The organism is Ewingella sp. CoE-038-23, assembly GCF_040419245.1.
In the GTDB taxonomy this organism is placed as follows: Bacteria; Pseudomonadota; Gammaproteobacteria; order Enterobacterales; family Enterobacteriaceae; genus Ewingella; species Ewingella allii.
Genome location: NZ_JAZHOH010000001.1, coordinates 1 through 115,343 on the forward strand (window position 1 = coordinate 1; position 115,343 = coordinate 115,343).

The 115,343-nt window shown below is 52.8% G+C and carries 105 protein-coding genes, 9 tRNA genes, 3 rRNA genes, 1 pseudogene and 1 riboswitch (1 of these 119 running past the window's edge); of the genes and pseudogenes, 57 read left to right on the top strand and 61 right to left on the bottom strand.

From position 1 onward, the window contains the following. Positions 1–180 precede the first annotated feature (180 nt). A complete protein-coding gene (gene murB / locus V2154_RS00005; protein ID WP_353500568.1) occupies positions 181–1,218 on the top strand; it encodes a UDP-N-acetylmuramate dehydrogenase in 1,038 nt (345 codons plus the stop codon). Further along, positions 1,215–2,174, top strand: a complete 960-nt coding sequence (gene birA / locus V2154_RS00010) for a bifunctional biotin--[acetyl-CoA-carboxylase] ligase/biotin operon repressor BirA (RefSeq protein WP_353500569.1) — start codon at positions 1,215–1,217, stop codon at positions 2,172–2,174. Before murB ends, birA begins: the two co-directional genes overlap by 4 nt. A gap of 49 nt (positions 2,175–2,223) precedes the next feature. On the opposite strand, the gene coaA is transcribed toward birA, so the two are convergent. Further along, positions 2,224–3,174, bottom strand: a complete 951-nt coding sequence (gene coaA / locus V2154_RS00015; protein ID WP_353500570.1) for a type I pantothenate kinase — start codon at positions 3,172–3,174, stop codon at positions 2,224–2,226. A gap of 495 nt (positions 3,175–3,669) precedes the next feature. On the opposite strand from coaA, the gene V2154_RS00020 reads away from it, so the two are divergent. From V2154_RS00020 to rpoC, 13 genes are all read left to right on the top strand, one after another. After that, a tRNA-Thr gene (locus V2154_RS00020) sits at positions 3,670–3,745 on the top strand. An 18-nt stretch (positions 3,746–3,763) separates the two neighbouring features. After that, positions 3,764–3,848 (top strand) — tRNA-Tyr (locus V2154_RS00025). A 130-nt stretch (positions 3,849–3,978) separates the two neighbouring features. Beyond that, positions 3,979–4,053, top strand: a tRNA-Gly gene (locus V2154_RS00030). Positions 4,054–4,060: 7 nt separating this feature from the next. Continuing rightward, positions 4,061–4,136: transfer RNA gene (locus V2154_RS00035), tRNA-Thr, on the top strand. A gap of 110 nt (positions 4,137–4,246) precedes the next feature. Continuing rightward, the gene (tuf, locus tag V2154_RS00040) at positions 4,247–5,431 is read left to right on the top strand and encodes an elongation factor Tu (protein ID WP_353500571.1); all 1,185 of its coding nucleotides are present in this window, start codon (positions 4,247–4,249) and stop codon (positions 5,429–5,431) included. 252 nt (positions 5,432–5,683) lie between these two features. Then, the gene (secE, locus tag V2154_RS00045; RefSeq protein ID WP_034794996.1) at positions 5,684–6,067 is read left to right on the top strand and encodes a preprotein translocase subunit SecE; all 384 of its coding nucleotides are present in this window, start codon (positions 5,684–5,686) and stop codon (positions 6,065–6,067) included. Further along, on the top strand, positions 6,068–6,613 hold the full coding sequence (gene nusG / locus V2154_RS00050) for a transcription termination/antitermination protein NusG (RefSeq protein ID WP_009639145.1): 546 nt from the start codon (positions 6,068–6,070) through the stop codon (positions 6,611–6,613). Between the two features lie 161 nt (positions 6,614–6,774). Continuing rightward, on the top strand, positions 6,775–7,203 hold the full coding sequence (gene rplK / locus V2154_RS00055) for a 50S ribosomal protein L11 (RefSeq protein ID WP_034794998.1): 429 nt from the start codon (positions 6,775–6,777) through the stop codon (positions 7,201–7,203). A gap of 3 nt (positions 7,204–7,206) precedes the next feature. After that, a complete protein-coding gene (gene rplA, locus V2154_RS00060; protein WP_034795001.1) occupies positions 7,207–7,911 on the top strand; it encodes a 50S ribosomal protein L1 in 705 nt (234 codons plus the stop codon). A 350-nt stretch (positions 7,912–8,261) separates the two neighbouring features. Continuing rightward, positions 8,262–8,759: a 50S ribosomal protein L10 gene (gene rplJ / locus V2154_RS00065; protein ID WP_034795004.1), complete on the top strand. Its 498-nt coding sequence runs from the start codon at positions 8,262–8,264 to the stop codon at positions 8,757–8,759. A gap of 65 nt (positions 8,760–8,824) precedes the next feature. Beyond that, on the top strand, positions 8,825–9,190 hold the full coding sequence (gene rplL, locus V2154_RS00070) for a 50S ribosomal protein L7/L12 (protein WP_034795006.1): 366 nt from the start codon (positions 8,825–8,827) through the stop codon (positions 9,188–9,190). 331 nt (positions 9,191–9,521) lie between these two features. Beyond that, positions 9,522–13,550: a DNA-directed RNA polymerase subunit beta gene (gene rpoB / locus V2154_RS00075; protein ID WP_034795009.1), complete on the top strand. Its 4,029-nt coding sequence runs from the start codon at positions 9,522–9,524 to the stop codon at positions 13,548–13,550. A gap of 91 nt (positions 13,551–13,641) precedes the next feature. Next, positions 13,642–17,862: a DNA-directed RNA polymerase subunit beta' gene (gene rpoC / locus V2154_RS00080; protein ID WP_353500572.1), complete on the top strand. Its 4,221-nt coding sequence runs from the start codon at positions 13,642–13,644 to the stop codon at positions 17,860–17,862. 267 nt (positions 17,863–18,129) lie between these two features. Here the strand turns inward: rpoC and thiH are convergent, their stop codons facing one another. The 7 genes from thiH to rsd all read right to left on the bottom strand — a co-directional run bounded on the left by thiH (position 18,130) and on the right by rsd (position 24,491). Then, positions 18,130–19,296, bottom strand: a complete 1,167-nt coding sequence (gene thiH / locus V2154_RS00085) for a 2-iminoacetate synthase ThiH (protein WP_437341983.1) — start codon at positions 19,294–19,296, stop codon at positions 18,130–18,132. Then, a complete protein-coding gene (locus V2154_RS00090) occupies positions 19,293–20,078 on the bottom strand; it encodes a thiazole synthase (protein ID WP_353500573.1) in 786 nt (261 codons plus the stop codon). Before V2154_RS00090 ends, thiH begins: the two co-directional genes overlap by 4 nt. A 1-nt stretch (position 20,079) precedes the next feature. Continuing rightward, positions 20,080–20,280, bottom strand: a complete 201-nt coding sequence (thiS, locus tag V2154_RS00095) for a sulfur carrier protein ThiS (protein ID WP_353500574.1) — start codon at positions 20,278–20,280, stop codon at positions 20,080–20,082. Then, positions 20,277–21,026 (bottom strand): HesA/MoeB/ThiF family protein, encoded by a 750-nt coding sequence (locus V2154_RS00100; RefSeq protein ID WP_353503873.1) that lies wholly within the window; start codon positions 21,024–21,026, stop codon positions 20,277–20,279. Before V2154_RS00100 ends, thiS begins: the two co-directional genes overlap by 4 nt. Next, positions 21,016–21,672, bottom strand: a complete 657-nt coding sequence (gene thiE, locus V2154_RS00105; protein ID WP_353500575.1) for a thiamine phosphate synthase — start codon at positions 21,670–21,672, stop codon at positions 21,016–21,018. Before thiE ends, V2154_RS00100 begins: the two co-directional genes overlap by 11 nt. After that, positions 21,669–23,627 carry a phosphomethylpyrimidine synthase ThiC gene (thiC, locus tag V2154_RS00110; protein ID WP_353500576.1) on the bottom strand — a complete coding sequence of 653 codons (1,959 nt, stop codon included), beginning with the start codon at positions 23,625–23,627 and terminating at the stop codon, positions 21,669–21,671. The genes thiE and thiC overlap by 4 nt, the downstream gene beginning before the upstream one ends. A gap of 139 nt (positions 23,628–23,766) precedes the next feature. Further along, positions 23,767–23,894, bottom strand: a riboswitch (TPP riboswitch). A gap of 81 nt (positions 23,895–23,975) precedes the next feature. Then, on the bottom strand, positions 23,976–24,491 hold the full coding sequence (gene rsd, locus V2154_RS00115; RefSeq protein WP_185688791.1) for a sigma D regulator: 516 nt from the start codon (positions 24,489–24,491) through the stop codon (positions 23,976–23,978). Positions 24,492–24,820: 329 nt separating this feature from the next. Between rsd and V2154_RS00120 the strand changes: the two genes are divergently transcribed. Beyond that, a complete protein-coding gene (locus V2154_RS00120; RefSeq protein WP_353500577.1) occupies positions 24,821–25,690 on the top strand; it encodes a DNA-methyltransferase in 870 nt (289 codons plus the stop codon). A gap of 922 nt (positions 25,691–26,612) precedes the next feature. Here the strand turns inward: V2154_RS00120 and V2154_RS00125 are convergent. From V2154_RS00125 to V2154_RS00230, 22 genes are all read right to left on the bottom strand, one after another. Continuing rightward, positions 26,613–28,337, bottom strand: a complete 1,725-nt coding sequence (locus V2154_RS00125; protein WP_353500578.1) for a hypothetical protein — start codon at positions 28,335–28,337, stop codon at positions 26,613–26,615. A 7-nt stretch (positions 28,338–28,344) separates the two neighbouring features. Beyond that, entirely contained in the window at positions 28,345–28,878 is a 534-nt protein-coding gene (locus V2154_RS00130) for a baseplate complex protein (protein ID WP_353500579.1), read from the bottom strand. Then, entirely contained in the window at positions 28,850–29,575 is a 726-nt protein-coding gene (locus tag V2154_RS00135; protein WP_353500580.1) for a hypothetical protein, read from the bottom strand. Before V2154_RS00135 ends, V2154_RS00130 begins: the two co-directional genes overlap by 29 nt. Then, a complete protein-coding gene (locus tag V2154_RS00140) occupies positions 29,575–30,078 on the bottom strand; it encodes a tail fiber assembly protein (RefSeq protein ID WP_353500581.1) in 504 nt (167 codons plus the stop codon). Before V2154_RS00140 ends, V2154_RS00135 begins: the two co-directional genes overlap by 1 nt. A gap of 4 nt (positions 30,079–30,082) precedes the next feature. Beyond that, positions 30,083–32,512 carry a phage tail-collar fiber domain-containing protein gene (locus V2154_RS00145; RefSeq protein WP_353500582.1) on the bottom strand — a complete coding sequence of 810 codons (2,430 nt, stop codon included), beginning with the start codon at positions 32,510–32,512 and terminating at the stop codon, positions 30,083–30,085. Positions 32,513–32,521: 9 nt separating this feature from the next. After that, positions 32,522–33,112: a hypothetical protein gene (locus tag V2154_RS00150; protein ID WP_353500583.1), complete on the bottom strand. Its 591-nt coding sequence runs from the start codon at positions 33,110–33,112 to the stop codon at positions 32,522–32,524. After that, positions 33,105–34,289 (bottom strand): baseplate J/gp47 family protein, encoded by a 1,185-nt coding sequence (locus V2154_RS00155; RefSeq protein WP_353500584.1) that lies wholly within the window; start codon positions 34,287–34,289, stop codon positions 33,105–33,107. Before V2154_RS00155 ends, V2154_RS00150 begins: the two co-directional genes overlap by 8 nt. Further along, the gene (locus V2154_RS00160) at positions 34,282–34,617 is read right to left on the bottom strand and encodes a DUF2590 family protein (RefSeq protein ID WP_353500585.1); all 336 of its coding nucleotides are present in this window, start codon (positions 34,615–34,617) and stop codon (positions 34,282–34,284) included. The genes V2154_RS00155 and V2154_RS00160 overlap by 8 nt, the downstream gene beginning before the upstream one ends. After that, positions 34,614–36,905: a phage tail tape measure protein gene (locus tag V2154_RS00165; RefSeq protein WP_353500586.1), complete on the bottom strand. Its 2,292-nt coding sequence runs from the start codon at positions 36,903–36,905 to the stop codon at positions 34,614–34,616. The genes V2154_RS00160 and V2154_RS00165 overlap by 4 nt, the downstream gene beginning before the upstream one ends. Before the next feature lies 1 nt (position 36,906). Further along, the gene (locus V2154_RS00170) at positions 36,907–37,086 is read right to left on the bottom strand and encodes a DUF6890 family protein (RefSeq protein WP_353500587.1); all 180 of its coding nucleotides are present in this window, start codon (positions 37,084–37,086) and stop codon (positions 36,907–36,909) included. Positions 37,087–37,094: 8 nt separating this feature from the next. Then, complete coding sequence (locus tag V2154_RS00175) at positions 37,095–37,370, bottom strand: putative phage tail assembly chaperone (RefSeq protein ID WP_353500588.1); 276 nt, start codon at positions 37,368–37,370, stop codon at positions 37,095–37,097. 102 nt (positions 37,371–37,472) lie between these two features. Beyond that, positions 37,473–37,856 carry a hypothetical protein gene (locus V2154_RS00180; RefSeq protein WP_353500589.1) on the bottom strand — a complete coding sequence of 128 codons (384 nt, stop codon included), beginning with the start codon at positions 37,854–37,856 and terminating at the stop codon, positions 37,473–37,475. Next, entirely contained in the window at positions 37,856–38,194 is a 339-nt protein-coding gene (locus tag V2154_RS00185; protein ID WP_353500590.1) for a M15 family metallopeptidase, read from the bottom strand. The genes V2154_RS00180 and V2154_RS00185 overlap by 1 nt, the downstream gene beginning before the upstream one ends. Next, complete coding sequence (locus tag V2154_RS00190) at positions 38,191–38,493, bottom strand: phage holin family protein (protein ID WP_353500591.1); 303 nt, start codon at positions 38,491–38,493, stop codon at positions 38,191–38,193. Before V2154_RS00190 ends, V2154_RS00185 begins: the two co-directional genes overlap by 4 nt. 4 nt (positions 38,494–38,497) lie before the next feature. After that, positions 38,498–38,953, bottom strand: coding sequence for a phage protein (locus tag V2154_RS00195; RefSeq protein WP_353500592.1), 456 nt, complete (start codon positions 38,951–38,953; stop codon positions 38,498–38,500). 2 nt (positions 38,954–38,955) lie between these two features. Next, positions 38,956–40,086 carry a DUF2586 domain-containing protein gene (locus V2154_RS00200; RefSeq protein WP_353500593.1) on the bottom strand — a complete coding sequence of 377 codons (1,131 nt, stop codon included), beginning with the start codon at positions 40,084–40,086 and terminating at the stop codon, positions 38,956–38,958. Positions 40,087–40,090: 4 nt separating this feature from the next. Further along, positions 40,091–40,747, bottom strand: coding sequence for a hypothetical protein (locus V2154_RS00205; RefSeq protein ID WP_353503874.1), 657 nt, complete (start codon positions 40,745–40,747; stop codon positions 40,091–40,093). A gap of 35 nt (positions 40,748–40,782) precedes the next feature. Further along, positions 40,783–41,259: a phage tail protein gene (locus tag V2154_RS00210; RefSeq protein WP_353500594.1), complete on the bottom strand. Its 477-nt coding sequence runs from the start codon at positions 41,257–41,259 to the stop codon at positions 40,783–40,785. Then, positions 41,256–41,729: a head completion/stabilization protein gene (locus V2154_RS00215; RefSeq protein ID WP_353500595.1), complete on the bottom strand. Its 474-nt coding sequence runs from the start codon at positions 41,727–41,729 to the stop codon at positions 41,256–41,258. The genes V2154_RS00210 and V2154_RS00215 overlap by 4 nt, the downstream gene beginning before the upstream one ends. A 105-nt stretch (positions 41,730–41,834) precedes the next feature. Continuing rightward, positions 41,835–42,539 carry a phage terminase small subunit gene (gpM, locus tag V2154_RS00220; RefSeq protein ID WP_353500596.1) on the bottom strand — a complete coding sequence of 235 codons (705 nt, stop codon included), beginning with the start codon at positions 42,537–42,539 and terminating at the stop codon, positions 41,835–41,837. A gap of 2 nt (positions 42,540–42,541) precedes the next feature. After that, the gene (locus V2154_RS00225) at positions 42,542–43,561 is read right to left on the bottom strand and encodes a phage major capsid protein, P2 family (RefSeq protein ID WP_353500597.1); all 1,020 of its coding nucleotides are present in this window, start codon (positions 43,559–43,561) and stop codon (positions 42,542–42,544) included. 46 nt (positions 43,562–43,607) lie between these two features. After that, on the bottom strand, positions 43,608–44,681 hold the full coding sequence (locus tag V2154_RS00230; protein ID WP_353500598.1) for a GPO family capsid scaffolding protein: 1,074 nt from the start codon (positions 44,679–44,681) through the stop codon (positions 43,608–43,610). 177 nt (positions 44,682–44,858) lie between these two features. Here V2154_RS00230 and V2154_RS00235 point away from each other — a divergent pair, with 177 nt between their 5' ends. From V2154_RS00235 to V2154_RS00245, 3 genes are read left to right on the top strand one after another with little or no spacing between them, the layout of a single operon-like run. Beyond that, positions 44,859–46,667, top strand: coding sequence for a terminase large subunit domain-containing protein (locus V2154_RS00235; RefSeq protein ID WP_353500599.1), 1,809 nt, complete (start codon positions 44,859–44,861; stop codon positions 46,665–46,667). Then, positions 46,664–47,722, top strand: coding sequence for a phage portal protein (locus V2154_RS00240; RefSeq protein WP_353500600.1), 1,059 nt, complete (start codon positions 46,664–46,666; stop codon positions 47,720–47,722). The genes V2154_RS00235 and V2154_RS00240 overlap by 4 nt, the downstream gene beginning before the upstream one ends. 56 nt (positions 47,723–47,778) lie before the next feature. Then, positions 47,779–48,045, top strand: a complete 267-nt coding sequence (locus V2154_RS00245) for an Ogr/Delta-like zinc finger protein (RefSeq protein ID WP_208950143.1) — start codon at positions 47,779–47,781, stop codon at positions 48,043–48,045. Between the two features lie 14 nt (positions 48,046–48,059). On the opposite strand, the gene V2154_RS00250 is transcribed toward V2154_RS00245, so the two are convergent. From V2154_RS00250 to V2154_RS00280, 7 genes are all read right to left on the bottom strand, one after another. Continuing rightward, positions 48,060–50,627, bottom strand: a complete 2,568-nt coding sequence (locus tag V2154_RS00250; protein WP_353500601.1) for a replication endonuclease — start codon at positions 50,625–50,627, stop codon at positions 48,060–48,062. 20 nt (positions 50,628–50,647) lie between these two features. Further along, complete coding sequence (locus V2154_RS00255; protein ID WP_353500602.1) at positions 50,648–51,163, bottom strand: hypothetical protein; 516 nt, start codon at positions 51,161–51,163, stop codon at positions 50,648–50,650. Positions 51,164–51,239: 76 nt separating this feature from the next. Further along, the gene (locus V2154_RS00260) at positions 51,240–51,560 is read right to left on the bottom strand and encodes a hypothetical protein (protein WP_353500603.1); all 321 of its coding nucleotides are present in this window, start codon (positions 51,558–51,560) and stop codon (positions 51,240–51,242) included. 18 nt (positions 51,561–51,578) lie between these two features. Next, positions 51,579–51,800 carry a phage filamentation protein Fil family protein gene (locus V2154_RS00265; protein WP_353500604.1) on the bottom strand — a complete coding sequence of 74 codons (222 nt, stop codon included), beginning with the start codon at positions 51,798–51,800 and terminating at the stop codon, positions 51,579–51,581. Then, positions 51,797–52,057, bottom strand: a complete 261-nt coding sequence (locus V2154_RS00270; RefSeq protein WP_353500605.1) for a hypothetical protein — start codon at positions 52,055–52,057, stop codon at positions 51,797–51,799. Before V2154_RS00270 ends, V2154_RS00265 begins: the two co-directional genes overlap by 4 nt. Continuing rightward, positions 52,054–52,257: a hypothetical protein gene (locus V2154_RS00275; protein WP_353500606.1), complete on the bottom strand. Its 204-nt coding sequence runs from the start codon at positions 52,255–52,257 to the stop codon at positions 52,054–52,056. Before V2154_RS00275 ends, V2154_RS00270 begins: the two co-directional genes overlap by 4 nt. Before the next feature lie 9 nt (positions 52,258–52,266). Then, the gene (locus V2154_RS00280) at positions 52,267–52,527 is read right to left on the bottom strand and encodes a hypothetical protein (RefSeq protein ID WP_353500607.1); all 261 of its coding nucleotides are present in this window, start codon (positions 52,525–52,527) and stop codon (positions 52,267–52,269) included. A 100-nt stretch (positions 52,528–52,627) separates the two neighbouring features. On the opposite strand from V2154_RS00280, the gene V2154_RS00285 reads away from it, so the two are divergent. From V2154_RS00285 to V2154_RS00325, 9 genes are all read left to right on the top strand, one after another. Further along, positions 52,628–52,927, top strand: coding sequence for a helix-turn-helix domain-containing protein (locus tag V2154_RS00285; RefSeq protein WP_353500608.1), 300 nt, complete (start codon positions 52,628–52,630; stop codon positions 52,925–52,927). Between the two features lie 91 nt (positions 52,928–53,018). Beyond that, a complete protein-coding gene (locus tag V2154_RS00290) occupies positions 53,019–53,579 on the top strand; it encodes a BRCT domain-containing protein (RefSeq protein ID WP_353500609.1) in 561 nt (186 codons plus the stop codon). After that, entirely contained in the window at positions 53,566–54,543 is a 978-nt protein-coding gene (locus V2154_RS00295; RefSeq protein ID WP_353500610.1) for a phage integrase, read from the top strand. Before V2154_RS00290 ends, V2154_RS00295 begins: the two co-directional genes overlap by 14 nt. Positions 54,544–54,714: 171 nt before the next feature. After that, a complete protein-coding gene (gene nudC, locus V2154_RS00300; RefSeq protein WP_353500611.1) occupies positions 54,715–55,500 on the top strand; it encodes an NAD(+) diphosphatase in 786 nt (261 codons plus the stop codon). A gap of 66 nt (positions 55,501–55,566) precedes the next feature. Continuing rightward, positions 55,567–56,631 carry a uroporphyrinogen decarboxylase gene (hemE, locus tag V2154_RS00305; protein ID WP_353500612.1) on the top strand — a complete coding sequence of 355 codons (1,065 nt, stop codon included), beginning with the start codon at positions 55,567–55,569 and terminating at the stop codon, positions 56,629–56,631. Positions 56,632–56,650: 19 nt separating this feature from the next. Beyond that, positions 56,651–57,331: a deoxyribonuclease V gene (gene nfi, locus V2154_RS00310; RefSeq protein WP_353500613.1), complete on the top strand. Its 681-nt coding sequence runs from the start codon at positions 56,651–56,653 to the stop codon at positions 57,329–57,331. A gap of 71 nt (positions 57,332–57,402) precedes the next feature. After that, the gene (locus V2154_RS00315; RefSeq protein ID WP_034795037.1) at positions 57,403–57,993 is read left to right on the top strand and encodes a YjaG family protein; all 591 of its coding nucleotides are present in this window, start codon (positions 57,403–57,405) and stop codon (positions 57,991–57,993) included. Between the two features lie 190 nt (positions 57,994–58,183). Further along, complete coding sequence (gene hupA / locus V2154_RS00320) at positions 58,184–58,456, top strand: nucleoid-associated protein HU-alpha (RefSeq protein WP_013577396.1); 273 nt, start codon at positions 58,184–58,186, stop codon at positions 58,454–58,456. A gap of 48 nt (positions 58,457–58,504) precedes the next feature. Next, positions 58,505–59,164, top strand: a complete 660-nt coding sequence (locus tag V2154_RS00325; protein ID WP_437341984.1) for a DUF1481 domain-containing protein — start codon at positions 58,505–58,507, stop codon at positions 59,162–59,164. A 76-nt stretch (positions 59,165–59,240) separates the two neighbouring features. Here V2154_RS00325 and purD read toward each other — a convergent pair whose 3' ends face one another. Both purD and purH read right to left on the bottom strand, forming a co-directional pair. Next, positions 59,241–60,530: a phosphoribosylamine--glycine ligase gene (gene purD / locus V2154_RS00330; RefSeq protein WP_353500614.1), complete on the bottom strand. Its 1,290-nt coding sequence runs from the start codon at positions 60,528–60,530 to the stop codon at positions 59,241–59,243. 60 nt (positions 60,531–60,590) lie between these two features. Continuing rightward, the gene (purH, locus tag V2154_RS00335; RefSeq protein ID WP_353500615.1) at positions 60,591–62,180 is read right to left on the bottom strand and encodes a bifunctional phosphoribosylaminoimidazolecarboxamide formyltransferase/IMP cyclohydrolase; all 1,590 of its coding nucleotides are present in this window, start codon (positions 62,178–62,180) and stop codon (positions 60,591–60,593) included. A 683-nt stretch (positions 62,181–62,863) separates the two neighbouring features. On the opposite strand from purH, the gene V2154_RS00340 reads away from it, so the two are divergent. From V2154_RS00340 to rrf, 4 genes are all read left to right on the top strand, one after another. Further along, positions 62,864–64,406 (top strand): 16S ribosomal RNA (locus V2154_RS00340). A gap of 143 nt (positions 64,407–64,549) precedes the next feature. Further along, positions 64,550–64,625: transfer RNA gene (locus V2154_RS00345), tRNA-Glu, on the top strand. A 230-nt stretch (positions 64,626–64,855) separates the two neighbouring features. Beyond that, a 23S ribosomal RNA gene (locus V2154_RS00350) occupies positions 64,856–67,762 on the top strand. Positions 67,763–67,883: 121 nt separating this feature from the next. Continuing rightward, a 5S ribosomal RNA gene (rrf, locus tag V2154_RS00355) occupies positions 67,884–67,999 on the top strand. The 16S, 23S and 5S rRNA genes sit together here with 1 tRNA gene alongside, the layout of an rRNA operon. A 129-nt stretch (positions 68,000–68,128) precedes the next feature. On the opposite strand, the gene actP is transcribed toward rrf, so the two are convergent. From actP to acs, 3 genes are read right to left on the bottom strand one after another with little or no spacing between them, the layout of a single operon-like run. Further along, the gene (actP, locus tag V2154_RS00360; RefSeq protein ID WP_353500616.1) at positions 68,129–69,796 is read right to left on the bottom strand and encodes a cation/acetate symporter ActP; all 1,668 of its coding nucleotides are present in this window, start codon (positions 69,794–69,796) and stop codon (positions 68,129–68,131) included. Further along, a complete protein-coding gene (locus V2154_RS00365) occupies positions 69,793–70,104 on the bottom strand; it encodes a DUF485 domain-containing protein (protein ID WP_353500617.1) in 312 nt (103 codons plus the stop codon). Before V2154_RS00365 ends, actP begins: the two co-directional genes overlap by 4 nt. Before the next feature lie 54 nt (positions 70,105–70,158). After that, positions 70,159–72,120 (bottom strand): acetate--CoA ligase, encoded by a 1,962-nt coding sequence (gene acs, locus V2154_RS00370; RefSeq protein WP_353500618.1) that lies wholly within the window; start codon positions 72,118–72,120, stop codon positions 70,159–70,161. Positions 72,121–72,766: 646 nt separating this feature from the next. Between acs and V2154_RS00375 the strand changes: the two genes are divergently transcribed. Next, positions 72,767–73,348, top strand: a complete 582-nt coding sequence (locus V2154_RS00375) for a fimbrial protein (protein ID WP_353500619.1) — start codon at positions 72,767–72,769, stop codon at positions 73,346–73,348. Positions 73,349–73,665: 317 nt separating this feature from the next. On the opposite strand, the gene V2154_RS00380 is transcribed toward V2154_RS00375, so the two are convergent. The 9 genes and pseudogenes from V2154_RS00380 to aspA form a co-directional block, all read right to left on the bottom strand. After that, positions 73,666–74,363, bottom strand: a protein-coding gene (locus tag V2154_RS00380) for an IS1-like element IS1A family transposase (RefSeq protein ID WP_103215986.1) whose coding sequence is annotated in 2 segments (ribosomal slippage) — positions 73,666–74,114 and positions 74,114–74,363 — 699 coding nt in all. Because the reading frame shifts where the segments join, the coding sequence is not laid out codon by codon here. Positions 74,364–74,479: 116 nt separating this feature from the next. Further along, positions 74,480–75,037, bottom strand: a complete 558-nt coding sequence (locus V2154_RS00385) for a hypothetical protein (protein ID WP_353500620.1) — start codon at positions 75,035–75,037, stop codon at positions 74,480–74,482. Continuing rightward, positions 75,024–75,944, bottom strand: coding sequence for a winged helix-turn-helix domain-containing protein (locus tag V2154_RS00390; RefSeq protein ID WP_353500621.1), 921 nt, complete (start codon positions 75,942–75,944; stop codon positions 75,024–75,026). Before V2154_RS00390 ends, V2154_RS00385 begins: the two co-directional genes overlap by 14 nt. Positions 75,945–76,296: 352 nt before the next feature. Further along, a pseudogene (locus V2154_RS00395) lies at positions 76,297–76,602 on the bottom strand (LD-carboxypeptidase); the annotation flags it as partial. A 439-nt stretch (positions 76,603–77,041) separates the two neighbouring features. Beyond that, a tRNA-Phe gene (locus V2154_RS00400) sits at positions 77,042–77,117 on the bottom strand. 127 nt (positions 77,118–77,244) lie between these two features. Then, entirely contained in the window at positions 77,245–77,820 is a 576-nt protein-coding gene (gene dicD / locus V2154_RS00405; protein WP_353500622.1) for a division control transcriptional repressor DicD, read from the bottom strand. A 43-nt stretch (positions 77,821–77,863) separates the two neighbouring features. Next, positions 77,864–79,600, bottom strand: coding sequence for a protein-disulfide reductase DsbD (locus tag V2154_RS00410; protein WP_353500623.1), 1,737 nt, complete (start codon positions 79,598–79,600; stop codon positions 77,864–77,866). A 203-nt stretch (positions 79,601–79,803) separates the two neighbouring features. Further along, the gene (locus V2154_RS00415; RefSeq protein WP_353500624.1) at positions 79,804–81,105 is read right to left on the bottom strand and encodes an anaerobic C4-dicarboxylate transporter; all 1,302 of its coding nucleotides are present in this window, start codon (positions 81,103–81,105) and stop codon (positions 79,804–79,806) included. Positions 81,106–81,239: 134 nt separating this feature from the next. Further along, positions 81,240–82,676 carry an aspartate ammonia-lyase gene (gene aspA / locus V2154_RS00420; protein ID WP_034795090.1) on the bottom strand — a complete coding sequence of 479 codons (1,437 nt, stop codon included), beginning with the start codon at positions 82,674–82,676 and terminating at the stop codon, positions 81,240–81,242. A 375-nt stretch (positions 82,677–83,051) separates the two neighbouring features. Between aspA and V2154_RS00425 the strand changes: the two genes are divergently transcribed. The 4 genes from V2154_RS00425 (at position 83,052) to V2154_RS00440 (ending at position 86,384) form a co-directional block, all read left to right on the top strand. After that, on the top strand, positions 83,052–83,543 hold the full coding sequence (locus V2154_RS00425) for an FxsA family protein (protein WP_034795093.1): 492 nt from the start codon (positions 83,052–83,054) through the stop codon (positions 83,541–83,543). 228 nt (positions 83,544–83,771) lie between these two features. Next, complete coding sequence (locus V2154_RS00430) at positions 83,772–84,065, top strand: co-chaperone GroES (RefSeq protein WP_009636718.1); 294 nt, start codon at positions 83,772–83,774, stop codon at positions 84,063–84,065. Positions 84,066–84,114: 49 nt separating this feature from the next. Then, complete coding sequence (groL, locus tag V2154_RS00435; protein WP_353500625.1) at positions 84,115–85,761, top strand: chaperonin GroEL; 1,647 nt, start codon at positions 84,115–84,117, stop codon at positions 85,759–85,761. Between the two features lie 278 nt (positions 85,762–86,039). After that, entirely contained in the window at positions 86,040–86,384 is a 345-nt protein-coding gene (locus tag V2154_RS00440; RefSeq protein ID WP_353500626.1) for a DUF4156 domain-containing protein, read from the top strand. 102 nt (positions 86,385–86,486) lie between these two features. Here the strand turns inward: V2154_RS00440 and epmB are convergent, their stop codons facing one another. Then, positions 86,487–87,515 (bottom strand): EF-P beta-lysylation protein EpmB, encoded by a 1,029-nt coding sequence (gene epmB, locus V2154_RS00445; RefSeq protein ID WP_353500627.1) that lies wholly within the window; start codon positions 87,513–87,515, stop codon positions 86,487–86,489. A 38-nt stretch (positions 87,516–87,553) separates the two neighbouring features. Here epmB and efp point away from each other — a divergent pair, with 38 nt between their 5' ends. The 3 genes from efp to V2154_RS00460 all read left to right on the top strand — a co-directional run bounded on the left by efp (position 87,554) and on the right by V2154_RS00460 (position 88,615). Beyond that, positions 87,554–88,120 carry an elongation factor P gene (gene efp, locus V2154_RS00450; protein WP_034795106.1) on the top strand — a complete coding sequence of 189 codons (567 nt, stop codon included), beginning with the start codon at positions 87,554–87,556 and terminating at the stop codon, positions 88,118–88,120. Between the two features lie 93 nt (positions 88,121–88,213). Next, a complete protein-coding gene (locus V2154_RS00455) occupies positions 88,214–88,342 on the top strand; it encodes an entericidin A/B family lipoprotein (protein ID WP_034795109.1) in 129 nt (42 codons plus the stop codon). 138 nt (positions 88,343–88,480) lie between these two features. Beyond that, a complete protein-coding gene (locus tag V2154_RS00460) occupies positions 88,481–88,615 on the top strand; it encodes an entericidin A/B family lipoprotein (RefSeq protein ID WP_353500628.1) in 135 nt (44 codons plus the stop codon). A gap of 69 nt (positions 88,616–88,684) precedes the next feature. Here V2154_RS00460 and blc read toward each other — a convergent pair whose 3' ends face one another. From blc to frdA, 5 genes are all read right to left on the bottom strand, one after another. Further along, positions 88,685–89,209 carry an outer membrane lipoprotein Blc gene (gene blc / locus V2154_RS00465; RefSeq protein WP_353500629.1) on the bottom strand — a complete coding sequence of 175 codons (525 nt, stop codon included), beginning with the start codon at positions 89,207–89,209 and terminating at the stop codon, positions 88,685–88,687. A gap of 117 nt (positions 89,210–89,326) precedes the next feature. Next, positions 89,327–89,686, bottom strand: a complete 360-nt coding sequence (gene frdD / locus V2154_RS00470) for a fumarate reductase subunit FrdD (RefSeq protein ID WP_396132800.1) — start codon at positions 89,684–89,686, stop codon at positions 89,327–89,329. Positions 89,687–89,698: 12 nt separating this feature from the next. Further along, positions 89,699–90,103, bottom strand: a complete 405-nt coding sequence (gene frdC / locus V2154_RS00475; RefSeq protein ID WP_353500631.1) for a fumarate reductase subunit FrdC — start codon at positions 90,101–90,103, stop codon at positions 89,699–89,701. Between the two features lie 11 nt (positions 90,104–90,114). Beyond that, on the bottom strand, positions 90,115–90,849 hold the full coding sequence (locus V2154_RS00480) for a succinate dehydrogenase/fumarate reductase iron-sulfur subunit (protein WP_353500632.1): 735 nt from the start codon (positions 90,847–90,849) through the stop codon (positions 90,115–90,117). Then, complete coding sequence (frdA, locus tag V2154_RS00485) at positions 90,842–92,641, bottom strand: fumarate reductase (quinol) flavoprotein subunit (RefSeq protein WP_353500633.1); 1,800 nt, start codon at positions 92,639–92,641, stop codon at positions 90,842–90,844. The genes V2154_RS00480 and frdA overlap by 8 nt, the downstream gene beginning before the upstream one ends. 292 nt (positions 92,642–92,933) lie before the next feature. Between frdA and epmA the strand changes: the two genes are divergently transcribed. Further along, complete coding sequence (gene epmA, locus V2154_RS00490; protein ID WP_353500634.1) at positions 92,934–93,911, top strand: elongation factor P--(R)-beta-lysine ligase; 978 nt, start codon at positions 92,934–92,936, stop codon at positions 93,909–93,911. Between the two features lie 79 nt (positions 93,912–93,990). On the opposite strand, the gene mscM is transcribed toward epmA, so the two are convergent. The 3 genes from mscM to rsgA form a co-directional block, all read right to left on the bottom strand. Beyond that, complete coding sequence (mscM, locus tag V2154_RS00495; RefSeq protein ID WP_353500635.1) at positions 93,991–97,353, bottom strand: miniconductance mechanosensitive channel MscM; 3,363 nt, start codon at positions 97,351–97,353, stop codon at positions 93,991–93,993. Between the two features lie 36 nt (positions 97,354–97,389). Continuing rightward, the gene (gene asd, locus V2154_RS00500; protein ID WP_353503876.1) at positions 97,390–98,424 is read right to left on the bottom strand and encodes an archaetidylserine decarboxylase; all 1,035 of its coding nucleotides are present in this window, start codon (positions 98,422–98,424) and stop codon (positions 97,390–97,392) included. Positions 98,425–98,688: 264 nt separating this feature from the next. Further along, the gene (rsgA, locus tag V2154_RS00505; protein ID WP_353500636.1) at positions 98,689–99,726 is read right to left on the bottom strand and encodes a small ribosomal subunit biogenesis GTPase RsgA; all 1,038 of its coding nucleotides are present in this window, start codon (positions 99,724–99,726) and stop codon (positions 98,689–98,691) included. A 169-nt stretch (positions 99,727–99,895) separates the two neighbouring features. Between rsgA and orn the strand changes: the two genes are divergently transcribed. The 4 genes from orn (at position 99,896) to V2154_RS00525 (ending at position 101,019) form a co-directional block, all read left to right on the top strand. After that, complete coding sequence (gene orn, locus V2154_RS00510) at positions 99,896–100,441, top strand: oligoribonuclease (protein ID WP_034795138.1); 546 nt, start codon at positions 99,896–99,898, stop codon at positions 100,439–100,441. 227 nt (positions 100,442–100,668) lie between these two features. Continuing rightward, positions 100,669–100,744: transfer RNA gene (locus tag V2154_RS00515), tRNA-Gly, on the top strand. 45 nt (positions 100,745–100,789) lie between these two features. Then, positions 100,790–100,865: transfer RNA gene (locus V2154_RS00520), tRNA-Gly, on the top strand. 78 nt (positions 100,866–100,943) lie between these two features. Continuing rightward, a tRNA-Gly gene (locus V2154_RS00525) sits at positions 100,944–101,019 on the top strand. A gap of 301 nt (positions 101,020–101,320) precedes the next feature. On the opposite strand, the gene queG is transcribed toward V2154_RS00525, so the two are convergent. Continuing rightward, positions 101,321–102,508 carry a tRNA epoxyqueuosine(34) reductase QueG gene (gene queG, locus V2154_RS00530; protein WP_353500637.1) on the bottom strand — a complete coding sequence of 396 codons (1,188 nt, stop codon included), beginning with the start codon at positions 102,506–102,508 and terminating at the stop codon, positions 101,321–101,323. On the opposite strand from queG, the gene nnr reads away from it, so the two are divergent. The 12 genes from nnr to nsrR form a co-directional block, all read left to right on the top strand. Further along, a complete protein-coding gene (gene nnr, locus V2154_RS00535) occupies positions 102,507–104,021 on the top strand; it encodes a bifunctional ADP-dependent NAD(P)H-hydrate dehydratase/NAD(P)H-hydrate epimerase (protein WP_353500638.1) in 1,515 nt (504 codons plus the stop codon). The two genes, queG and nnr, sit on opposite strands and share 2 nt — an antisense overlap. Before the next feature lie 10 nt (positions 104,022–104,031). Then, complete coding sequence (gene tsaE / locus V2154_RS00540; RefSeq protein ID WP_353500639.1) at positions 104,032–104,499, top strand: tRNA (adenosine(37)-N6)-threonylcarbamoyltransferase complex ATPase subunit type 1 TsaE; 468 nt, start codon at positions 104,032–104,034, stop codon at positions 104,497–104,499. A gap of 7 nt (positions 104,500–104,506) precedes the next feature. Then, entirely contained in the window at positions 104,507–106,270 is a 1,764-nt protein-coding gene (amiB, locus tag V2154_RS00545) for an N-acetylmuramoyl-L-alanine amidase AmiB (protein ID WP_353500640.1), read from the top strand. Between the two features lie 45 nt (positions 106,271–106,315). Then, the gene (gene mutL, locus V2154_RS00550) at positions 106,316–108,229 is read left to right on the top strand and encodes a DNA mismatch repair endonuclease MutL (RefSeq protein ID WP_353500641.1); all 1,914 of its coding nucleotides are present in this window, start codon (positions 106,316–106,318) and stop codon (positions 108,227–108,229) included. Continuing rightward, entirely contained in the window at positions 108,222–109,163 is a 942-nt protein-coding gene (gene miaA / locus V2154_RS00555) for a tRNA (adenosine(37)-N6)-dimethylallyltransferase MiaA (protein ID WP_034795155.1), read from the top strand. The genes mutL and miaA overlap by 8 nt, the downstream gene beginning before the upstream one ends. 114 nt (positions 109,164–109,277) lie before the next feature. Then, a complete protein-coding gene (gene hfq / locus V2154_RS00560) occupies positions 109,278–109,589 on the top strand; it encodes an RNA chaperone Hfq (protein WP_034795158.1) in 312 nt (103 codons plus the stop codon). A gap of 98 nt (positions 109,590–109,687) precedes the next feature. Beyond that, positions 109,688–110,992, top strand: a complete 1,305-nt coding sequence (gene hflX / locus V2154_RS00565) for a ribosome rescue GTPase HflX (protein ID WP_034795161.1) — start codon at positions 109,688–109,690, stop codon at positions 110,990–110,992. Between the two features lie 33 nt (positions 110,993–111,025). Beyond that, positions 111,026–112,306, top strand: coding sequence for an FtsH protease activity modulator HflK (gene hflK, locus V2154_RS00570; RefSeq protein ID WP_353500642.1), 1,281 nt, complete (start codon positions 111,026–111,028; stop codon positions 112,304–112,306). A gap of 2 nt (positions 112,307–112,308) precedes the next feature. After that, entirely contained in the window at positions 112,309–113,304 is a 996-nt protein-coding gene (gene hflC, locus V2154_RS00575) for a protease modulator HflC (protein WP_353500643.1), read from the top strand. A gap of 84 nt (positions 113,305–113,388) precedes the next feature. Next, on the top strand, positions 113,389–113,589 hold the full coding sequence (locus V2154_RS00580) for a DUF2065 domain-containing protein (RefSeq protein ID WP_353500644.1): 201 nt from the start codon (positions 113,389–113,391) through the stop codon (positions 113,587–113,589). 143 nt (positions 113,590–113,732) lie between these two features. Then, the gene (locus V2154_RS00585) at positions 113,733–115,031 is read left to right on the top strand and encodes an adenylosuccinate synthase (RefSeq protein WP_353500645.1); all 1,299 of its coding nucleotides are present in this window, start codon (positions 113,733–113,735) and stop codon (positions 115,029–115,031) included. Between the two features lie 250 nt (positions 115,032–115,281). Beyond that, positions 115,282–115,343 carry the 5' end (the start) of a nitric oxide-sensing transcriptional repressor NsrR gene (gene nsrR / locus V2154_RS00590; RefSeq protein ID WP_034795174.1) on the top strand. 364 nt of this gene lie beyond the right edge of the window, so 62 of the gene's 426 nt are visible here — the first part of the coding sequence; the start codon lies at positions 115,282–115,284; its stop codon lies beyond the right edge, outside the window.

Sequence of the window (115,343 nt, forward strand, 5' to 3'; positions counted from 1 at the left end):
AAAGTAAGAAACCTCAGTCGAAAGACTGAGGTTTCTTGCTATGGGGAAACGGTAAATAAAACTTCCTTAATTCCCCCTACAGACCCTTCCTATCTAAAAAACACAGCCAAACTCTATACGCTGTAAACCACGGGATCAGTTAAACTGGGCTCAATTGAGTAACGAATGAGTAATTAGGTTATGCCGATCCAAGGTACATCTTTAAAGGCTTTCAATACCTTTGCTATCAACGCTAATGCTAACGCCGTAATAACGGCTTCGACGCCCGCGGAATTATCAGCAGCCTGGCTTGAGGCCAAAAAATCGAACAAGCCATTCTTATTATTGGGCGAAGGCAGTAACGTTCTGTTTTTAAATGATTTCTCTGGTGACATTGTTCTGAACCGCATTCTTGGAATTGATATTAAAGAGAATGATCATGAGTGGTTATTGCATGTAGGCGCAGGTGAGAATTGGCATCAGTTAGTCGTTTCAACGCTAGAGAAGAATATCCCCGGACTCGAAAACTTAGCCTTGATCCCTGGCTGTGTGGGATCTGCGCCTATTCAGAACATTGGCGCTTACGGCATTGAGCTGCAAAATGTCTGTGATTATGTCGACTTACTTAACTTAGCAACCGGCGAGATTAGCCGTATTGATGCCAGCGAATGCCAGTTCGGCTACCGTGAAAGCATCTTCAAACATGGGTATCGCGATGGTTTTGCTATCGTGGCGGTGGGGCTGCGGCTGAGTAAGGATTGGCATCCAAAGCTGACTTACGGTGATTTAACCCGTCTGGATGATGTCAGCGTAACCCCGCAACAAATATTCGATTCAGTGTGTCATATGCGTCGCAGCAAGCTTCCAGACCCTAAAGTGACAGGGAATGCAGGGAGCTTCTTTAAGAATCCGATTGTCGATGCCCTTATCGCTGATGCTCTGAAGAACCAGTATCCGGCCATGCCTTATTACCCACAGGCCGACGGCACGGTTAAGCTTGCCGCAGGTTGGTTAGTCGAAATGGCTGGTCTGAAGGGAACAAGCTTGGGTGGCGCGGGTGTTCATCAACAGCAGGCGCTGGTGCTGGTGAATAGAGACGGCGCAACCGGAGCGGACATTAAATCTTTGGCAAAACTGGTGCGAGAAACCGTCGCAGAGCGTTTTGGCGTGTATTTAGAGCCAGAGGTTCGCTTTATATCGTCAGTGGGTGAAGTCAACGCAGTTGAGGCGCTTTCATGAAAGATATCACCGTACCTCTCCACCTTATCTCCATCCTTTCCGACGGCGAGTTCCACTCTGGCGAGCAGTTAGGCACAGAGTTAGGCATGAGCCGTGCCGCCATCAACAAGCACATACAGACGGTCAGGGACTGGGGAGTTGATATCTTTACCGTTCCTGGTAAGGGCTACAGTCTGCCTGCACCCATTCAATTGCTCGACGAGCAGCAGATCCTCTCCTTCCTGCCGGAAGGACGAGTCAGCGTGCTGCCTGTTATCGACTCAACTAACCAGTATCTGTTAGATCGTATCACCACACTGGCGTCTGGTGATGCTTGCGTGGCGGAGTATCAGCAAGCAGGCCGTGGAAGAAGAGGGCGAAAATGGTTCTCTCCTTTCGGCTCCAATCTTTACCTCTCTATGTATTGGAAGCTGGAACAAGGCCCGGCTGCGGCAATGGGCCTGAGTTTGGTGATCGGCATCATTATGGCCGAAGTGCTGCAAAAGTTGGGGGCGGAGGACGTTCGCGTTAAATGGCCAAACGATCTGTACCTTAAAGATCGCAAACTTGCCGGTATTCTAGTGGAGTTAACAGGGAAAACCGGCGATGCGGCGCATCTGGTTATTGGCGCCGGCATCAACTTGAAAATGCGTGAACCCTCTGCCGATAGCATCGATCAAGGTTGGATAAATCTGCAAGAAGCTGGCGTGAATATCGATCGCAACCAGCTCACGGCGACATTACTCTCTGAGCTGCGTCTGGCACTGCGCCAGTTTGAGATTGATGGGTTAGCCCCGTTCATTAGCCGCTGGCGCAGCCTGGATAATTTTATCGATCGCCCAGTTAAGCTATTGATTGGCGAGCAGGAAATTCATGGCATTGAGCGAGGTATCGATCAGCAAGGTGCATTACTGCTCGAACAAGACGGGGTAATTAAGCCATACATTGGTGGCGAGATATCTCTGCGCGGTAGGTAACAAGTCGAAGTTAGATTGCATTAAAAAGGAGGGCTTTTGCCCTCCTTTGTCATTTCCTTAATCGAACACTCTCCACCGCGTGGTTTGCGCTCTTGGTCATTATCAGACTAGCACGCTCGCGAGTTGGGAGGATATTCTCTTTTAAATTCAACCCGTTGATCTCATTCCACAGTTGCGTAGCGATCTTCACTGCCTCTTCCTCTGGCAGCTTCGCATAGTGGTGGAAATAAGAATCTGGGTCGGCAAACGCGCCCTGACGGAATTTGAGGAAACGATTGATATACCAGCTTTGTAATAGGTCTGCAGGTGCATCGACGTAAATAGAGAAATCGACGAAGTCAGACACAAAGACATGGTGGGGATCGTGTGGGTAATCCATCCCGCTTTGTAAGACATTCAGACCTTCTAAAATAAGAATGTCTGGCTGCTCAATGACTTTGTTGCCATCTGGGATCACATCATAAATCAGGTGCGAATAGACCGGAGCGGTAACGCTCTTGGCGCCGGACTTAACCTCTGACACAAAGTTAACTAACTGATGCATATCATAAGATTGCGGGAAGCCTTTCTTCTTCATGATCCCACGTTCTTGCAGCGTCTTATTCGGGTACAGGAATCCGTCGGTGGTAATTAACTCGACCGTCCTATGCTCGGGCCAGCGGCTCAGAAGGGCTTGTAGAACGCGAGCCGTCGTACTCTTACCTACCGCGACACTGCCCGCAATCCCAATGACATAAGGGATTTTCTGACCATCCGTGCCTAAGAACTGCTCTAAGACTGCCTGGCGGCGAAGGTTCGAACTGATGTAAAAATTAAGAAGGCGTGAAAGCGGCAAATAGATTTGCGCAACCTCCTCCAAGGATAGATCCTCATTGATGCCTTTTAATTTCGCGATCTCAGTTTCCTTTAGTGTTAACGGAACCGAGTCACGTAAGGCTGCCCATTGAGCTCTGTCGAACTGTAGATAAGGGGTTGCCAAGGATAAGTCTCTTTTATTCATAAGTTAAAATCTGCCTGTTAGCGCAGGTCAGGAAAGGCGCCGCACGCCAAGTCCAGACAGTAAACCAGCTGCCCATTATAGACAGCTAAATTTTCGTCGTAGACATTTTTCTTATACCTTATCGAATTCTTTGATTGGGTTAAAAATTTTTAACTAAAGTCATAAATCCGCATTTTTATACCTTGGCATCCTGATTGGCAGGCTGCTTTGCGTTATCTCAAGGAAATATCTGTGTTGAATACAGATTAAAGAGAGATAACGGATAATTAGCGCCGCTCGGGTTTCCAGAGCCAAGCAGATTCGGGCCTGTGGATGGCAAGGGCCAGCAAGAGGCGGTAAAACTTAAAAAATTCATTTTGCATAATATTTGGGCGAGAAAGGGCCTGGATACGCTGTTTTCCTCACTTTTTGCATAAAACATGACCGATAGAGCAAAAGTCGCAATTTTTTTGTTGCATCCCCCGCCGAGTCTCCCTAGAATGCGCAGCACTTGATGCCGGCATAGCTCAGTTGGTAGAGCAACTGACTTGTAATCAGTAGGTCCCGAGTTCGACTCTTGGTGCCGGCACCAATCAAGTACTTAAAATCTGGTGGGGTTCCCGAGCGGCCAAAGGGAGCAGACTGTAAATCTGCCGTCATCGACTTCGAAGGTTCGAATCCTTCCCCCACCACCAAACAAGCCTTATCACTAAGGCAACTTATGAGGCCAAGCGCTTTGTAAGTGAAGATGAGGTGTTAAGTGTCTCATTTCCTTATCCCCGTCTTCTCGTTCTTCAGAACAATCAGGTAGCCGAGTTCCAGGATGCGGGCATCGTATAATGGCTATTACCTCAGCCTTCCAAGCTGATGATGTGGGTTCGATTCCCACTGCCCGCTCCAAGTATGTGCTGATATAGCTCAGTTGGTAGAGCGCACCCTTGGTAAGGGTGAGGTCGGCAGTTCGAATCTGCCTATCAGCACCACTTCCCAATTCTCTCCCTCCTGATTTTCTTTCTGTAAAATAATTCATCAAGCAAATGCTTGGTTGATGTGGTGATACCACCGATTTAACCGTGTCTTAGAGGGACAATCGATGTCTAAAGAAAAGTTTGAACGTACAAAACCGCACGTTAACGTTGGTACTATCGGCCACGTTGACCACGGTAAAACTACCCTGACTGCTGCAATCACTACCGTTCTGGCTAAAACCTACGGCGGTGCTGCTCGTGCCTTCGACCAGATCGATAACGCGCCAGAAGAAAAAGCTCGTGGTATCACCATCAACACTTCTCACGTTGAATATGACACCCCAAGCCGTCACTACGCGCACGTAGACTGCCCAGGACACGCCGACTATGTGAAAAACATGATCACCGGTGCTGCTCAGATGGACGGCGCGATCCTGGTTGTTGCTGCAACTGATGGCCCTATGCCACAGACTCGTGAGCACATCCTGCTGGGTCGCCAGGTTGGCGTTCCATTCATGATCGTATTCATGAACAAATGCGACATGGTTGATGACGAAGAGCTGCTGGAACTGGTAGAAATGGAAGTTCGTGAACTTCTGTCTGCTTACGATTTCCCAGGCGACGACATCCCAGTTGTTCGTGGTTCAGCGCTGAAAGCACTGGAAGGCGAAGCAGAGTGGGAAGCTAAGATCATCGAACTGGCTGGCTTCCTGGATAGCTACATCCCAGAACCAGAGCGTGCGATTGACAAGCCATTCCTGCTGCCAATCGAAGACGTATTCTCCATCTCTGGTCGTGGTACCGTTGTTACCGGTCGTGTAGAGCGCGGTATCATCAAAGTTGGCGAAGAAGTTGAAATCGTTGGTATCAAAGACACCGTTAAGTCTACCTGTACTGGCGTTGAAATGTTCCGCAAACTGCTGGACGAAGGCCGTGCTGGTGAGAACGTTGGTGTTCTGCTGCGTGGTATCAAGCGTGAAGATATCGAACGTGGTCAGGTTCTGGCTAAACCAGGTTCAATCAAACCACACACCAAATTTGACTCAGAAGTGTATATCCTGAGCAAAGATGAAGGCGGCCGTCATACTCCGTTCTTCAAAGGCTACCGTCCACAGTTCTACTTCCGTACAACTGACGTGACCGGTACCATCGAACTGCCAGAAGGCGTAGAGATGGTAATGCCAGGTGACAACATCAACATGGTAGTCACCCTGATCCACCCAATCGCGATGGATGACGGTCTGCGTTTCGCAATCCGTGAAGGTGGCCGTACTGTTGGTGCAGGTGTTGTTGCTAAAGTTATCGCTTAATCGCTGATACTTTTTTGTCACTTTACGTTGACGCAATGCACACTAAAAGGGCATCATTCGATGCCCTTTTCTACGCTGTGGCGCTAGAACCTATCTCATCAGCGATTTATACGTCATAATCATTGGTGAGATAGGCTCTGAGATATAGCGTAAAACACCGAGTTGCGCTCACTGTAGAGCATCGATCGGTTTGGTTTGCCTCGCAATGCGAGGCAAAGTTGTTTGTTCTGAATCATTGTGACGGGTTGGTTTATGAGTGCGAATACCGAGGCTCAAGGGAGCGGGCGCGGCCTGGAAGCGGTAAAATGGTTAGTTGTTGCCGTTTTGTTGGTCGTAGCTATTGTCGGTAACTATTATTACCGTGCATACAGCCTGCCGTTACGTGCGCTGGCAGTTGTTGTCATCATTGCTATCGCTGGTGCAGTGGCATTATTGACGACTAAAGGCAAAGCGACAGTTGCGTTTGCGCGCGAAGCGCGTACCGAAGTACGTAAAGTAATTTGGCCTACGCGCCAGGAAACATTGCATACCACACTGATCGTTGCTGCGGTAACTGCCGTTATGTCACTGATTCTGTGGGGACTAGATGGTATTCTGGTTCGCTTGGTATCTTTTATTACTGGCTTGAGGTTCTAAATGTCTGAAGCACCTAAAAAACGTTGGTACGTCGTTCAGGCGTTTTCCGGCTTTGAAGGCCGCGTAGCACAATCGCTGCGTGAGCACATCAAATTGCACGACATGGAAGAGCTGTTCGGCGAAGTCATGGTTCCTACGGAAGAAGTTGTTGAAATCCGTGGTGGTCAGCGTCGCAAGAGTGAACGCAAATTCTTCCCAGGTTATGTGCTTGTTCAAATGGTGATGAATGACGCCAGCTGGCACTTAGTGCGTAGCGTTCCTCGCGTAATGGGTTTCATTGGCGGTACTTCTGACCGTCCGGCGCCTATTAGCGATAAAGAAGTTGACGCTATTATGAATCGCCTGCAACAAGTCGGCGATAAGCCACGGCCGAAAACGCTGTTTGAACCAGGTGAGTTGGTCCGTGTTAACGACGGTCCGTTTGCTGACTTTAACGGTGTTGTGGAAGAAGTGGATTACGAAAAAAGCCGCCTGAAAGTGTCTGTTTCTATCTTTGGGCGTGCAACGCCTGTTGAGCTGGACTTCGGTCAGGTCGAAAAGGGTTAATAACTCTTTCAACATCGGTTCGAACAGATGTTGTGCAGGGCGCGAAATTAAACTATAATTTCGCGCCTTTTGTTTTTCTGTGCAGCCTCTGCACAGAAAAGTACTGCAAATAACGGGGAGCCTCTTCAAACAGGCGATATTACCCAACTGAGGAAATTTAAATGGCCAAGAAAGTACAAGCCTACGTCAAGCTGCAAGTTGCAGCTGGTATGGCTAACCCAAGTCCACCGGTAGGTCCGGCACTGGGTCAGCAAGGTGTTAACATCATGGAATTCTGTAAGGCATTCAACGCTAAGACTGAAAGCGTTGAGAAAGGCCTGCCGATCCCTGTTGTCATTACCGTTTACTCTGACCGTTCTTTCACCTTCGTTACCAAAACGCCTCCAGCAGCTGTGCTGTTGAAGAAAGCGGCTGGTATCAAGTCTGGTTCCGGCAAGCCGAACAAAGACAAAGTGGGTAAAGTAACGACTGCTCAGGTTCGTGAAATCGCAGAAACCAAAGCTGCGGACATGACTGGTTCTGACGTAGAGGCCATGGCGCGCTCTATCGAAGGTACTGCTCGTTCCATGGGCCTGGTAGTGGAGGATTAATAGATGGCTAAGCTGACCAAGCGCATGCGCGTGATCCGTGACAAAGTTGATGCTACTAAACAGTACGACATTAACGAAGCTGTTGCTCTGCTCAAAGAGCTGGCCACTGCTAAATTCGTTGAAAGTGTAGACGTTGCCGTTAACCTCGGTATCGATGCACGTAAATCTGACCAAAACGTTCGTGGTGCTACCGTTCTGCCTAACGGCACCGGTCGTTCTGTTCGCGTTGCTGTCTTCACCCAAGGTGCAAACGCTGAAGCTGCTAAAGCTGCAGGCGCTGAGCTGGTAGGTATGGAAGATCTGGCTGATCAGATTAAGAAAGGCGAAATGAACTTTGACGTTGTTATTGCTTCTCCAGATGCAATGCGCGTTGTAGGTCAATTAGGTCAGGTTCTGGGCCCACGTGGTCTGATGCCTAACCCGAAAGTTGGTACTGTAACTCCTAACGTTGCTGAAGCGGTTAAGAACGCTAAAGCAGGTCAGGTTCGTTACCGTAACGACAAAAACGGTATCATCCATACCACTATTGGTAAGGTTGATTTCGAATCCGACAAGCTGAAAGAAAACCTGGAAGCTCTGTTGGTTGCACTGAAAAAGGCGAAGCCTTCTCAGGCTAAAGGCGTTTTCATCAAGAAAGTAAGCCTGTCCACTACCATGGGCGCTGGTCTTGCAATTGATCAAAGCGGCCTGAGCGCAACAGTTAACTAATTAACTGCTGACGTTTATCGCTTTACGCGGGCGATGGATTTGTCTAGAATCTATGGCCCGTTGTTTCGTTAACGCGAAACCAAGAATTTTTCGGTTGGAGCCTGGCCTATCCAGGCCTCCGTCCAAGACCGCAGGTGTCCCGCAAGGGACTTAATCCTTCCTGCGTAGACGGTGACAGAGCCTGAAGAAAATTTTTCTTTGTCTTTCTTTGTTTAAAGAAAGTATGAAGAACTTGAATAGTCTTTGCTGGATTCTCTGCTCACCGTGTTTGTACGCCTATCTCCGATCTCGGTTATAGGTGATGTGAGTTCCGGGGATTTTCCCCGGCTAAATCCAGGAGCAAAAAGCTAATGGCATTAAATCTTCAAGACAAACAAGCGATTGTTGCTGAAGTCATGGAAGTAGCCAAAGGCGCGCTGTCTGCGGTTGTTGCGGATTCCCGTGGCGTAACTGTAGATAAAATGACTGAACTGCGTAAAGCAGGTCGTGAAGCTGGCGTTTACATGCGTGTTGTTCGTAACACCCTGATGCGCCGCGTCGTTGAAGGTACTCAGTTCGAGTGCCTGAAAGACACGTTTGTCGGTCCTACCTTGATTGCATTTTCTTCTGAACACCCGGGCGCTGCTGCTCGTTTGTTCAAAGATTTCGCTAAAGCGAATGCAAAATTCGAGGTTAAAGCTGCGGCCTTTGAAGGTGAGTTTATCTCTGCGGCTCAAATCGACCGCTTGGCAACTCTGCCTACTTACGATGAAGCAATCGCACGCCTGATGGCAACCATGAAAGAAGCCGCTGCTGGCAAATTGGTTCGCACTCTGGCTGCAGTACGCGATCAGAAAGAAGCTGCTTAATCAGCCTTTCTTTTCTCGTTCAAATGCTTACGTATAAACTATTTCTGAATTCTAGGAACAATTAAATGTCTATCACTAAAGAACAAATCATTGAAGGCGTTGCAGCTCTGTCTGTAATGGAAATCGTTGAACTGATCTCCGCTATGGAAGAGAAATTCGGCGTTTCTGCTGCTGCTGCCGTTGCTGGCCCAGCTGCTGCTGCTGAAGCTGTAGAAGAGAAAACTGAATTCGACGTTATCTTGACTGCTGCTGGCGCTAACAAAGTTGCTGTTATCAAAGCAGTACGTACCGCTACTGGCCTGGGTCTGAAAGAAGCTAAAGACCTGGTAGAGTCTGCTCCAGCAGCTCTGAAAGAAGGCATCAGCAAAGACGACGCTGAAGCACTGAAAAAATCTCTGGAAGAAGCTGGTGCTTCTGTTGAAGTTAAGTAAGTTTAACTTCCCGGAGTGCAGTCTGTCCTAACAGACTGATGGCTGGTGACTTTTTAGTCACCAGCCTTTTTGCGCTATAGAGTGTCAGTGGTGTTTCACACTGTTTGAACACTGAACTACTCTAATATCTCTTTCTATAGACGACTTAATATATTGATGCCCCTTGCTGTGGCTCATCCACAGATAATGCACAACGAAATGATTTAAGAGTGATAGAAACGGGTATTGCGGAAAGCGTCTCTGCTTTTCGGTCGACATAAACGGTGTTGCATGAACTGTCCTTCTCAGGGCAGACAAGATTGGGTCACTGATCAGCGAGCTGAGGAACCCTATGGTTTACTCCTATACCGAGAAAAAACGCATTCGTAAGGATTTTGGTAAACGTCCACAAGTTCTGGATATTCCATATCTCCTTTCTATCCAGCTTGACTCGTTCCAGAAGTTTATCGAGCAAGATCCGGAAGGCCAGTACGGTCTGGAAGCTGCATTCCGTTCTGTATTCCCTATCAAGAGCTACAGCGGTAACTCTGAGCTGCAATACGTTAGCTACCGTCTTGGTGAGCCTGTATTCGACGTTAAAGAATGCCAGATTCGTGGTGTGACGTTCTCCGCGCCACTGCGCGTGAAACTGCGTCTGGTGATCTATGAGCGTGAAGCACCAGAAGGTACGGTCAAAGACATCAAGGAACAAGAAGTCTATATGGGCGAAATTCCGCTCATGACCGAAAATGGTACCTTTGTGATTAACGGTACTGAGAGGGTTATCGTATCTCAGCTGCACCGTAGTCCGGGCGTATTCTTCGACAGCGATAAGGGTAAAACCCACTCATCGGGTAAAGTGCTTTATAACGCACGTATCATCCCTTACCGCGGTTCATGGTTAGATTTCGAGTTCGACCCGAAAGATAACCTGTTTGTACGTATTGACCGTCGCCGTAAACTGCCTGCGACCATCATTCTGCGTGCATTAAACTACACCACTGAACAGATCCTTGACCTGTTCTTTGACAAGGTGACTTACCAGATCCGCGACAACAAGTTGCAGATGGAACTGGTACCTGAGCGCCTGCGCGGTGAAACAGCTTCCTTTGATATCGAAGCTGACGGCAAAGTCTATGTAGAAAAAGGCCGCCGCATCACTGCTCGTCATATTCGTCAGCTTGAAAAAGACGACATTCAGCGCATCGAAGTTCCTGTTGAATACATCGCAGGAAAAGTAGTTGCTAAAGACTACATCGACACTAATACCGGTGAGCTGATTGTTCCTGCGAACATGGAATTGTCTCTGGATTTACTGGCTAAATTGAGCCAATCCGGTCACAAAACCATCGAAACGTTGTTCACCAATGACCTCGACCATGGCGCGTACATGTCCGAGACCATTCGCGTCGACCCAACCAGCGATCGCTTGAGCGCACTGGTTGAGATCTACCGCATGATGCGTCCTGGTGAGCCGCCAACTCGCGAAGCTGCTGAAAGCCTGTTTGAGAACCTGTTCTTCTCTGAAGATCGTTACGACCTGTCTGCTGTTGGTCGTATGAAGTTCAACCGTTCTCTGCTGCGTGATGAAATCGAAGGTTCAGGCATCCTGAGCAAAGACGACATCATTCAGGTAATGAAAAAACTGATCGGCATTCGTAACGGCCAGGGCGAAGTGGACGATATCGACCACTTGGGCAACCGTCGTATTCGTTCTGTCGGTGAGATGGCTGAAAACCAATTCCGCGTAGGCTTGGTTCGTGTTGAGCGTGCTGTTAAAGAGCGTCTGTCTCTTGGCGATCTCGACACTCTGATGCCTCAGGACATGATCAACGCTAAGCCGATTTCGGCTGCGGTGAAAGAGTTCTTCGGCTCAAGCCAGCTGTCCCAATTTATGGACCAGAACAACCCGTTGTCTGAGATCACGCACAAACGTCGTATCTCTGCTTTGGGCCCGGGCGGTTTGACCCGTGAGCGTGCTGGCTTTGAAGTTCGAGACGTACACCCGACTCACTACGGTCGCGTATGTCCAATCGAAACGCCAGAAGGTCCAAACATCGGTCTGATCAACTCCTTGTCTGTTTATGCACAGACCAATGAGTATGGTTTCCTGGAAACCCCTTACCGCCGTGTGCGTGAAGGCGTGGTGACTGATGAAATTAACTATCTGTCTGCCATTGAAGAAGGCAACTTCGTTATCGCTCAGGCGAACTCCAACTTGGATGACGAAGGCCGCTTCCTGGAAGACTTGGTCACTTGTCGTAGCAAAGGCGAATCAAGCCTGTTCAGCCGCGATCAAGTTGACTACATGGACGTATCTACACAGCAGATCGTATCCGTTGGTGCTTCTCTGATTCCATTCCTGGAACACGATGACGCCAACCGTGCATTGATGGGTGCGAACATGCAACGTCAGGCGGTTCCTACTCTGCGTGCTGATAAGCCGCTGGTTGGTACCGGTATGGAACGTGCTGTAGCGGTTGACTCCGGTGTTACTGCCGTAGCTAAACGTGGTGGTACTGTTCAGTACGTGGATGCATCCCGTATCGTTATTCGTGTTAACGAAGATGAGATGTACCCAGGCGAAGCAGGTATCGACATTTACAACCTGACTAAGTACACCCGTTCTAACCAGAACACCTGCATCAACCAGATGCCGTGTGTGAATCTGGGTGAGCCAATCGAGCGCGGCGACGTGCTGGCAGATGGTCCATCTACAGATCTGGGCGAACTGGCACTGGGTCAGAACATGCGTGTCGCGTTCATGCCTTGGAACGGTTACAACTTCGAAGACTCCATCTTGGTCTCCGAGCGTGTCGTTCAAGAAGACCGCTTCACCACCATCCATATCCAGGAACTGGCTTGTGTGTCCCGCGACACCAAACTGGGGCCTGAAGAGATCACGGCTGACATCCCGAACGTGGGTGAGGCTGCACTCTCTAAACTGGATGAATCCGGTATCGTTTATATCGGTGCTGAAGTAACCGGCGGCGACATTCTGGTTGGTAAGGTAACGCCGAAAGGTGAAACCCAGCTGACGCCAGAAGAGAAGCTGTTGCGCGCTATCTTCGGTGAGAAAGCGTCTGACGTTAAAGACTCTTCTCTGCGTGTACCAAACGGCGTTTCAGGTACGGTTATCGACGTGCAAGTCTTCACCCGCGATGGCGTGGAAAAAGACAAGCGTGCGTTGGAAATCGAAGAGATGCAGCTGAAGCAGGCTAAGAAAGACCTGACTGAAGAGTTGCAGATCCTTGAAGCTGGCCTGTTTGCACGTATCCAGTCAGCATTGGTTGCTGGCGGTGTTGAAGCCGATAAGCTGGGCAAATTGCCACGCGATCGTTGGCTCGAACTGTCTCTGACCGACGAAGAAAAACAAAACCAGTTGGAACAGCTGGCCGAACAGTACGACGAACTGAAATCCGTGTTTGAGAAAAAACTCGAAGCGAAGCGTCGTAAAATCACCCAAGGCGATGACCTGGCACCAGGCGTGCTTAAAATCGTCAAAGTGTATCTGGCCGTTAAACGTCAGATTCAACCGGGTGACAAAATGGCTGGTCGTCACGGTAACAAAGGTGTTATCTCCAAGATCAACCCGATCGAAGATATGCCTTACGATGAAAACGGCACGCCGGTCGACATCGTTCTGAACCCGTTGGGCGTTCCATCTCGTATGAACATTGGTCAGATTCTGGAAACCCACTTGGGTATGGCCGCGAAAGGCATTGGTGAAAAAATCAATGCGATGCTGAAGAAACATGAAGAAGTTTCCAAGCTGCGCGAGTTCATCCAGAAAGCGTATGACCTGGGCGACGATGTTCGTCAGAAAGTGGATCTGAGCACCTTCAGCGATGACGAAGTACTTCGTTTGGCTGAAAACCTGAAGAAAGGCATGCCAATCGCAACGCCAGTCTTCGACGGTGCGAAAGAGACCGAGATCAAGCAGCTGCTTGAAATGGGCGGAATCCCAACCTCTGGTCAGATCACACTGTTTGACGGCCGTACCGGCGAGCAGTTTGAGCGTCAGGTTACTGTCGGCTACATGTACATGCTGAAACTGAACCACCTGGTTGACGATAAGATGCACGCGCGTTCTACCGGTTCTTATAGCCTTGTTACTCAGCAGCCGCTGGGTGGTAAAGCTCAGTTCGGTGGTCAGCGCTTCGGTGAGATGGAAGTGTGGGCACTGGAAGCATACGGTGCCGCATATACCCTGCAAGAGATGCTGACTGTTAAGTCCGATGACGTGAACGGCCGTACGAAGATGTATAAAAACATCGTCGATGGCGATCACCGGATGGAACCAGGCATGCCGGAGTCCTTCAACGTACTGTTGAAAGAGATCCGCTCTCTGGGTATCAACATCGAGCTGGAAGACGAGTAAGTACTCGAATTCGCAATGATCACAGGGGCACCTGCCTGTTTATCAATAGACAACAGGTGCCTAACAGGTCTAACCCGACGGGAGCCAATCCGTGAAAGACTTACTAAAGTTTCTGAAAGCGCAAACTAAAACCGAAGAGTTTGATGCGATCAAAATTGCTCTGGCATCGCCAGACATGATCCGTTCTTGGTCTTTTGGTGAAGTTAAGAAGCCAGAAACCATTAACTACCGTACGTTCAAACCAGAGCGTGACGGCCTTTTCTGTGCCCGTATTTTCGGACCAGTAAAAGATTACGAATGCCTGTGCGGTAAGTACAAGCGTTTAAAACATCGCGGCGTGATCTGTGAGAAGTGCGGCGTTGAAGTGACCCAGACTAAAGTACGCCGTGAGCGTATGGGCCACATCGAACTGGCATCTCCAACTGCACACATCTGGTTCCTGAAATCTTTGCCATCGCGCATCGGTTTGCTGCTGGATATGCCACTGCGTGATATCGAACGTGTACTGTACTTCGAATCCTATGTGGTTATCGAAGGCGGTATGACCAACCTCGAAAAACGCCAGATCCTGACTGAAGAGCAGTATCTTGACGCGTTGGAAGAGTTTGGTGATGAATTCGACGCCAAGATGGGCGCAGAAGCTATCCAAGCCCTGTTGAAAAACATGGATCTGGAAGCCGAGTGCGAACAGCTGCGTGAAGAGTTGAACGAAACCAACTCCGAAACCAAGCGTAAGAAACTGACCAAGCGTATCAAGCTGCTGGAAGCGTTCGTTCAATCTGGTAACAAGCCAGAGTGGATGATCCTGACCGTGTTGCCAGTACTGCCGCCAGACTTGCGTCCATTGGTTCCGTTGGACGGCGGTCGTTTCGCAACGTCAGATCTGAACGATCTGTATCGTCGCGTTATCAACCGTAACAACCGTCTGAAACGCCTGCTGGACTTGGCTGCGCCTGACATCATCGTACGTAACGAAAAACGTATGCTGCAAGAAGCGGTAGATGCTTTGCTGGATAACGGCCGTCGCGGTCGTGCTATCACCGGCTCTAACAAGCGTCCGCTGAAATCTCTGGCAGACATGATTAAAGGTAAACAAGGTCGTTTCCGTCAGAACTTGCTGGGTAAACGTGTCGACTACTCTGGTCGTTCCGTTATCACCGTAGGTCCATACCTGCGTCTGCACCAGTGTGGTCTGCCGAAGAAAATGGCTCTGGAACTGTTCAAACCGTTCATCTACGGCAAGCTGGAACTGCGTGGCCTCGCGACCACCATCAAAGCTGCTAAGAAAATGGTTGAGCGCGAAGAAGCTGTCGTTTGGGACATCCTGGACGAAGTTATCCGCGAACACCCGGTACTACTGAACCGTGCACCAACCCTGCACCGTTTGGGTATTCAGGCGTTTGAACCGGTTCTGATCGAAGGTAAAGCAATCCAGCTGCACCCGCTGGTTTGTGCGGCATATAACGCCGACTTCGATGGTGACCAAATGGCTGTTCACGTACCGTTGACGCTGGAAGCCCAGCTGGAAGCGCGTGCGTTGATGATGTCTACCAACAACATCCTGTCACCAGCGAACGGCGAGCCAATCATCGTTCCTTCTCAGGACGTTGTATTGGGTCTGTACTACATGACCCGTGACTGTGTTAACGCCAAAGGCGAAGGCATGGTTCTGACTGGCCCTAAAGAAGCTGAGCGCATTTACCGCGCCGGTCTGGCTTCTCTGCATGCGCGTGTCAAAGTGCGTATTACAGAAGAAATCAAAAACACTGAAGGCGAGTCTGTACACCAAACGACCATTATCGATACTACGGTTGGCCGTGCGATCCTGTGGATGATCGTACCTAAAGGTCTGCCGTTCTCTATCGTTAACCAGCCGTTGGGCAAAAAAGCTATCTCCAAAATGCTGAACACCTGTTACCGCATTTTGGGCCTGAAGCCGACCGTTATTTTTGCTGACCAGATCATGTACACCGGTTTTGCTTACGCTGCCCGTTCAGGCGCGTCAGTAGGTATCGATGACATGGTTATCCCTGCGAAGAAAGCAGAGATCATCGAAGAAGCAGAAACCGAAGTTGCTGAGATCCAGGAGCAGTTCCAGTCTGGTCTGGTAACCGCTGGCGAACGCTATAACAAAGTGATCGATATCTGGGCCGCAGCTAACGAACGTGTTGCTAAGGCAATGATGGAAAACTTGTCTGTTGAAGACGTCGTCAACCGTGACGGTGTTGTTGAGCAGCAGGTTTCCTTCAACAGCATCTTTATGATGGCCGACTCCGGTGCGCGTGGTTCCGCTGCACAGATTCGTCAGCTGGCCGGTATGCGTGGCCTGATGGCTAAGCCAGATGGTTCCATCATTGAAACGCCAATCACCGCGAACTTCCGTGAAGGTCTGAACGTACTCCAGTACTTCATCTCGACCCACGGTGCTCGTAAAGGTTTGGCGGATACAGCATTGAAAACTGCGAACTCCGGTTATCTGACCCGTCGTCTGGTTGACGTGGCACAGGACCTGGTAGTGACCGAAGACGACTGTGGTACTCACGAAGGCATCATGATGACTCCGGTCATCGAAGGTGGCGACGTTAAAGAACCACTGCGCGAACGCGTTCTGGGTCGTGTAACTGCTGAAGATATCCTTAAGCCGGGTACGGCGGATATTCTGGTTCCACGTAACACCCTGCTTCACGAGAAGACCTGTGATCTGTTAGAAGAGAACTCAGTCGACAGCGTGAAAGTACGTTCAGTCGTAAGCTGTGAAACCGATTTTGGTGTGTGTGCAAACTGCTACGGTCGCGACCTGGCACGTGGTCACATCATCAACAAAGGTGAAGCAGTGGGTGTTATCGCAGCGCAGTCCATCGGTGAGCCGGGAACTCAGCTGACGATGCGTACGTTCCACATCGGTGGTGCGGCATCTCGTGCGGCAGCAGAATCCAGCATTCAGGTGAAAAACACCGGTACGATTAAGCTGAGCAACCACAAGCACGTTACTAATGCTAACGGCAAACTGGTTATCACTTCTCGTAACACCGAGCTGAAATTGATCGACGAATTTGGTCGTACCAAAGAAAGCTATAAAGTGCCTTACGGTTCCATCATGGGCAAAGGTGACGGTCAGGCAGTTAACGGCGGCGAAACCGTAGCTAACTGGGATCCGCACACCATGCCTGTAATCAGTGAAGTGGGCGGTTTCATTCGCTTCGCTGATATGGTTGATACCCAGACCATTACCCGTCAGACCGATGATTTGACTGGTTTGTCTTCACTGGTTGTTCTGGATTCTGCAGAGCGTACTGGTAGCGGTAAAGACCTGCGTCCGGCACTGAAAATTGTTGACGCCAAAGGCGACGACGTATTGATCCCAGGTACTGATATGCCTGCTCAATACTTCCTGCCAGGTAAAGCAATTGTACAGCTGGAAGATGGTACTCAGATTCACCCAGGTGACACCTTGGCGCGTATTCCTCAGGAATCCGGCGGTACCAAGGACATCACCGGTGGTCTGCCACGCGTTGCTGACTTGTTCGAAGCGCGTCGTCCGAAAGAGCCTGCAATCCTTGCTGAAATCAGCGGGATCATCTCCTTCGGTAAAGAGACCAAAGGCAAGCGTCGTCTGGTAATTTCTCCGTTGGATGGCAGCGATGCTTACGAAGAAATGATCCCGAAATGGCGTCAGCTGAACGTGTTCGAAGGCGAAGTTGTGGAACGTGGTGACGTTGTATCTGACGGCCCAGAATCTCCACACGACATTCTGCGTTTACGTGGTGTTCATGCGGTTACCCGTTACATCACCAACGAAGTGCAGGAAGTTTACCGTCTGCAAGGCGTTAAGATTAACGATAAACACATCGAAGTTATCGTTCGTCAGATGTTGCGTAAAGGCACCATCGTTAGCGCTGGTGGCACCGACTTCCTGGAAGGCGAGCAGGCAGAAATGTCTCGCGTTAAAATCGCTAACCGTCAGTTGGAAGCTGAAGGCAAAATCACGGCCACGTACACCCGTGACCTGCTGGGTATCACCAAGGCATCCTTGGCGACCGAGTCCTTCATCTCCGCTGCATCGTTCCAGGAAACGACGCGCGTTCTTACCGAAGCCGCTGTTGCGGGTAAACGTGATGAACTGCGCGGCCTGAAAGAAAACGTCATCGTTGGCCGTCTGATCCCAGCCGGTACCGGTTACGCTTATCATCAGGATCGTGCTCGCCGTAAAGCACAGGGCGAAGTGCCTGTTGTTCCGCAGGTTAGCGCGGACGAAGCAACGGCTAACTTGGCTGAATTGCTGAACGCCGGTTTTGGTAACAACGACGAGTAATCGTTTTTGATAGCAGACTGCGTGAAAACCGCTCCTTCGGGGGCGGTTTTTTTTTGCCTGTTGAAAGCGCACTCTAGAAGGAAAATTTGCTGGTGGCGGGGCAAAGAGGTACCGCCCTGAACCGGGGATGAGACCAGTTTAGGGCGGCTTTTGGGAGGCGGAGCCGGGATGGCTGGCTCCGGCCACGGCACAATTGTCGCGGCAAAGACACCTTATCCTTTGCCACTTTTATCGGCGAGGGCCGGTTATCAGCCTCCCGATCCCTATTCAGATAATAGTTTTGGCTCTCAGCGAATCAGCATTTTGTTGCGAGGCGCGTCCAAGGAAACTGTCCCAGTCTTTCCACACCGGCTGCAACCCAGCCAGCGTCAGAGCCTCGGCCACGCGTTTTGGCGAACGGTTATCGTGCGGAGCAAACTGCTCCAGCTCGGGATGGTCATCATCGGCATAGCCGCCGGGCTGTGTTTTAGATCCTGCGCTGACCGTGTTGATCGCCAGCGGCACCACGTGATCGCGAAAGTAAGGCGATTCGCGGGTGGAAAGCGAAAGTTCGACATCCGGCGTAAATAGCCGAAAAGCGCAGATCAGCTGCACCAGCTGATTCTCTTCAAGGATCGACGCAGGCTCAATCCCTCCCGCACAGGGGCGCAATCGTGGGAAAGCCACGGAGTAGCGCGTCTGCCAGTAAGTTTGTTGCAAATAAAACAGGTGCTCCGCCACCATATAGCTGTCGGTCCGCCAGTTGTTGGAGAGGCCGAAAAGGGCGCCCAGCCCGATTTTATCCACGCCTGCTCGGCCCAGCCTGTCCGGCGTTTCCAGCCGCCAGAAAAAGTCCTGCTTCTGCCCGCGCAGGTGGTGCAGGGCGTAGGTCGGCGCATGATAGGTTTCCTGATACACCAGCACGCCGTCCAGCCCCAGCGTTTTCAGTTCGGCATATTCATCCTGCGACAGCGGCTGAACCTCAATCATCAGGGAATCGAATTTCTGACGAATCGCCGGGAAATGCTGGCGGAAGTAGTCCATTCCCACTTTGCTTTTATGCTCACCCGTCACCAGCAGCAGGTGCTTGAAACCTAAGCTGTTTAAGGCGTCACACTCGCGGTCAATCTCTTCTTCATCCAGCGTTTTGCGCTTGATGCGGTTACTCATTGAGAAGCCGCAGTAGGTGCATTCGTTGGCGCAAAGATTAGATAAGTAGAGCGGGGCGAAGAAATTCACCGTGTTGCCGAAGCGTTGGCGAGTCAGCGCCTGCGCCTTTTGCGCCATCTGCTCGAGATAGGGCAGCGCGGCGGGGGAGATCAGCGCCATAAAATCATCGCGACTGATTTTCGTTTTACCAAGCGCGCGCTCGACATCGCCAGCTGTTTTGCTATTAATCCGCAACGACAGGTCATCCCAGTCGAGGGTTTCCCAGACTTGGGTAAAAGTACTCATGATGTGGCACTCTCAGCCGAAGCAGAAAGGAATCCGGTGAGCGGGCTGGAGGCCGACGCCGTGCGGTGTTTGCCGCCGAGACCGCTGTGGCGGGCCAGCGCGCCGGCTTCTACCGCGAGTTTGAAAGCCTGCGCCATGGCGATTGGGTCGCCCGCGACGGCAATCGCCGTATTGACCAACACCGCGTCCGCGCCGATTTCCAGCGCATCCGCCGCCTGACTTGGCGTACCAATTCCGGCATCCACAATCACCGGCACGCGGGCCTGTTCGATGATGATTTGCAGGAACTCGCGGGTGATCAAACCCTGATTGGAGCCAATTGGCGCGCCAAGCGGCATGACCGCCGCGCAGCCCACTTCTTCCAAACGCTTACACAGCACCGGGTCGGCACCGCAATAAGGCAACACCACAAAGCCTTGTTTTACCAGCGTTTCTGCCGCTTTCAGGGTTTCAACGGCATCCGGCAGCAGGTATTTCACATCCGGGTGAATTTCCAGTTTCACCCAATGAGTGCCCAGCGCTTCTCGCGCCAGCTGGGCGGCAAAAATCGCCTCTTCAGCCGTTTTCGCCCCCGAGGTGTTCGGCAGCAGTTTGACGCCCAGCTTTTGCAGCGGCGCAAGAATGTCGTCGCCGCCGCGGCGCAGGTCCACGCGCTTCATCGCCATGGTCACCAGCTGCGAGCCCGACGCGGCAAGGGCCTGCTGCATCAGCGACGCGCTGGCGAACTTTCCGGTTCCGGTAAACAGACGCGAGGTAAAAGTCATATCAGCAATCTTTAACATGTCATCCTCCAGCGATGGCCTGAAACAGCAAGATATTGTCGCCGTCGGTCAACATGTGCGAAGACCAGTTGTGGCGAGGAATAATCACCTGATTAACCGCCAGTGCGCTGCCCTCCTGCGAGTGATTCAGCTGTTCAAGTAGGTCCAGCAGGGTGAGAGGCGCGGCGAAATGGTGAGGTTCATCATTTATCATCAGCTTCACGGTTTAGCTCCACATACCGCGCAAAGGTCTGAGCGCGTGAGTTGGGCCGTCCGCCAGCTTTGCTGTTTGCCGTCGAATAAGCGTAATTTTCCGCTCAGCGAACTGCCGAGCCCGGCGATAATTTTCAAGGCTTCTAAGGCTTGCAGCGTGCCAATCACTCCGACCACCGGGCCGAGCACCCCGGCGGTGCGGCAATTGCGCACCGGCGTGTGGTGGTCGGGGTAGAGGCAGGCGTAGCAGCCGTGAGAATAAGGCGGTTCGAGCACCAGCAGCTGGCCGCTAAAGCCCACCGCGCTGCCGCTAATCAAGGTTTTTTGATTCTCAACGCAGGCCTGATTGATGGCGTGTCGAGTGGCCATGTTGTCGCTGCAATCCAGCACCAGATCCGCAGCGCGCACCGCCTCGGTGAGGGGCTGACCCTCCAGCCGCTGCTCGATTGCCACGATTTCACACTCCGGGTTCAGCCTGAGTAACTCGCGCTTGGCGACCGCCGCCTTGGGCTTATCCACGTCGGCGCTGCGATAGATAACCTGCCGCTGCAAATTCGAAATATGCAGTGCGTCGTCATCCGCCAGCGTCAGTTTGCCGACGCCAGCCGCCGCAAGGTAGAGCGAGGCGGGAGAGCCTAGCCCGCCAAGGCCGACAATCAGCACCTTGGCGGCGTCTATTTTCTCCTGCCCGTCGGGGCCAAACTCCTCGAGCAGCAGCTGGCGGCTGTAACGCATAAAGGATTGATCATTGAGCATCATCAGCCTCTTCACTGGCGCAGAGCGCCAGAAGTTCCGCGGTTGCCTTGCGCCAGTCCGCCGCCTGCGTAATGGCGCTGACCACCGCGATGCTGCCGACGCCGGTGGCTAACACCGACGGCGCTTTGTCGATGCTAATGCCGCCAATCGCCACGGTGGGGAAGCTGCCGTCGAGCTGCCTGATGTGGCGCTCCAGCTCCTGCAAGCCCTGCGGCGCGGAAGGCATCTCTTTGGTTTGCGTCGGGAAAATATGGCCGAGGGCGATATAAGAAGGCTTCACCGCCACGGCGCGCGCCAGCTCGGCATCGTCATGGGTCGAAACCCCCAAACGCAGCCCGGCGGCGTGAATTGCCGCAAGGTCGGCAGTGTCGAGATCTTCCTGCCCGAGATGCACGCCGTAGGCCCGATGCTTCACCGCCAGACGCCAATAGTCATTAATAAACAGCTGCGCCTGATGCTGATGGCCCAATGCGATGGCCTGAATAATGGCCGGTTCGACCTCTTCGTCAGGCAGGTCTTTGACCCGCAGCTGAATAGTTTTAACGCCTGCCTCCAGCAGGCGGGCTATCCATTCAACGCTGTCTACCACCGGGTAAAGCCCCAGACGGAAAGGAACGGCGGGGAAGGCGTGGGTTAGCGCGCTCATTTGCCGGCCTCCGCGCTGAAGCTGTCGGCCGGGTGGTAAAGCTCGCTGCCGCGTGAACGGAACTCAGACGACATTTGCGCCATGCCGGTTTGCACAATCTCGATAGGCAGGGCCTGAGTTTCCAAGGTGGCTGCGTAATCGCGCACTTCTTGGGTGATTTTCATTGAGCAGAATTTCGGGCCGCACATTGAGCAGAAGTGAGCGACTTTGCCTGACTCCTGCGGCAGAGTTTCATCGTGGTAGGCCCGCGCCGTGGCCGGATCGAGAGCCAGATTGAACTGATCTTCCCAGCGGAATTCAAAACGCGCCTTGGACATGGCGTTATCGCGGATCTGCGCGCCCGGATGACCTTTCGCCAGATCCGCCGCGTGGGCGGCAATCTTGTAGGTGATCAAGCCTTGCTTCACGTCCTCTTTGTTCGGCAGGCCGAGGTGCTCTTTCGGCGTGACGTAACACAGCATGGCGCAGCCGAACCAGCCGATCATCGCCGCCCCGATACCCGAGGTGAAGTGGTCGTAGCCCGGCGCAATGTCGGTGGTCAGTGGCCCCAGCGTGTAGAACGGTGCCTCGTGGCAGTGCTCCAGCTCTTCCGTCATGTTGCGGCGGATCATCTGCATCGGCACGTGACCCGGCCCTTCAATCATCACTTGAACATCATATTCCCAGGCTATTTTGGTCAGCTCGCCCAAGGTGCGCAGCTCGGCGAACTGGGCTTCGTCATTGGCATCCTGAATAGAACCCGGACGCAGGCCATCGCCCAGCGACAGAGAGACGTCATAGGCGGCGCAGATTTCACAAATTTCGCGGAAATGCTCAAACAGGAAGCTCTCTTTATGGTGCGACAGGCACCATTTCGCCATGATTGAGCCGCCGCGCGACACAATGCCGGTCAGGCGTTTGGCGGTCATTGGCACGTAGCGCAGCAGCACGCCCGCGTGGATGGTGAAGTAGTCAACGCCTTGCTCCGCCTGCTCCAGCAGGGTGTCGCGGAACATTTCCCAGTTCAGGTCTTCGGCGATACCGTTCACTTTTTCCAAGGCTTGGTAGATCGGCACTGTGCCGATAGGCACTGGGCTGTTACGCAAAATCCATTCGCGGGTTTCGTGGATATAGCGGCCGGTGGACAGGTCCATTACGGTGTCCGCGCCCCAGCGGGTGGACCACACCAGTTTTTCCACCTCTTCTTCGATAGAGGAGGTCACCGCCGAGTTGCCGATGTTGGCATTCACTTTCACCAAGAAGTTGCGGCCGATAATCATCGGTTCGGACTCTGGATGGTTGATGTTGGCGGGGATAATCGCCCGGCCTGCGGCCACTTCCTGACGCACAAATTCCGGCGTGATATTGGCGGGCAGGTGAGCACCAAAGCTCTCGCCCGGATGCTGCTGGCGCAGCACTTCACCGCGAATTCGCTCACGGCCCATGTTTTCTCGGATGGCGATGAACTCCATTTCCGGGGTGATTATCCCCTGGCGGGCATAGTGCAGCTGGGTGACATTTTTACCCGCCAATGCCTTGCGCGGGCGAGGCAAATGCTCGAAGCGCAGGTGGTCCAGCCCGTCATCGGCCAGACGCTGCTGGGTAAAGCCGGAGCTTACCTGTGGTAGCTCTTCGGTATCGTTGCGTGAAGCAATCCAGCCCGCGCGCAGCTTCTCCAGACCGGCGTGGACATCAATCGTCGCCTCGGGATCGCCATAAGGCCCGGCGGTGTCATACACCGGAATGGCCTCGTTTTCCTCATAGCGCGGGTTGTCTTTGGTGCCGCTAATGAGCGTCGGGCTGAGTTGGATCTCGCGCATCGGCACGCGCACGTCGGCGCGCTCGCCTTGCAGATAAATACGTTTGGAGTTAGGGAAGGCGACGCCCTGCAGGCTGTCGATAAAATCTTGAGCTTCGGCGCGCTGCTCGCGACGGTTTCCGGGCTTTTTAGGGGTGTTTGACTGAATGCTCGACATAGCAAATTCCTCGTGTTTTTCATGATAAAAAACGTTACGTGATGGAAAATTGCTTGTCTGGAGGTTTACGGCAGGAGTAAAAACGGTCGATTTAGCCGCCAAAGGCCGTGGCGATGCAGGGCCGGAATGAGGCTAAACGCATGACATTACTCTTGTTCCCTTCGCGGGTATTAACCCGATCAGGTTCCGCGGATCCCGAATTAACGGTCTCAGCCTGGCGTAATGTCCGTGAGGAACATCATGCGCTAGGCACTCCGACAAGAAGCCCCAATATAGGGGGCCGAAAAATAAACTACAACCCAGATAGGGTTATTTAATGTTGAAATAGGTTAATCGATTGTTTCGAAATTACGCCGGACGTTCGAGGATCTGGTCGTTTGCAACGGGTGGTAACACATCTTGTGAAGGTTCGAATGCTAAGGTAATTAGCTGATCTTCAAGGACAAAGCGCGCATCTAAAGCTTCGCCGATATCGGAAAGCGCATAGTGGAAAGCAAAGGCGTTGTCATCGGTGATATCTGTTTCGGTATAACTGTCATGGAAAGCCATGATAGCTTCGGTGTTCAGTTCAAGGGCTGGATAGATTTTCGACGCAATCAGCTGTTTTGGGCTGTCGATACCTTCAACTTCATCGATAATACGGTGGTAAAGATGGAAATGGCCGGCTGAGAGATAATCCACCAAGTTGTGGCAAAAGTTATCCAGCGCTTTTTCGTTTAGCGGGGTATGCTTTTCTTTGTTCGGTTTCAGTCCAACAAGCGTGCAATAGGAGACTAAGAGTTCTTTGCGCGCATGAAGCCACTGATCGATTAACTCGTTACTGCCACCAACGCGTTGGGTCAGTCTTTCCAGACGATTTAGCATGGTTGACTCCGTGAGCGAGAGAAAAGTAACCAAAAGGTTAAAGGTTACTAATATTTAACTTTTTATCCAACTCAACTACATGATTTAAAAATGAATTATTCTAAAAGATGTCCACATTTTGACATTAGTTTTATTAGATTAGTATTTCATACTAGGCGTACCCATTCATGTAGTCAAAGAATGTGAGCCCCTTAATATCAGAAACAGTATCGGGGCGCCCTAGTTTGGTACGAATTGTCTGTTTACAAAATTAGGATGCTACACAATTAAGTGGACCGCTTCTGTATGAACTGATAATATCCCTTAAAATCTCTAGTGATCTCGTAACTATGCTGAACAAAACACAAAACGTCATTGATATTAGTTCCACTAAGCTATTCAACACGGATTGCTTATCCTTGTTGCAATCATTGCAAGATGACTCAATTGATTTAGTGGTCACTTCCCCCCCATATGCGGATCAACGTAAAAGCACGTATGGAGGTATCCATGCCGATACTTATGTCGATTGGTTCACTCCTATAGCAAAAGAGTTACTAAGGGTCTTAAGGCCAACTGGCTCATTTGTCCTTAATATCAAAGAGAAGGCTGTAAATGGAGAACGGCACACTTATGTCTTGGAGCTTATTATTAGAATGCGTAAGCTAGGTTGGCTCTGGACAGAAGAATATATCTGGCATAAAAAAAATAGCTTCCCAGGTAAATGGCCGAATAGATTCCGTGATTCGTGGGAAAGATGCTTACATTTTACAAAAGCAAAAAAATTCTCTATGTATCAGGAGGCGGTTATGGTTCCGATGGGAGATTGGAAAAACTCCCGCCTAAAAAACCTTAGTACCACCGATAAATTACGTGATGAATCGAGCGTTGGTAGTGGCTTTGGTAAGAAAATTGAGAATTGGGTTGGTAAGGAGATGGCATATCCTACTAACGTAATACATATGGCGACCGAATGTGGCAATAGAAGTCATAGTGCTGCCTTTCCTGAAGCTTTACCTGAGTGGTTTATAAAACTGTTTAGTAAAGAAGGGGATATTGTGATGGATCCCTTCTCCGGTTCAGGTACGACAATGAAAGTGGCTAATCATTTGGGTCGTGTTGGTATTGGAGTTGAAATTCTAAAAGATTACTGTGAGATCGCTGCCGAACGCATGAAGTTAGAATATTCAGTTGAGCATAGCTTACCTGTTTATAAGTAGTTGATATAGTCAATTAGAATATTCTTGTTTTCTGTTAAACTGTTTTCCCCTAAGTTCAGGGGGTTACTTAGCTAAACAAGGATATGATAATGAGATGTATAGTTAATGGATGTGATGAATTCGCACCTAATAATTTCAGTGTGAGACTAAGAAGGGATGACACATCAGCGATTTGGGCACCAAATACTGAGGCTTATATCTGTGATGTGCATGCTTCATCTGGCTTTACTATTCAAGTCAATTTAGTCACTCGTACTGATGACACAATCGAAACTTTAGTGAGTTCGAATGGCGGCCCGGTAGCTCGTCGTTTAACAACAATTAAACACCAACCGTAAGTTTCAAATCTAAAGGCTACATTTATGTAGCCTTTCCCATCTCTAAGTGTTCTTTTCTTGGTGTTATATATCTATAAACGTTGTAATTCTTTGCAAAAGGGATAAGCGCTGATTTTTCAGAGCTACACCTTGCGCCGCAAGGCCTCCCGTAAATCCTCACCCATTTAAAAATCCTGTTCCAATGCCGATGCGATCCAGACGGAAAGCACCGGAGATCCTTTTAAAACATCAGCTTAAACAATCGGTTAGTTTTGGCGCTGGCACTGATTCTTGCAAACTGCTGCAAAAGTTGGCGACGTGTGCAAAACCTTATCGAAGCCACAACACCAGACGCCGCGCGGGCTGGCGGTAGGGTTTGCGCAAAAATTCCTTTGCAAAATTTTTATGATCCAAATAGTGCAGGCGGGTGCGGTGTAGCGCCGTTTCCGTCTGGTATGCGCTTCCGTCTGCGTGTTTCTGTGAGCGCTGCGGGCCGTGGTAAGACGAACGCAAAAAAGGCCGAACGGTGTCGGCCTTGGGGTGTTGAGTTCAATGGTGGGCGTTACAGATCGTTTTATGCGAGGGGTGTTTCTGCGGGGCTTCTGTCAGGCGATCAAAGGCCCATATTTTGCTTTCAGCGTGGCGGTGCTGGCTGCTGCCTGGCTGAATTGTCCCGACTGTTGGCTTGTGCCGGTGTTCGGGTGAGTGTGGCTGGCGGCAATCGTCGCCAGTTGGCTGACTACGTCGAGTGTGTCGGTCAGCAGTGTAAGCACGTTGATTTCCTCGCTACCCAGTTTGACCGTAGGCGCAATAAGCTCTTGTGCCTGTGCGACGCTGCGGCGGATACCGGCGATTTTCTCAGTTAGAGCACCGCCGACCGTTGTCGTGCTATTGCCGGTGATGGTGTCGTCGAGATTGGTGCCAATGCTGCGTTTAGCATTCTGGCCAATATAGACGGATTCATCTTTGCTGCAGGAAATAGTCAGACCGCCAGAAGTACCGATGCTGTAATCCCCCTCGCTAATCTGAACCACGGCACCGGCTAACAGCGTGGCCGTGCCCAGTACCGTGGTTTTGTCCGTTGCCTGGATAGTAGTTTCGCGAACTACCAGCGTGCGGGTTTCATCGTCTGCCTGAATAGAGCGCGTCATTGACGTTTCTTTGATTGCTTGGTCAGTCTGGCGTTCCCAATCACCGGCGACGTTAATCCGCTGCGATACCCCTTCACGCTGTTGCTGCAACTGTTCGCCAGGCTTCACGGCGGGCAGGTTTTGCCCCTGCGGCATGGTCTGGCGCACAAAGGGCTTATCCGGTCGCCCGCCAGTGAAGCCAACTTCTACTAAGGTGCCAGGCGGTGGGAATTGGAACATGCCGGACTCACTGCCCGCCATTGGTACCGGCAAGGGCACGGCGGGATAAACCGGCGTATCTTTCGCCGGATTGCCGTCCCCGTCGAGCAGCTGCAAATCGACCGCATAGCGCGGGCGAAACGGGTCGGCGATGTTGCCGGTTGATACGTCTTCACTCGGCGCTTCGACGCGGGCGAACTGGGGCAGGTGCAGACCGGATGCCAGTTCGGGGAACGCGTTTTCGACTTGGCGCTGAATCGGGGATTTCTGCAAGGGCTGGCCGGTTGCCTTGTTACGCGGTTGCCACGTGATCGCCATGTCGTCGTTTTCTAATCGAACCTGGCTTAACCGCTGGCCGTTAACTTCAGCACCAGGGCGCAGGCTCTGAATGAGCGGCACGGTCATCGAATTACCGCCCGCGCTGGACTGGCTAAACTCGCTCGGGATGTCGACCGGCTTACCTGCAAACATGCTGTGGGCGGCAGCGCCGATAAAGACGTCACCGTCCGGCAACTGATACCACAGGTAATCAGGAATGGAGAACGCGCGGCCAAGGTTGGCAAACAACTGGTACCCGGTACCGCTGTGAGTGAAATGCGGGATTGGCTTGTCGGCATAGTCGGCACCCGCTGGCGGGCTGACGTTTAGGCCGCATTGCTCACTAATCCAGTCGGTGATGGTGCGCAAGGTGGGATGCTGAAACGAGCACGGCCACAGTTTATCGAATACGCCGATTAACTCCCGAACGAAAAGACGCTGGGAACCATTTTCTGACGGCTGCGACCGCTCCACGTAGCCGGTGAACCAGCGCAGGACTAAACCGTCATAACCGATATCGATACGCACCATTTTGCCGGTGTAATCGGTATCGGTCTGCGCTGTAATAAATCCCCGACCGCACGCGTTTAGCTCGAGCATGACGTTAACGTCGACCAGATGGATGGGGTCAGTTGAAAGGTACAGGCGTTTAATCGGTTTCATGCTTTAGTTATCCCAGCGCGTCATTGACGGGTTTTAAGACTTTTTGTTCGAACCAACTCATTTTATCGGCGTCCTCACCGGCTGAGTTTTTACCGCCCGCGCCGGTCTGCTTGGTGCTGGGCGTATTGTTGCCTTTGCGTGCTTCGCGCTTCTCGGGGACGCTGCTTTTTTCGCGCAGGGTAAAACTGACGTTCCAGGCGAGGATATCTTCCTGCGGAATGGCATCAATCTGGCCGGTGAACGTCCCTTCGCGAAAATTGATAGCCGTCGCGGTCGCGTTGGCAATACGGTATTTTTTTAGCGAACCGCTGGACTCTGTGGCCGATGCCAACTGAAAAAGCCGCTGCAAAATCGCCTGGTCATCAAATGCCACTAAGCCGGTGACGCGCAGTTCTTTGGCCTTGATGCCCTGTTCGGCGTTGGTTGTGCTGGACGTTTGGCCGGACTGGTCTTTTTCCTGAAATTGCATGGAAGGCGATACCAACATTCTTTTCATGATGATGCCTTCGCCATCAAGTGCGAGTTGAACGGCCTGGGTCATTTATCATTTTCTCCAAATCTTTCAATGAATCACCGGTGAACATCATGGCGGCGGTATGCACTGCGGTGGCCTGAGGGATATTTTTTAATAATTCGACCGCGCCGGTATGCATATCCCCGGAATGCGTAAACGCCCATACGTCAGCGCTGGCCCCTTTAAGGTCACTGAGTCCCTGACTGATACTGGCGAGCAATCCGGCGCGGGCCTGCATAAAACTGGCAATTTGCGCCTTTAACCCTGCGGTGCTGGTACTGGCTGCGGCGGCAAGCTTGGCGGCGGCCACGCGCTGGGCATTCACGGCGGCTCGATTGGTCGATACCGACAATGGGACAGCGGCGGGCAGGGCGTTAGCTAGTTTCCCAGGCAGTTGCATTTTAACCGTGCTCAGTTCGGCAGCGGCCTTTGCCATTCTGCTGACCTGAGTAAACGCCGGTGCGGGGAAGACGGCCGCCAGACTGTTTAACCCCTGCATAAATGCATCGTGGGTGTTTTCGGCAATCATCAGGACGATCACATCGCCACTGTTGCCGCTGGAGGCCAATTTTTTAGCCAGATATGCCAGAGCATTGGCCGGACTAAGGTAACTGCCTGAATCAGCGGATTGACCCAGCCCATAAACCCAAGGATGTGCCGGAACAATGGCGCAAGAAAGCGGTGCCATGTTGTCAGCAATCTTGAGCACGGATTTACGCCACATTACTGCGGCACCTCGGGCCATGTAATACCACGCACCTTTGTGGTTTCTACGCGACTCAGTAAAACCCGATATTTGCGCCACTCGTTGAAAAGGCGCTTTTCTTCGTCAGTCGCAATATCTAAATCAATGGCATCGCTTAACGTGCTTATTGCCTGGTTTGCCTCCGCTAACAGAGTGGTTTTATTTTGCGCGGCCAGGGCGACATAATCCGGTGCGACGGCGTAGATTTTACCGCCAGACCAGCGCCAAGCGCCGCTGATATCACAGCCCTCGGGCAATGTATCAATATCGACCACGGTCAGGCCGACAGGATAAAGGCGTGATGCATCCTCGCTGATACTGCGAATAACCCCGGTATCGTTCTCAATTGCCAGGCTAAATTTACGCGTGAATTTAGGTAAGGATTTAAACCAGTCCTTACCGCTTTCATCTTTAAAGTATTGAATACCACCACCGTTAAAAAGTTCATCCGGCGTGTAACGCTGTAAGTTTATTAGTTTCATATTTTTATCCGTCGATTGTTACCCAGCCACCGTTTCGAAACATTTGCAGGGGGCGGTACAGTGCATAACCAATTTGGCTCCCCTCGTTGCCGTTGCCACCGGTGAGCACGCATCCGGCGGGTGCCTCTACAAGCCAACCGTCCATCACCATCGAAGCCTGCGCCCCGCGCGTAATACTCGAAACAAAACTCGCCTGCGCCCATCTCAGAACATCCTCTACCCGGCTGTTAACCCAATCAGTGCGGGCAAGAGCCACAACCTCATCGTTGTTTGAGTTCCGCATGTAGGGCGATTGTGGGTTGCCACCTGAAAAACCGGCGTAACTGCATGTGTCCCGCGCTATCGCGTTCACGTCTGAGGGCTGCGGCCTGTAGTTGGGGCTGTAAACACGCACGCCGGGCGTGTCGTACACGCCTGAGCCTGCCTGAATAATTCCTTTGTTATAGATGTTACGGTCAGTGTAAATATCATTAGGCGAGGTAATACCAGCCTCTGCGCGAAAACTGCCACCGACTGAAACATTTCCAGCGGCTGAAATGTTTTTCCCCGTGTTTATATCGCCAGGGCTATAAAAAGAATTGTCTACGGGGTTGAATGTCCATGCCGACACCGCCCCCGCATCAGTGGTGATGGAGATAACCGCCATTGGGAACTGGGCGTTCCCCGATGTTACGCCGCCGAAGCTGACCGACGCCGCGTAGTTATAATCCTTAGTTTTAATAATGCCTTTTACAATGGGTTGGTATTGGCTGACATTTTTGGGCGCCATGAATCCATTAGGCACCATAAACGGGGCAGATCCGTTTTCTAATTGAGCCGCAAATGCACCGGCCCCCTCCCAAAGACCTGATTTCGTCGCAAAGTAGCGAGCGCCGGTGACATACTCGACGTTGCCGCCTGTAGTGGGCAGTGCGCCAACATTAGCGGCGGTAATGCTGATGTCCTGAGTACCGTCAAAATTCACACCCGCAATCTTGCGGGCCGTCTCTAATTTGCTGGCCGCCTTCGCCGTGGCGTCAACAGGCAGAGCACCGACATCAGCCGGTTTGAGGCTGATGTCCTGCGTGCCGTCAAAATTCACACCGGCGATTTTGCGGGCTGTCGCTAATTTTGTGGCAGCGACGGCGGTGTCTTTTGCAGCCAACGCGCCTACCTCAGCAGGCGTGGGCGGGTTGCCGGTATCAAACACGCGACGCCAGCCAAAGGGATAAGTGCTGTTATCAAGTTGCCATTTCCAACCCTGAGCCGCGATGTATGTACCAATGCGCCAAAAGATTTGGCCGTTTCCATTTATCAATTGCTGATAGGCTCCCGCGCCCGCATCCCACGCACGGCGAAGCGTCAGCAACTGAGCTGCGGCGACAACGTCCGGCCCCAGTGGGAAATCCTCAAATTTTCCCGACAAAGAAACAGGGTTTGTTTTATTGATAACGACGGGGTCGTCTAATCGCGTGATGGTGCTATTGACCGGCAAGACCTGGTTAGACATCGCACCAATATTATCGCGGGCGTTCAACATGGCCGCCGCACCCAATATTTTAAGCTCGGCTAATGCCTGGTCTTTGCGCAAGAAATCTTTGCTGCCCTGCTGGTCGCTCAGTGACCCTTTCGGGCGCAGGTCAGTGACATTGCCTGCGGCGTCGATACTCGCCAGAGCAAACACGTAGTGGGCGACGCCGTTCGTGGCGTAGTTCGAAAGCGTAGGGGCCACGGTGAATTTAATGGCCGTCTGAAACGCGCTGGTCACGGTGCCGGTATAGCAGACATCAATCCAGACCTTAGTCGGCTTGGTGGTGACGGTGATATTTTGGTTAGCAGCAAGCGAGGCACGCAGCCCGCCGACATAACCCAAACCCTTAGTAACAAAGAACTGGGTACCATTTTTTGACACTAAAAATCCGGTATCAAAAAAGGCACCGGCACCATAGATATCAAAATTTGCCAGACGCAGGGCTTCATCCATACCGGCCATGCGGGCCGTAAAATCAATCTGCCACGTTGCAGCCGGTACCGTGATTTGTGTTTCAGCCTGCGCCCCGGCGTATTCCATCATAATGGAACGGGTGAGGGTATTTCCCTGCTGGCCGCTGGCGTTCTTCACTTTCCGCTGCGTTGGGGCATGGGTGATCGCGCCGATGATGCCGGTGGCTTTATTGATTAACCCAATCCAGTTGAAATCGAAATCGCCGACTTCGGTACCCATCACCACGGAATAGACCACGGCATTCGCGTTGACCACGCCGCTTTTGCTTACCGCCTGGCGATAGACAATTTTGTCAGCGGCGGGCATCCCTTCGGTGTTAGGGATGGGCTTGTTAGCGTCTTGCCCAGGGATGAACGCGAAAACGAATTCATCCAGTACAACGGGCTTATTGTCGACAGCCTGCTGGGCTTTCCACTCGGCAAAGGCTTTGGTAATAACGGTTTGTGACATGGAATTCCCCTACAAACTAGCGCTAAACGTGGCGCTGGACTCTGTTGTTATGTTGTTCAGGCTCGCCGTATAGCAAACATATTCCCCTTCGTATGACCCCACCCGCATCACCAAGCCAATGGCGCTTATCACTTCGAACTGATAGCGGCGGCAGGTGCGGCCATACTTGCGGATGATCTCAAGTAAAAGGTCGCTGTTGTTTGCGATTTGGTTATCGCTGACGCGCACGATGATGACGTCCCAATCAATGCCCGGCTGGCGCTCCAGCAGTTCGACGTAGCCAATGCCAAGCCGCTCAAAAATGGCGATAAAGCCTTCAACCTCGCCCGCGTCCTGGGCGTTCACAAACGCATAGCTCACGCGCTTGCGAAACAGGCCCAGCGGTTCACCATTAAAACGGGTGATATCCCGCTCATAGGCAATCAGGTTAAGCAGCGGTTCGGCACAGGTCAGCGGGTCAAATTGCTTAAGCGGCCACGTCATCCAGTCGTACACCACTGACCAGAAAGTGATGCAGACCCGAAGCAATTTGGCCGGTTCGCCTCTGTCCATCCACGACGGCAATCGAAGGCTGCGCAACTGCGCTTTAAAATCAATCATTGGCAATTTCCACGGTCAGGCTTGAAAGGCGCGGGACTGACAGTTCGCTGATGATGTCTGTCAGCGAGAAGGTGAGCGAGTCGATAACGGGAAACGCCTTGTGTAACTCGCGGCCAAGGTTTGAAAACGAGTAGCGGGCATACGGCCACGTCTTTTTGACGTCATAGTTGCTGTTTTCCCGAAATGCGCAGCGGATCAAATTGGTCACGCCGGTGTTTAAATCGGCCATCGCTTCGGCGGTCATGTTGTCTTTGTTCAACACGTAGACCGTGACGCTCAAGGCGTGCTTAGTCTCAGGCAGGGCAAAGCACTGCATATCGTCGCCGTGGCCGTGGTGGCCCTGCGTGTTGATATAGTCGTTGACCGCATCAATAAACGGCTGGGAAATCTCGCCGCTGTCGAGCAGCAAATAGGCGTTTGCCGTCCCCGGCCCGCGCGGGGCGTCGTGCTTAAAGAAAATACGGTCAACGCTCAGGCCCAGCACGCTGGCTATCATGCTGCGATAAATCGCATCGGTGTGGTAATTGCCGACCAGGTTGAACTGGTTACGGGCACGCTCGCGCAGTTCATCATCGGATTCCTCATTTGCACCGGGCACGGTCAGCCAGTCGTCATCGTTCACCACGCTTGAAATTCCCGCCACGGCAACCGGCAAAATGCGGTAATAGCCCGGCGCGAGGTTGTACCCGCTGCCGGTGCCGGTTGCGGTGACCGGCACTAGGCCACTTTCTAAGCCTGCGGCTATGGCGGTGTCTTTGGCGACGGACAATACATAAACGACGCCGTTAATACGCTCGGTTTGTACCAGCGTGCCCGCGCTAACCGTCACGGCGTTGGCGGCGGTAGTTTTGAAAAAACGCACGGTACCGGCTGCGGCGCTGGCGGGTTTGGCTTCGATGTTCACAGCCCAGGCGAGCAGGCGCAGCATCGGGCCGGTCGCGGTCGCTACAAACATATTTGCCATAACGACCTGGACAAGTACGTCTTTCAGCCACAACACCGGCGTGGTGATGAGTTTGGTTATCAGCCGCCAGAACGGCGACATTTTCGACGTATTGGTGACCAGGTTTTCACCGCGTGCGATGTCGCGGAATTTTCCGGCGATTTCGGCTTCCGTGGTCGGCATCCCGCTATCGCGTAGGACTTTTTCAAAATCGACGGTCGGTTTCTCATTCATAATTCACACCGGTGCTGATGGGGCCGAAATCGTAGGTGTCGGCAGTGATATACAGGCGCGAGACGCTTTCCTCCGCGATAACCACGGTTCCCGGGATGAGGCGTTCGTCATTTTCAACCAACAGCGTTAACTGGGTTAACACGTCGCCGCGCATGGTTGGGCTGCGTTCGCCAATCAGCAGCGCGGCGATGCCACTTTCTAAAATGCTGTGGATCACGTCTTGACCGATGCTGACGCGGTTGTTGCATAGCTGCGGCTCGTTACCGCTGTTAAGCGTGAAATTGCCGTCAGTTATCAGTAAATCGATGTAGAGCGGTTCGTCAGTCATCCGGCTTGCATCTCTTGCCATTCAGCCAGCTGGCTGGGTGAAATTCCGTTGGGTGCGTTCACGTAGGTGTCGCCATAGGTTCGGCGGCTATCAATCGTGGTTTTGCTTTCCGTTTTAACCTGTTTCATCAAGCCTTCACGCGGCAGGGCGGCGCTCGCCCTGTTGCCGGTGACCAGTGATTGACCGTTCAACGCAGGCGCGGCGGGCTGTGGCAAGCTTGGCGCTGGAGCGCTGACCGGCATCGTCGGCTGCGCTGTCTTCACGCGGGCCAACGTGCTGGCCTGCGGCATGACATTTTGCGCAGGCACGGCCAACGGATTGGGCTGACTTCTTGGCACGGCGTTTTGTGTCGGTACCGCGACGGGCACCGGCTGCGGCACGGCAACCTGTGACGGGGTGTTTACCGCGGCGGGCACCTTCACGCCTTCGGTTGTGCCGGTGGTTTTAAGGTCAATGCTGACGCCGGGTATTTTGTTAAGTTTTTCAACAATCCAGTTGTAGGTCGACGCAAAGGTATTTTTCAGGATGTCGAAAAGCTTGTTGAATACGTTGCCGATAGTCTCTGAAAACCCTTCAAACGCGGCCACAGGTGACAGCCCAGTGAAGAAAGCGACGGTCTTGTCCCAGCCGTCTGTAATGCTGGCCCAGACGTCGGCAAATACCTGGCCGACATCCTGAATGACCGACATCACCCACTTAAAGGCTTCGGTTTCCATCACCGCCGCTTTCAGCTTGTCCCAGTGCTTAATCACGTACCACACGCCGATAGCCAGGGCGGCAAGGCCCAAAATAATAAGGGTGATCGGGCTGGTTAAAAGCTGCATGGCTACGCCTGCGAACATGGTCGCCGCACCATAGATGCGCATAGCCAGGGCACCGGCTTTTAACACGCCGTTCCACAGCACCAGGGCAATACGGCAGACGCCCGTCCAGACCGCCAGTAATTTGGACTGGATCCACAAACCGGCCAGACCAAGGCGGGTTAACAGCAGTGAAGGGCGCATTAGATTAAGCGTCCATGTCAACGCCTTCCAGGCACCGCCCAGCATGAACGCTATGCCTTTCAGCCCCATCATGGTGAAACCAAAAATACCCATGGCGATATTGGCCGCCGCACCGGCCAGCCCGAACGACAGCACGGCCAAGGTGATGTAACCCATCCAGCGGGCGATATTGGGGAACATTTCCAGCCAGCGGGCGAACTTGGTGCCGACTGCGGCCACCTTGTTCATCAGCGGGGTGAGGATTGGCATCAGGGTGTTACCCAGCGCCACGCGAATGGCATAAAAAGAGGCGGTGATACGTTCCCACGGCTTCGCCATGCGCTCGGCCATTTCCTGCGCCCGCTTCATGCCGTCGTTGCGGCCTAATTCGGTAATGCTCTTGTTCAGGGTGTTTTGCTGGCCGTACAGCTTTTTAATGACGTCGGCACCGCCGCCAAAGGCGGCATCAAGCGCCTGTTGGGCCTTGACGTTGCCTTCGATGCTCTTGCCGTATTTGTCCTGCACCTTTTGCAGAATGTCGCCCATAGGCAACATCTTGCCGGTGGCGTCGACAAAGCTCATGCCCAGCTTCTGCGCGGCGGCGGGGGCGCTGCGTAGGAACTGCTCGTAAATGCCGCTGGACTCGGTGCCCATGGTGCGCGACAGGGTGCCCAGCACGGCGAACTGTTCTTCCATGCTGACGCCAAAGTCGGCCCCGGCGTTTTTGGTGCCTTCCATCAATTCCTGCATGGTCGACATTTTGACGCCGAAATTTTGCACCATATACGCGGTTTTACCCGCTAACTGCTCGGCAAACTCGACGTGTCCCAGGCTGGACAGTTCGCGATTGAACCGCGAGGCCATCGCGCCGATATATTCCCCGGCTTCTTCGCCGCTGGCTTTGACACCTGCGGCCAGCGTGTTGGCCGCCACGGTCACGCGCGGTAAATCCTGGTCAGCGAGTCCATGCATCGCCCCTTTAATGGCGTAGCTGGAGTTGACCACGTCGACCGCGCTTTTGCCGTATTGCATGCTGAAACGTAGCGCGGAACTGGACAGCTTCTTCAGCGTGTCGTCGGCCACGCCTTTAGCGCCGACTTCTGACAGCGCCGCGTTCATCTCATACGCGGGAGCGACAACGCCCCGGATGGACTGCGCGACCGCCCAAATTGCAGCGGTGCCAATGCCGATTTTGGTAAATGACGCCTGCGATTTTTCCGCAAAGCCGGACAGCGACGACTGGGCCGTTTTAAGCGGTCGCGTCAGCTTGTCGATTAGGCTAAGAGTAAAATCCAAATGGCTCATGTCATGTTCCGTTAAAGGCTATCGCTATGCCCTCGGCCGTTTTATGGGCCTTGGTTTGGGCAAAATATTCATCCAGCCACAGCGCGCGGGCTATGTTCTCTTCGCTGTCGTCGGCGTGGGGCAGGTAGTAACTGCGCAGGGCGAGATACTGCTCTAACGGGTTGGCGCGAATGGCCGCCACCCGTGCGGTCAGTTTTTTATTTCAATCTCAACCTGCGGGGAGTAAATCGAATTGACCTTCTCCACGATTTGCATTTCAACGCCGGGGTAATCCTCGGTCAGCTTGTTAAGTGCCTCTTTGCTGTCCGGCGAGACGATGCGGCCCAGATAGGTGACCATCGGCGCGATTTTGTTGGTTGGCGACATTTCGTTAATCAGGCCGTTGAATGCGGTTTTGTTCGGCTCGAAAGACAGGTCAATACCGGCCACGGTCAGGGTGATCACTTTGTTTTTTACTTGGCTCATTGCTCTAAATCCTTACGTTGTCGAATGATGCCCACCAGGGCGTTATGTCTTACCGCGCAGGCGGTATAAAGGTTTTGGTACCGTGTCAGCGCCGCGTCGAAATCAGTGCCGGTCGGCCCTGAAAGGCGAGGCAGCGTGACCGGGCACAGGGCTAGCTGGTTTTCCTGATAGGGTTCGCTCGGCTTTATCAACACTTTGGTTGAACAGCCGGACATACTCATCAGAAGCGCAAACGTTGCTAAACACCGGCTTAATAACTTCCGTGCGGGTTTCCCGCTCGGTGTGAATTTCATTGGCTTTCAACTCCGCGATTTTGGCTTCCAGCGCTTCCCCCGACTGGCGGGTGACTTCGGTCACCACGCGGCGGGTTTCATCCGCTGACTGATTGGCCGCCAGTTCGGTTTGGGCGTTATGCCAGCTATGCGCCGACCAGCCGAAAAGGAACGCGGCGGCCAAAATCAGCAGGTGCCCCCAGGCGGCACGCATTAGCGCACCCCGTTATGTTCAAGGCTGAAGTGGTTGCCGTCCGGTTTCTTGAACCGACCGCCCCAGCTACCGCCTAGGCTTTCCCAGTATTCGCCCAGCGGTAAAAACGCTTTGCTGTCGGTCTGGTAAACGCCCCCAATAAACAGGTTAAAGTCGATAGCCAGGCGCTGAATGTGCAGGCTGTTGACAATACCGGCACCGCTGGCGGCGTTAAGCTTGGCCTGTTCCGGTGTGCGGTAGGCTTCGCCCAGCGTCAGGGCGTAACCGTTGGCAAACGACCAGGCAATCAACTGGCCGACCATTTGCGTGAACTGCTGTTGTTTCTGGCTCAGTGTCATGGGGTGTCATCCCTTTTTTTGGTCAGACGTTGGTCTAACCAGCGTTTGAAATATTCTTCAATCACCGCGCTGCCCAAAATGCCAAGGGCGCAGGCCACTCCAATAACTGCGAGTTCCGGCATATCGTCGAATTTCAGCAGCGCCAGACCGGCCATAAGGGAAACCGCCGACCCTAAAATCGTGCGGCCTACCAGCTTGCGGGCGGTGATCCGCTCGTTGCTGACCATCAACTGACCGACGCCAATCAGCGCCCCTATCAGGATGAGTTTTGCAAAGAGCGACGTTTCTCCGTTTGGCATGTCGTTACCCTTTCAAGTCGCGCGTGTCGCGGGCTGACAGGTACGGGACGCCGTCGATATGAATAAAATCGGGGCTGGTCACCATGAATTTGATTTTCTTCGTGGTCGCCTTGGCGTCGTTGGGGGTGATGCCCACAACGTCGGTCAGCATCGGCACGCAGCCGAATACCTCGATTTTTTCTTCTTCGTTGCCCGCGTTGCCGTAGAACAGGAAGTCTTTTTCCCCAATCCCGCGCCATGAGCCAGCGGCACGCGCCACGGCCCCGAATTTCTTGAAGTTCAGCGCGTCGATTTCGAGTTCAACGTCGGCACTGACCGACCCTTTTACATGGCCGTTGGGTACGCCGCGCGTTTGCACGGCGGCGCTGTTATCGGTGATGGTCACCGTGGCGCTTTCAACGTGGATCATGACGCCGTCATAGTTCACATCGAAGGAGCCGCCGCTTAAGCGTTCTGACATGGTTAGCTCTCCAGTGAGGTATCGAGTTCGATACTGATGCTGATTTCTTTCGCAGACTCATAAGGGCGCACCACAATGAAAATTTGCACCTTGACTGATGAAGTCCAGACGATTGAAACGTCGCCTTGTTTGGGTGGTTTCACTTCGCCCGGGAATTCAATCCCGTTGATTTGCGAGGTGATCGCCATTTCGCGCAGCGGCTTGCCGAAATACGTTTCGTTTGCCGCAATGCTGCCCGGCGTGCTGTTAAGCGAGCGGTCAGCGATTTTCGGGATAGCCCGCAAACGCACCTTGCGCGAGGCTTTATCCACAATGCGCACGTTCTCAATCGTCTGATAATCGCCGCCTTCAACGTCGAGCGTCCGACCGTCCGACCAGTAAATCCCGTCGAAATCGTGGTACCACATCGGCACGCTGTAGCGCAGGGCTTCAAGCGACTGCAACACGGCGAGGTCGATTTCCACACCGGTGCCGTCAACGGGCAGGCCGTCGCGACCCAGCGCGGTAAGTGCGCCGGTAGCAACACGCGCCGGACTGTCGGCGATGGTGACCGAACGGTTACACAGGCGGCCCGCTAAAGCGCCCGGCTCGTTACCCCAAAGGCGGGGCACCAGCTGCACGCCCGGAGAGGCGATTTTGTCTTGAAGCGCGGCCATACGAATAAGGTAAGCAGGCCATGTTTCGGTGGTTTCCGGGCCACCCACGGACAGGGCGAACCACACGAAACGGCCAAACTTGGCTTTCAGGGTGTTACGCATCTCGCTGGCGCGGTTGATGGTTGCCTGTTGGTCGATATCAAACGCGAGGACAACGCCTTCGACTGATGCCACGTTCTGGCCCGCCGTGACGGCGGCCATCCAGTCATCATCGGGTTTTGATTCATCCTTCGCGCCTAAAACGTGCACGTAGGCAAACCAGTTTTGACCGGCGTTATTGCTGGCCGCGCTGACCAGGCTTTTTAACAGGCTGTCTTTGTCGCCCAGCGCCTTGTTTAAGTCGGTGGCGGTGTTAATTGCCTGCGTTTTCCCGACGTTGGTATCGCCATAGCCGACAAACAAAACGACGCGCTCGACGTCTTTCGTGGTGCCGTTGTAGCGGTTAATCTGACTGACGTTAACGAGTGGCCATGTCATGGGTTTACCCTCTGATGTCCTGCGCGTTGACGTCCCAGCCGAAGCCGATCGCCTGCATTTGCCGCGCAAGTATTTTGTTAAATTCCTCGTTGCTCACCCCTAAAAACACGCGTCCCGGTAAGTCGATTGTCCAGGTGCGTTTCGTCGGTGTGCCCCGCAATTTTTTAATCAGTAGTCCCGCCTGGGCCATGCTCAGGGTTTCCATGATTTTTTTGCTCGATGGTTTTACCCACTTTTTGCCGTGGCGCATTTTGTAGCCCAGGGCGCGAAGCTTTTTAGCCTGGCGAGGCAGGGCGGGCCGGTTGGCCTGCGCCTTGCGGGGTGCGCCGCTGGCATTCATTTTGATGTTGGCGCCGTCCTGCTGCGCAGCCCCGACCAGACCCGCCGCGATGGGCTTGGTGCCGTTGCGGTAGTTGCCGCCTTTCAGGTAGATGCGCACCCCCTGAATTTCTGGCATTTCCCGCACGGCCAGCAGCTTGGGCAAGCCTTTCAGCATCTTGCCTTTGCCCCGCTTGCGCGGTGCCCATGGCGTGCCGTCTGGCGCGGTCTGGTTTCGCTGGTTCCGTTTGGCCGCCACGATGATGCCCAGTTTGGCAATACGCCATAACAGGCGCTGGCGCTGTTTGGGCTTCAACTCAGCGGCGGCAAGCGCTGCCCGCATCTGCTTAAGCTGCGTTTGGTTCAGGTTGCCGCGTATCACGACTTACCACCGTGTTGGGTAATGAATTCGGCTTCCGTCGCCGTCCAGATTTCAGGGTCAACCAATGACCAGCGCTTACCCTGTGCCGGAACGTCGCCGCTCTCGTCTTCTCTCAGGATGATCGGGTCTGCCATTGGCACCACGATTTGCAGGATGCAATAGCCTTCGTCGTCAAACTCCGGGTCGACGGTCGGGTCGGGTAGCTGCAACTTGTCGTGAAACTCGTTGGCGTGCTCACTGACCCACGTCAGCACCAGGGCATAAACCAGACCGGGCGAACAGACGCGAAACGGAAAACGGTCCCATGACAGCGTGGCGTCGTAACGCAGCACGCCGATGCGCTTCTGGTTATTTCCCAGCGCCTGGCCGCTGCGCATGAGTTCGCAGTTGTCCTGACTGCTTTCGAACATCTGCATGACGTCGGGCGGCAGGTTGGCAGTGATAAACGCGGTTAGGCTCTCTATCTGGCTCATATTAGATGCACCCCGACGCGCGGCAGTTTCAGCATGTTGCGCATGACGAAAGCGGCCTCGGCCAGCAGGCCCGCGCGGGTTTCGCTGCTCTCCTGGCCCGGATGCGACTCACGGCGGCCAATGGTGGCAAACTCGCCCAGCAAATCGGCTTTTGCCCTGGCGTATACGGCTTTTTTGTACTGGGCAGTCAGCTGGTTTTCGTCACCCATCTTGGCCCCCGGCACGTCTTTGGCCTGGTCAAAGCCCTTACCCGTCCAGTGGCTGACCACGTCGGCGAGGTTGTCGTTTACCTCGGCAATCGCTGCCAGCACCGCAAGACCTGCGGTTTCCGGTGGCAGGTCAGCGGGCAGGGTGCGGGACTTTTGAAACTCGCCAAGATTCAAATCCGGCCAGAAGGTCACGCCGTTGGTGATCGCGTCAGACTGGTAGTTCACCGGCTTGCCGCTGATGCTGAAACTTGGGCCACTCATGGGGCTATCCTTCTGTTGCATGTGAGAAGCGGGCTAACGGTTTCCACGGCCAAAAGCCTTACGGGCTTATGCCTCCACCGCGCCCGCCCCGGCTTGCGGTAGTCTTTACTCGGCTGTGAGGCCATTAATACGGGCGCGAATTTTCGCCCGCATGGTCTTTACACCCGCGTTTTTGTTGTACTTTTCGGCCTGCGCCAGCAGTTCGTCGGCCTTTTCCAGCGTGTCGACATCTTCCACCGCCGTGGCGCGGGGGTCGCCGTTGTGGTCGCGCAGCAGGTAAAGCCCCGCAAACTTGAACCACTTGGCGTTGATGTCTTCATGCAGTCGCCATTTGTCGCGGATGTTGTTAAACGTCCGGCTGAAAAACGGTTCGATGCTGTGACCGCTGGCGGCCTCGACCGTCGCCCACTCCAGCACGGTGTCGGCAATGAATGCGGGCATCGTGCTTTTGAAGTTGTCCGGCATGTCTTGGCCTTCGCCGATAGCGATATCAGCCCAGTCGAGCGCCTTTTCGATTTCCCCCGTGTCGAGCAGCCAAATCACGCAGTACACCAGGGCCGGATTTGCGTAACGCTTATCACCGGCGATGTACGCTTCCACGGTCGGCAACCAGCGCGGCAACAGTTCGTCGCGTTTCATCTCGACGCGGTCTTCTGTGCGCGGCAGGCTGCGCAGGTGCGCGACATCGCTTTCCAGTTCCAGTTTTTGCAAATGGAAACTCACCGGTGATGAAGTGAGCGCCTCGCGCTTGTCCAGCGTTTCGGCGGCCTTGATGCGTGCGCGGTGGCGCTGACACGGGGACATAGCCATCGTTATGCGTCTCCGTCTGGTTCGGTGGTGCCGGTCGCTAACGTCAGCTTGTCGTAAGCGGCATACAGTTCGTCATGCTCGACGGCGTAACCTTCCATGCGCAGATAGCTGTTTTCAAAGCGCTTGCGGTCATCATTCCATTCGGCCTTACGCTTACGGGTGCCTGCCTGGGTATAGATGTGCAGGTTGTCCAGCGTGGTGACGATCAAACGACCTTCCGGCATAAACGGCGGCGTGTAAGCCGTTCGGCCCGCAATCTGACGGTTGATTAGCTGCGCGGCCACTTTCTCAGTCGGACGGTCAACCATGTTCATCATGGTGGTGGCGTCAGCGCCGATAAGGTCAGCGGAGACCAGAACAACCAGGCGCGGGTCATTGCGGAACGGCTCATAGATGCTGGTATGCACCAAGTCGGTGACCGCTGCGTCAAGGCCCATAAAATCGGCACCGGCACCGCCGATGGTGATATCACCGGTAATAACCTGTGCAGGCGTGCGCGTTTTAACAATCTGGTGCCAACCGATGTTGACGTCCTCACCGTTCGGATTGGTCTCCGGGTCGGTGTCGTCGGCGGCGCTGGTACCGTTGAAGGCGACGCGCAGCATGTCGAGGGCAAACGACTCATTGCTGAATGCCTGAATGCGCTGGAAGAATTCTTCCTCGCTGCCTGAGTTGGCCCAGATAACCAGCAGGGAATACGGCAGGTAAGAGCCTGAATCCGTCTCAACCAGCTTGTACTCGTTACCGTCAACGCCCATCGGACGGGTGAAGCGGCCCTCTTTTTTACGGCCGGTATAGATGCCCGGCTTGCCGGTGCTGACAACCTGACCGTTGACCTGGTCGACGTCCATCACGTTGACCAACTGCAAGAACTCGGACTGTTGCAGCAGCGCATCGCGTAGCTGCGTTTCTTTCGGCGGCGTCAGCGAGAAATAGCGCGAGGTGTCCTGCTGGCCGTTGGCCTTTGCCAGACCTGCGGCATATTTTCGGATTAACGCCTCGGCTTTGGGTGTTAAACGCATAGTGTATGTTTCCTAAAAAAGTGAGCGGATAAGTCCCGGCGTTGGCCTAGGTAAATTCAAACGGCTGTTTGCTACCGCCTGGCGCACGGTTAGGGCGCTGCGTGCCGTTGCTTTCTTGTGCCGACAGCTTGGTCATAACGTCCGATAACTGGGCTGAAAGCTTGGTTAGCTCGGCTTGCTTACCGTCTTTTGGGCCTTTTTTACCCGCGCGGCGGGCGCTGAACTGGCGACGTTCGCGGCGGCGAGCCGGTGCCGGTTTGTTGCTAAACGCCTTCATGGCTTTAACCAGGTTGGCTTTTGCAACGCTGAATTCAGCCGCGACGACTTCGTCTTCCGGGTTGTCGGCAACGTCTTGGGCCAGTTCAGAGACTTCTTCCGCCGCGTCGGCGATTTGGTCTGCAATGTCTGCCACTTCATCGGCGGCAAGTTCTGGCGTGTCGCTGTCCCCGTCTCCCTCGGCGGCGGCTTGGCCGTCGTTCAGGAGTTGGATCATTTGCAGCAAGAGGGCTTTTAATTCATCCATCTTTTTTTCCTCGCCCTCGTTGGGCTTGTTGTCGGTGTTGGGTTCTGGTGTTGGCGTAAACTCTTTACGGGTTGAAAATAATTTCGACCATAAAGACGGTTCTTTTTTCTGGGTCTTTAATTTACCCAGGCTGAACGTTTCTAAACTTCCACGCTCGGCGGGTTTTTCTTCCCCGGCTAATTGGAATTTGATTTTTTCAGTGCCTAGGCTTGCCGGAATATCGGTAACGGCAAGGCCCATTAAATATTCGCGACCGCTTCCGGCAAAGTCGCCCATGAATTCAGCGGAGGTAAATAACTTTTGCCCGTCTTCATTGGCGTAAATAAGAAAACGGTTCGGAATAAGCTGGGCGTAAAGTTTTACGACGCCGTCCACGGTTTCGGTTTTTAATGCGTCGACTTCGCCCAGGTTGCAGGTGAACTCGCGCTCGGCGTATTCATACTGTGGGTGGTGCGGCCAAATCAGCGCGGTGTAGGTGTCGCGGCTGTAAGTTTCTGCCGCATCAATTAACCACTGCGCTTCAATGGTGCGACCGTCAACGGCTTGGCCGGACGTGGCAATGCAAAGCCAATCTGTACGGTAATTAGGTTGCGGCATAACAGACCTTAAATAATCGGTAAATATAATAAGCGGTATTCTGTGGAGGGCAGTATTACGAAATGCGGAATATCACGCACCCGCTTTATTTCGGGTGCGTTCGGTTATATATGCTTAACCACTTAATGCCGATATTTAATGATAATTTCGTTTCTTTTTTCTCGACATAATAGCCGCATGGCTAAATATTCGAACGAAATAAAAGAAGCGGCCCGCGCGTTATATATAAAACGCTGGACGCCTAAAGATATTGCGCAGGAATTAAACCTCCCGCCGCGCACGATTTACCATTGGGCCGACGTCGGCCAGTGGGCTGGCCTGCTGCCTGCGGAATCTATCGAAGATTCCATCGCCCGCCGCGTCAACCAACTGACCAACCGCGAGAAGAAAACCGCGCTGGAGTTGGAGGAGTTGCGCGACCTGGTGGCCCAACACGTCAAACTCATGGCCCAAAATAATAAACACGCTGAAAAGATGGCTGAGATTAAGGCCAAAAGCATGACGGTCTATGACGATGGCGGTTTCGAGGGAGGGGGATCAGGAGAAGGGCGTAAGCGTAAGTATAAGAAGAATGACATATCCAGCATCACGCCGGAAATGCTGGAAGAGTGGTCACGCACACACCTGTACGAATACCAATTACATTGTCGCGACCATAAAGATGAAGACTGGCGCTTTGTTCTGAAAAGCCGCCAAGTGGGCATGACCTACTATTTTGCCTGGGAAGCGTTCGAAGACGCCGTCCTCACCGGCGACAATCAGGTCTTTTTCTCAGCCTCCCGCGCACAGTCTGAAATATTCCGCGAGTACATCGTCCAGTTTGCACAGTTACATTTCGGCATCACGCTGACCGGTAAAAATATTCGACTCAGCAACGGCGCGATTCTGCGTTTTCTCTCAACCAACGCCAGCACGGCGCAGGGGTTTAACGGCCACCTGTACGGTGACGAAGTTTTCTGGATACCCAAATTCACCAAATTGCATGAAGTGGCGTCAGCCATGGCGACGCATGACAAATTTCGCACGACTTATTTTTCGACGCCCAGCGCTAAGACCCATCAGGCGTACGGCGTGTGGACGGGGGAAGCGTGGAGCGAAGACGACGCGAAACGCAAAGGCAAGGTCTTCCCCAAAGATAAAGTATTGCGGGAGGGAGGTGTTCGCTGCCCTGATGAAATCTGGCGTTACATCATCACCATGGAAGATGCGGTCAAGCGTGGGCTTGGCGCGAAAGTTAATATTGAAAAACTGCGTAATAAGTACAACGCGACTACGTACGCCATGCTGTACATGTGCGAGTTTGTTGATAGCAAAGATGCAGTATTTAAATTCTCTACGCTGACAGCCTGCGAAGTTGATGGCGGGACTTGGGGCGATTACGACCCGACAGCAGTTAGGCCGTTCGGTAATCGCGAGGTGTGGGCCGGTTTTGACCCGTCACGGTCGGGGGATAACTCCACCTTTGTGGTAGTGGCACCGCCGATTTTCGATGGCGAACGGTTTCGCGTTCTCGCTATCTACCAGTGGCAGGGGCTTAACTTTAGTTGGCAGGCCGAACAGATAAAGCAGCTTATGCGCCGCTTTAACATTACCTACATCGGTATCGACACGACCGGCATTGGAAGGGGGGTTTATGACCTGGTGACCAAATTTGCCCCGCGCGAGGCGCACGCCATTTTGTACAGCGTCGAGAGTAAAAACCGCCTGGTCATGAAGATGATAGACGTTGTTGAGCGTAAGCGCATTGAGTGGGTAAAGGATGCCCAAGACGAAACTAATAAAGAGCGGGCCGAAATTCCGGCCAGCTTCATGGCGATACGCCGCACCACCACGGCCAGCGGCAACGCGCTGACCTTCGTCGCTGAACGCTCGGAGGCCACCGGCCACGCTGACGTTTTCTTCGCTATCTCGCACGCCGTGATTAACGAACCCTTGGACTATGAATTTGACCGCCCATCTACCTGGGCCTTTGGAAAAGCAGCATGACAACCAAAAAGCGCAAGCAACGCAAGCAGCACGCCGCCGCCGCAACACCCAAAACGTTTACGCCAGGGCAGGGGAGCGTTATCACCTTCGGCGAACCGGAACCCATACTTACGACGGGCACCGACTATCACAACATCTGGTACGACAACGACTATGACCACTGGCGGCACCCGATTGACCGGCTGGCGCTGGCGCAGTTGCCGAACCTCAACGGCCAGCACGGCGGCGTGCTGTATGCGCGACGCAATATGGTGGCCGGTGGCTACCTGGGCGGCGGGCTGACAACGGATCAGGTTGAGCAAATGGCGTTTGATTATCTGCTGTTTGGCGACGTGGCCGTCTTGAAAATTCGTAACGCCTTCGGGCAGGTAATCGACCTGCTGCCGCTGCCGTCGCTCTATCTGCGTTGTCGAAAGGATGGGGAATTCGTGGTGTTGCAGGAAGGGCCAGCGCTAATTTATGACCCGCGCGACGTGGTGTTTTTCAAAACCTATGACCCGCGCCAACAGGTTTACGGCCTGCCGGATTATATCGGCGGCATCCACTCGGTATTGCTTAACAGCGAATCGACCATTTTCCGCCGTCGTTATTACCACAACGGCGCACATATGGGCTTCATCTTGTATGCCAACGACGCCAATATCACCGGCGAGGTGGAAGCGGAAATTAAAGAAAAGATTGAGCAGTCAAAGGGGTTGGGTAACTTCCGCAATATGTTTGTGAATATTCCCAACGGTAGCGCGGAGGGGTTGAAGCTGTTGCCGGTCGGCGAGGTCAGCGCCAAAGACGAGTTTGCCAGCGTAAAAAGCATCACCGCACAGGATATTTTCACCGCGCACCGCTTCCCGGCTGGGCTTGCGGGGATTATTCCAACTAACGGCGCCGTCATGGGCAACCCCGAAACGGCCCGTAATACCTACCGCAAAGACGAAGTTATCCCGCTCCAGCGTAAATTTATGAACGGGATTAACAGCGACAGGGAGATCCCCGCGCACCTGCATCTAAATTTTGACGTTGAAATCCCAGTAATTGACGCTGAAAAGGGCGAGAAATGAGCACAAATGAGCTAAAATCATCCCCATTGTTGGCGCTGGCGTGCGGGGTAGTAAACATGCGCATTTTTAAAATTAATTGTCCAGAATGCGGGTCACCGGCCATCATTCGTAAATCTGACTGGAAAGACAAGAAACTGGCCGATTTATACTGTGCCTGTTCAGAAGTTGAGTGCGGTCACACCTTCGTTTTTAACGCGACGTTCTCACACTCACTCAGCCCCAGCGGGCTGACCGGCAACAAACTGGTGAAATTCTTAATCGACCAGTTGAAGCCAGACGAACGGCAATTCGCGCTCAACCTGCTAAATGGGCAGGCAGTTTAAATGAGGAAACCCGCTTAGGCGGGTTTTTTTGTGGCTTCTTTGATGCGGCCAATAAATTGGTGCAATGCTGTTGACCGCTCTTTACTACCTCTGCCCAGCGCAAACAAATCTCCATCTTTCGATGCAATATAACGCCGGTTGTTGAAGGTGATTTCGCCCCCCATGGCTAACGACATTGCGGTCAATTCATCAATATGAATTCCGGCCGTATAGGCTGAATCGATAATTTTTGATGCTTTATCTCTGGCATTAATCATTTTTGACTCACGCACTCGGGCCATTTCCTGCGCTTTTTCCTCTGCGTTCGCCCAGGCTTCGTGCATAGAATTCCCTTCCGGGAACGGATTTTCATGCTTTTTAGGTGCTGCCGGTTCGCTTCTCAGCCTTCGCAGCAGTGCGCGGCGGTCTTTGTCGGTGAACTGCTCAAAATCAGGGGCAATATCATCGACATTTCTGTCTTCAACTGCCGGAATAGTGTTTAAATTTTCCTCTCCCGTAGAGTTATTGACAGAACTCCAAGGCACGGCGGGGCCGTCCGGTAAGGTCAAAATCTCCATTGCTTCGTGCTGTTCTGCGGCGGGCTGCGTCTTTTGTTTGGCGACAATCGTCCATGTTTTTAACCGCGTGCAGACGCGAGAATCCTCGCCCAGTCGCGGCGAGAAAATGCCAAAAATCTTCTCGGTGATCTCGCCGTAGGCGTTGGGCTTCTTGCCGTCTTCATAGGCCAGACGCACGACGTAGCTGTCGCGGGGGATTAGGACGCCGCCCTGACGCATGATGTAGGTAGCAAAACAACCGGCGTCGGCTGCCGACATCACCGCATCCATCGCAGTATCGGGTAACAGCTTTTGCCCGCGCTTATAACTTTCGGCTTTAATCAGGTTGCCGACCAGCTGGTTATTCAGCTTGCGCAGCTCACGCCAGACCGTCACCGGTGGTGTGCCAATCGGCTGGTACTGACGGATGCGGTGACGGGATGCCCACGCCATTGCCAGGCGGGCGGTTTCTTTTAGCGGCTTGCCGGTGTCGTGGTCTTTTTCACCGTCCAGCGCGTAGCCGTCGATGTTCTTCGAAATGTATTTCGCGATGTAGGCCGTGGCGCTGCCCTTCTTCGGGTCTAAGCGTTTGGCTGTGAAGCGTGCGCCGGTGCGCTTGCCCAGTTCTGCTCGGTCTTCTTTAATGGCATAGCCGCGCATAATTGAGGTGATCGCTTGGCGTTCTTCTGGCTGCATGAATAACAACAGGTGCCAATGGGGCGTTTCGTCATGATGCGGTTCGGCAACGCGGAACCCATAAACGCGCAAGCCTTCGCGGTTTAGCTTCGAGCCAATACGCGCCCAAAGGTTAGTAAGGTATTTTTGGGCCTGTTTTACATCGCTGTGGTTCCACTTTGGGTTGCCGTGGCCGCTGGCGTTCGTGGCGTGGTATTTCGACGGGCAGGTGATGGTATAGAAAACGCCAACGTCGCCGCGTGACTGGGCGACAAACTCAATGCCTTTCATGCGGGCCATGAGTTCATGGCGGCGAATGCTTGGGTTGCTGATGCTGGCATCGACCATGGATTCGAGCGACATACGGTTGCCTTCGCCGTCGTCCAGTTCGTGCGACTTGAAAAACTCGCGGTTCTTACGGCGCTGTTCCAGCCAGTCGGCCAGCGCGTCGCGGCTAATGTACGGCGTCGCACGTTTGTGGATGCTGCCGATAGCGCGGAGTTGGTTTTCGCGCCAGTCACAGCGCAGCCGCCATAACTGATGCTCCCACCAATCAGCATTAATCAGGCGGGACAGCGCCGACACAAAGACAGCACGGTCGAGCGGTTCCGGTGGCAGTTCGACCGGTGCAAACAGCGGCTTAAGCTTTTTCCAGTACGGTGGACGCACGCGCAGCGCGTGAACCTCAACGGCCATATGGCGATAAATAAACAGCAGTTCTTCATCTGGCAGGGCCGCTGCATCGCCTCCGCGTTCCTCAATGGCCGTGGTAAACATTTCGTTCAGACGCCCGGCGACTTCGTTCGCCAGCGTTTTGACTCTCGGCTTGGTGAACTCGGCCAAATGACAGTATGACGGGCGGTAATAGGCGATGAACTCAGAGTCATGGCCGGTGCTTACGCCGTGGTATTTGCGAACGGCATCAAGGCGCAGCAATGCATTCTTAATGGTACCCATCAAAAATGCATTGGTGTGCTTAGTCCCGCGATTGGCGCGAAGCCATGTGATTTTATTCTGATACGGTGATCGGATGAAAAACGGTTCTTTCTGGAATCTTTCTTCCACGCCTTCCGGCGATGCTGACCATGTCGCCTTTTCACGCTCGTAGTTGCTGCGCTCAATAGCGGCGCGGGTTTTGAGTAGGTCGCTTAAAACCTGACTGCCTTCTTCCAACTCGTTAACGCCGTTTTTATTCAGGCGGTCGAGATGAGCGGTAACGGCTGGGTGCGGCTCAAGCGGTGCTGATGGGGGCGAAATTGGCGCAGGGGTCATATCGACGCCAATCGCGGCTAAAGGTTTATTCCACACGAAAGCCCCGGCGAAGCTATCAGGCTTTCCAGGGCTTAAAGATGGTGGTGGAGTTGGGGCCATGCGGCCCCGGTTGTGGTTTGTCACTCTGCTGCTTTTGTGTCAGCGAAGACCACTGAAACACGCTTCATTAACTCAGCTTGTAAGAGTCCACCATTTTGAACATCCGGCGAACCAGGCTGATAGAGGCTTGCGAAGAAATCAGAGATTTCAGACTCCATCATCTTGCGGTAGTGATCGCGTGATGCTCTTTGAAATGACTTAGCCATAAGGCGTTGCTGATACAGGTCGAATGCCATGTTTTTTATATATTTCATGGCGTTGTTGGTGGTTCGTTCAATATCGACACTATCAATAATGTCGGCTTTAGCATCAGCACCAAGAATTGAAAAAATCAGTGAATCCCAATGGGCTTCGTAATTATCAGCGTTCTTTTCAATGACGCGAATTGATACCCCAGCCGGTTTTCCGAAGCTAAAAACACTACCTGTTATTGAAAGTTTGATTTCACCAATTTGATACTTTGAACTTAAATCCTTGAGAAGGGGGGCAAGGTCTTGGATCACTTTTAGGGTTTGTTTTTCTAAGCTGTTAAACATATTGGTCACCTTAATTGGCTGTTTTTTGGATGCAGAAAGCCCGACGCGTGAGCGCCTATTTGTTTTTTGGCTGTATTTAAATGTCTAGAATTCGGTCAGATGCCGAAATGAAATTAGGCAATGCATGGCCCCACTTCGAAAGGCTGTTCATTGCGTCAATTATCTTTTCCCGCTGGTAGTCGCTGAAAGATTCAAACGGTTTACCAATGTCAGAGGGTGAAAATAGCTTGGGTGTGCGGCGGTTCGAGAGCGTCAGCACTACGAATTTAAAATCATCACTGCCAGCGTTAAAGCGGCGGCAAGCGGTGTTTTCAGTTCGCTTAAAAAGCCGACGCGCTTTTACCTGAAAGTCTTTAAAAGGTAACGGCTCGACCTGCTGGTTATTTGAAGGAAACATAAGCCCTCCCGTAAATCTTTAAGCAAAAATACCCATCAGCCGGGCGAACCAGCGAGGTTTGTTGTGTTGACGAGCCATAAACGGCAGTCGGCGGCCTTTAATGAATTGCACTTCGGTAGTCTTCGGCTGGAAGTGGCGACCGTCTGGTGTTTCAATCCATCCGCGCTGGTGCGCTCGGTGGGTAATTTGCTGGCCGTTGGTCAGCATGTTTGCCAGTGACGGGCATTGTGCGGTGGTCATACGTGATCCTCGTGCAAATCATCAGGGAAGGGGGTTGGAATACGCTCTGAGTTTTTCCAAAGTTCAGCGGCGTTTTTAATGACCGTAGCTTCTTTACTACCTGCATAAGCTGCGGCACCGGCTAAATCACAAAGTCGCTCATATGCCCAATAGCGTTCACATGATGAATTGGCAGGGGCTTTTTCTTTGGCAACTAACTGGCGACGTTCGTACATTCTCAAAATCTGGTTTGCGGCTGCATAAAATGGGGCTGTCATGCGGCGTTCTCCTTTTGCTCGTGCAATTCGTCTATGTAGTCAGTCGCTTGGGCCTGTGCATCGAATAACCCAAAAGACTGCTCACTCAGGGTCACTTCGTAGCGGGTAATCTTGTTTAGAAAAGTTGCCGGGCGACGGACAATTAAGAAGCCGCGATATATAGATGAATGGCGGCTCACTTCTTTGATTGGATGGGTCATGTCGCCCCCTTAAATCTTCATGCGAAGCGCTTCTTGCGCCTCTTCGTATGCCTCAAGAAATTCGTAAACCATATTTACCTGACGCTCCCTTCCTGGCTTGTTTTTGGTTAGCACTAATTTCCCTTCATTGGCCTGCTGCTGAATGGTGCGCACGGTCTGCCCTGTTACTTCGGCGTATGCAGAAAGTGGCAATTTCGGGTAAGGGAGGCAAAAAACGACCGGACAATCCGGCATTTTCACCATTACGGGCTTGGGTCTCTTGAGTGTCATCGTTTATCCTTTTGGATCATGTTCGGATTTATTCGGACTTATTAGGATTGCGGTAGCAATAGCTACCCCTTGGGCAAAAGAATAGGGAGCAATTGCTACCATGTCAACGAGTCTTGGTAAAAAAATAAGGGATGTGCGGGAGGCCGAAGGGCTGAGCCGACAAGAATTTGCAGAACTTACGGGGGTGGCTGAAGGGGCGCAAAAGTTCTATGAAACTGATCGCCGTGCTGTTGGAAGTGAAATGCTCTTAAAAATTACACAGCACCCTAGGTTTGAGAAATATACGCTTTGGCTAATGACGGATAAGACAATGGAAAGTGCCGGACAGATCTCTCCGGCTCTCTCCCCTGATGGGCAAAACAACACATCCAGCCGCCAAAACGACCAGAAGGTTGGCTGATAGCATTGAAAATAATGAATAAATGGTCTGGCGGTGGGATTTGTTCAGAAAGGTCACCGTGGTTTTAAATTGAAAATAAGGACGTTTTGATATGAGCGATATTTTTATCTCCTATGTAACAACTAAGAATAAAGTCTCGGCATATGCACTATCCACTGCAATGGAAGTTGGTGACTACATTCAAGGTATCTGTAGCAAGAGTGGTAGCTATAAAACTTTTAGAACAGACCGCGTAGTTGGTTTCTTCGGCTGCATGGAAGATGCAGAGGTTTATACCGAAAAAGTTCGTGAGTTCTTGGTTTCCGAGCCGGGCGCTAGGGAGTTACCTCTTTTCGTTATTGAGCGTAAGAAGCACAAAAAATATGAATCACCAGGAATGCTTAGACCCTTGGATTTTAGCGGTCCGCTTGAAATCTGTTTTACGGGTTTCAAAAAAGAGGATAAGGAGAGGTTAACCACTGCCGCCGCAGCTTCTGGGATGATAGTTCGGAAGGATATTACAGTTAATCTTCATTTCCTTTGCGGGGGCTACAATGCAGGGCCAAAAAAATTAGAGGTTGCTAGAAAAAAGGGAACAATGATTTTACGGGAAGATGAACTATTAGCCTTGATTAGCACAGGGGAACTGCCAGACGATTATGACAATCAGTAAATTAGAATCGGGTCAGTATCTTGTAGACGTTCGCCCGCAGGGCCGACAGGGCAAAAGAGTGAGGCGGCGCTTTGATACGAGAGCCGAAGCGCTCCAGTTTGAGCGGTGGACAATCGCAAAAAATCATAATAAAGAATGGATTGAAAAGCCTTCCGATAAGCGACCATTGTCTGAACTAATTGAGCTATGGTGGAAATACCACGGCAAGACACTTAAGTCGGGCGCGAAAGTAAAGCAGCGGATGGAAACGCTGGATACTGATTTGGGTAATCCGCGTGCTGACCAGGTAAATAATAAACTTTTTAATGACTACCGCGCGGCACGGTTGGAGGCTGGCGCGAAGCCAAGCTCAGTAAATCGATATCAATTATTATTAAGCGGCGTCTTCAATGCCTTGATAAAGGCGGGTCAGTATCATAGCGAAAACCCCATCAAGGATACGGAACTCTTTAAAGTTAACGCCAGCACAATGTCTTTTCTCTCACGCGATGACATCCCCCCTTTGCTTGGTGCTCTCAACGGCGATAACCTCAAAGTCGCAAAATTATGTTTAGCTACTGGGGCTAGATGGAGCGAAGCCGCTGGCATTATGCGGGATGCGGTAATTGAGCATAAGGTCACGTTCTTTGATACGAAGAACGGCAAAAACAGGTCAGTCCCTATTTCACCGGTTCTTTATGAAGAAATCACTTCTGGTAAAGGGCGGCTCTTATTTCCTGATGCTAATTACAACAATATGCGGAGCGTTCTCAAACGGATCATTGTCGGCCTACCGCGCGGGCAGGCCAGTCATGTTTTGCGACACACGTTTGCTACGCATTTTATGATGAACGGTGGCAACATCCTTACACTGCAAAAAATACTTGGTCATGCTTCAATTCAACAGACTATGGTTTATGCGCACTTTGCGCCCGAATACTTGAATGATGCCGTTAAACTGAACCCGTTAGAATTCAAGAAGTGATCCACATTTTGACCCAATTGGTCAGATTTATACGGATTCATGCGGATGTGTGACGCGGTTAAGGTATTGTTTTGTATGGTAAGTTACTGTTTTTTCAGGCGGGTATAAGTAACTAATATTTAACTTCCGAAAACCAGATTGTCAGTCTCGTCGAGGTTATGCAACAACAATATGGAATTACAGATAACAGACCAACATAACGGCTGGTGGGTGATCAGCCACGAGGGCAAGCTGTGGCTGCCACAGGGCGAATTACCTTTTGGTGATGCGGCGCAATTCTCACTGATTGGCAAAATTTGCCGACAAATTGGCGAATGGCAGGGTGCGCCGGTTTGGCTGGTTCGTCAGGCGATGGACAACAATATGTTCTCCGCACGCCAACTGCTGGATCAGGACAAAGGCTTATTCCAGCTGGTGGGGCGCGGCGTGCAGCTCGCCGAGTTCTACCGTTCGCATAAGTTTTGCGGTTATTGCGGCCATGAAATGCAGGTCAGCAAAACCGAGTGGGCCGCCCTGTGCAGCCACTGCCGTGAACGCTATTACCCGCAAATCGCTCCCTGCATTATCGTCGCTATCCGTAAAGGTGAAGAGATTTTGCTGGCGCAGCATGTTCGCCATCGCAATGGCATTCACACCGTGCTGGCCGGTTTTGTCGAAGTCGGCGAAACGCTGGAAGAGACCGTGGCCCGCGAAGTGATGGAAGAGAGCAATGTGCGCGTCAAAAACGTGCGTTATGTTAGCTCCCAGCCGTGGCCTTTCCCGAACTCTCTGATGATGGCCTTTATGGCGGAATACGACGGCGGCGACATCAAACACGACCCGAAAGAGCTGCTCAGCGCCGGTTGGTATCGCTTCGACGCCTTACCGCAGCTGCCGCCGGTCGGCACTATTGCCCGTCGATTGATTGAAGATACTGTCGTACTGTGCCGCGCCGAGCGCGACGGCGATGCTGAATAATAGGCATGCTACAATGCCGCCCAGACGAATGCCGTGCGGCCAAGATTATTGAAGGAATGAGTAATAATGAGTGAGTTGAAGAACGATCGCTACCTGCGCGCTTTACTGCGTCAGCCCGTTGATGTGACCCCGGTGTGGATGATGCGTCAGGCTGGACGCTATTTGCCAGAGTACAAAGAGACGCGCGCCCAGGCCGGTGATTTTATGTCGCTGTGCAAAAACGCCGAGCTGGCGTGTGAAGTGACGCTACAGCCTCTGCGCCGCTATGCGCTGGATGCGGCGATCCTGTTCTCCGATATTCTGACCATTCCTGATGCCATGGGCCTGGGGCTGTATTTCGAGACTGGCGAAGGCCCGCGTTTTACTTCTCCGCTGACCTGCCGCGCTGATGTGGAAAAGTTGCCGATCCCTGATCCAGAGATGGAACTGGGCTATGTGATGAATGCCGTGCGCACCATTCGCAAAAACCTGAAAGGCGAAGTGCCGCTGATTGGCTTCTCCGGCAGCCCGTGGACGCTGGCGACCTATATGGTGGAAGGCGGCAGCAGCAAAGTCTTCACCAAACTGAAAAAGATGATGTATGCCGAACCGGCAACCCTGCACCTGCTGCTGGATAAGCTGGCGGACAGCGTGATTTTGTATCTCAACGCGCAAATCAAAGCTGGCGCTCAGTCGGTGATGGTGTTCGACACCTGGGGCGGCGTGCTTACACCTCGCGATTACCGCGAATTCTCCCTGAACTATATGCATAAAATCGTTGATGGCCTGATTCGTGAACACGACGGACGCCGCGTGCCGGTAACGCTGTTCACCAAAGGCGGCGGGCAGTGGCTGGAAGCGATGGCTGCCACCGGCTGTGACGCGCTGGGTCTGGACTGGACCACGGACATTGCCGATGCGCGCCGTCGCGTGGGCGACAAAGTTGCTCTGCAAGGTAACATGGACCCGTCTATGCTTTACGCTGAGCCTGCGCGCATTGAGCAGGAAGTCGAAACGATTTTATCTGGTTTCGGCAGCGGTAATGGTCACGTCTTCAACCTGGGACATGGCATTCATCAGGACGTGCCGCCTGAGAATGCCGGCGTCTTCGTGGAGGCCGTGCACAACTTATCGCGCCGTTTCCATCAGTAAGCGCTTATAAGGTATAGGAATGATTGATACTCGTGTTTTACGAGAAGAGCAGAGGGTGCTGGCGGATAATATTGTCCTACAGGACCCGGACGGTTTTCAGACGCCGCGCTTTATTGCCGGTGCTGACGTAGGATTCGAGCAGGGGGGCGAGGTGACGCGGGCGGCGATTGCTATCCTGAGTTATCCCTCCCTTGAGCTGGTGGAATACCAGATTGCCCGTATCGCGACCACCATGCCCTATATCCCCGGTTTTCTCTCTTTCCGTGAGCTGCCAGCGCTGATGCAGGCCTGGCAGCAGCTTCAACAGCAGCCTGACTTAGTGCTGGTAGACGGTCAGGGCATTGCGCATCCAAGGCGTTTAGGCGTCGCCAGCCATTTTGGTTTGATGATCGACGTGCCGACCATTGGTGTCGCAAAAAGCCGCCTGTTCGGCAAGTTTTTACCCCTCGAAGATGCCCTGCATAGCCGACAGTCGCTGTATGACCGCGACGAACAAATTGGCTGGGTGTGGCGCAGTAAACTACGCTGTAACCCATTGTTCATTTCACCCGGTAATCACATCAGCATAGAATCTGCTTTTTTCTGGGTGGAACAATGTATGCGGGGTTATCGACTACCTGAACCTACTCGTTGGGCCGACGCCGTCGCCTCAAATCGGGTAGCATTTCAGCGCTGGCAGCGCCTGAGCGGGAATCTTTAGGAATCAAGGCATAGGGATCTGCAATCATTTCAGGTAAACTCCTGCGCAGAAAAAGTTAACGAGAACCAACCATGTTACGTAATCCGATACATTTACGTCTGGAGAAGCTAGAAAGCTGGCAACACCTGACGTTTATGGCGAGCCTTTGTGAGCGCATGTATCCCAACTATCAGATGTTCTGTCTGCAATCCGGGTTCGGCGAACCACAGCTGTACCGTCGTATCTTGGATTTGGTTTGGGAAACGCTGGTCGTCAAGGACGCCAAAGTCAATTTTGACACACAGCTTGAGAAGTTAGAGGAGGCGGTGCCTTCTGCTGAAGACTACGATATTTACGGCGTTTACCCAGCAATTGACGCCTGTATCGCATTAGGTGAACTGATCCACTCGCGGCTCAGCGGTGAGACGCTCTCGCATGCGATTGCTGTCAGTGAAACGTCAATTCGCACCGTTGCTATGCTTGAGATGACTCAGGCTGGCAAAGAAATGACCGATGAAGAACTGAAAGTTATCCCTGCTGTTGAGGAAGAATGGGACATCCAATGGGAGATTTTCCGCCTGTTGGCTGACTGTGAAGAGCGTGACCTTGAATTAATAAAAGGGTTACGTTCTGACCTGCGTGAAGCCGCCGTGAGTAACATTGGCATAAATTTAGCGCAATAAGGCAAGAAAACGTGATTTAACGCCTGATTTGTCGTGCCTTAAGGCTTCACATCCGCACCCTGTCTGGTCTACATTTGGGGTGCGTAAAAAAAGTGGCTATCGGTGCGTGTATGCAGGAGGGTGCTGTCAATCGGCATATCCGTCGCACTCGATGCTTTGCAAACGATAAACACACTGTAAAGGATAACTTATGAACAAGACTCAACTGATTGATGTAATTGCGGACAAAGCTGATCTTTCCAAAGCACAGGCCAAAGTTGCTCTTGAATCTACACTGTCTGCTATTACCGAGTCTCTGAAAGAAGGTGATGCTGTACAATTGGTTGGTTTCGGGACTTTCAAGGTAAATCATCGTAACGAGCGTACTGGTCGTAACCCACAGACTGGTAAAGAAATCAAAATCGCAGCTGCCAACGTGCCTGCGTTCGTTTCTGGTAAAGCTCTGAAAGACGCTGTTAAGTAATTGCTTGCAGTGAAAAGAATAAGCGAGGGGGCGGCTAAGCGGCCCCTTTTGTTTATCACCTCCAAACTGGCTGCCGCTTTGCTGGTACTCGGTTTGGTGGGTTGCAGTTCCAAAGACACCACGCCGCTGTTCAGCGCCAGTGGTTATGTTGCTGACCAAGGCATTAATCGCCTATGGCGTCGCGACAATGCCGACCACCACCCTCAAACTATCGTCAACGTGTACAGCCCCTACTATGGTGGTGACACGGTGATCACCCGCTATGAATATCAGCAAGACCAATTGCACCTGATGCGCGAAACCCACGCCACCAAGACCGATCTTGGAGTGATGCTGCGATTCGACAATGAAGGCCACGTCAGCTTTATGCAGAGACAGCTCCCCGAACGCCGGGAAAAGCTCTCGTCAGATGATATCGAGCTGTACAAATATAAAGCCGCGAAGTTGCTCGAACTCAGCAACACGCTGCGCGCCGGTAACGTCCAGCTGATTCAGGGGCAGTGGAAACAGGGCAATATTACCTCTTGCGCGGGCCAGCCCGTCACTCTGAGCCTCAGCGTTCGCTCGCAGGTTTGGTTAGCCAAGCGCGCCGCGCAGGCCAATGATCGCCTTGGGCTAGCCTGGCTCAGTGCGCCAGAAGGGGATGAATTGCTGCTGGTGGCCAATGAAGATTTCTGTAAGTGGGAACCGAAAGAGTCCGACTTATAAGCCAAGAGACTTGGCGAAAGCTGTATAAATAAGAAAGGCACGCTTCGGCGTGCCTTTTGCCGTTCTGGGGCAGGGGTTACTGGTCTTGCTCGCGAGCAATGGCGCGATAACCGATATCTTTACGGCAGAAGCTGCCTTCCCAACTGATATCTTTCGCCAACTGGTAAGCGCGTAACTGTGCGGCGGCCACCGTTTTGCCCAGTGCGGTAACACAGAGCACGCGGCCACCGTTGGTCACGACGCGCTCATTCTGCAGACGGGTCCCGGCGTGGAACACTTTACCGTCCGGCACTTCCTCCAGCGGCAAGCCGTGGATCGGCTGACCATTGTGGTAGTTCCCCGGATAGCCGCCCGCGGCCAGAACCACGCCAAGAGAAGGGCGCGGATCCCATTCTGAGGTCACTTCGTCCAAGCGACCTTCTGCACCGGCAAGACACAGCTCCACCAGGTCAGAGCGCAGACGCAGCATGATTGGCTGAGTTTCTGGGTCGCCAAAGCGGCAGTTGAATTCAATCACCTTCGGCTGGCCGTCGGCAGAAATCATCAGACCAGCGTACAGGAAGCCAGTATAGGTGTTGTTCTCAGCCGCCATGCCGCGCACGGTTGGCCAGATCACCTGATCCATCACGCGCTGGTGGATCTCATCGGTCACTACCGGAGCCGGTGAATAGGCACCCATGCCGCCGGTGTTCGGGCCAGTATCGCCATCGCCGACGCGCTTGTGGTCTTGGCTGGTGGCCATCGGCAGCACATTTTTGCCATCAACCATGACGATAAAGCTGGCTTCTTCGCCGTCGAGGAACTCTTCGATAACAATTCTATGCCCGGCGTCGCCAAAGGCATTTCCCGCCAGCATGTCATTAACGGCGGCTTCTGCCTCTTCCAGCGTCATGGCGACAATCACGCCTTTACCTGCGGCAAGGCCGTCGGCTTTGATGACGATTGGCGCGCCTTTGCTGCGCAGGTAGGCCAGTGCTGGCTCAACTTCGGTAAAGTTCTGGTAATCCGCACTTGGGATCTTGTGGCGAGCTAAGAAATCTTTGGTGAAGGCTTTTGACCCTTCAAGCTGGGCCGCTTCTTGCGTCGGGCCGAAGATTTTCAAACCGGCAGCACGGAAAGCGTCTACTACGCCGATAACCAGCGGCGCTTCTGGCCCAACGATTGTCAGACCAATGTTGTGGCTCTGGGCGAAGGCCAGCAGGCCAGCAACGTCGGTGGCGGCGATGTCCACATTCTCAAGCAGAGGCTCTAGTGCCGTGCCCGCATTGCCTGGAGCAACATAGACTTTATCCGCCAGCGGGGACTGTGAGGCTTTCCACGCTAAGGCGTGTTCACGCCCGCCGTTACCAATAATTAAAATATTCATGAGAAGCTCCGGGTGAGCGGGCTGAGTCAGCCCGCTAAAAAATGAGTCGTGGTCTATGAATTAATGGCGGAAATGACGCATGTCGGTAAAGAGCATGGCGATACCGTGCTCGTTTGCCGCGGCGATAACTTCATCATCGCGAATTGAACCGCCCGGCTGAATCACGCAGGTAATGCCCACGGCAGCGGCGGCATCAATACCATCGCGGAATGGGAAGAAGGCGTCGGACGCCATGACGGAACCCGCCACTTCTAAACCTTCATCCCCGGCTTTGATACCGGCAATCTTCGCCGAGTAGACGCGGCTCATTTGGCCTGCGCCAATGCCGATCGTCATTTTGTCGCGGGCATAAACAATGGCGTTGGATTTAACGAACTTCGCCACTTTCCAGCAGAACAGGGCATCGGACAGCTCTTGCTCAGTCGGCTGGCGGGAAGAGACCACGCGCAGGTCTGAGGCTTCAACCATACCCAAATCTCGGTCTTGCACTAACAGGCCGCCATTCACGCGTTTGAAGTCCAGCGCGTTTTGGCGGCTTTGCCACTGTCCGCAGGTTAACACGCGAACGTTTTGTTTAGCCGCGGTCAGTGCCAGAGCCTCTTCGCTCACGGAAGGGGCGATGATCACCTCCACAAACTGGCGGCTGATGATGGCTTTTGCGGTATCAGCATCCAACTCGCGGTTGAAAGCGATAATGCCGCCGAAAGCAGAAGTCGGATCGGTTTTATAGGCGCGCTCATAGGCTGCCAGAATGGAATCGCCGATGGCTACGCCGCACGGGTTGGCGTGCTTAACAATGACGCAGGCCGGCTCTGCAAACTCTTTCACACACTCCAGAGCAGCATCGGTATCCGCAATATTGTTGTAAGAGAGCGCTTTGCCTTGCAGCTGCTGCGAGGTGGCGACCGAAGCTTCGCTAACATTCTCTTCTATATAGAAGGCTGCGTTTTGATGGCTGTTCTCGCCATAACGCATATCTTGCTTCTTGATGTAGCTCAGATTCAGGGTGCGCGGGAACTGGCCGGAAGGCTTGTCGGTTTCGCCGTGGTAAGCGGGAACCATAGTACCGAAGTAGTTGGCAATCATGCCGTCGTAAGCCGCGGTGTGCTCAAAGGCTTTAATCGCCAGGTTGAAACGGGTTTCCAGCGTCAGGGAGCCGTCGTTGTTATCCATCTCTTCTATAATAGAAGCGAAGTCCCCATTCTTAACCACAATCGCCACGTCTTTATGGTTCTTCGCCGCTGAGCGAACCATGGTTGGCCCGCCGATATCAATATTCTCAACCGCGTCTTCCAATGAACAGTCTGGGCGCGCAACGGTTTGGGCAAACGGGTAAAGGTTTACGACCACCATATCAATAGGCGCGATGGCGTGTTGCGCCATGATCTCATCGTCTTTGCCTCTGCGACCTAAAATCCCGCCGTGCACTTTTGGGTGCAAGGTCTTGACGCGTCCATCCATCATCTCCGGGAACCCGGTGTAGTCAGAAACTTCGGTCACCGGCAGGCCTGCATCAGCGAGTAAGCGAGCAGTTCCGCCTGTAGAGAGCAATTCCACGCCGCGTTGCACTAAAGCTTCGGCGAATTCTACGATACCGGCCTTATCAGAAACGCTGAGTAGGGCACGGCGGATTGGACGAGGTTGTAACATGGTGGTTATTTCCTTGGCTTTGAAGTCGCAGTAAAGAGTGTTATCTGAGTTCAAGAGGCGCTTTCTTCTCTTTATATAGAGTAATTTTGAGAAAAGAGCGGCTTTGCACTGAGATAACTGTCCTTTCGCATCTCATTTTTCTTAGTTGTTACCTTAATGAACGTAAAAACAGACGCGCGAAATTGTAGCGAAAACGATTGCGCGGCGCTCGTAAAATTTGAGCAAGATGTTGCTCTGTGGATAAGTTTGTGTAAAACACGGTATAAGCGGTGTATTTGCTGTGGAATGCAGCAAACAGTGGTTTTTCTTAAAATTAGCCCTTGCGGCCTGCTCAGAACTCCCTATAATGCCGCTCCATCGACAGGGAACAACGTGAACAACATCACGAAGTGAACGAGTCGGAAAGATTAAAAACAGCGGCAACCGAGTGAAATAAACGGTTGACACTGAAAGAGGAAAGCGTAATATACGCCACCTCGAGTTGCCAAGCGAAAGCGCGTAACTCACTGCTCTTTAACAATTTATCAGACAATCTGTGTGGGCACTCACAAGACGATATCAGCCACTCCGGTGGCAAAAAATATCAAGTCTTAAAGAGTGACCAAGCAGTAATTCATTTAGTTGAATTATTACGAAAGTTAATTTTTGAGCACCGCTTCACGAGTTGAAGCAAATCGAACTTTTAATTGAAGAGTTTGATCATGGCTCAGATTGAACGCTGGCGGCAGGCCTAACACATGCAAGTCGAGCGGCAGCGGAAAGTAGCTTGCTACTTTGCCGGCGAGCGGCGGACGGGTGAGTAATGTCTGGGAAACTGCCTGATGGAGGGGGATAACTACTGGAAACGGTAGCTAATACCGCATGACCTCGCAAGAGCAAAGTGGGGGACCTTCGGGCCTCACGCCATCGGATGTGCCCAGATGGGATTAGCTAGTAGGTGAGGTAATGGCTCACCTAGGCGACGATCCCTAGCTGGTCTGAGAGGATGACCAGCCACACTGGAACTGAGACACGGTCCAGACTCCTACGGGAGGCAGCAGTGGGGAATATTGCACAATGGGCGCAAGCCTGATGCAGCCATGCCGCGTGTGTGAAGAAGGCCTTCGGGTTGTAAAGCACTTTCAGCGAGGAGGAAGGGTTCAGTGTTAATAGCACTGTGCATTGACGTTACTCGCAGAAGAAGCACCGGCTAACTCCGTGCCAGCAGCCGCGGTAATACGGAGGGTGCAAGCGTTAATCGGAATTACTGGGCGTAAAGCGCACGCAGGCGGTTTGTTAAGTCAGATGTGAAATCCCCGAGCTTAACTTGGGAACTGCATTTGAAACTGGCAAGCTAGAGTCTTGTAGAGGGGGGTAGAATTCCAGGTGTAGCGGTGAAATGCGTAGAGATCTGGAGGAATACCGGTGGCGAAGGCGGCCCCCTGGACAAAGACTGACGCTCAGGTGCGAAAGCGTGGGGAGCAAACAGGATTAGATACCCTGGTAGTCCACGCTGTAAACGATGTCGATTTGGAGGTTGTGGGCTTGACCCGTGGCTTCCGGAGCTAACGCGTTAAATCGACCGCCTGGGGAGTACGGCCGCAAGGTTAAAACTCAAATGAATTGACGGGGGCCCGCACAAGCGGTGGAGCATGTGGTTTAATTCGATGCAACGCGAAGAACCTTACCTACTCTTGACATCCAGAGAATTCGCTAGAGATAGCTTAGTGCCTTCGGGAACTCTGAGACAGGTGCTGCATGGCTGTCGTCAGCTCGTGTTGTGAAATGTTGGGTTAAGTCCCGCAACGAGCGCAACCCTTATCCTTTGTTGCCAGCACGTAATGGTGGGAACTCAAAGGAGACTGCCGGTGATAAACCGGAGGAAGGTGGGGATGACGTCAAGTCATCATGGCCCTTACGAGTAGGGCTACACACGTGCTACAATGGCATATACAAAGAGAAGCAAACTCGCGAGAGCAAGCGGACCTCATAAAGTATGTCGTAGTCCGGATTGGAGTCTGCAACTCGACTCCATGAAGTCGGAATCGCTAGTAATCGTAGATCAGAATGCTACGGTGAATACGTTCCCGGGCCTTGTACACACCGCCCGTCACACCATGGGAGTGGGTTGCAAAAGAAGTAGGTAGCTTAACCTTCGGGAGGGCGCTTACCACTTTGTGATTCATGACTGGGGTGAAGTCGTAACAAGGTAACCGTAGGGGAACCTGCGGTTGGATCACCTCCTTACCTAAAGATACGCATTGTGCAGTGTCCACACAGATTGTCTGATGAAATTAATGAGCAAGAGCACCTGTTGATGCAGTAAGGGCAACCTTACGCTGATGCGAAAAGTGCCAGGGCACGAAAGTGGGCTGGTACGGAATTTTCGTGTCCCCATCGTCTAGAGGCCTAGGACACTGCCCTTTCACGGCTGTAACAGGGGTTCGAATCCCCTTGGGGACGCCATTCCGATAATGTGTGAAAGACATTATCACCGGTCTTAACGGACCAAAATACCTTAAAGATGACTCTCACGAGTCGTGTTTAAGATATTGCTCTTTAACAATCTGGAACAAGCTGAAAATTGAAACGACACAGCTGAAACTTATCTCTCCGTAGATGTACTGAGATAAGGAGTACCCTGTGTTGAGTCTCTCAAGACTTGCAAACCGAGGTGAAACACCTTCGGGTTGTGAGGTTAAGCGACTAAGCGTACACGGTGGATGCCTAGGCAGTCAGAGGCGATGAAGGGCGTGCTAATCTGCGAAAAGCGTCGGTAAGGTGATATGAACCGTTATACCCGACGATACCCGAATGGGGAAACCCAGTGTGATACGTCACACTATTGCATGGTGAATACATAGCCATGCAAGGCGAACCGGGGGAACTGAAACATCTAAGTACCCCGAGGAAAAGAAATCAACCGAGATTCCCCCAGTAGCGGCGAGCGAACGGGGAAGAGCCCAGAACCTGAATCAGTTTGTGCATTAGTGGAAGCGTCTGGAAGGTCGCACAGTATAGGGTGATAGTCCCGTACACAAAAATGCACTTGTTGTGAGTTCGATGAGTAGGGCGGGACACGTGACATCCTGTCTGAATATGGGGGGACCATCCTCCAAGGCTAAATACTCCTGACTGACCGATAGTGAACCAGTACCGTGAGGGAAAGGCGAAAAGAACCCCGGCGAGGGGAGTGAAATAGAACCTGAAACCGTGTACGTACAAGCAGTGGGAGCCTACTTGTTAGGTGACTGCGTACCTTTTGTATAATGGGTCAGCGACTTATATTTTGTAGCAAGGTTAACCGAATAGGGGAGCCGTAGGGAAACCGAGTCTTAACTGGGCGTCAAGTTGCAAGGTATAGACCCGAAACCCGGTGATCTAGCCATGGGCAGGTTGAAGGTTGGGTAACACTAACTGGAGGACCGAACCGACTAATGTTGAAAAATTAGCGGATGACTTGTGGCTGGGGGTGAAAGGCCAATCAAACCGGGAGATAGCTGGTTCTCCCCGAAAGCTATTTAGGTAGCGCCTCGTGAACTCATCTTCGGGGGTAGAGCACTGTTTCGACTAGGGGGCCATCCCGGCTTACCAACTCGATGCAAACTACGAATACCGAAGAATGTTATCACGGGAGACACACGGCGGGTGCTAACGTCCGTCGTGAAGAGGGAAACAACCCAGACCGCCAGCTAAGGTCCCAAAGTCATGGTTAAGTGGGAAACGATGTGGGAAGGCATAGACAGCCAGGATGTTGGCTTAGAAGCAGCCATCATTTAAAGAAAGCGTAATAGCTCACTGGTCGAGTCGGCCTGCGCGGAAGATGTAACGGGGCTAAACCATGCACCGAAGCTGCGGCAGCGACGCTCAGGCGTTGTTGGGTAGGGGAGCGTTCTGTAAGCCGTCGAAGGTGGCCTGTGAGGGCTGCTGGAGGTATCAGAAGTGCGAATGCTGACATAAGTAACGATAATGCGGGTGAAAAACCCGCACGCCGGAAGACCAAGGGTTCCTGTCCAACGTTAATCGGGGCAGGGTGAGTCGACCCCTAAGGCGAGGCTGAAAAGCGTAGTCGATGGGAAACAGGTTAATATTCCTGTACTTGGTGTTACTGCGAAGGGGGGACGGAGAAGGCTAGGCTGGCCGGGCGACGGTTGTCCCGGTTCAAGCGTGTAGGGGGGTAGTCCTGGTAAATCCGGACCGCTTTAACCCTGAGGCGTGATAACGAGCCACTACGGTGGTGAAGTAGCTGATGCCCTGCTTCCAGGAAAAGCCTCTAAGCTCCAGGTAACACGAAATCGTACCCCAAACCGACACAGGTGGTCAGGTAGAGAATACTCAGGCGCTTGAGAGAACTCGGGTGAAGGAACTAGGCAAAATGGTGCCGTAACTTCGGGAGAAGGCACGCTGGCGCGTAGGTGAAGAGACTTGCTCTCGGAGCCGAAGCCAGTCGCAGATACCAGCTGGCTGCAACTGTTTAATAAAAACACAGCACTGTGCAAACACGAAAGTGGACGTATACGGTGTGACGCCTGCCCGGTGCCGGAAGGTTAATTGATGGGGTTATCCGCAAGGAGAAGCTCTTGATCGAAGCCCCGGTAAACGGCGGCCGTAACTATAACGGTCCTAAGGTAGCGAAATTCCTTGTCGGGTAAGTTCCGACCTGCACGAATGGCGTAATGATGGCCAGGCTGTCTCCACCCGAGACTCAGTGAAATTGAACTCGCTGTGAAGATGCAGTGTACCCGCGGCAAGACGGAAAGACCCCGTGAACCTTTACTATAGCTTGACACTGAACATTGAGCCTTGATGTGTAGGATAGGTGGGAGGCTTTGAAGCGTGGACGCCAGTCTGCGTGGAGCCAACCTTGAAATACCACCCTTTAATGTTTGATGTTCTAACTCGGCCCCGTGATCCGGGGTGAGGACAGTGTCTGGTGGGTAGTTTGACTGGGGCGGTCTCCTCCTAAAGAGTAACGGAGGAGCACGAAGGTTAGCTAATCACGGTCGGACATCGTGAGGTTAGTGCAATGGCATAAGCTAGCTTGACTGCGAGAGTGACGGCTCGAGCAGGTACGAAAGTAGGTCATAGTGATCCGGTGGTTCTGAATGGAAGGGCCATCGCTCAACGGATAAAAGGTACTCCGGGGATAACAGGCTGATACCGCCCAAGAGTTCATATCGACGGCGGTGTTTGGCACCTCGATGTCGGCTCATCACATCCTGGGGCTGAAGTAGGTCCCAAGGGTATGGCTGTTCGCCATTTAAAGTGGTACGCGAGCTGGGTTTAGAACGTCGTGAGACAGTTCGGTCCCTATCTGCCGTGGGCGTTGGAAGATTGAGAGGGGCTGCTCCTAGTACGAGAGGACCGGAGTGGACGCATCACTGGTGTTCGGGTTGTCATGCCAATGGCATTGCCCGGTAGCTAAATGCGGAAAAGATAAGCGCTGAAAGCATCTAAGCGCGAAACTTGCCTCGAGATGAGTCTTCCCTGTGGCTTTAAGCCACCTGAAGGGACGTTTAAGACTAAGACGTTGATAGGCTGGGTGTGTAAGTGCAGCGATGCATTGAGCTAACCAGTACTAATGACCCGAGAGGCTTAACCTTACAACACCGAAGGTGTTTTGGTCTGAGAGACGAGACGAGATTTTCAGCGAAGTTCCGAGATTGGTTCGCATGGCGTGCGAGGGTGAAAGCCTGAGGATGCGGTGGGGACAACAAGAATTTGCCTGGCGGCACTAGCGCGGTGGTCCCACCTGACCCCATGCCGAACTCAGAAGTGAAACGCCGTAGCGCCGATGGTAGTGTGGGGTCTCCCCATGCGAGAGTAGGGAACTGCCAGGCATCAAATAAAGTGAGAAACCCCAGCCGAAAGGCCGGGGTTTTTTGCTATGTGGGACACGGCAAAGTGCCAAACAAACAAGCCCCCCTGCTCTGGCGAGCCGGGGGGCTTCTTGCGTTATGGCTTACTGATTAATGGTTGGAGCTTTGGGAGATGCCAATACCGGTTTGGGATCTCACGAACTGCGGATGGAAACGTTCTCTTTCCAGCTGCCCCTCGCGTGAATTGTCTGTTATTGAGAACAGCCAAGTTCCCACAAAGGCAACAATCATTGAGAATAGTGCAGGATATTCATAAGGATAGATGGCTTTCTCATGACCTAAGATCTGTACCCATATCGTTGGGCCGAGGATCATGAGAATCACCGCGGTTAAGAGACCAAGCCAACCCCCAATCATTGCTCCTCGAGTCGTCAGTTTTGCCCAGTACATGGAGAGCAGGATAATTGGGAAGTTACAGCTGGCGGCGATAGAGAATGCCAGACCGACCATGAATGCAATGTTCTGCTTCTCGAATAAAATACCCAGCAAAATGGCGACGATGCCGAGGATAATTACCGTGATCTTCGAGACACGCAGCTCATCCTTTTCAGTGGCTTTACCATCCTTTATTACGCTGGCGTACAGATCGTGAGATACCGCTGAAGCGCCAGCTAGCGTTAACCCTGCCACTACTGCAAGGATTGTTGCGAAGGCGACGGCGGAGATGAATCCTAAGAAGAAGCTACCGCCAACGGCATCGGCAAGATGAACCGCTGACATGTTGGTGCCGCCCAACAATGCGCCGGTTGCATCTTTAAATGCTGGGTTTGCGCTAACGAGAACAATAGCGCCGAAGCCGATAATGAAGGTCAAAATGTAGAAATAACCTATAAAACCCGTGGCGTAGAACACGCTTTTACGCGCTTCTTTTGCATCGTTGACGGTGAAGAAACGCATCAGGATATGTGGCAATCCGGCCGTACCAAACATCAGTGCTAATCCAAGCGATAGCGCGGATATAGGGTCAGAGACCAACCCGCCCGGACTCATGATTGCCAGCCCTTTTGGATGCACCGCCACCGCCTGCTGGAAGAGAGTGTTGAAGTTAAAGTTGACCGACTTCATCACCATAATCGCCATAAAGCTGGCACCAGCGAGCAGCAGGATCGCTTTAATAATCTGTACCCAAGTAGTAGCTAGCATCCCGCCGAACAGGACATAAAGCACCATCAGAATGCCGACCAGAATCACGGCGACGTGGTAGTTCAGCCCAAAGAGCAGCTGAATCAGCTTACCGGCACCCACCATTTGCGCGATGAGATACAGCGCGACCACCACCAGCGAGCCGCAGGCTGACAGAGTTCGAATAGGCTTTTGTTTTAAACGATAGGAAGCGACATCCGCGAAGGTGTATTTCCCCAAGTTGCGAAGCCGTTCCGCGATGAGAAATAGAATGATTGGCCAGCCAATCAGGAAGCCTATCGAGTAGATCAAGCCGTCGTAGCCGGAAGTATAAACCAGCGCTGAAATGCCCAAGAATGATGCCGCCGACATAAAGTCACCGGCGATGGCCAGCCCGTTCTGGAAGCCGGTGATTTTACCGCCGGCGGTATAGTAATCCTGTCGGGAGCGGGTGCGCTTTGAGGCCCAATAGGTGATATACAGCGTGGCGCCGACGAAAAGGACAAACATCACGATGGCTTCGATATTCAGAGGCTGCTTTTTGACTTCCCCTGCAATACCTTCTGCGGCCAGCGCGGTGAATGGTGATGCCAGCAGAAGCGCCAGCGATAATCCCCCTAAACGACGGGCGTTCATGGGTTCACCTCGCGGATGATTTCTGCCGTCAGGCGATCAAATTCGCCATTAGCGCGATAGACATAAATACCGGTGAGCACGAAGGAGGCGACAATCAGCCCAACCCCAATGGGGATACCGCGAGTGATAGTTCCTCCTTCATAGAGTGGCGTGCCGAGCCACTGGGGTTCAAAGGCAATAAGGAAAATAAAACTGACGTACATCACCAACGTGATAATAGAGAGCAGCCACGCGAAGCGGCTGCGTTTTTCTACTAATTCCCTGAAGCGTGGATTATTTACAACTCTTTGATAAATGAGATCATTCATCTCAGTGACTCCTGTGAGGCATTGATAGAGTTCACCGCGCCAGGGCGGTGAAAATTACGACGGCACTTTCATTGATTGTTTTTCTTCCAACAGCTTATCGACTACACCCGGATCGGCGAGGGTAGAGGTATCTCCCAAATTACTGGTATCGCCAGCGGCAATTTTGCGCAGAATGCGGCGCATAATTTTCCCTGAGCGAGTTTTTGGTAAGGAGTCAGTCCAGTGAAGAATGTCAGGCGTGGCGATAGGTCCGATTTCTTTGCGTACCCAGTTACGCACTTCGGCATACAGCTCTGCTGAGGGTTCTTCACCATGGTTGAGGGTAATGTAGGCGTAGATAGCCTGACCTTTGATGTTATGCGGAATGCCAACCACTGCGGCTTCGGCAATTTTCGGATGCGAAACCAGCGCAGATTCAATCTCCGCGGTCCCCAGACGGTGGCCGGAAATGTTTAATACGTCATCGACGCGGCCGGTTATCCAGTAATAACCGTCTTCGTCACGACGTGCGCCGTCGCCGCTGAAATACATATTTTTGAAGGTTGAGAAGTAAGTTTGTTCGAAACGGTCGTGATCGCCAAACAGCGTTCTCGCCTGACCCGGCCATGAATCAGTAATGACCAAGTTCCCTTCGCATGCCCCTTCCTGCGGAACACCTTCGTTATCCACCAAGGCTGGCTTAACGCCAAAGAAAGGACGCGTCGCCGAACCCGCTTTCAGCTCGGTCGCACCAGGCAGCGGGGTGATCATGAAGCCGCCGGTTTCGGTCTGCCACCAGGTGTCGACGATTGGGCATTTGCTGTTACCTATGGTCTTGTAATACCACTCCCAGGCTTCCGGGTTAATCGGCTCACCCACTGAACCCATAATGCGCAATGAATCGCGGCTGGTTCCCTCAATGGCTTTATTACCTTCCGCCATTAATGCGCGAATAGCCGTTGGTGCGGTATATAAAATATTCACTTTATGTTTATCGATGACCTGCGCCATGCGATTTGGCGCCGGGTAATTAGGCACGCCTTCGAACATAAGTGAAATAGCGCCGCAGGCTAATGGGCCATAAAGTAAATAACTGTGGCCAGTGACCCAACCGACGTCGGCGGTACACCAATAAATATCGCCGTCGTGATAATCAAAAGTATATTTAAACGTCAGCGCGGCATAAACCAAATAACCGCCAGTCGTATGTAATACGCCTTTAGGTTTACCGGTTGAACCCGAGGTATAAAGAATAAATAACGGATCTTCCGCTTTCATCTCTTCCGGCGGGCAATCAGCGGAAATATCTTTAATTGCGTCATGCCACCAAATATCGCGGCCCTGTTTCCATTCGCCTTCTTTACCCGTGCGTTTAAATACCACCACGTTAGTGACGCTGGTAACTGCCGGATTTTTTAACGCGTCATCGACGTTTTTCTTCAGGGGAATGGTGCGCCCGGCGCGTAAGCCTTCGTCAGCGGTGATCACCACTTTGGAGTTGGAGTCGACAATGCGACCCGCCACGGCTTCTGGCGAGAAGCCGGCGAAGATAACGGAGTGGACGGCGCCGATGCGCGCGCAGGCCAACATCGCCACGGCGGCTTCCGGCACCATGGGCATATAGATGGCAACCACGTCACCTTTCTTCACGCCGAGGCCTTTCAGTACGTTAGCGAACTGGCAGACGTCGTGATGCAATTGTTGGTAAGTGACGTGTTTGCTTTCGGCTTTCGGGTCATCGCCTTCCCAAATCAGGGCCGTGCGGTCGCCGTTTTTCTCGAGATGGCGGTCAAGGCAGTTGGCCGACAAATTAAGGGTGCCATCTTCAAACCAGCGGATATCAATGTTGCCTGGCGCAAACGAGGTGTTTTTAACTTTGCTGTATGGCTTGATCCAGTCGAGAATTTTTCCCTGCTCAGCCCAGAATGCATCCGGATTTTCTACAGATTGTTGATAATACTGATGATATTGCTCTGGTGTGATGAGAGTACGTTCTGCAATTGACGCAGGAATAGGGTGCTTATGGACTTGGCTCATGGTTTTTCTCCTTTAATTTGTTAATCATATGTCAATCAAAGGTTAAGTGTAGTTTGCCTTGAGGCTTTGTTCGGATTTTGGGGGGCGGATCACGCAACCTCAGTAACCCAAGCAAGATTGTGGTCATTAGGCTGCTAGGATGCTCACATTGAGTAAGGTGAGATGAGTAAGAGGAGAGGAAAGAAAAGCGTGGAAATGTCGTGCAGCAATATTTGCCGCATACTGAAAAATTACGATAGGTAGAGCCGATCAAATTTTAGAATTGTATGGATCCTAGCCTATCTGCACGAAGTTGACCTAAGCCAAGCCGCGGCGTCTCCCTCGCCTGAAAAATGGTGCGATGTAATATCAATTTAAAACAAAGGTTTTTATTTTGTTAAATAAAGCTTAATCCATTCACAATTTATATTAATTAGCTCAAAACCATCATGAAATATAATGTTAATTAATTTAACCTCAGAGTGAAATTTCCTACAGAAAAGTCTTATAAGTCCTACATTTTAGATTAATAATCTTAATATTAGCATTTTGCGAGTTATTATTCCGACAAAACACAAATAACAGTATATTGATCTGGAAAAGAGAGGGGTGCTCTCTTCGGTAAGCAAGATTTCTCTTTGCTACCGTTATTTCTCAAGGACTCAATATGTTTATTACTAAAAAGAAAGCTCTCATCGTTGCCCTGTCTGCCGTTATCTCTGCTTCAGCTTTTGCAGCTGACGAGCCTGTAGCACCAACGGGAGCCGATCAGGGTTCTGGTCGTATTCATTTCACCGGTACTGTTATTAACGCTCCATGCTCTATCGCAGCTGGTGATGAAGACATTAACGTGAACATGGGCCAGGTTGCGAATAAAGTGCTGGAAAGCGGCAATAAGTATTCACAAAACGTTAACTACACCATTCACCTGCAAGATTGTGACCTGACTGCACAGACCGCTGGCGACGTTCAGTACCCAGCTATGTCTAAAGTTGCAGTATCTTTCGCGGGTACGCCAGACAGCAGCCTGTCCGAGTTACTGGCTAACACCGGTAGTGCTAAAGGTGCTGCGATCCGTCTTATCGACTCAAACGGCGACTTGCTGAAAGTGGGTGATACCTCTAAAGACATTAACTTAGTGACCGGTAATAACGAATTGGTATTTGCTGCGCGTGTTGAAGCGAACAACCAGCCAGTATCCACCGGTACTATCGTATCTCAGGCAACTTACGCCCTGAATTACAAATAAGACTGCCTTAATAAATAGGGGAGTTTACTCCCCTTTTATCGTGCCTTTATTGGCAAGGCTTTCTGCTGGCTATATTTCACTGTTCATATAATTAAGCCGAACACGCTTTATAAAAATAAAAGTGGTTTTATATGTTGGTCATTTTTAATAAGACACCGATTAGAAAAAAGCTCACTGTCATCGTTATGAGTTCTTTGACGGGATGTTTTATTTCAATGAGCAGCCTGGCAGTGGAGTTCAATACCAACTTTATTGACGCCGGGGACAGAAATAATATCGATTTAAAACGCTTTGAAGTCGCCGGTAATGACTCCAACTTATTGATAGTGTTTTATGTTCAGATAATGCCCGATGACTTTGTCATGCAGCTCCACCGATTTTGAGAACGACAGCGACTTCCGTCCCAGCCGTGCCAGGTGCTGCCTCAGATTCAGGTTATGCCGCTCAATTCGCTGCGTATATCGCTTGCTGATTACGTGCAGCTTTCCCTTCAGGCGGGATTCATACAGCGGCCAGCCATCCGTCATCCATATCACCACGTCAAAGGGTGACAGCAGGCTCATAAGACGCCCCAGCGTCGCCATAGTGCGTTCACCGAATACGTGCGCAACAACCGTCTTCCGGAGCCTGTCATACGCGTAAAACAGCCAGCGCTGGCGCGATTTAGCCCCGACATAGCCCCACTGTTCGTCCATTTCCGCGCAGACGATGACGTCACTGCCCGGCTGTATGCGCGAGGTTACCGACTGCGGCCTGAGTTTTTTAAGTGACGTAAAATCGTGTTGAGGCCAACGCCCATAATGCGGGCAGTTGCCCGGCATCCAACGCCATTCATGGCCATATCAATGATTTTCTGGTGCGTACCGGGTTGAGAAGCGGTGTAAGTGAACTGCAGTTGCCATGTTTTACGGCAGTGAGAGCAGAGATAGCGCTGATGTCCGGCGGTGCTTTTGCCGTTACGCACCACCCCGTCAGTAGCTGAACAGGAGGGACAGCTGATAGAAACAGAAGCCACTGGAGCACCTCAAAAACACCATCATACACTAAATCAGTAAGTTGGCAGCATCACCCGCACGCCTGCGGCTGTACGTTGTATCTGCTCTATAAATAGGTCAAAACGCCACTATCAGGTTATTTCACAAAGACGCACATGATAAAAGGCGACTGTGTGGTTTCGATTAACATGCTATTGGCGTCATATTTTTTTAAAACCAGGGTGTCTGAATCGCCAACAATATAAGAGCTATTCATGAGAACCAGTCTTGATAGCTCTTCATTCATGGTGTCCACGCTATCAATATTTACCCGATCGCTTTTCAATGTGTAGGTTTGTAATGTTTTGTTTTCCAGCACATAACTATAGTAAATGTTTCGCAGTAAAATTCTTTTGTCGACTAACTTACCTTCTTTATCATATGCGTAAACATTGCCGCTCATCGAGACTAAGATTTTATTCTTATTTAAGAAACTAAAGTAAAGCGTAGTATTCAATTTTATACGCCGATCGTCGTATTGCACTTCACTCATAAAGTCACCACGACAGGCTTGTGAATAGGGGAAATTTTCCCGGGAGTGTTTTGCTTCCACCTGCTTATAAATCGTCAGACATAAAAAGATGAGCGACAAAAGAGGCAACCAGTAAACCGCGTGGCACTTCCTTAGTACCCAGCGTAATTTATTTCTTGTCATTACTTGTCCTATCATTACTGTAAACGCTCAGGCATGCCGTCGGATTATTTTTATCATCGACCCGGCACTCTGCCATAAAGTCACGCGTTGAACCCGAGCGTATCAACGAAACCAATGTCTCGCTTTGGAAGATGAAAATATTGCCAGGCTGGCAAACCAGTTTCTTTTGCGCAATAAATTCCTCGGCGCGTTGAATAAAATCGGCACGCTGATTTGAGGGCAAGTGCGTCGTGGAATAGAGCGCGCACTGGCCCAGAGTTGCCACCTGTAGGTTTTCTTTTGGGTCATAGATGTGCTCTTGGAGCAGCAACCCAAGGGCGACGGCCAGAGAGAACAGCGAGGCGAAAAAAATCGGCAATGTAAAATCCCTCCCTTCCTTGGTGTTTGGCATGGTTGTTGGGGCGATGACAGTCGGCACTGCAAGGCTTTCATCAGTGATTTCGCCAGGCATGATGACGTGCTGCGGATATTCCACGGCAGCCGTTACTGCTGCCTCCTGGACAACTTCCGTAGGCGGTGCGACAGTGGCCTGATCATTTTCTTTTTCTGCATCGTTAATAGCCCCTATAGCATCTATCGCAGAAATAGTTATTTCCTTTTTTAATAAAAAACCGACCTTGGGCACGGTGATTATCACATCTTCGGTATGACCCAGTGTATTAATCACTTTGCGTAATTTGCTAATGCAGTGGTTAAGATTATTATTACTTGATACAAGGCCGTAATCATCCCATACCTTTTTGAAAAGAATGTCACGTTGCACAACGATGCCCTGCTGTTCGATAAGCAGTAATAAAACGCGGCGCGCAGGATTGGAAATACTCACTTGATTCTCTGGGTCGTTTTGCAAAGATAAAGTATTGTCTTCAGGGTTAAATAGTATTTTATTTTCAATTAGATAAATCATGCCCATCCCTCTTTTATTCGCCCCTACATCCTGGTTTTACTAAAAGCTTGCGGGCGATATTTTTATTAAAATGCGACACAAAATTTTCCAATCATACGATTAACTGATGTTGGATTTACTAGGTCAGTATAAACCTAGTATTTTAAAAAATAGAATCATATCCTTAAATATTATTGTTTTAAGGTGTAAGAATGCTCTGCTTTTTGAATATTTATTACGTAATAACCCTGCGGTTATTCACTTATAAATGAGTTAAGGAATTTTAGTACATGAGGATAAGTGATGATATGCAGAACAAGCCCCTGCGTGCGATGAAGAGGCTTTAATTCTTAAATTAACATTGGCTGGGTATTTAGGATAAATAATGACTGGTGATGGAAACCAATGAGTGGTCAAAATCGATGCAGAGCGTTACGCCGAGAGGCAGGGTGAGCATTGGATGAGTGTGGCAGCAGTCGAAACCGTCCACGATAGGTATGGGCTGCCCGGCCAGCACTTCACGCAAAACCTCATAAGGTTGACGGTCACTGCCTGCATCATCAAACAGCTCGTGCTTGCCCAAGATAATGGCGCTTACCTTCTCAAAAATGCCGTTCAGCTTGAGCATGGCGAATGAACGCTCGACGGTGGCGATGTCTTTCAGACTGTCTTCGATAAATGAATTCGAAGAGGACAATGTAACAATATCGGGTTTGGCTGGATAGTTGGGGGAGTGGGAAGATCACAAACCCCAAATAGCAAAAAACCAGCTATTAAGCTGGTTTCTTTAAATATAGTGCCCGGACTCGGACCGCGGTGCGTCAGCACCGATGAACAGCGCTTGCGCTGGCCCCGAAGGGGTGAGTCTCAGCATGAGACGAATAATCGAACGAAGTTCGATGAAGAGTCCCAGCTCCAATAGCAAAAAACCCGCCATAGGCGGGTTCTTCTAAATATGGTGCCCGGACTCGGACCGCGGTGCGTCAGCACCGATGAACAGCGCTTGCGCTGGCCCCGAAGGGGTGAGTCTCAGCATGAGACGAATAATCGAACGAAGTTCGATGGAGAGTCCCAGCTCCAATAGCAAAAAACCCGCCATAGGCGGGTTCTTCTAAATATGGTGCCCGGACTCGGAATCGAACCAAGGACACGGGGATTTTCAATCCCCTGCTCTACCGACTGAGCTATCCGGGCAACGGGGCGCATTAAACCGTATTGGCCGGTGGGCGTCAACGGCTTTATGCGAGAAACATCATAAAAACGGTTTGTTTGCTGGCTTTTCAGTCAAAAAAGAGAGCAGCAAGCCATTTTCTGGGGCTATTTAAGCCAGAGCCCCATGTTCCCGACAGCGCGCCACGTTCAATACATCTTCTGCTAAACGACGCGCCACTGCGACGTCGTGCAGCTGGCGTTTAACCAGCAGCTTGCTCAGGCAGCCTTCGAGGATCAGCTCCATCTGCTCGGCAACCATCTGCGCATCGTCAGACCCCATCTCCTGTAATAGCTCGAAGGTGTAGTCGTAAGAAGCCTGTTTCTGCTTCTCAGCCAGCTGGTGGATAGGGGATTCGTTATCAGGATAGAAGCTGCAAGCAGCGATAAATAAGCAGCCCGGATAGCGATTTTGCCGCACCTGCTCGTCGAGAACTTGGTAGCGCGCCAGCAATTTTTGCGGCGCGCTGAGAGTTTCATCCAGCAGTAACTGGCGACGCCAAATATCAATCTGCTCGCCGTGGTGGCGCAGGCTGTCGTACAGCAGCGCCTCGGCATCTGGCCAGAAACGTCGCAGATCGCTAAGTGGAATGCTGACCAATTCGGCAACGGATTCCAATGACAGTGTGGCTAAACCGCGCTGTTCCAAAAGATTAAGTGTTTGGTCAAGGACCTGTTCACGTAGCACGTTTGCCTCCTCACAATTCGCGTAATTCAAAACCTAGTGTCGTTTAAGGCTGCGTTTTCTGCAAATGGCCGACGAACTGGGTTGCATTCATAAAGCCGGTCACCCGCGACTGCGGTAACTCTTTGCCATCCGCGCCAAAGAACAGAATGGTGGGCAGACCTAGCACCTGCAGCCGTTTGAGCAGCGCCACCTGCTGCGGGTTATTCTGTGTCACATCGGCTTGCAGTAACACCGTGTCTTTCAGCTCGTTTTGCACCTCTGACGAGGTAAAGGTGTATTTCTCAAACTCTTTGCAAGCCACGCACCAGTCGGCGTACAAATCCAACATCACTCTTTTGCCCTGAGCCTGCTGCAACGCGGCATTCAGCTCATCCACATTATTAATTTTGTGGAATGCCAGCGCGTGTTGCTGCACCGCGCTGCCACCCTGAGGAGGAAACGCCCAGTCTTGCAGAGGTCGGCCCGCCACCAGTAGGGCCGCCAGCAGCAGCAACTGTAAGACGCGCACCAGCCCGCGTTGGCTCTTCAGGCTAATAATGAGCGCCCAGCCGAAGAAGGCGACTCCCAGCATACTCCACAATCTTAGCCCCCACGCATCGCCGATGATTCTCTCTAGCAAGAACACCGGCAGGGCGAGGATCACAAAGCCAAAACCTTCTTTAACATACTGCATCCACGGGCCGCTGCGCGGCAGCAGGCGATTGCCGAACAGGGTCACGATAATCAGCGGGATGCCCATGCCCAAGGCATAAAGATAGAGCGTTCCGGCACCGGCCCACAGGTTTCCACTCTGGGCGATATACAGCAGGATGGCGCTCAGCGGCGCGGTGGTGCACGGCGAGCAGATAAGCCCGGCCAGCGCGCCCATAATAAAGACGCCTGCCAGCGAGCCGCCTTTTTGGTCATTGCTCCACAGGGTGAGGCGAGTCTGCACCGAAGAAGGCAGTTGCAGGCTGAACAGGCCAAACATCGACAGGGCCAGCAGGATAAAGGCGGCAGACAGCACAATCAGTACCCAAGGGCTTTGCAGCGCGGCCTGGAACTGAAGCCCGGCGGCGGCGACCACCATACCGAGCAAGGTATAGGTCAGCGCCATGCCTTGCACATAGACCAGCGCCAGCAGGAAGATGCGTTTCATGCTTTGCGGGCGCTGGCGGCCAAGAATAATGCCGGAAATCAGTGGGTACATCGGCAGCACGCAAGGGGTAAAGGCGATGCCAATGCCAATCAGCAAGGCCCAAAGAGGCGAGAAGGGCAGCGGCGTGACCTGCGGCGTCGGCGCGGCTTCAATCGGTTTCTCTGGTGTTGGCGGTGGCGTGGCGGCGTCAGCAGCCTGCCCGCTGACTTCGCTCAGTGGAATAATGCGAGTTTCCGGCGGGTAGCAGAAGCCCGCCACCGCGCAGCCCTGATAGCTGACTTTCAGCGATGCCTGAGCACTCGCCTGACGCAGCGGTACGCTAAGATTCAGCTGTTTTTCATAAACTTGGGTATCGCCAAAGAACTCGTCGTGATGCTCCAGCCCCTTCGGCAAGATAAAGGCCGCCAGCTGGGCCTGATCGCCGACTAACTCGATTTTATCGCGATAGAGATAGTAGCCATCGCGGATCGTCCAGTTGAGCTTGAGGTTGGGACCCTGCTGCTGAAAGTCGAAGTCGAATGCCTGATCCACCGGCACGAACTGCGGGTTCGCAGGCTGGCTGAACAGGGAGGCCTGGGCGTGCAGCGGCAGTAAGAACAGGCTACAAATCAGGAGGAAAAGGCGAAAAATGCGGTGATCCATGCGGATTATCTTTCTCTTCATCACGGTCAGCATTGACCGCTGGTTAAATCGCAAGAGGGCGCGAGTCGCTTCATGCCACGGCGCGTTAATAGACGCTGATTATAGCCCGCACAAAGGGTGAGCAGAAAGCCTTGGAGTGTCAGGGTTTGTCAGAGTGGCGCGGGGAGGGCGAGAACAGGGGCCGAAGCCCCTGTGAAAAACTGTTAGAGAATGATGCTGCCGAGGCCAAACCCGAAAAGTACCGACAGGAAAACGCCGATGGTGCCGGGGATGAAGAACGGGTGGTTGAAGACGAAGCGGCCGATGCGCGTGGTGCCGGTGTCGTCCATTTGCACCGCCGCGACCAGCGTCGGGTAGGTTGGCAGAATGAACAGGCCGGAGACGGCGGCAAAAGAGGCCACGGCGGTCAGCGGGGTGACGTTCAGCGCCAGCGCCAGTGGCATCAAGGCCTTGGCGGTCGCCGCCTGCGAGTAGAGCAGTGCCGAGCAGAAGAAGAAAATCACCGCCAACAGCCACGGATGGGACTGAATCAGCTCGCCGGCAGTCTCTTTAATCCAACCCAGATTGGCCTGCACGAAGGTGTCGCCCAACCAAGCTACGCCGAGGATACAGATACAGGCACTCATGCCCGCCTTGAAAGTACCGGAGGTAAGGATGGAATCGGTGTTAATGCGGCAAATCAGGGTGGTCAGGGTCGCGACGCTCAACATGATAATAAGGATCGCGCTGGTGGTATTCATCAGCGGTTTCTCAACCCAGCCGAGGCTCGGGCTGTTGACCACCGCGTAGCCAACCACGCTGAAGACGCCCAGCAGGAACAGCAGCACGGAGAGTTTGGCGCGCGGCTTGATGGCTTTGCGGTTGTTACCGCGCAGCTCCACCAGACCTTCTTCATAACGCTTGAGGTAAACTGGGTCATCAGACAGCTTCGAGTTGAACAACCAGCCAATCAGCAGCGACATCACAATCACCGCCGCGAAGGTGGAGGGGATCATCACCATCAACAGGTGCAGATAGCTGACGCCGTGGCCTTCCATCACTGAAGACATATACACCACCGCCGCCGAAATCGGCGAGGCCGTGATGCCAATCTGCGCGGAAACTACCGCCGTGGAGAGAGGGCGGCAAGGTTTAATCCCCTGCTCTTTGGCGACTTCGGCAATCACCGGCAGCGCGGAGAGCGAGATGTTGCCGGTACCGGCCAACAGGGTGAGGAAATAGGTGACGATAGGGGCGAGCAGGGTGATGTGCTTTGGGTTGCGGCGCAGCAGTTTTTCGGTTTGCTGCACCAGATAGTCCATGCCGCCAGCCACCTGCATGGTGGAGATAGCGGCGATCACCGCCATGATGATGGAGATGACGTCAAAAGGGATGCTGCCGGGTTTAACGCCGCAGAGGGCCAGCGCCAGAACGCCAATTCCTCCTGCAAACCCAATGCCTATCCCGCCCAGCCGCGCGCCCAAAAATATCGCCGCCAGTACAATAATGAGTTCGATGATTAACATGTTTGACCGTCCGTTGTTCCCAACTAAATAGAAATAAAATGAAAATGAGATGTTGTGTAATTGTTGTTATGCACAAAGTAAAAAGGCTCGCTGTTCGTGAGAACAACGAGCCTTAAGGCTAAAGATTATCTCTGTTACTGTTCGTTTTCATCCGTATACCGTTTGGCTTTGTAGGCCGGGTGCATCAGGTTCTCAATAGAGAAGATGTCGTCCAGTTCAGCCTCTGTTAGCAGCCCGCGTTCCAGTACGACTTCGCGCACGCTCTTACCGGTTTCGGCACAAATCTTCCCGACAATATCGCCATTGTGGTGGCCGATGAACGGGTTAAGGTAAGTCACGATACCGATAGAGTTGAAGACGTAAAACTCGCAAACTTCTTTGTTCGCTGTAATGCCGTTGATGCATTTTTCCAGCAGATTGTAGCAGGCATTGGTCAGAATATGGATGGATTCGAACATCGCCTGGCCAATCACTGGCTCCATCACGTTCAACTGCAACTGGCCTGCTTCGGCAGCCATGGTCACGCACACATCGTTACCGATAACTTTGAAGCACACCTGATTGACCACTTCTGGGATCACCGGGTTAACTTTGGCTGGCATGATTGAAGAACCGGCCTGCAATTCAGGCAGGTTGATTTCGTTCAGGCCAGCGCGCGGGCCGGAAGAGAGCAGGCGCAAGTCGTTACAGATTTTAGAAAGCTTAACCGCCAGACGTTTCAGCGAGCTGTGCACCATCACGTAAGCGCCACAGTCGGAGGTTGCTTCAATCAGGTCTTCTGCAGGGATACATGGCAGGTTGCTGACTTCAGCCAGTTTCTCCACCGCCAGCTGTTGGTAGCCTTCAGGAGTGTTCAGGCGAGTACCGATTGCCGTAGCGCCAAGGTTCACTTCCAGCAGCAATTCGCCGGTGCGCAGCAGGTTGCGGGTCTCTTCTTTTAACAGCACGTTGAACGCGTGGAACTCTTGACCGAGGGTCATCGGCACGGCGTCTTGCAGCTGAGTACGGCCCATCTTGATGATGTTTTCGAATTCTTTGGCTTTACGCTCGAAGCCGTCACCGAGCTGGTCGATGGCGTCGATCAGTTTGAGCAGAGAAGCATAAACGGCCAGACGGAAGCCGGTAGGATAGGCGTCATTGGTGGACTGACACTTATTCAGGTGATCGTTTGGATTGAGGTACTGGTAGTCACCTTTCTGGTGGCCCATCAGTTCCAGCCCAATGTTAGCCAGTACTTCGTTGGTGTTCATATTGACCGAGGTCCCCGCGCCGCCCTGGAAGACGTCAATCGGGAACTGATCCATGCACTTGCCTTTATTCAGCACTTCATCACAAGCCTGAATAATGACGTCGGCGATATGGCGTGGGATCGTGTGCAGCTCTTTATTTGCAAGCGCGGCTGCTTTCTTCACCATGACCATGCCCCGGACGAACTCCGGCACATCGCTGATTTTTGTGTTGCTGATATAGAAGTTTTCAATCGCCCGCAGGGTGTGAATTCCATAATAAGCCTCAGCTGGAACTTCGCGAGTACCCAGCAGATCTTCCTCGATACGAATCGTATTTGACATGAGAACCTTCTTTTTGGTGCTTGAACACGTTATGCGATGTTTGAAATTATGTTACTAACAGAGGGAAATTAAAAACGATCAACCGCTGTTTGTAGTACGAAGGCGATCATATGCTGCTCTTGGCGAATTGCACGCACTAAGATCACTCTCCTGCACTGTTACGAAGCATCTATTTCTGTATCTGTGAGAACTCTCACAAATCATTCCTCTGCTCAATTAAATCTGTCGCGAAGGTTGAAAAAAGGCTGCTCCGCTACCACCTCAGTGTAGACAGCCCGAGGCGGAACGATCATTTGGTTCGCTCTCGGGCCCATTTTTATGGTTTCGGCATGTTGCCTTTAGGGCCAGCCGGAGCCTCATTACAAGGAGAATGCGGTGCGCTGGTTACCGTTACTGTTGTTATTTCTGTTGGCTTACATCGAAATAACCTTATTTATCAAAGTGGCTGCCTTTATTGGCGTGGCCATGACGCTGTTGCTGGTGGTCTTCACCTCCTGTGTGGGTGTCTCTCTGGTGAAAAATCAGGGCATGAAAACCTTCATGCAGTTGCAGCAAAAATTGGCGCTGGGCGAAAGCCCGGCGGCGGAGATGGTCAAGAGCGTGTCGCTGGTATTGGCAGGCTTCTTGCTGCTGGTTCCGGGCTTCTTCACGGATTTCCTCGGCCTGCTGCTGTTACTGCCGCCGGTGCAGAAATCCCTGACGCTGAAACTGATGCCGCACCTTAATATTGTGCGCTCTGGCGGAAACTGGGGTAAGAGCCAGCCGACCGGAAACACCTTCGAGGGCGAGTTCAAACGCACCGACGAGCAGACTGAACGTCTTGTTTCGCCAGAAAAAGATGACGACATCGATGGGCGCGGCCGCTAATATCCGCGCCCTCGGATGTTAAATTATTGTTGTGAAAGGGGAGGAAGTGCCGCCAGCGAGGCGCACTTTTCTGGCAAAGACAACTGACAAAGAAAACGCGATTTTTTTTGCTTTTCCCCTTGAAGGGCGGCGTAACGCCCCCATTAAACAAACCACGAGGCCGGACAGATGACTGTCAGGCATTCAACCCTAAATATAGTTATGGACCCGCTCACAGGAGAGTTATCAATGAAAATTCGTCCATTGCATGACCGCGTTATCGTCAAGCGTAAAGAAGTAGAATCTAAATCCGCTGGCGGCATCGTTCTGACTGGCTCTGCTGCTGGTAAATCTACCCGCGGTGAAATCCTGGCCGTCGGTCATGGTCGCATCCTGGAAAATGGTGAAGTGAAAGCGCTGGACGTTAAAGTTGGCGACATCGTTATTTTCAACGACGGTTACGGTGTTAAAGCTGAGAAGATCGACAACGAAGAAGTGTTGATCATGTCCGAAAGCGACATTCTGGCAATCGTAGAAGCCTAATCGGTCTCTACCACTTTTTCTGAACTGAACGAATTTAAGGTAAATAACAATGGCAGCTAAAGACGTAAAATTCGGTAACGACGCACGTGTAAAAATGCTTCGTGGCGTAAACATCCTTGCCGATGCAGTTAAAGTTACCCTGGGCCCTAAAGGCCGTAACGTAGTTTTGGACAAATCTTTCGGCGCACCAACCATCACTAAAGATGGCGTGTCAGTAGCTCGTGAAATCGAACTGGAAGACAAGTTCGAAAACATGGGTGCGCAAATGGTGAAAGAAGTTGCGTCCAAAGCTAACGATGCAGCGGGTGACGGTACCACTACCGCAACCGTTCTGGCGCAATCCATCATCACTGAAGGCCTGAAAGCTGTTGCTGCTGGCATGAACCCGATGGACCTGAAACGTGGTATCGACAAAGCTGTCGTTGCCGCAGTTGAAGAATTGAAAAAACTGTCTGTGCCATGTGCTGATTCTAAAGCCATCGCTCAGGTAGGTACTATCTCCGCTAACTCCGACGAAACCGTAGGTAAATTGATCGCTGAAGCGATGGAAAAAGTCGGTAAAGAAGGCGTGATCACCGTTGAAGAAGGTACCGGCCTGCAAGACGAGCTGGACGTTGTTGAAGGTATGCAATTCGACCGCGGTTACCTGTCTCCATACTTCATCAACAAGCCAGAAACCGGTTCTGTTGAACTTGAAAGCCCATTCATCCTGCTGGCTGACAAGAAAATCTCTAACATCCGTGAAATGCTGCCAGTGCTGGAAGCCGTTGCTAAAGCCGGTAAACCACTGCTGATCATTGCTGAAGACGTTGAAGGCGAAGCCCTGGCGACTCTGGTAGTGAACACCATGCGCGGTATCGTGAAAGTGGCTGCGGTTAAAGCACCAGGCTTCGGCGACCGTCGTAAAGCTATGCTGCAAGACATCGCAACCCTGACTGGCGGTACTGTTATCTCTGAAGAGATCGGTCTGGAGCTGGAAAAAGCCACGCTGGAAGACATGGGTCAGGCTAAGCGTGTTGTTATCAACAAAGACACCACCATCATCATCGACGGTGTTGGTGAAGAGGCTACTATTCAGGGCCGTGTTTCTCAGATCCGTCAGCAGATCGAAGAAGCGACCTCTGACTACGACCGTGAAAAACTGCAAGAGCGTGTGGCTAAACTGGCTGGCGGCGTAGCCGTTCTGAAAGTTGGCGCAGCGACTGAAGTTGAAATGAAAGAGAAGAAAGCCCGCGTTGAAGATGCCCTGCACGCGACCCGTGCTGCGGTAGAAGAAGGCGTGGTTGCTGGTGGTGGTGTTGCGCTGATCCGCGTTGCTCACACTCTGGCAGACCTGAAAGGCGACAACGACGACCAGAACGTGGGTATCCGCGTTGCTCTGCGCGCGATGGAAGCTCCACTGCGTCAGATCGTGGTTAACGCCGGCGAAGAAGCTTCTGTCATAGCTAACAAGGTTAAAGCAGGCGAAGGCAGCTTCGGCTACAACGCTTACACCGAACAGTACGGCGACATGATCGCGATGGGTATCCTGGACCCAACTAAAGTGACCCGTTCTGCTCTGCAGTTCGCCTCTTCAGTTGCTGGCCTGATGATCACCACCGAGTGCATGATCACCGACCTGCCTAAAGACGACAAAGTCGATATGGGCGGCGCTGGCGGCATGGGTGGTATGGGCGGCATGGGCGGCATGATGTAATCATCCCCCGGCGTTCATTCGCTGCATATGCAGGTTGCGTAAGCAATTTGTGTGTTAAAGAGACCCGGTCCTTGGTGGCCGGGTTTTTTTATTTGACCCTTTTTTCTTCGTTTCAGTAAGATAACTCTCATCGTCTCCTGAGTTTAGCGTGTAAACTCTACACTATCTCTGTCTCAGGTAACGCGTTGAAGCTTGCGCAAACGTGGCAACGGATGCCTAAGAGAACACGGCGTTCTCTGATAGGCTTTATGAGATTTCAATATCAAATGGGGAAAGTGATGCGGATTAAAATGTTACTGGGCCTGTCAGCTGCCATGCTGCTCGCCGGCTGCAGTACCACTCATCAACTGGATGCAGCGGGCCAGCAAGTTAAGTTTACTGATAGCAAACCGGGTAAAGAATGCCAATTAATTGGCGATGTTACCGGGACGCAGAGCAACTGGTTATCAGGAAGCGGCGGTGACGGTAGCTCAATGCGCGGTGCTGCGAATGATCTGCGTAACAAAGCTGCTGCTATGGGTGGTAACACTATTTATGGCGCGAACAGCCCAACCCAAAGTTTCGTCTCCAGCTTCGTTCCTGTGGACAGCAAAATGGTCGGTCAGGTTTATAAGTGCCCATAACGGGTCACCCCTTTCCTGATAACGACATTGAATAGAAATTGCATAAAAAGGGATGCCTATGATGGGCATCCCTTTTTGATTGAGCAGGTCTGTCAGAAGAAATCAGGACTGTTTGAGGCGTAGGTCTAAGATGGTTTTGCTCGGCTCACCGCCAATTTCGCGGGTCAGCTTCGGCACCATATAGCCCGATACCTTGCTCATCAGCCCTTTCATGATGACGCGTGCTTCATCGTCATCCACCATGAAATGCGCCGCGCCCTGAACCTTATCCAGCACGTGGATGTAGTAGGGCATGATACCGCTGTCGAACAGCGCGTTGCTCAACGCTGCCAGCGTATCAGCACAATCATTGACGCCACGCAGCAGCACGCTTTGGTTAAGCAGGGTCACGCCGGCTTTTTTCAGCTCGGCAATGCCAGCGCGGAACTCGTCATCAATCTCATTAGCGTGATTGATGTGCGTCACCATCAGCACTTGCAGGCGCGATTCGCTCAGGCGCTGGCACAATCTTGGCGTGATGCGCGCAGGGATAACCACCGGCAAACGAGTGTGAATTCGCAGGCGTTTAATGTGGCCAATGGCTTCCAGTTCTGTGATCAACCAGTCAAGTTCGTGATCTTTTGCCATCAAAGGATCACCACCCGAGAAAATAATTTCATCGAGTTCAGGGTGTGAGCGGATATAATCCAGCGCCTGAACCCAGTTGGCTTTATTTCCCTGGTTTTCCTGATAAGGAAAATGGCGGCGGAAGCAGTAGCGGCAATTCACCGCGCAACCGCCTTTCACCAGCAATAGCGCGCGGTTACTGTACTTGTGCAATAGCCCTGGGACGACACTACGTTGTTCATCCAGAGGGTCCGTGGTGAAGCCCGGCGCGGCGATAAACTCTTCGCGCGCGGTCAGTACCTGCAGCAGTAAAGGATCGTGCGGATCGCCCGGTTGCATGCGTGCAACAAAGGCGCGCGGAACGCGTAGCGGGAACAAACGACGGGCTTCATGCCCTGTTTGCAGTTCTGCATTATTGTTAAGTGCCAGAAGAGTAAGCAGTTCATCCGGGTCTGTAATAACATCGCCGAGTTGATGCAACCAATCTTCTCTAAATGGCGCGTTTAGGGTTACAATGTTTGCCATTTTTTTGGCTAATACCAGTTTAAAATTAGAGGGCCATTATGGCGACTTATTCTAGCAACGATTTCCGTCCGGGTCTTAAAATCATGTTCGAAAGCGAACCATACGCGATCGAATCCAGTGAATTCGTAAAACCAGGCAAAGGCCAGGCTTTCGCACGCGTTAAAATGCGTCGCCTGCTGACCGGTTCTCGTGTTGAGAAAACCTTCAAATCTACCGACTCTTGCGAAGGTGCAGACGTTGTAGATACCAACATGACTTACCTGTACAACGACGGTGAGTTCTTCCACTTCATGCACCCTGAGACTTTCGAGCAGCACGGTGTTGAAGAGAAAACCGTTGCTGACGCGGCAAAATGGCTGCAAGACAACGCGGAATGTATCGTGACTCTGTGGGACGGTCGTCCTATCGCCGTTCAGCCACCGAACTTCATCGAAGCTGAAATCACTGATACTGACCCAGGTCTGAAAGGTGATACTGCGGGTACCGGCGGTAAGCCTGCGACCCTGAGCACTGGCGCCGTGGTTAAGGTTCCATTATTCGTACAGATTGGCGAAGTTGTCCGCGTTGACACCCGCTCTGGCGAATACGTCTCCCGCGTTAAGTAAGTCGATAGCGACATAACGTTGGCGAAAGCTGCGGCAGGTTAACCCCTGCCGTGACTTTCTTTGCATCAATTGCCTCATTGGATTACGGCTGCAATGTTGAAAAGAATATTGTTTATCGTGGTTTCGGTCATGGCGCTTGGCCTGTTGGCGGGCTGTAATACCGTGCATGGTTTTGGTGAAGATATTCAACATCTGGGTGGCGCTATCTCCCGACACACCTAAAGCTTGCGCGCAGGCTTGTGGCTTTTTAGCCTTAAGTTTCAATCTTTCCGAAAATTTCCCCGCATAATCCCGCATTGTTATTTTTTAACTACACTTAAGTGGTCGTACTTTACATTCTCTTATAGGAAGGAAATTTATATGCTGAAGAAAAGTATTCTCACCCTTTTGTCTGTTTTGGTTCTCTCCAGTGCTCTGACGGCCTGTAACACCACTCGTGGGGTAGGCGAAGATATCTCTGCTGGCGGCCAGGCTATCCAAAAAAGCACGCAGTAACCTCGCGTAGCGCTTCCTAATGCAGTTTGCAGATACTGCCTGCATCTCATGAGCAGGCAGTATTCTCTCTTAAGGCTGATTCACCCAAACAAGCTGGTGCGTGTCAAAGCCATATTCCTGAGCGGTATTGAGCAGTTTCTCCCTGACGCCATCACTCAGCTGCGGCGTGCGTGACAAGATCCACAGATAGCTCTTATTCGGGCCGCAGACCAGCGCGTACTGGTAATCTTTATCCAGCTCAATCACGTTGTAACCGCCATAGAACGGGCCGAAGAAGGAGACTTTAAGCGCCGCGCGTGAGGTTGGCCCGGTGAAATAGCCTTTGCCTTCACTCTGCTGCCACTTCTGCTTTTTAATGTTATAGCCGCGATTAATTACCTTCACGCCGCCATCGTCACGCAGGCTGTAATTCGCCGTGACCTGCTCCAAACCACTTTCAAAACTGTGGTCCAACCGGGCAATTTCGTACCAGGTCCCCAAATAACGCGTTAACTCGAAATTGTTGACCACTTTGACGTCGGCGGGCGGCGTCACGCTACAGGCAACCGACATGACTGCCGTTGCTAACACGCTCAATTTTGACCAGATTTTCATAAACCTACTTTCCTTAGATGCCTGTGCTAAGTGTAGGTAGAAATGCGAGAAAGGGATAATGCTTCGAGAGGATAAACGGCCCGAAAGGCGGGCCGTGAAGAGGAAAACCTAATAAGATCAGAGTCGAATCAGCACGATCAGCGTCACAATGCTCAGAATGGTCGCCAGACCGTAAAAAATCCATTTCCCGGCAGGGATGTGAATTTTTAGATCATGCATCGCGTGGTGGATCCGGTGCAAGCCGCACCACAGCGGCAGAACGATCATCAGCAGCAGGAACAGACGGCCGATCCAGCTTTGCGCGAAGGCGAGGACGCGCGGATAGCTCAGCGCGTCGCCGGGGAAAAAGCCTAAAGGCAGCAGGAAGCACACCAATAGGATCATCACCGGCGCAAAAATCGCGCTCCACATACCGCCCGCGCCGAACAGCCCCCAAAAGACCGGCTCGTCAGAACGTTTTGGCAGAGTTTTATTCATCATCTCCTCCCATTAATAAAGTAGCGCGAGGGTCAAAATCACCACTGTCGCGATGCCGGTGATAGCCCAAAAAGCCCCAATAATCGGCTCTGGTCCCATCTTCTGGTTTTTGACGATAATAATTGACGCTTTGGGCGCTAATTCGAACCAGGTTTTGGTGTGCAAAAGCGCCGCGAGCAGGGCAATCAGGTTAATCAGCAGTACCACCGGATGTTGCAGGAAAGCCACATAGGTCGCCCAGCTCTCTGCGCCGTGCTTCAATGAGAAAACCCCCGCCAGCAGCAGCAGGCTAAACCAAACGGCAGGCACCGCCGTCCCTTCGCGCAGCATATAGAAACGGTAAAACCCTGACTTTTGCCACCAGTTAGCTTTCATCTCTGGCGTGTAAGGCTTTCTTTTACTTGGCGTATTCAGCATATTTTGTTCCCTCATTGCGGTCTGAGCCTCGCAATCATGAAGTCCTTCGAGCTTTCCACTTTGCCCTGTTGGATAGCCGCGGCGGGGTCGACATGTTTCGGGCAGACTTCCGAGCAATAGCCGACAAAGGTACAGCTCCAGACGCCGTTTTGGCCGTTGAGCTGCGGCATTCGCTGCGCCTTGCCGTGGTCGCGATTGTCCAGATTGTAGCGATGCGCCAGCGTGATCGCCGCCGGGCCGATGAACTCAGGGTTGAGGCCAAACTGCGGGCAGGCGGCATAGCACAGGCCACAGTTGATGCAGCCGGAGAACTGGTGATATTTCTCCATCTGGGCCGGCGTTTGGTTGCCCGGACCTTGGCTGGCGTCGCGCGAATTGCCGATGATATAGGGCTTGATGGCTTCCAGACTTTCGATGAAATGGGTCATGTCGACCACCAAATCGCGCTCGATCGGGAAGTTGCCCAAGGCGGCAATTTGCATGCCTTCCGGGTATTCGCGCAGGAAGGTTTTACAGGCCAGCTTGGGCACCCGATTGACCATCATGCCGCACGAGCCGCAGATAGCCATGCGGCACGACCAGCGATAGGAGAGGTCGGCTGCGAGGTGATCTTTAATGTAGCCGAGGGCATCCAGCAGCGAGGTGGTTTCATCGAAAGGCACGTCATAAATCACCGGATGCGGCGCGCTGTCGGTTTCCGGGTTATAACGCATGATCTCAACCTTGCGGCTTTTCATTTCAGCCATGGGATTGCTCCTTATCTTTTTTATCCTGAGCGTCTGACTCACCGCCGTAAACGCGCTTGGCCGGTGGCAGCGTGGTGATTTTCACATCGCCGTACTCAAGACGCGGCGCGGCGTCCGGCTGATAAAAGGCCAGCGTATGTTTGAGGAAGTTTTCGTCGTCGCGCTGGGTGCAGCCTTCATCAAGGCGCTGATGCGCGCCGCGCGACTCTTTGCGGTGGAAAGCCGAGTGCGCCATACATTCCGCCACGTCCAAGCCATAGCCCAGCTCCAGCGTGTAGAGTAGGTCAGTGTTGAACACGCTTGAGGTGTCTTTGATTTTTATCCGTTTGTAGCGCTGTTTTAACTCGGCCAGCTTATCGATGGTTTTCTGCATTAATTCCGGCGTGCGGTAGATGCCGCAGCCTTCTTCCATCGACATGCCCATTTCGTCGCGGATCGTCGCCCAGCTTTCATCGCCTTCCTGCGCCATCAGCGCCTGTAGGCGTTTTTCGATGTCAGCCACCTGTGCATCCAGCGCGGCGCTGTTGGCGATAGAAACGGACTCCGTGGCGCGCAGCGCGGCTTGTTCCCCCGCCATGCGGCCAAATACCACCAGTTCCGCCAGAGAGTTAGAGCCGAGGCGGTTGGCGCCGTGCAGGCCGACCGACGAGCATTCGCCGACGGCAAACAGCCCTTTGATGCGGGTTTCGCACTGGGCGTTGGTTTCAATGCCGCCCATGGTGTAGTGCGCGGTCGGGCGAACCGGGATGGGTTCGTTGATCGGGTCGACGCCGACATAGGCTTTGGCTAATTCACAGATAAACGGCAGGCGTTCGCGCAGTTTCTTTTCGCCCAGATGGCGCAGGTCGAGATAAACCACGTCTCCGCGCGGCGTGGACTCGGTTCTTCCTGCTCGCCATTCGTGCCAGAAGGCCTGAGACACCTTGTCGCGCGGGCCGAGTTCCATATATTTGTTCTTCGGCTCGCCGAGTGGCGTTTCCGGCCCCATGCCGTAGTCCTGCAAGTAGCGGTAGCCCTCTTTGTTGATAAGAATGCCGCCTTCGCCGCGACAGCCTTCGGTCATCAAAATGCCGGAGCCGGGCAGGCCGGTCGGGTGATACTGCACAAACTCCATGTCGCGCAGCGGGATGCCGTGGCGCAGCGCCATGCCCATGCCATCGCCGGTCACAATGCCGCCGTTGGTGTTATAGCGGTATACGCGGCCCGCGCCGCCGGTGGCCATCACCACCGCGTTGGCGCGAATTTGCACCTTTTGGCCTTCCATCATGTTGATAGCGACCACGCCGTGTACCCGGCCATCGTCGACCAAGATGTCGAGGACGAAATGTTCGTCGAATCGTTTGATTTGTGGATATTTGAGGGAGGTTTGGAACAGAGTGTGGAGGATATGGAAACCGGTTTTATCAGCAGCGAACCAGGTGCGTTCTATTTTCATTCCGCCGAAGCGCCGCACGTTGATAGAGCCATCGTCTTTGCGACTCCACGGGCAACCCCAAATTTCGAGCTGGGCCATCTCCTCTGGGCATTGGTGGACGAAGTGGTCAACGACGTCTTGCTCACACAGCCAGTCACCCCCGGAAACGGTATCCTGAAAGTGATAGGCAAAGCTGTCATGATCCTGAGTTACGGCGGCGGAGCCCCCTTCGGCAGCCACTGTGTGGCTTCGCATTGGATAAACTTTCGATATCAGCGCAATGTTGAGGCTGGGATTGGCTTCTGCTGCAGCTATGGCCGCGCGTAAACCCGCGCCACCTGCACCTACTATTACAATGTCGGCGTTAAAGGTTTGCACTGCATTCCTCCACTATCATCATGTGTCAGGCGTCTTAGCCTGTTGAAAAGCCAACATTAATGATGGCCTTGTTGACTCTGATGGCATGCAGGCTCTGGCTCAGAGCTATATATTCTTATTATTTGTGTGGGTTTAATTATACCTAAAGAGGAGTAGCTGAAATTTGATGTGAACGCTGATTTTTGGCTTTCTATAACTTCTGTTGCTGTTTTATGACACAGAATGAGATATTTGTTTGCCTCTGTGTATACGGGTAGACTGCACCCCCTTTTGAACTTCGGAGTTAAGCACCATGAGCGAAACAGCAAGCTGGCAACCCAGTGCTCCTATCGCCAATTTGTTGAAGCGCGCGGCAATCATTGCCGAGATTCGACGTTTTTTCGCTGATCGTGGCGTATTAGAAGTAGAAACCCCGGCGATGAGCCAGGCGACGGTCACGGATATTCATCTGGTGCCTTTCGAGACGCGCTTTGTTGGCCCTGGCGCGGCCGATGGCATGACGCTCTATTTGATGACCAGCCCGGAATATCACATGAAGCGCCTGCTGGCGGCGGGCAGTGGCCCGATCTATCAGATGGGCAAGAGCTTCCGCAACGAGGAAGCCGGGCGTCATCATAACCCCGAGTTCACCATGCTGGAGTGGTATCGCCCGCGCTATGACATGTATCGCCTGATGAACGAGGTTGATGACCTGTTGCAGCAGGTGCTGGACTGCGAGTCGGCTGAGACACTCTCCTATCAGCAGGCTTTCACCCGCCATTTGGACGTCGACCCGCTGTCGGCCGACAAGGCCCAACTGCGTGAAGCGGCGGCGAAACTGGATTTATCCAACATTGCCGATACCGAAGAAGACCGCGACACCTTGCTACAGCTGCTGTTCACCATGGGCGTGGAGCCGCACATTGGCCGCGACAAGCCGACCTTTGTCTATCACTTCCCGGCGACGCAGGCCTCTCTGGCAGAGATCAGCACGGAAGATCACCGCGTAGCCGAGCGTTTTGAGGTCTATTACAAAGGCGTGGAGCTGGCGAACGGTTTCCGCGAGTTGACTGACGGACGCGAGCAGCAGCAGCGATTCGAGCAGGATAATCGCAAACGCGCGGCCCGTGGCCTGCCGGTGCAGCCTATCGACCATAATCTGTTGGGAGCGTTGCAGCACGGCATGCCTGAGTGCTCTGGCGTGGCCCTGGGCGTTGACCGTTTGATCATGATTGCACTTGGCGCGGATAGCCTGAGTGAAATTTTGGCCTTCCCGGTGATGAGAGCCTAAAACGGCGATCCTTCCCGATAGGCAATAAAAAAGGCCAGCAATGCAGATTGCTGGCCTTTTTCGTGGCATCAAGACGGGCTTACAAATCGCCCGGCGAGCGTGAACTGTTGCTGGTCATCGAGTTGCCGCTCGAGGTGGTGAAAGTGGCATTACTGCCATTTTGCGCCCGACGCAACGTCTCCATCCGCACTTGGAAAGGTGGGAATGGCAGAATGATGCCGTGCTCGTGGAAGCCAGCGAGAATCAGCTGGTGGATCTCATGGCGCAGCGGCATACGGTGGGCCATTTCAGCGGCGTGCATACGCAGCTCGAAAATCTGAATCCCCTGTTGCAAATCAACCAGATAGACTTCTGGCGCTGGGTTATCCAGTACCAGCTGGCAGCGATGCGCGGCGTTGAGCAAGATCTCAGTGACTTCCGCACTGTTGGCTTCCGCCGGTGCCGGAACGGTCAGCACCACGCGGGTAACAGAGTCAGACAGCGACCAGTTGATGAACTGCTCGGTGATAAAGGCTTTGTTAGGCACGATGATCTCTTTACGGTCCCAGTCCGCGATGGTGGTCGCGCGAGTGTTGATCTTAGTGATGCTGCCCGTCAGGTTACGGATGGTGACGGTGTCGCCGATGCGGATCGGTTTCTCAAACAAGATGATCAGGCCAGAGATGAAGTTGGCGAAGATCTCTTGTAGACCAAAGCCCAAACCCACACCCAGCGCGGCGATCAACCACTGGAGCTTGGCCCACTCGATCCCGAGTAGGGAGAAGGCGCTGACGCCACCGATGATCAGCAGCACGTACTTGGTGATGGTCAGGATGGCGTAGCCAGTGCCCGGCGTGAGATCCAAGTGTTGCAGCAGCGCCAACTCGAGCAGGGCCGGTAAGTTACGCACCAACTGGGTGGTAATGATCAGCACCAGAATGGCGATCAGCACTGCGCCGAGGGTGATCGGCTGCATGCTCTCAACCCCTTGCACCACCGAGGAGACTTGCCACAGGTGGATGTTTTCCAGGAAGGAGAACGCCGAGTGGATTTCCGACCAGAGGAAGATCACCAGCACAAAGGCAATCATGGTCAGGATCGAACGCACCAGACGCAGCGACTGGGCGCTGATCGCATCCAGATCCACCACCGGCTCCTCGATCTCAATTGCCCCTTCATTGCTCGACTGCTGCGACTCTTCTTCCCCACGGGCGCGCTGGCTTAGCATCTCAGCGCGGCGCTGCTTGGCGCGTTCAAAGGCGATGCGTCGGCGCTGGATAAGCATCCAGCGGCGGATAATATGGTAAATCACCAGCAGCACGAACCAGATAGCCACCGAGGTTTCAAGCCTTGCCAGCAGCGCCTGCGCCGTCGTCAGATAGCCCAGCAGCGAGAACAGGGCGGCAAGCAGCGGCGCGCCCAGCAGCATCCACCACAGGGCATTGTTCACGGCGTTTTCGCCATTGCCTTTCTTGTCCAGATAGAGCGGGATCCCGGCGCGTTTCAGGCTATGGGTCACCAGATACAGGGCCAGACAGAGCAGAACGAAGCACAGGCGGCCAAGGGTATTGGAAAACTCGCGGTCGTTAAGATTGGTGAAGGTTATCTGCGCCATGATCAGCGGCACGATGAGCCAGATGGACATCATGTAATAACGCATTGCTCGCGACACCGCGCGCTGCGACCAGCCAAAGTGAGTAATGAACAAGCCCTGCGGGTGTGCCAAGGCGGCACTGATCATAAAGGCCCACAGGATTGGCAGGGTGGCAGTGACGCCGTCGCCAATCGCCACCGCGATGGGGTAGGGCCAGGCGCTTTGCAGGCCAAAACCCAGCGCCGCCCACAGCACCGGCAGCGGCAGGGCGACCAGAATCGACCAGAAAACGGTGCGCAGCGTCAGCGAGAAGTGGTCTTGGGTCACCTTGCCCACGCGGCTGCTGGCGCGCTCAAGGAACGCGTAGTAGTGGCGGCGCGAGCTAATACTGACGATAACTAGAATCAGCGCGGCAAACAGGGGGATCAGCGTCTCGCGGCTGGTCACCATCATCATAAAGGCGCTGCTCAGCTGGGAGAGGGTATCCAGCGACAGCAGGCGGGTCAGGTCGTGCGCCAGTTGCAGCGGGTAAGCAAAGGTAATGGGGCTGACATCGGCGACCCAAAACAGATAGCGGTGCGCGGCTTCGTGGATATCATTCAGCGCTTCAACCAGCTGGCCGTTTGCCACTTTCAGCTTGGTCAGCTCAAGAATTTGTGAATCACAGCCTGACAGCAGGGAGTTGAGCAGGTCGCGCTGGGTGCGCAGCTGGGCATCCAGAATCTTCTGTTGAGCCGAGGTCAGCTTCGAACCGTCATCCTGTAGCGCCTGACTGAAGCTGGACTGCTTGTCTAACAGGTCTTCGTAGTGCAGACGCTGAACGCGCAGCTCGGCCATATCGCGGTCAAGTTGCTGAGGTTTTGGCATTTCAGGCAGCTTGGCGACCTGCGCCCGCAGCGTTTCCCCCAGCAAATTGGATTGCCCAAGCCATTGGGCCTGTTCGCGGATGGTGCTGAGTGCCTGACGCACCTGTAGCGTCTGCGTCGCCGCCTGACGCTGCTGGGATGAAATGAGGTCCATACGCTGAGCTTGCTGGTTGAGCGCCAGCGACAGCTCGCGGTTGGCCTGCAATTGCTTAGTGACGGAGGAAGGCAGCTCGCCGCTCTGCTCGGCCAGCTGTTCGGTTTTCTCCAGCGCCTGCTCGGCTTCGCGCTGGCGCTGGCTGTTGAGATTGTTGCGCAGGGTTTGCAGCTGCTGGTCGAGGCGGTCATGGCGCTTTTTGTATAAATCGGCGCGCATTCTCGACAGCTCTTGGCGGTTATTGGCCGACAGCTGGGCCAGTTCTAACTCGTCCACTTTGGCTTTGCGCGCCGCTGATTCGGCTTGCAGGGCGCTAAGCTGTGCCTGAGCCAGCGACGAAGAGTTGCCGTCGCTGGTCGTGGATTGCAGACGCTGTTCAATGTCGGCCAGCGCGTTGCGGGCTTCAGATTGCTGCTGGGGAATTTGGCTTAATGAGTCGCTGATGTCCCGCGAGCGATCCTGCTCCTGCCTTAGCTGGCGCGCTTCTTCCAAAAGCTGGCTGCTGACCTGCAAAATCTGCTGGTCGAGCTGTGCCGCCGTCATATCGCTGTCGACGGGCAGGGGAGAATCACCCTGAGCCTGCAAATCCTGGCGCAGGCTCTGAGTTAATTTAGGGAAATCATCGATCACTTTCTGGTATTGGTTGGCGCGACCCGTGGAGGCCCGCGCTTCGCTCAACCAGTTAAGGGCATTCTGTAACGCTTCAACAACCTGCGCCTGATTGGCCATTTCCTTATTGGATTCGGCCTGCTTCAGATCTTGTTTGAGCTGATCTTCCGTCGGCGCTGCGGTAGACACTAACGGCAGGGCCAGCAATAAACTCATCAGTAACGCAGGTATCAGGCGCACTCGATATTTCCTTTTAAAATGGGGCTGAGAACGGTGTTAGATCTCTTCCGGCGGCGTGGCAGGTTTGGTGACGCCGGCCTGAGCCATACCCGCTGGTTGAGGTTCTTCACTTTCTGCTACCACTTCTTGGGTCACTTCTTTTTCGACGACCGTGGCTACCACAGCCTCGACGACGGGCGTAGGCTCTGGCTGAGCGGCCGATGTCAGACGCACGCCTTCAGCAAATGCGCCGCCCATGCGGGTCACGGTGCCATTGCTGAGCTGCGGCATGAAGGTGATCTTGCCCGGCGCAAACAGGTTGATCACGGTTGAACCCAGCTTGAAACGGCCCATTTCTTGGCCTTTTTCCAGCGTGATCGCCCCTTCTTCGCCCCCCGCTGGGTAAGTCCAGCGCTTGATGATGCCTTCGCGCGGAGGCGTCACGCAGCCAGCCCACACGGTTTCAATGCTGCCGACGATGGTGGCGCCGACCAGAATCTGCACCATTGGGCCGAATTCAGTATCAAACAGGCAAATCACACGTTCGTTACGTGCAAACAAGTTTGGCACATTGGCGGCGGTGAGGGGGTTTACGGAGAACAAGTCGCCCGGCACGTAAATCATTTCACGCAGGGTACCGTCGCACGGCATATGCACGCGGTGATAGTCGCGCGGGGCCAGATAGATGGTGGCGAAGTGGCCATCTTTGAACTGCTCGGCCAACTGGTAATTGCCTGCTAGCAGAGCTTCCAGAGAGTAGAAATGGCCTTTGGCTTGGAACAGTTTGCCGTCGGTAATGGCGCCCAACTGGCTAACTGCGCCGTCGGCTGGCAGTGCCAGCATATCCAAACCACTGACGACCGGGCGCGCGCCGTCACGCAGCGGGCGAACAAAGAATTCGTTGAAAGTGGCATAGGATTTAAGGTCTGGGTTCTGGGCTTCTTTCATGTCTACTTTGTAGAAACGTGCGAAGCCCTTGATAACCCAATGAGTCAGGGTTGCAGCGCGTTTTTCTGCGCCCCAGCCAGCAAGACGGGTCAGCCCTTGTTTCGGAAGTAAGTATTGAAGTTTGATTTTGATACTGTCCAGCACGGGGAACCTCTTGGGTAATGTCATCGCGCCGATTCATTCGGCACGCAAAAAAATAGGCAGGTTGCTCAAGGTGAGCGGAGTCCGCCAGAGAGCCATAAGCCGCTAATCACGACGATGCGGCAAAGTGCCGCATCAGGTCATGGCGATAACATGTTGATGATGCGACATGTTGATGGCGCGGATTGTAACTAGGGTAAATCATGTCTTCAACACGGCAAGAAGCCGCCAGACACTCAATAGGTTGTTAATTCAACCTGTTACCCATCACAAGGCATCGAAGTTTTTACGCGTTTTTACGTCAGCCATACTTTCCAGAATACGGTGGTAGTTGTCGAAACGCTCTTCGGCAATTTCACCCTTGTCTACGGCGTCGCGAATCGCACAGCCCGGATCGCTGCCGTGTTTGCAGTCGCGGAACTTGCAGTGGCCGATATAAGGGCGGAATTCCACAAAGCCTTGGGTGATCTGCTCTGGGGCCAGATGCCACAGACCAAATTCACGCACGCCCGGGGAGTCGATAACGTCTCCGCCTTTCTGGAAATGGTACAGGCGCGCCGCGGTAGTGGTGTGCTGACCAAGGCCTGAGTTATCAGACACTTCGTTAACCAGAATCTGTTTTTCTTCTGGCTGAAGCAGCGCGTTGAGCAGGCTTGATTTACCCACGCCCGACTGACCGGCAAAGATGCTGATTCGGTCGGTCAGCGCCGTTTCGAAGGCTGGCATGCCTTCACCCGTTTGGCTGGACACTTCAAGCACGCGGTAGTTAATCCGACGATAGATATCCATCATGCTCTGAACAAATTTACGACCTTCATCATCAAGCAGGTCAATTTTATTCAGCACAATCAATGGTTCAACTTCCACCGTTTCACAGGCGACCAGATAACGGTCGATAATGTTTAACGACAGCTCCGGCAGAATGGCGGAGACGATCACAATCTGATCGATGTTGGCAGCAATAGGTTTTACGCCGTCGTAGAAATCAGGACGGGTTAGCACCGAGGTGCGTTCATGCACGGCTTCGACGATGCCTTTAACACTGGTATTCTCGCCAGCGCGCCATACGACGCGGTCGCCAGTTACCAGAGAACGAATGGTACGGCGGATATTGCAGCGATGTTGGCTGCCGTCGGCCGCTTCAACGTCCGCATGCATCCCGAAACGGCTGATCACCACGCCGTCTTGCGGTTCGCCATGCAGGGAGTCGTCCAGCTCTTTCCGTTTGTCGGTCTGATTCAGACGACGCTGGTGGTTAGTCTGTACGCGACGTTGTTGCCCTTTAGACAGTTTTGACTTAGTCACTGCGCCTCACTTGACTGGCTTTAATCGCTCGTTGCGACCAAAACGTCTATGATACCAGCTATTTTGTATTTATTAACCGTTGCTGGCCGGCGGTTACTCGAGGCGTCTCTCATAAACTTCTGATTGTTGGTGTAACAGCACCCGCGTCAGGCAGGTAACAGGAAATAACATGGCAGGAAATGACAGCAACTTAATCTGGATCGATCTGGAAATGACCGGACTTGACCCTGAACGCGATCGCATCATTGAGATAGCAACGCTGGTCACTGACGCGAACCTGAACATTTTGGCCGAAGGTCCCGTCATGGCGGTTCACCAGTCAGATGCCCAACTGGCGCTGATGGACGAGTGGAATGTGCGCACCCACACCGGCAGTGGCCTAGTTGAACGCGTGAAAGCCAGTACCTTTGATGACAACGCCGCGCAGTTGAAGACCATTGAATTCTTGCGCCAGTGGGTGCCAGAGGGTAAATCGCCAATTTGCGGCAACAGCGTGGCGCAGGACAGACGCTTCCTGTTCAAGTACATGCCTGAGCTGGAGTCCTACTTCCACTATCGCTATCTGGATGTCAGCACGCTGAAAGAGCTGGCTCGTCGCTGGAAGCCGGAGATTCTGAGCGGATTTAAAAAGCAAAATACCCATCAGGCGCTGGATGACATCCGTGAGTCGGTGGCTGAGTTAGCCTATTACCGCGAGCACTTCATCCAGAATTAAGATTGTCTGGCTCAGCGGCGCAAATTATTTTTACTTTCGGATTAACAGAGCATTGCGAGAGGTTGGAGAGAATATTGCGCCGTTTTGCCGATTAAATCGCCGGTTTGTTGTTTTAATCGGCACTTAAACAAAAAACGCGATTTTTTGCTTTCAGGGGCTTGCGAGGGAAAGGATTTCTCGTATAATGCGCACCCCGTACCGATGAAGAATTTCGTTGAGTGCGCAGAGCGGGAATAGCTCAGTTGGTAGAGCACGACCTTGCCAAGGTCGGGGTCGCGAGTTCGAGTCTCGTTTCCCGCTCCAAATTTTAAGTTTCAGATTTACCTAGTAAAAGCACCACCATGTGACGCGGGAATAGCTCAGTTGGTAGAGCACGACCTTGCCAAGGTCGGGGTCGCGAGTTCGAGTCTCGTTTCCCGCTCCAAAAAGTTTCATCTCTCAGAAGTAACGCTGTGGTTTTCCAACAAACCAGTTAACAGCGCGATACGTCAAGTATCTCAATGCGGGAATAGCTCAGTTGGTAGAGCACGACCTTGCCAAGGTCGGGGTCGCGAGTTCGAGTCTCGTTTCCCGCTCCAAATTATCCACTTCATATCTAAGCCAGACACCACGCCACTTACAGGCGCGTTACGTCATCACTTTACATCCTTTGTAGTAACTTCTTTAACAGACTTATCCACAGATTTCGTTTGGTTTTCGCACAGTGCGTTTTTCCATCGCTATTTCTTGTTAAAAAATAACTGTTTGATTTTTAACAAAATAAATATATGAGTAAACGTTATGACGATCACTTGCTCTTTTTTTTGCACTTGATTGGCAAAGCATTTTTATTTTTATGCACAGATAAAAACTTCACAATATTACAATTCAAATCCCGCCTTATGCGTCGCGCGGTAAGCCTTTTTCCACCGCCCGAATCAGACGTTTCTTCTGCGAAGATTGCACCTCGACTTGGTTTTCACTCCGTTTTTGCAGCTGCTGCGCGATAGCCCACTCAATGTGCTCATCAAGCAGGCTATTTTCCCCTTGGCGAGATTGCAGGGCCAAAAGCACATTTTCTGCATAAGGCGCATTGCCCAGTGCCACTGAAATGTTGCGTAGCCAACGCAGATGGCCAATGCGCCGGATCGGCGAACCTTCGGTGATGCGCAGAAACTTCTCTTCATTCCAGCCGAACAGGGCGATCAGCTCCGGCGCGTGCAGCGCGGCGCGCGGGCTAAAGTCATCTTCATCAGTCAGTTGCGAGTAGCGATTCCATGGGCAAATCAGCTGGCAGTCATCACAGCCGTAGATGCGGTTGCCCATCAGCGGGCGGAATTCTTCGGGAATGGCGCCTTCGAGTTCGATAGTCAGATAGGAAATGCAGCGGCGGGCGTCCACGGTGTAGGGCGCGACAATCGCCTGCGTCGGGCAAATCGTCATGCAGGCCACGCAGCGCCCACACTGCTCCTCCTGCGGCTTATCCACCGGCAGCGGCAAATCAATCAGCAGTTCGCCGAGGAAGAACCACGATCCGGCTTCACGATTTAATATCAGTGAGTGCTTACCAACCCAGCCAATCCCGGCTTTTTCCGCCAGCGGACGCTCCATGATGGGAGCAGAATCGACAAAAGGCCGAAATGAAATTTGTGTGCCATGCTGATCCGAGCCATCAATCGCCGTCGAATCAGCATGTTCCGTGCAATAGTCTTGGATTTTTTCGCCCAATTTCTTCAGGCGTTGGCGTAAAACCTTGTGATAGTCGCGCCCCAAGGCGTAGCGGCTGACATAGCCCAGCTCGGGGTTATTCAAGGTTTTGGCGAAGGCGGCTTTGGCGGGCAGATAGTTCATGCGCACGCTGATCACCCGCAAGGTGCCGGGCAAAAGCTCGTGCGGACGGGCGCGCAGCATGCCGTGGCGAGCCATCCAATCCATTTCACCGTGGTATTGTTTATCCAACCACGCTTGTAATTTCGGTTCTTCAGCCGATAAATCGGTATCGCAAATACCGACCTGCTGGAAGCCTAGAGATTGGCCCCACTGCTTGATAAGTTGGGCCAGCTGAATGAGATCGAGAGGGAGTGTCATGACTAACCAAAGTGAAAAACGTAACGCGGCGAGTTTACCATATTCTGTCTTTTCCGCAGACTGGCTGCGGCAGGCCGAGTCTCAGGCTGCGCGGGAAACCGGTATCTCTTTGTTTACACTGATGCAACGTGCGGCGTCGTCGGCTTTTTCTCTGGCTCGCGCCGAGTTTCCTGCTGCCAGACACTGGCTGGTGCTGTGTGGGCATGGCAACAACGGCGGGGATGGCTATGAGATCGCCCGGCTTGCCAAGGCGGCGGGTTTACAGGTGACGCTGCTGGCGGTGGACGGCAAAAAGCCGCTGCCTGAAGAAGCTCAGATGGCGCAACAAGGTTGGCAGAAGGCGGGCGGGCACACGCTGAGTGCTGAAGCCAGTTGGCCAGAAGATATTGATTTGATTATTGATGGCCTGCTGGGGACCGGGCTGTCGTCTGCCCCGCGCGCGCCCTATGACGGATTAATCGCCGCTATTAATCAGCACCCTGCGCCGGTGCTGGCGCTGGATATCCCCTCTGGCCTGAACGCCGCCACCGGCGCGGCAGAAGGGGAGACGGTGAATGCCGAGGTGACGATTAGCTTTATCGCCCTGAAGCCGGGCTTATTGACCGGCAAGGCGCGGGACCACGTTGGCAAGCTGCACTGTGACCCCCTCGGGCTGGAAAGCTGGCTGGGCGGCCATCCGCCGGTATTGCAGCGGCTCGACGCAAGCCAGCTTGCTGACTGGTTGCACCCTCGACGCCCCTGTTCGCACAAAGGCGATCACGGCCATTTGCTGGTGGTCGGCGGCGATATTGGCTTTGCCGGGGCCATAAGAATGGCCGCCGAGGCCGCGCTGCGCGTAGGTGCTGGCATGGTGCGAGTACTCACTCACAAACAGCATCTTGGCCCCTTGCTCACCGCCCGACCAGAGCTAATGGTGCAGGAGCTGAATGAAAAATCGCTGGCCGAAGGTCTGGAGTGGGCCGACGTGGTGGTGCTCGGGCCTGGGTTGGGGCAGAACAGCTGGGGCAAAAATGCCTTCAAACAAGTGACGGAAAGCCAAAAAACCGCCTTGTTCGATGCCGATGCGCTTAACTTACTGGCAATCACACCGCAGAAACGGCAAAATCGCGTGTTGACGCCTCATCCCGGCGAAGCCAGCCGTTTGCTCGGATGTTCAGTGAAAGAGATTGAAAGTGACCGCTTACTTGCTGCGCGTAAATTGTCAGAACGCTATGGCGGCGTTGTGGTCTTAAAAGGCGCGGGCAGTTTGATTTCCCAAGACGGCGGGCCATTGGCCTTGGCCGATGTCGGTAACGCGGGTATGGCGACCGGCGGGATGGGTGACGTGCTCTCCGGCATCATTGGCGGCCTGCTGGCACAAAAACTTTCTCTGTATACGGCAACCTGCGCGGGCACGGTGGTTCACGGTGCCGCCGCCGACAGACTGGCTCTTTCGCAAGGAACGCGCGGTATGCTGGCGACAGATCTTTTAACGGTAATTGCCCCGTTAGTTAATCCTGACTTAAAAAAATAGATATTACCTAATGAATCAATTATTTATCTCTCTGCCGGACGAAGCGGCGACGCTGAAATTAGGTGCTACCCTTGCCAATGCGTGCAAGGGTTCCACGGTTATTCACCTGTTTGGTGATTTAGGTGCCGGGAAAACCACCTTTAGCCGGGGGTTCCTGCAAGCCCTTGGTCATCATGGAAATGTTAAAAGCCCAACCTATACTTTGGTGGAGCCTTATCAGCTTGAGCCGATTGCGGTCTACCATTTTGACTTGTATCGTCTGGCTGACCCGGAAGAACTCGAGTTTATGGGGATCCGCGATTACTTCGCGCAAGACGCAATTTGTTTGGTCGAGTGGCCGCAGCAGGGCGCTGGCGTTTTACCTGCCCCAGACATTGAATTAACCCTTGAATATCAGGGTGATCAGCGCAAAGCCACGATTAACGCAGTATCTGATTTAGGTCTGAGTTTATTGCATCTGGTACAACAGCAAGGATGAGCACGCGATGACTCAGAGCCTCAAAACATGCTTCCTCAGGACAACGCTTTTTTTAGCGTCATTAGCGCTTTTTGCTACCGTTTCCCTTTCGCCAGCCTTGGCCGCTGGCATGAAAAACATCAATGTGTCCAATGGGTCAACCCAATCGACCATTACCATCACCTTTGACGGTAAGCCTGATTACGCTTTTTTCCCACTGCATAACCCAGAACGTGTGGTGATAGACGTTAAGCAAAGCGGTGTCATGAAAGGGCTGCCGCTCAACTTTAATGGTCAAAACTTGGTGAAGCGCGTGCGTTCGAGCAATGCACAGGACGCCCAGAGCCAGCGTTTAGTGTTTGAATTAACGCAAAAAGTCCGCACCAATGCCGTCACCCAGCAGAATCAGGTGGTGTTCACCATGACGGCGGCGGGAACGCCAACCAAGCGCGCGGCGCCTATTGATACTGTGACCTCGACGCCTTCGCCAAACAGAGCTCCGGCTCCGACTCCGGCGAACAATGGCGCTAACCCGTTTGATGGCAACAAGCTGACGGCAGTCACCAGCGGCCCGGCATCCGATAATACGCCGACCCCGCGCACGCGCGGCACCACCAGTGATAATCAGGTGATTGTGGCGATTGACGCCGGTCACGGCGGCCAAGATCCAGGCGCCATCGGCAGCAATGGCCTGAAAGAGAAAAACGTCACTATTGCCATTGCGCGCAAGCTTGAAGCCAAGCTCAATGCCGACCCGATGTTCAAACCGGCAATGACCCGCGATGGCGACTACTTCATTTCTGTCATGGGCCGTTCGGACGTGGCGCGTAAAAAAGGCGCTAACGTGCTGGTTTCTATTCACGCGGACGCCGCGCCGAACCGCAGCGCGACAGGGGCATCCGTCTGGGTGCTGTCTAACCGCCGCGCAAATAGCGAAATGGGTAACTGGCTGGAACAGCACGAGAAGCAGTCCGAGCTGTTAGGCGGCGCGGGTGACATGCTGGCAAATACGGCGGCTGACCCTTACTTAAGCCAAGCAGTGCTGGATTTACAGTTCGGCCATTCGCAACGCGTGGGTTATGACGTCGCCTCTAAAGTCTTGCTTCAGCTGCGCCACGTCGGCAAGTTGCACAAAGCCAAGCCAGAGCACGCCAGCCTTGGCGTATTGCGCTCGCCGGATATTCCTTCCCTGCTGGTAGAAACCGGCTTTATCAGTAATGCGAATGAGGAGCGGCTGCTTGGAAGCAGCGCGTATCAGGATAAAATTGCTCAGGCCATCTATTCCGGCCTGCGTAATTACTTCCTGTCGCATCCGTTGCAATCCGGCCCAAAGGTCGAAAACCGACCGTTGCTGGCCTCAGCAACGGCGGTTGATTCAGGCAACAGGGCTGCTAACAGCTCGATGAGCCAGCCTGGCCCAGTTGAAGCCACGGCGGCATCGGCCGGGGCAACGCAGATTCACCAGGTTAAGCGCGGCGAAACCTTAACGGGCATCGCCAATCGCTACGGCACCACGCCGAAAGCCTTGAGTGATATGAACAAATTGAAGAAAGACGGTGTTTGGGTCGGGCAGCGTCTGAAAGTGCCTGCGGGTACCAAGGCGGTTTCGCCAAACAGTACCAAAACCGCTGCCGTTAAGAAAAAAGCGGCAAAGCATAAAGTGACTCGCGGCGATACGCTATCCGCTATAGCATCCAAGTACGGTGTCAGCATGAATGACATCAAAACGGCGAATCACATGAAGTCCGGCGAAGTTCAGCTTGGCCAAACATTAACTATTCCGCAGTCATAACCCGGCCATGCGTCACGGGTTGTAACGTCGCTTACAGGAGCTGCCATGCCGATTCAGGTTCTGCCGCCGCAGTTAGCTAACCAGATTGCGGCTGGTGAGGTTGTCGAAAGACCGGCTTCGGTAGTGAAAGAGCTTGTCGAGAACAGTCTGGACGCGGGCGCTACCCGCATCGATATTGATATCGATCGCGGCGGTGCCAAGCTCATCCGCATTCGCGACAACGGCTGCGGCATTGGTAAAGATGAGTTGGCGCTGGCGTTGGCGCGCCACGCCACCAGTAAAATTAGCTGTCTGGATGACCTCGAAGCCATCATTAGTTTAGGTTTTCGCGGCGAAGCATTGGCCAGTATTAGCTCGGTATCGCGCCTGATGCTCACCTCGCGTACGGCGGCGCAGCCAGAAGCCTGGCAGGCCTATGCCGAAGGGCGCGATATGGCGGTGACGGTAAAACCTGCCGCGCACCCTCAAGGCTCGACGGTCGAAGTGCTCGACCTGTTTTACAACACGCCCGCCCGACGCAAGTTCATGCGCACCGAAAAAACCGAATTCACCCATATTGATGAAGTGGTGCGCCGCATCGCGCTGGCGCGTTTCGACGTCGCCATAAACCTGAGCCACAACGGCAAGCTGATTCGTCAATATCGCGCCGTGACAGACCCGGCGCAATCTTCACGCCGTCTGGCAAGCATCTGCTCGCAGACCTTTGTCCAACACGCGCTGGAAGTGAAATGGGAACACGGCGATTTAGGCATTCGCGGCTGGGTTGCCGATCCGGCGGGCTCTCGCAGCCTGACTGACATGCAATATTGTTATGTGAATAACCGCATGATGAAGGATCGCCTGATAAATCACGCGATCCGTCAGGCGTATCAGGATCAGTTGAAAGACGATCAGCAGCCCGCTTACGTGCTCTATCTGGATGTCGATCCTCATCAGGTGGACGTCAACGTTCACCCCGCCAAGCATGAAGTACGTTTCCACCAGTCGCGTCTGGTACATGACTTTATCTATCAGGCTGTGATGACGGTATTGCAGCAGGCGGCCAAGCCAGAATTAGTCGCCCAGCCGAACGTAGACGAAGACGGCGTGGAAGATGAACTGCCGCGCTGGCAGCCGGAGAACCGGCAGGCGGCGGGGGGCAATCACTTCTCACAGCCAGCCGCCAAGCGTGATGCTGCGCCAAAAGCGCCTCGAGAGAATGTCTTCCCGGCCACGTCGCGAGTCAGCCAGCCGCGCGAGCAGCTATTTAAAGAAGACAAACCGACTTACAGTCCGCCACAGGGCGAGGTGTACCAGCGTTTGTTGCAAACCACCGCCGAAGCCTTACACGCCAACGAACCTGCGCCAGCGGCTCAGCCTAAAGTGTCGCATAATCAGCCCGCCGAGCCTGCACTGGAGTCCCATAGCCAAAGCTTTGGGCGCGTGCTGACCGTCTGCGCGCCGGAATACGCCCTGCTCGAACGGGGCAAGCAGTTGGCATTGTTATCACTGCCGGTTGCTGAACGCTGGTTGAAAAGGGCACAGCTGACGCCGACGGAAGAGGGCTTACGCCCACAACCACTGCTTATCCCCTTGAAGCTGCAAATAAATAAAGAAGAGAGCGCCACCCTTGCTCGCTATCAGGCCCTGCTGCAGAAATTCGGCATAGAGATGGGGGTTGATCACCAGCGTGTGACCTTGCGCGCGGTACCTTTACCTTTACGCCAACAAAATTTACAAAAGTTGATACCTGACCTGTTAGGCTACCTTGCTGTTCAGCAGGAGGCGACTTCTGATGCGGTAGCCATGTGGTTTGCCCGCCATATTGGTAGCGATCATGAAGTCTGGACCATTGCTCAGGCCATACAATTACTCACGGATGTCGAGCGACTTTGCCCCCAATTGGTGAAATCACCTCCGTCCGGTCTCCTGCAACCTGTTGATTTACAGCCCGCCCTGGCGGCTTTTAAGCATGACTGACTTGAATATACATTCTGCACCCCCAGCTATCTTTATTATGGGGCCAACGGCTTCCGGCAAAACAGCGCTCGCGATGTCTTTACTCGAGCATCTTCCCGTCGAACTTATCAGCGTGGATTCCGCACTGATTTACCGGGGAATGGATGTCGGCACCGCGAAACCGACGGCGGAAGAACTGAGTCACGCGCCGCATCGATTAATCGATATTCTCGACCCGAGTGAAGCCTATTCTGCTGCTGACTTCCGCGCAGACGCTTTGCGCGAAATGGCCGAGATCACCGCGCGTAACAAAATTCCGCTGTTAGTGGGCGGGACCATGATGTATTTCAAAGCATTATTAGAGGGCTTATCGCCATTACCTCCGGCTGATGCTGACGTTCGCCAGCGCATTGAAGCGCAGGCGGCGGAGTCAGGTTGGGAGTCTTTGCATGCGCAGTTACGCGAGATAGATCCGGTTGCCGCTTTGCGAATTCATCCGAATGATCCACAGAGACTGTCCAGAGCACTGGAAGTTTTTTTTATTTCGGGTAAAACTTTAACCGAACTGACTAAAATTTCGGGTGAAACGCTGCCTTATCACGTGCATCAATTTGCGATTGCCCCAACGCGTCGTGAATTGTTACATGAACGTATTGAACAGCGCTTTAGTCAGATGCTATTGAATGGTTTTGAAGACGAAGTCAGAACGCTGAAAGCTCGTGGCGATTTGCATACGGATTTGCCTTCCATTCGTTGTGTGGGGTATCGCCAGATGTGGTCATATCTTTCTGGTGAAACCGACTACGATGAAATGGTTTATCGTGGTGTTTGCGCGACTCGACAGCTAGCCAAACGTCAGATGACTTGGTTGCGTGGCTGGGAGGGGGTTGAATGGCTGGACACAGAAAAGCCAGACGAAGCCTTAAGCCGTGTAATTCAGGTTGTTAGTGCATAGGTTGGGTGATTGTGTACAATTGATTAGTACTCAGCGCGCAAATTTTTGATGTGTTTTATTTTCGAGCCAATAGGCTCAAAGTTACGAACAACAAACTAATAAGGAAAAGATAGAATGGCTAAGGGGCAATCTTTGCAAGATCCGTTCCTGAACGCATTGCGTCGTGAACGTGTTCCGGTTTCTATTTATTTGGTGAATGGTATTAAGCTGCAAGGCCAGATTGAGTCTTTTGATCAGTTTGTCATTCTGTTAAAGAACACGGTAAGCCAGATGGTGTATAAACACGCTATCTCCACCGTGGTGCCTTCCCGCCCGGTTTCTCACCATAGTAATAATCCAAGCAGTGGTGGCGGCAGTAATTATCACCAAGGTAGTACTTCTTCTGCGCCGCAACAGCCGCAGCAGGACAGCGATGACGCTGAATAAGGCGCATAGCTGGTTGACCACGATGGGGCTCATAAGTCTTCCGATTACGCTTATGTGCCCCTGGCTGGCGGTTTTTCCCCAAATGAGAGGTCACAAGCTTGTTTGACCGTTATGAAGCCGGTGAGCAGGCCGTACTGGTTCATATCTATTTCTCGCGAGACAAAGACACGGAAGACCTGAGCGAATTCGAATCGCTGGTATCTTCTGCAGGTGTTGAGGCGTTACAAGTCGTCACAGGTAGCCGTAAGGCTCCACACCCTAAATACTTTGTCGGTGAAGGAAAGGCCCAAGAAATTGCAGACGCAGTTAAAGCAACTGGCGCGTCTGTTATCCTGTTTGATCATGCACTTACACCTGGCCAGGAGAGAAACCTGGAAGCACTGTGCGAATGTCGCGTGGTCGATCGTACCGGATTAATTTTAGATATTTTTGCCCAGCGTGCTCGAACCCATGAAGGTAAATTACAAGTAGAATTGGCGCAATTACGCCACATTGCTACCCGATTGGTTCGCGGCTGGACACACCTTGAGCGTCAAGGTGGCGGTATTGGTGCTCGTGGGCCGGGTGAAACCCAGCTCGAAACCGACCGTCGTTTATTACGCGACAGGATAACGCTTATCCTCAGCCGACTTGAGAAAGTCGCCAAGCAGCGTGAACAAGGCCGTCGGGCGCGTATTCGTGCCGATATCCCCACTGTTTCGCTCGTCGGTTATACCAACGCCGGCAAATCAACGCTGTTCAACCGTATTACTGAGGCCGACGTGTTTGTGGCCGATCAGTTGTTCGCCACGCTAGACCCGACAGTCCGACGCATTTCGGTCGCAGATGTCGGCGAAACAGTGCTGGCGGATACCGTAGGGTTTATTCGTCACCTGCCCCATGATTTAGTCGCCGCTTTTAAAGCGACATTGCAGGAAACCCGACAGGCAACTCTGCTAATGCATGTGATAGACGCAGCGGATATTCGCGTTGAGGAAAATATCGACGCGGTGAATACGGTGCTAGCAGAGATTGAAGCAGATGATATCCCTGTGCTGTTAGTGATGAATAAAATAGATATGTTGGATGACTTTGTCCCGCGTATCGACCGCAACGATGAGAATTTACCGATCAGGGTCTGGCTTTCAGCCGTGACCGGTGAAGGTATCCCGTTGTTATTTCAGGCATTGACGGAGCGTCTTTCTGGTGAAATAGCGCAGCATGAATTGCGTTTACCACCGGAGGCAGGCCGCCTTCGTAGCCGTTTTTACCAGCTTCAGGCTATTGAAAAAGAATGGATTGAAGAGGATGGAAGTATCGGTCTTATGGTGCGAATGCCCATTGTTGACTGGAACCGCCTCTGCAAACAAGAACAGGCACTGAGTGGTTATGTCCGCAACCAGAACCTGTCTGATTTGGCCTGAAGAACACCAATCATAGAATAATGGAGCTATAACATGGCGTGGAATCAGCCCGGTAATAACGGACAGGACCGCGACCCCTGGGGCAGCAGCAACAATAGCGGCAACTCTGGTGGAAATAATTCTGGTGGTAATAACAACAAAGGTGGCCGCGAACAGGGCCCGCCTGACCTCGATGATATCTTCCGTAAACTCAGCAAAAAGCTGGGTGGTTTCGGTGGAAAAGGCTCGGGCAATGGCAATGGAACCGGCAATGGTTCTAGTCCGCAAAACAGCCTAAGCGGTCGTATTATCGGTATCGCCGTGGTGGCCGTGGTCGTTATCTGGGCCGCCAGCGGTTTCTACACGATTAAAGAAGCGGAGCGCGGCGTTGTGACGCGTTTCGGTAAGTTTAGCCATCTGGTCCAGCCTGGTCTGAACTGGAAACCAACCTTCATCGATCAGGTTCGTGCTGTTAACGTCGAATCCGTGCGTGAATTGGCGGCATCTGGCGTCATGCTGACCTCCGACGAGAACGTCGTGCGCGTCGAGATGAACGTTCAGTATCGCGTTACCGATCCGGAAGCTTACCTGTTCAGCGTAGCTAATGCTGACGACAGCCTGAGTCAGGCAACTGACAGTGCGCTGCGTGGCGTGATCGGTAAGTACACGATGGATAAAATCCTGACTGAAGGCCGTACCACGGTGCGTAGCGACACCCAACGCGTATTGGAAGAAACCATTCGTCCATACAAAATGGGTATCACGGTTCAGGACGTCAACTTCCAGACCGCGCGTCCACCGGAAGAAGTGAAAGCGGCTTTCGATAACGCCATCGCCGCCCGTGAGAAAGAGCAGCAGTCTATTCGTGAAGCAGAAGCCTACGCTAACCAGATCCAGCCTCAGGCAAACGGTGAAGCACAGCGTAAGCTGGAAGATGCTAAAGCCTATAAAGACCGTACGGTTCTGGAAGCACAGGGTGAAGTGGCTCGTTTCGCCAAGCTGCTGCCTGAATATAAAGCTGCGCCGGAAATTACCCGCGAGCGTCTTTATATCGAAACCATGCAGAACGTCCTTAGCCATACTCGTAAAATCTTGGTTAACGACAAGAGCAACAATCTGATGATGTTGCCTCTGGACCAAATTATGCGCGGCGGCAACGCAGCTGCATCAAAAGGAAGTGATCAGGGTGGGCTTCTGCCTCCTAGATCTTCAAGTTCACTGAACAGTGTGAACAGCAGTGCCAATAACAGCGGTTCCCGTTCGTCTGGCAGTGTCATGGACCAACGCCGTGCTGATGCACAGCGTGACGATACACTTCGCGTAGGGAGAGAATAACAATGCGTAAGTCATTTTTACTTATCGTCGTTGTGGTGCTGGTGGCGCTTTATGCATCACTGTTTGTGGTTCAGGAAGGCGAGCGCGGTATCGTGCTGCGTTTCGGCAAGGTTCTTCGTGATAGCGAAAATAAACCTTTGGTTTATGAGCCAGGCCTGCACTTTAAAGTACCTTTTGTTGAGTCGGTGAAAACCCTCGACGCGCGTATCCAGACCATGGATAACCAGGCTGACCGTTTCGTGACCAGCGAGAAGAAAGACCTGATCGTTGACTCATACCTGAAATGGCGTATCAGCGATTTCAGCCGTTACTATCTGGCAACGGGCGGCGGCGACGTCTCTCAGGCAGAAGTGCTGCTGAAACGTAAACTGAGTGACCGTCTGCGTTCTGAAATCGGTCGTTTGGATGTTAAAGACATCGTGACTGACTCACGTGGCCGTCTGACGCTGGACGTTCGCGACGCGCTGAACAACGGTTCTGCTGAAGAAGTTGAAGCGACCACCGAAGCTGATGATGCGATTGCCTCGGTAGCTAAACGCGTTGAGCGTGAAACCAGCGGCGAACAGCCTGCGGTGAATCCAAACAGTATGGCAGCGTTGGGTATTCAGGTTATCGACGTGCGTTTGAAGCAAATTAACTTGCCACAGGAAGTGTCGAGCGCCATTTACGACCGTATGCGTGCTGAACGTAACGCGGTTGCATTGCGCCACATCTCCCAAGGTTTGGAAGAAGCTGAAAAACTGCGCGCAACGGCTGACTACGAGAGAACCCGTACTGTTGCCGAAGCTGAGCGTACTGCGCGTATCACTCGCGGTGAGGGTGATGCAGAAGCCGCTAAGCTGTTTGCTGATGCCTTCAGTCAGGATCCAGACTTCTACGCCTTCATTCGTAGCCTGCGTGCTTACGAAGAGAGCTTCAGCAGCGGTAACGATGTCATGGTGATGAGCCCGGACAACGATTTCTTCCGCTTCATGAAGTCTCCAGATAAAACCAAATAATCAGGTTTTGCTGATAATCAAAAGGCCCTTAACGGGGCCTTTTGTGTTATATGAGCCAGTAAATTCACTGAGAAAAGAGCAAAAATGAATTCGAGCATTTGGTTAGCGCTGGGGTTAGTTCTGGTTCTGGAAGGGTTAGGACCGATGCTTTACCCAAAAGGATGGCGAAAAATGATTCAATCTATGACCCAGTTGCCCGATAGCGTTTTACGGCGTTTTGGCGGCGCTCTTGTGGTTGCCGGCTTCGTTATTTACTACATGTTGCGGAATCAGGCCGGTGGCTAAAGATTTGTGACTAACCTGCGTCACTTTTGAATTTGGCGCGTAGCAGGAAATGGAAAAATTTCACGCAATCGTATACTAAAAGTGCTGGAAACCGCGGATTGAGATGTTAGAATCCTTTTTTAAGCAACCTGGTGATTCTTGAGATGGGTAAGAACGTCGTCGTACTCGGCACTCAATGGGGTGACGAAGGGAAGGGCAAGGTCGTCGACCTGCTGACCGAACGGGCTAAATATGTTGTGCGCTATCAGGGCGGTCACAACGCTGGTCATACTCTGGTTATTAACGGTGAAAAAACCGTTCTTCATTTAATTCCTTCTGGCATTTTGCGTGAAAACGTCACCAGCATCATCGGCAACGGTGTTGTACTGGCGCCTGACGCCTTAATGAAAGAAATGGGCCAGCTTGAAGCTCGTGGCATCCCTGTACGCGAACGTCTGTTACTGTCTGAAGCCTGCCCGCTGATCCTGCCTTACCATGTCGCTCTGGACATGGCGCGCGAAAAAGCGCGTGGCGATAAAGCTATCGGCACCACCGGTCGTGGTATCGGCCCTGCTTATGAAGATAAAGTTGCTCGTCGCGGTCTGCGCGTAGGTGATCTCTTCAACAAAGAAACTTTCGCGATCAAGCTGAAAGAAATCATCGATTATCACAACTTCCAGTTAGTGAACTACTACAAAGTAGAAGCCGTTGATTACCAGAAGACTCTGGACGACGTGATGGCTATCGCTGACATCCTGACCGGAATGGTTGTTGACGTGTCTGAACTGCTGGATGGCGCGCGTAAGCGTGGCGACCTGATCATGTTCGAAGGCGCACAAGGCACCTTGCTGGACATCGACCACGGTACTTATCCATACGTGACCTCTTCTAACACCACGGCTGGCGGCGTTGCTACCGGTTCTGGTATTGGTCCACGTTACGTTGATTACGTTCTGGGTATCGTTAAAGCCTACTCCACTCGCGTGGGGGCAGGTCCGTTCCCTACTGAACTGTTCGATGAAACTGGCGAGTACCTGCGTAAGCAAGGTAACGAATTTGGCGCTACCACTGGCCGTAGCCGTCGTTGTGGCTGGTTGGACATCGTTGCGGTACGCCGTGCTGTGCAGATCAACTCCCTGTCTGGCTTCTGCTTGACCAAGCTGGACGTGCTGGATGGCCTGAAAGAAGTCAAACTGTGCATCGGTTACCGTATGCCAGATGGCCGCGAAATGACCACCACCCCGCTGGCAGCAGAAGGCTGGGAAGGCATTGAGCCAATCTACGAAACCATGCCTGGCTGGACAGAAACCACCTTCGGCGTGAAGCAAGTAGACAAGCTGCCACAGGCGGCGCTGGACTACATCAAACGCATCGAAGAGTTGACTGAAGTGCCAATCGACATCATTTCGACTGGTCCGGATCGTAGCGAAACCATGATCCTGCGCGACCCGTTTGACGCATAACAGCCCGGCTGTTTGCTGCTAACGCCGCAATGAAATCCAAACCGGGCCTTGTGCCCGGTTTTGTTGTATAGAGTAAAGTTTTTCTGCCCGCCTATGCTTGTGTACTTCTCATAAACCATCCACTATCTAAATGATTAGCCGCGAACTTCATCGCTGGTTTATCATCAACACGCTAATTTAAATAATCTTCTTAACCCTGTTGTCATCGTCGAAAGAGAAAGAACGGGTAAACTACTACCCAGAGGTATGTGTGCAGTTAACGAGTTTTACTGATTATGGTTTGCGGGCACTGATTTACATGGCGGCACTGCC

Excerpts from the sequence above, each read along its gene's own strand:
- V2154_RS00375 (WP_353500619.1), top strand. The coding sequence starts at position 72,767 with ATGTTTATTACTAAAAAGAAAGCTCTCATCGTTGCCCTGTCTGCCGTT.
- V2154_RS00125 (WP_353500578.1), bottom strand. The coding sequence starts at position 28,337 with ATGAAACCGATTAAACGCCTGTACCTTTCAACTGACCCCATCCATCTG.
- murB (WP_353500568.1), top strand. The coding sequence starts at position 181 with ATGCCGATCCAAGGTACATCTTTAAAGGCTTTCAATACCTTTGCTATC.
- V2154_RS00250 (WP_353500601.1), bottom strand. The coding sequence starts at position 50,627 with ATGGCCCCAACTCCACCACCATCTTTAAGCCCTGGAAAGCCTGATAGC.
- hupA (WP_013577396.1), top strand. The coding sequence starts at position 58,184 with ATGAACAAGACTCAACTGATTGATGTAATTGCGGACAAAGCTGATCTT.
- V2154_RS00245 (WP_208950143.1), top strand. The coding sequence starts at position 47,779 with ATGCGCATTTTTAAAATTAATTGTCCAGAATGCGGGTCACCGGCCATC.
- V2154_RS00410 (WP_353500623.1), bottom strand. The coding sequence starts at position 79,600 with ATGGATCACCGCATTTTTCGCCTTTTCCTCCTGATTTGTAGCCTGTTC.
- V2154_RS00140 (WP_353500581.1), bottom strand. The coding sequence starts at position 30,078 with ATGAAACTAATAAACTTACAGCGTTACACGCCGGATGAACTTTTTAAC.
- V2154_RS00265 (WP_353500604.1), bottom strand. The coding sequence starts at position 51,800 with ATGACCACCGCACAATGCCCGTCACTGGCAAACATGCTGACCAACGGC.
- hflC (WP_353500643.1), top strand. The coding sequence starts at position 112,309 with ATGCGTAAGTCATTTTTACTTATCGTCGTTGTGGTGCTGGTGGCGCTT.
- aspA (WP_034795090.1), bottom strand. The coding sequence starts at position 82,676 with ATGTCAAATACGATTCGTATCGAGGAAGATCTGCTGGGTACTCGCGAA.
- V2154_RS00120 (WP_353500577.1), top strand. The coding sequence starts at position 24,821 with ATGCTGAACAAAACACAAAACGTCATTGATATTAGTTCCACTAAGCTA.
- purD (WP_353500614.1), bottom strand. The coding sequence starts at position 60,530 with ATGAATATTTTAATTATTGGTAACGGCGGGCGTGAACACGCCTTAGCG.
- acs (WP_353500618.1), bottom strand. The coding sequence starts at position 72,120 with ATGAGCCAAGTCCATAAGCACCCTATTCCTGCGTCAATTGCAGAACGT.
- thiH (WP_437341983.1), bottom strand. The coding sequence starts at position 19,296 with ATGAGTACTTTTACCCAAGTCTGGGAAACCCTCGACTGGGATGACCTG.
- rplJ (WP_034795004.1), top strand. The coding sequence starts at position 8,262 with ATGGCATTAAATCTTCAAGACAAACAAGCGATTGTTGCTGAAGTCATG.
- V2154_RS00215 (WP_353500595.1), bottom strand. The coding sequence starts at position 41,729 with ATGAGTGGCCCAAGTTTCAGCATCAGCGGCAAGCCGGTGAACTACCAG.
- V2154_RS00195 (WP_353500592.1), bottom strand. The coding sequence starts at position 38,953 with ATGTCAGAACGCTTAAGCGGCGGCTCCTTCGATGTGAACTATGACGGC.
- V2154_RS00280 (WP_353500607.1), bottom strand. The coding sequence starts at position 52,527 with ATGACACTCAAGAGACCCAAGCCCGTAATGGTGAAAATGCCGGATTGT.
- V2154_RS00090 (WP_353500573.1), bottom strand. The coding sequence starts at position 20,078 with ATGTTAAAGATTGCTGATATGACTTTTACCTCGCGTCTGTTTACCGGA.
- V2154_RS00460 (WP_353500628.1), top strand. The coding sequence starts at position 88,481 with ATGCTGAAGAAAAGTATTCTCACCCTTTTGTCTGTTTTGGTTCTCTCC.
- V2154_RS00130 (WP_353500579.1), bottom strand. The coding sequence starts at position 28,878 with ATGACCCAGGCCGTTCAACTCGCACTTGATGGCGAAGGCATCATCATG.
- V2154_RS00580 (WP_353500644.1), top strand. The coding sequence starts at position 113,389 with ATGAATTCGAGCATTTGGTTAGCGCTGGGGTTAGTTCTGGTTCTGGAA.
- actP (WP_353500616.1), bottom strand. The coding sequence starts at position 69,796 with ATGAACGCCCGTCGTTTAGGGGGATTATCGCTGGCGCTTCTGCTGGCA.
- V2154_RS00155 (WP_353500584.1), bottom strand. The coding sequence starts at position 34,289 with ATGAATGAGAAACCGACCGTCGATTTTGAAAAAGTCCTACGCGATAGC.
- coaA (WP_353500570.1), bottom strand. The coding sequence starts at position 3,174 with ATGAATAAAAGAGACTTATCCTTGGCAACCCCTTATCTACAGTTCGAC.
- hflK (WP_353500642.1), top strand. The coding sequence starts at position 111,026 with ATGGCGTGGAATCAGCCCGGTAATAACGGACAGGACCGCGACCCCTGG.
- tuf (WP_353500571.1), top strand. The coding sequence starts at position 4,247 with ATGTCTAAAGAAAAGTTTGAACGTACAAAACCGCACGTTAACGTTGGT.
- V2154_RS00440 (WP_353500626.1), top strand. The coding sequence starts at position 86,040 with ATGCGGATTAAAATGTTACTGGGCCTGTCAGCTGCCATGCTGCTCGCC.
- V2154_RS00480 (WP_353500632.1), bottom strand. The coding sequence starts at position 90,849 with ATGGCTGAAATGAAAAGCCGCAAGGTTGAGATCATGCGTTATAACCCG.
- V2154_RS00150 (WP_353500583.1), bottom strand. The coding sequence starts at position 33,112 with ATGATTGATTTTAAAGCGCAGTTGCGCAGCCTTCGATTGCCGTCGTGG.
- V2154_RS00270 (WP_353500605.1), bottom strand. The coding sequence starts at position 52,057 with ATGACAGCCCCATTTTATGCAGCCGCAAACCAGATTTTGAGAATGTAC.
- nnr (WP_353500638.1), top strand. The coding sequence starts at position 102,507 with ATGACTAACCAAAGTGAAAAACGTAACGCGGCGAGTTTACCATATTCT.
- V2154_RS00275 (WP_353500606.1), bottom strand. The coding sequence starts at position 52,257 with ATGACCCATCCAATCAAAGAAGTGAGCCGCCATTCATCTATATATCGC.
- V2154_RS00100 (WP_353503873.1), bottom strand. The coding sequence starts at position 21,026 with ATGCTCAATGATCAATCCTTTATGCGTTACAGCCGCCAGCTGCTGCTC.
- V2154_RS00385 (WP_353500620.1), bottom strand. The coding sequence starts at position 75,037 with ATGACAAGAAATAAATTACGCTGGGTACTAAGGAAGTGCCACGCGGTT.
- V2154_RS00455 (WP_034795109.1), top strand. The coding sequence starts at position 88,214 with ATGTTGAAAAGAATATTGTTTATCGTGGTTTCGGTCATGGCGCTTGGC.
- hfq (WP_034795158.1), top strand. The coding sequence starts at position 109,278 with ATGGCTAAGGGGCAATCTTTGCAAGATCCGTTCCTGAACGCATTGCGT.
- mutL (WP_353500641.1), top strand. The coding sequence starts at position 106,316 with ATGCCGATTCAGGTTCTGCCGCCGCAGTTAGCTAACCAGATTGCGGCT.
- V2154_RS00185 (WP_353500590.1), bottom strand. The coding sequence starts at position 38,194 with ATGACACTGAGCCAGAAACAACAGCAGTTCACGCAAATGGTCGGCCAG.
- V2154_RS00235 (WP_353500599.1), top strand. The coding sequence starts at position 44,859 with ATGGCTAAATATTCGAACGAAATAAAAGAAGCGGCCCGCGCGTTATAT.
- efp (WP_034795106.1), top strand. The coding sequence starts at position 87,554 with ATGGCGACTTATTCTAGCAACGATTTCCGTCCGGGTCTTAAAATCATG.
- nusG (WP_009639145.1), top strand. The coding sequence starts at position 6,068 with ATGTCTGAAGCACCTAAAAAACGTTGGTACGTCGTTCAGGCGTTTTCC.
- epmB (WP_353500627.1), bottom strand. The coding sequence starts at position 87,515 with ATGGCAAACATTGTAACCCTAAACGCGCCATTTAGAGAAGATTGGTTG.
- frdD (WP_396132800.1), bottom strand. The coding sequence starts at position 89,686 with ATGAATAAAACTCTGCCAAAACGTTCTGACGAGCCGGTCTTTTGGGGG.
- V2154_RS00415 (WP_353500624.1), bottom strand. The coding sequence starts at position 81,105 with ATGTTAATCATCGAACTCATTATTGTACTGGCGGCGATATTTTTGGGC.
- purH (WP_353500615.1), bottom strand. The coding sequence starts at position 62,180 with ATGTTACAACCTCGTCCAATCCGCCGTGCCCTACTCAGCGTTTCTGAT.
- V2154_RS00205 (WP_353503874.1), bottom strand. The coding sequence starts at position 40,747 with ATGCGGGCAGCGCTTGCCGCCGCTGAGTTGAAGCCCAAACAGCGCCAG.
- rplA (WP_034795001.1), top strand. The coding sequence starts at position 7,207 with ATGGCTAAGCTGACCAAGCGCATGCGCGTGATCCGTGACAAAGTTGAT.
- rplK (WP_034794998.1), top strand. The coding sequence starts at position 6,775 with ATGGCCAAGAAAGTACAAGCCTACGTCAAGCTGCAAGTTGCAGCTGGT.
- V2154_RS00290 (WP_353500609.1), top strand. The coding sequence starts at position 53,019 with ATGAGCGATATTTTTATCTCCTATGTAACAACTAAGAATAAAGTCTCG.
- orn (WP_034795138.1), top strand. The coding sequence starts at position 99,896 with ATGGCAGGAAATGACAGCAACTTAATCTGGATCGATCTGGAAATGACC.
- queG (WP_353500637.1), bottom strand. The coding sequence starts at position 102,508 with ATGACACTCCCTCTCGATCTCATTCAGCTGGCCCAACTTATCAAGCAG.
- thiC (WP_353500576.1), bottom strand. The coding sequence starts at position 23,627 with ATGTCGAGCATTCAGTCAAACACCCCTAAAAAGCCCGGAAACCGTCGC.
- V2154_RS00365 (WP_353500617.1), bottom strand. The coding sequence starts at position 70,104 with ATGAATGATCTCATTTATCAAAGAGTTGTAAATAATCCACGCTTCAGG.
- V2154_RS00165 (WP_353500586.1), bottom strand. The coding sequence starts at position 36,905 with ATGAGCCATTTGGATTTTACTCTTAGCCTAATCGACAAGCTGACGCGA.
- secE (WP_034794996.1), top strand. The coding sequence starts at position 5,684 with ATGAGTGCGAATACCGAGGCTCAAGGGAGCGGGCGCGGCCTGGAAGCG.
- tsaE (WP_353500639.1), top strand. The coding sequence starts at position 104,032 with ATGAATCAATTATTTATCTCTCTGCCGGACGAAGCGGCGACGCTGAAA.
- V2154_RS00295 (WP_353500610.1), top strand. The coding sequence starts at position 53,566 with ATGACAATCAGTAAATTAGAATCGGGTCAGTATCTTGTAGACGTTCGC.
- miaA (WP_034795155.1), top strand. The coding sequence starts at position 108,222 with ATGACTGACTTGAATATACATTCTGCACCCCCAGCTATCTTTATTATG.
- gpM (WP_353500596.1), bottom strand. The coding sequence starts at position 42,539 with ATGGCTATGTCCCCGTGTCAGCGCCACCGCGCACGCATCAAGGCCGCC.
- V2154_RS00315 (WP_034795037.1), top strand. The coding sequence starts at position 57,403 with ATGTTACGTAATCCGATACATTTACGTCTGGAGAAGCTAGAAAGCTGG.
- V2154_RS00160 (WP_353500585.1), bottom strand. The coding sequence starts at position 34,617 with ATGACTGACGAACCGCTCTACATCGATTTACTGATAACTGACGGCAAT.
- V2154_RS00145 (WP_353500582.1), bottom strand. The coding sequence starts at position 32,512 with ATGTCACAAACCGTTATTACCAAAGCCTTTGCCGAGTGGAAAGCCCAG.
- nfi (WP_353500613.1), top strand. The coding sequence starts at position 56,651 with ATGATTGATACTCGTGTTTTACGAGAAGAGCAGAGGGTGCTGGCGGAT.
- rsd (WP_185688791.1), bottom strand. The coding sequence starts at position 24,491 with ATGCTAAATCGTCTGGAAAGACTGACCCAACGCGTTGGTGGCAGTAAC.
- rpoB (WP_034795009.1), top strand. The coding sequence starts at position 9,522 with ATGGTTTACTCCTATACCGAGAAAAAACGCATTCGTAAGGATTTTGGT.
- groL (WP_353500625.1), top strand. The coding sequence starts at position 84,115 with ATGGCAGCTAAAGACGTAAAATTCGGTAACGACGCACGTGTAAAAATG.
- V2154_RS00225 (WP_353500597.1), bottom strand. The coding sequence starts at position 43,561 with ATGCGTTTAACACCCAAAGCCGAGGCGTTAATCCGAAAATATGCCGCA.
- V2154_RS00255 (WP_353500602.1), bottom strand. The coding sequence starts at position 51,163 with ATGTTTAACAGCTTAGAAAAACAAACCCTAAAAGTGATCCAAGACCTT.
- V2154_RS00240 (WP_353500600.1), top strand. The coding sequence starts at position 46,664 with ATGACAACCAAAAAGCGCAAGCAACGCAAGCAGCACGCCGCCGCCGCA.
- blc (WP_353500629.1), bottom strand. The coding sequence starts at position 89,209 with ATGAAAATCTGGTCAAAATTGAGCGTGTTAGCAACGGCAGTCATGTCG.
- V2154_RS00180 (WP_353500589.1), bottom strand. The coding sequence starts at position 37,856 with ATGCGTGCCGCCTGGGGGCACCTGCTGATTTTGGCCGCCGCGTTCCTT.
- V2154_RS00585 (WP_353500645.1), top strand. The coding sequence starts at position 113,733 with ATGGGTAAGAACGTCGTCGTACTCGGCACTCAATGGGGTGACGAAGGG.
- nudC (WP_353500611.1), top strand. The coding sequence starts at position 54,715 with ATGGAATTACAGATAACAGACCAACATAACGGCTGGTGGGTGATCAGC.
- rplL (WP_034795006.1), top strand. The coding sequence starts at position 8,825 with ATGTCTATCACTAAAGAACAAATCATTGAAGGCGTTGCAGCTCTGTCT.
- V2154_RS00135 (WP_353500580.1), bottom strand. The coding sequence starts at position 29,575 with ATGTGGCGTAAATCCGTGCTCAAGATTGCTGACAACATGGCACCGCTT.
- epmA (WP_353500634.1), top strand. The coding sequence starts at position 92,934 with ATGAGCGAAACAGCAAGCTGGCAACCCAGTGCTCCTATCGCCAATTTG.
- hemE (WP_353500612.1), top strand. The coding sequence starts at position 55,567 with ATGAGTGAGTTGAAGAACGATCGCTACCTGCGCGCTTTACTGCGTCAG.
- V2154_RS00190 (WP_353500591.1), bottom strand. The coding sequence starts at position 38,493 with ATGCCAAACGGAGAAACGTCGCTCTTTGCAAAACTCATCCTGATAGGG.
- V2154_RS00175 (WP_353500588.1), bottom strand. The coding sequence starts at position 37,370 with ATGAGCCAAGTAAAAAACAAAGTGATCACCCTGACCGTGGCCGGTATT.
- frdC (WP_353500631.1), bottom strand. The coding sequence starts at position 90,103 with ATGCTGAATACGCCAAGTAAAAGAAAGCCTTACACGCCAGAGATGAAA.
- V2154_RS00260 (WP_353500603.1), bottom strand. The coding sequence starts at position 51,560 with ATGTTTCCTTCAAATAACCAGCAGGTCGAGCCGTTACCTTTTAAAGAC.
- V2154_RS00285 (WP_353500608.1), top strand. The coding sequence starts at position 52,628 with ATGTCAACGAGTCTTGGTAAAAAAATAAGGGATGTGCGGGAGGCCGAA.
- V2154_RS00210 (WP_353500594.1), bottom strand. The coding sequence starts at position 41,259 with ATGAGCCAGATAGAGAGCCTAACCGCGTTTATCACTGCCAACCTGCCG.
- amiB (WP_353500640.1), top strand. The coding sequence starts at position 104,507 with ATGACTCAGAGCCTCAAAACATGCTTCCTCAGGACAACGCTTTTTTTA.
- V2154_RS00230 (WP_353500598.1), bottom strand. The coding sequence starts at position 44,681 with ATGCCGCAACCTAATTACCGTACAGATTGGCTTTGCATTGCCACGTCC.
- V2154_RS00390 (WP_353500621.1), bottom strand. The coding sequence starts at position 75,944 with ATGATTTATCTAATTGAAAATAAAATACTATTTAACCCTGAAGACAAT.
- birA (WP_353500569.1), top strand. The coding sequence starts at position 1,215 with ATGAAAGATATCACCGTACCTCTCCACCTTATCTCCATCCTTTCCGAC.
- V2154_RS00430 (WP_009636718.1), top strand. The coding sequence starts at position 83,772 with ATGAAAATTCGTCCATTGCATGACCGCGTTATCGTCAAGCGTAAAGAA.
- V2154_RS00200 (WP_353500593.1), bottom strand. The coding sequence starts at position 40,086 with ATGACATGGCCACTCGTTAACGTCAGTCAGATTAACCGCTACAACGGC.
- thiE (WP_353500575.1), bottom strand. The coding sequence starts at position 21,672 with ATGAGCGCGCTAACCCACGCCTTCCCCGCCGTTCCTTTCCGTCTGGGG.